Genomic DNA, 115,343 nt, shown 5'->3' on the forward strand with positions numbered 1-115,343 from the left:
GCCCTGCGCCGGATCGAGCGCGGCCGACGCGTCGGCCAGGAAGCGCCGCGCGTCCTCCGCGCGCTTCTGCTCGCTGACGTCCGCGACGAGCGCGAAGAAGCCGCGCACATCGCCGCTCGCGCCGAGGTGGGGGATGTACTGGATGCGCACGTGGCGCCGGCGGCCCTTCGGGTAGGTGAGCCGCGACTCGAAGTCCTGCGGCCGTCCGGCGAGCACCGCGGTGATGTGCGGCTTCACGGCGGCGTAGGCGGCGTCGCCGATCACCTCGCGCACCTGCCGGCCGACGATCGAGCCGCTGTCCTCGCCGAACCAGCGCTCGTAGGCCCGGTTGGCGACGCCGTAGCGCTCGTCGCTGTCGATATACGAGACGAGCGCCGGCAGGGCGTCCAGCAAGCGCTGGAGCTGCTCGGCTTCCATCGTCATGCTCGGCTCGCCTGCGCTCATGAGGCCGCTCTCGTGCGCCGTGGCGGGGGCTTCCGGCCTACGCATCTCGGCGTAGGCATATCCGCAATCCTCGCGGGTCGCCACTCGTCGGTTCCCTGCGGTCCGGCTCGAGCGTGCTATGGTCGCCGCCGATGCGGATCCTCGTTGTCGGCGCGGGCGCGGTGGGCGGCTATTTCGGGGCGCGGCTCACGCTCGCCGGGGAAGACGTCACCTTCGTCGCGCGCGGCGCGCACGCCGAGGTGATGCGGTCCCGCGGGCTCATCGTCCGCACGCCGTCCGGCGAGCTGCGCACTCCCCCGCTCCGTGTCGCCCCGCTCGACGGGGCGCGCGGGCCGTTCGATCTCGCGCTCATCGCCGTGAAATCGCCGTCGCTCGCCGCGGTGAGCGCGAAGCTCGCCGGGCTGCTCGCCGCGGACGGCCTCGCCGCGCCCCTCCTGAACGGGCTCGACTCCGAGGACGTTGTTGCGCGCGACGTCGGCGCGCCGCGCGTGATCGCCGCGATCGCGTACATGTCCTCGGGCGTCGCCGGGCCTGGCGAGATCGAGACGCTCGCGCCGACGCGCGCCGGGCTCGCGCCCTACCGGCCCGGGCAGGAGGCGCGGGTCGAGGCGACCGCCGCGCTGCTCGAGCGCGCGGGCATCCCGGTCCGCTGCGGGGCGGACCACCGCGCCATGCTCTGGGAGAAGATGGTCTGGAACGCCCCCTTCAATGCGATCTGCGCGCTGACCGGCCAGCGCGCCGGCGTGGTCGCGGAGCGGATGGAGGACCTCACCCGGGCGGCGATGCTCGAGGTGATCGCGGTCGCGCGGGCGGAAGGGGCGGAGATCTCCGAGGCGACCGCGGACGCGATGCTCGCCCTCACGCGCTCCGAGTTCCCGCTCACCGAGCCCTCGATGCTGCAGGACGTGCGGGCCGGCCGCGCGACGGAGGTCGACATCCTCCAGGGCGCGGTGGTCGAGCGCGCGCGCCGGGCCGGGGTCGACACCCCGGTGCTGCGCACGCTCGCGACCCTCGTCCGCGGCCTGTCGCCGCGGGCGAACGCGCCGTCCGCGGGCCGATAGACAGGCCTCGCGCTCGCGACGGAACCGGTGATGGCGACGGCGGCGCGCGCCGCTTCCTGGGCGCGTGGGAGCCCTGGGAAACGCGTCGTCGCGACCGCCACCGCGCTGTCTCGGGTGCTTCGAGGAAGGGCTGTGGAACGCGAGGCGCTCATCTCACCTCCTGGAGTCGAGAGGAGATGAGATGAGTGCCTGTCTTGAGACTCAGCGATCAGGCGCCGCCGCTGCCGCCCGCGCCGCCGCTGCCGCCGCTGCCGCCCGCGCCGCCGCTGCCGCCCGCGCCGCCGCTGCCGCCCGCGCCGCTGGTGCTGGCCGCGCTGCTGGTGCTGGCCGCGCTGCTGGTGCTGGCCGCGCTGCTGGTGCTGCCCGCGCCGCCGCTGCCGCCCGCGCCGTCGCTGCCGCCCGCGCCGCCGCTGCCGCCCGCGCCGCCGCTGCCGCCGGCGCCACCCGCGCCGCCGGCGCCGCCGGCGCCGCCCGTGCCCTCGTTGCTCAGCGGGTACAGCGGGTCGAGGCAGAAGAAGCCATCAGGCGTCTCGGCGCACTCGTCCGGTGCCTTGCAATCGCTGTCGTCCTCGCACGGCACCTTGTCGAAGATGCAGATGCCGTTGTCCGGGAGGCGGAAGTCCTCGCAGCGGGCGTTCGGCAACAGGCAATCGTCGTGCGCCTTGCACGCCCTGGTGCAGGCGCCGAAGTCGCCGGCGCCGACGACCTCCGCGAACTGGTAGAGGCAGAGACCGTTCTCGAACCCGCCGCAGTCGGACTCGAACACATCGCCGCCGAAGCCGCAGAACTCGGTGCAGGCTCCGACGTCGCCGGGGAAGCCCACGCAGTGTCCGGCGCACGGATCCTCGTCGGCTTCGGGGTCGCACGCGGCCCCCATCGGCAGACCCTCGTGGGGCGTGTCGACGCACGCGTTCTGCCTGGGATCGCAGCTGCGGCCGGAGTCGGAGCACTGGGAGTCGGATCCGCAGTTCGGCATGCAGACCGACACGCCGTCATCCACCTCCTCACAGCGCAGCTCGTCGCGGCCGTGGCACTTGAGCGGGTCGAGCTCCTCGTCGAGGGCCGTGATCTCCGGCTCTCCGAGGACGCAGCCCAGGTAACAGATGTTATTGAGGCAGGCGCTGCCCTCTCCTTCGCAGTCGCCGTCGTCGGCGCACTCCATCGTGCAGTACCCGCCCGCAGGACCGGCCTCCCCGTCCGACTCCAGGGCGCACACGCCGTCCGGCCCGCAGTCGGCGTCGGCCGTGCAGCGGGCGCCGAGGAACTCGGCCCTGCTCCCGCCCGCGCTGGTGCTCACGGCGCCTCCCGATGACGAGCTCGTGGTCGAAGAGGAAGAGCCGCCGCCTGCGCCCCCGCCCGAATCGTCGTCGCCGCAACCGATGAAGCCTGCAGAGAAGGCGACCGAGGTGAGCAGGATCGCCGAAATGCGTTGCACTTTCATTACTGTCTCCCGAGCCAGGAGGCCCTGCCCACATCGGGCGCGCCTTCATGTGATCTCGGGACGGTAACGGAATCGGTTCGGCTCCGCCATACCGGACGGGCGGGGGGCGCTCGATGTCGCGCTCCGCGGAAAGCCCCCGTGGGAGCGGATGGCGCTCCAGGTGGGCCGGGATCAGGACGTCAGTGCGACGACTGATGGTCTATTTTTCAGGTGATACCCGACTGGACCGCTACGCGGACTTCGTGATTTTTGACACGTACCGTACGGCCCTCGGGCCGGCGCCGGTGAGCGGCCAGCGATACCGGAGGTCGATCGCGGGCTCCCGTGCCAATCGCCGTCCGCAGGAATGCGACGCGCTTCTGCAGCGGCTCGACGGGGGGCACATCCAGGTCCGGCGGCCACCTGGCCGGCCGGGATCACCGCGCGCGGCGTGGGCGCACAGGCTCGCGCGACGCGGGCGCGGGCTCCGCGCCGGCGCCGCCGAGCGGCAGCGCGCGCTGCGCGCCGACGTCGTAGATGAGGTGGCCGGCGCCGTCGGGCCGGGCGGCGGGGTTCAGCGCGTGCGGGGCCTGCGCGCCGGGGCCGAGCAGGTGGACGACCGCGAGCCCGCGCGCGACGAGGGCGTCGGCGATGAGGCGGCGGTGACACCGCCACCAGAGCGTCTCGGCGCACAGGAGGGCCATTCGCCGTCCAGCGCGCGCTTCCGCCTCGAGCTCGGAGAGCGCGCGCTGGAACGCGGCGGTCTCCATGTGATCGGCGTAGGCCCGGAAGCTCGGGTTCTCCCAGGCGACGTGCGGCGAGTCCGCCTGCCCGATCCGCCGTCCGCCGAGGGCGTCGCCGCGGAAGACGTAGGTCACCCCGAGCCGGGGCAGCGCCTCGGCGAGTGCAGCGCGGCCGAGGTGAGGGGAGCGGCTCGATCCCGGGAACCTCCGGACGTCGATCAGCGTGTCGGCCGGCCCCTCGCCGAGCAGCTCGACGAGCTCCTCCACGCTGCGGGTGCCGTGGCCGACGGTGAAGACGGTGTCCACGGGGAAGAGCTTTGCGCCCCGGCGGCGCGCGGGCAACGCCGGGAGCGGGGCGCCCGCGCGCGCTACCCGATCGAGCGCAGCAGATGATCGAGCGCCCGGCGCTCCTCCGCGTCGGTGACCGACTGGAGCGCCCGGTTCACCTCGCCGACGGCGGCCGCCGCCAGCAGCGCGACGGCCGCCGGGTCGGGCGCCCCGCGCGCGCGCAGCCACGCGAGCGCTTCGTGCTCGGTGTTGACGACGATGTGGCTCCGGCTCGCGTCGTAACGGATCGGCCGCCCTGAGCGGCCCTCGACGACGGCGCGCACCGGGGATCCCTCGAGGTTCATCCGGACGATGGCCTCGTGGAGCGCGGCCGCGAGCGGGCTCCCGGCCGCCGCCTCCTCCCCCTCGGGCGTGGCGCCGGGCACCGGCGCCGCCTCGCCGCCGAGCAGGCCGAGCACGCTGCGCCACAGCGCGATCGCCCAGGCCCGCGCGCCGCTCGAGTCGGGCGGCGCCTCCGCCGCGGGCGCCTCCGCGCCGCGGGCGCCCGCGGCGGGAGGGCCCGCGCTCGCGGCGGGAAAACCCGTCCCGGAGGCGGGCTCGATCTCCGCCGCGAGCTCCACGGCCGGGGCGGGCGTCGCCGCGAGGGCGCCGAGCTCGCGCAGCGCGCCGGGGGCGGCGCGGTGGCGCAGCACCTCGACAAGCGGCGAGCCGTCGTCGAGCAGCACGAACGGCGGCGAGCCGTCCGGGAAATCGCCGTCCGCGCTCCCCCGGCGATCGGAGATCCACAGGCAGCCGCTCGCCGCGAGCTCGGCGCGGACCGCCGCCGGGCCGACGCTCTCCCCGGAGGCGGTCCGCGCCGCGAGCTTGCCGCCGGAGAGGCGGCCGAGCAGGTGCAAGTTCCACAGGTACGGCGCTGCGGCCGCCTGATCCGAGAGCTCGGCCGCCATCGACGCCGCGGCCTCCATGGCGAGCTCCGCGATGGCGTCCCAGCGCGCCTCGCGCAGCGGCCACACGAGGAGCCTCCCCTCGACCGGCGCGAGCGGGGCCACGCCGGTCGTCCCGGAGCCCACGCCCGTCCCGCAGCGCAGCGCGAGCGGGGTGAAGCCGCCGCCGTCGCTGCCCCCGCGGCCCTCGCCGAGGATCGCCGCGGAGGGCGCGGCGACGAGCACCTCGGGCGCGCGCGGCCACCGCGCGGGCAGCCACAGCGCGCCGGTCACGAACAGCGGCCGGGGCCAGGTGATGGCGACGTCGATCCACCGCGTCGCGAGCGCGTCGCTGGGCGGCGCGAGCCGGGCGCGCATCCACCGCGCGGCGGCGTCGCGCACCGCCTGCCGGAGCCTCGACGCGTCCCCGCGGGCCTTGAGCCCGTCGAAGGCGCGGTTCGGCTCGAGCGCGTCGTCGTTGACGGCCGCGCACAGGGGCCACCCGTCGCCGGCGTCGAGCGCGCAGAGCGGGCGGCGCCCCACGTGCACCGCGATGCCCGCCGCCCCGGCGTGCTCCGGGGCGAGCAGGCCGATCTCGCCGTGCGCGGGCGGCGCGCCCTCCTGCGCGCCGGCCGGCCGCTCGAAGGGCAGGATCGCGAAGCACGCCGCGCGCGCGGCCGCGTCGAGGCCGACGGCGGCGAGCGGCGGCGCCGTGAGGCGCTCCTCGGCCGCGCGATCGCGCGCGACCGCGTCGGTGATATCGTTGACGATCACGGCGGTCGCGAGCTGCAGCCGCTCGGGCCTGCTCAGCGCGAGGACCGGCCGCTCGTAGCGCTGCTTCGGGTAGGGTGGCGGCGTCGAGGTGCACAGCCACTCGGCGCGCGGCTCGCGCCGGAGGTCGTCGAGCGAGAAGAGGTTCCCCTCGATGTCGTGGAAGAGCTGCGCGCGCGCCGCCTCCGCGACGACGCGCTTGCCCTGGGCCAGCGTCTTCAGGACGGCGCGGCGCGCGTGACCCCGCGCGAACGGCGGCAGCTCGTCGAAGCGCGGCGCCAGCGCGATCAGGTGGCGGCCAGCGGCCTTCGCGAGGCGCGTCAGGATCGCGCGCGAGGCGTCCCTCGACGGGTCCGCCGCGCCGGCGCGCACGAGCAGGCGGAGCGGGATCGGCAGCTCCACCTCCACGCGCCGCTCCGCGCCGTCGGGGCCGACGAAGCGGGCGTCCGACACCGGCCCCTCGACGATCTCGATCTCGCCCTCGAGCCCCGGCACGCCGAGCGCGGCGGCGCTCACCCGCAGCAGCGGGTGCGAGGGCGCGCCTGGCAGCGCGAGCGGCGCGCGCGGCGGGCCAGCGGCCCCGCGCGGGCCATGCTCCTGCAGCGCCTTGCCGGCGGACGCGCGGCGCTCCTGCTCGGCGGCGGCGCGCTGCCGCCGCGCCGGCACGCCGCTCTGCGCCAGGAGGGCGCGCCCGCCGGCCCACCGCATCAGGGCCGCGCGCTCTCGCGGGTTGCGGACGACGAGCGGGTGCCAGGAGAGCGTCTCGAAGCCGGGCGCCGCGTCGAGCACCGGGATCGGCGCGGGCGCCGGGTGCGTCGCGTCGAGGGTCTCGAGCGAGCACGCGACCTCCTGGCCGCGCGCGTCGAGCATCCCGAGCAGCGGCAGGCGCCGGATGCGGGCGGCGAGCTCGCTCGGGGCCGCCTCGAGGGGCGCGCTTCTGAGCGCCCGCGCGCGCGCCTGGAGCGCCTGCACGCTGTCGAGGAGGTAGGCGCTCACGCGGGCGTCGGGCCTGCCGCGCGGATCGCCCCGCAGACCGAGCCGCGCGCGCGCCGCGGCGTCGCCCTCCAGCGCGGCCACGAGCGCCTCGCAGAGCGCGCACTCGACCGCGTGGACGGCGGCGTTGTTGCGCGGCGACAGGAGGCCGTCCCAGGCGCTGTTCGGCGCCGCCGCGTCGTCGTCGATCGCGATGGCGGCGGGGCTGAACAGCGGCGCGGCCTCCAGGGTGGCGAGGGGCCGCGACGCGTGGTGCCACACCTCCACCATCGCGTCGCTCGGCGTGGCGAGCGCGAGGAAGCCGGGGCCGCTGACCTCGAGGACCGGCGCGCCGGCGGGGATCGCCCCGAGCCTCTCCAGGGACGCCGCGAGCGCGCGCCGCCGCGCCGGCCCTCGCGCCGCGAGCTCGTCCTCGGTGAAGAGCCCCGGGCCGTAGGGGACGAGCTCGCGCTCCGGGAGCGCGGCGGCGAGCCAGTCGAGCTCGCGCTGCGAGACGGCGAGCACCGGCCTCCGGTCGGCCGCGCGCCCCCGCGCCTCGGGCGGCGCCGCGCAGAGGCCGCGCGTCGTCCGGGAGAGCGCGGAGAGGCCGTTCAGGCTGACGAACCACCCCGCCGTGAGCGTGGGCCAGATCCGCGCGTCCAGGAGGCCTTCGAAGCGCGAGAGCGCGAGGCCGTCGTCCGGGGCCGGCGCCGCGCCGCCTCCGCGCCCGGAGCCGCCGTCCCCGGCGCCGAGGCGCCGAGGCGCGCAGAACACCGCCCCGATCGCGGCGCGCAGCGCGGGCCTCACGCGCGCGAGCTCGCTCTCGGGCGCAGGCGCGGGCGTCGTCGAGCGCGCGCCTCGCTGAGCGTCCCCCAGGCTGAAGAGCCGCTTCGCCTCGCGGTCGGCCGCGGCGAGCGCGAGCTTCAGCGCATGGCGGACGGCGCGCCAGAAGCGCGCGTCGCGCTCGACCCCGTCGTACGCGAACCGCGGCAGCACGCGCCCCTTCCACGCGAGCGCGATCTCGACGGGCAAGGGGACGGCGGCGGGATCGAGCTCCACGGTCTCGAGGTGCCGCCCCTCCACGAACACCCGGACCTCCGCGCCGCGCGGGGGCTCGCGGGCGTCGGCGAAGACCGCGAGCTCGCCGCGGAGGCCGGCGAGCGGCCCTTCGTCCACCTGGAAGGCGTCGCGGAACGCGTGATCCGGGGAGGGCGGCACGACGGGATCGCCGGTCGCGTGCAGGAGGAACGCCCTGCGGCGCTCGGCGCCGAGCTTCGCTTGCTCGATCATGGCCTCGGCGTCGGCGAGCGGGAGCCCGGCGAGCGCGCGCTCGACGAGACCCCCCGGGCTCCAGACCACGTCGCCGGCCCAGGGGGCGAGCGCCTTCGGGAGCCTCGCGTCGCCGCGGAAGAGGAAGAGCCGCGGCGCATCGTGCGCGTCGAGCGCCGCGAGCGACGTCGGCCGCCCGCGCCCGTCGCGGAGCAGCGGGAGCTCGCGCACGGCCTGCGCCTCGGCGGGCAGCTCGGCGCCCGTCCGCGCCGCCCCGGTCGCGACGCAGGCGAAGGCCGCGAGCGCGTCCGCGAGCCGGCCGCGGTCCTCGTCGACGACGATCGCGCCGTCGGGGACCGCGCCCTCGCCGCAGACGAGCGCGGCGAGGGCCTTGATGGCGTCGAGCAGCGCGCCGGCCGCCGCCTCGCCGAGCCGCGCGCGGAGGGGCGCGTCCTCGCGCACCGCCGAGCGCGACGCGTTGGTGGGCAGCGCGTCCGCGTCGATGACGACGCGGACCGGGAGCTCGACGCCCTGGTAGGGCGCCGACGGGAACCGCGGGGCGAAGCTCCAGCGCTCGCGGACGAGCCGCACGCCGTGCTCGAGGTAGTCGACGGCGGGGAGGCCGGAGGGGACGGGCGTCGAGATGGGCGCGGCGAGGGGGCGCGAGCGGGGCGACGAGCTGGCCGGACCTCCTGCGGGCTCGGGAGGCGCGACGATCTCCAGCGCCGCTCGGCGCGCGCCGCGCACGTGGAACGGCACGCGCACGAGCACCGCGAGGTCGCTGCTCGGGAGAGCGCGGCGCAGCGGCTCGCCGGCGAGCGCGATCGGGATCGGGAAATCGCCGGTGGCCGCGGCGAGGTGCGCGAGCTCGGGCGGGCTATCGCCCGTGATCGCCCGGCGGAGCACCGACCAGCCGAGCCTCCGCCGCACCTCGATGCGCAGGCCGGCCGCGGGCATTCCGGGCGGCCTCGGGACCTCGTCGCAGGCGGGGCCGGCGGCCGGCGCGGGGGCCTCGGCGGGCGCCTCGATCAGGGCGGGCGTGAAGCGCACGCGCGTGCAGCTCGCGCCGCTGGCCTCGCTGGACGGCCCCGTCGTGAGCAGGTCGACGCGCGCCGGGCGCAGCCCGAGCGCCGCGTTCACGCCGAGCGCGAGCAGGCGGAGCCTCCGGGACGCGGCGTCGGGCGCGGCGTTGAGCACGTGGTCGAGGAGGCGCGCCAGGGCGGGCCCGTCGGGCGGCTCTCCGTCGAAGGTCACGACGACGTCGTCGGCGTCGTAGCGGAGATCGATCTGCGTCGCGCCCCCGGCCGCGGCGGCGCGGACGAGCTCGAGCAGGTAGAGGTCCAGGTCGACGAGCAGGTGCTCCCTGAGCTTCTGGACGGCGCGGCGGGCATCGACGCGGATCGCGCCGCGGGCGACGACCCGGCTCACCGCGGCGACCCCCTCGGCGCGGGGCGCGCGCCGCCTGCGGGCGCCCTCTCGCCGCGCGCCGCCCCCGCGCGCGGCGGCGGGCTCGCCGAGAGGTCGAGGAGCCGGTCGCTGTCCTCGGGATCGAGCGGCCCCTTGGCCTCGACGAGCAGCGCGCGGGCGAGCAGGTTGCCGGCGGTCACCGCGTCGACGGCGGCGCGCCTGCGCGCGAGGGCCACGGAGTCGCTCTCGATGTTGAGGTAGAGGGCGTGTCCGGGCGGGAAGCGCGCCGCGCGGCGCACGACCTCGCGCGCCGCGTGGCAGCTCTGCTCGGGCCCGGCGCGCTCCCCGCTCCCGGGCAGGAGGAACCCGCTGCGCTGGCGGAGGGCGCCCTCGACCTGGCAGAGGCTCACCCGGGCGACCCCGTGCCGGGCGCGCGCGAGCGCGTCGGCGATCACCTGGAGGAGCACCGCGTCGGCCGCGCGGGCGCGTTTCGGCTCCTCGCGCTCCTCGCGCACGAGCAGGTAGGCGGCGTGCGCCTTCTCGACGCGCGCCGCCGGGAAGCACCGCTTCAGCAGCGCCCTGGTCGCGGGGTGGTTGCACAGCACGACGGGCAGCCCGTTGCGGGCCATGGCCGCGGTCAGCGCGTCGGATCGCCTGGCCACGAGCAGCGGCTCGCGCCCCGGCGTGAGCGCCCGGAGCCCCGCGCGGCTCCGGTCGCCTGCGACGGGGCTCGCGAGCGGGAACGGGATCTGGTCCGGATCGAGCGCTGTCGGCGGCGACAGCGCCGCCTCCAGCATCGCCGCGTAGGCGGCGGCGCCCTCGGCCTCGCCGGCGGCTGCCGCGGCCGCGGCCTGCGGGAGGCGGGCGGCGAGCTCGCGCCGGAGCGGACCCTTGACGAGCTCGCGCACGCGCGCGATCGCCTCCCAGAAGGCGTCGTCGCGGCGCACGTTATCGCGGCTCAGGGTGTGCTGGAGGTGGGGGCTCATCACCTTGAACCGCACGCCCGAGAGCCCGCCGAAGAGCTCGTCCGCGGTCTCGAACAGGGTGAGCCCGCGGTTGTAGAAGCCGGCGAAGCTCTGGCCGTGCTCGACGGCGGGGTCCCCGCTCGTGGGCTGTGCGAGGTGCTGAGCGCCGGCGGAGGGGCCGACCACGACGGTGGTCTCTTCCTCGACGGAGGTCACGGAGACGGGCGCTGCGATGGCGAGCGGCGCGTCGATGCGCAGGGCGCCCGTCCGGGAGCCCCCCTCGTGGTCTGCGATGCTCAGGGTGATCTCGCGGTCGGCGTGGCGGCACCAGCGGCGGAGCGCGGCGTGCGCGCGGCGTGCGTGCTCCACGAACGCCTCCCGGTCGAGCCGCTGGATCAGGGTCACGCGCGTGCCGCTGCCCTGGCGCGGGCCGGCGTCCTCGAGCTCGTAGCTCGTGTCGCTGTGCAGCCGGAGGAGCCATGCGTTTCCGTCGCGCCACGTCTCGACGTCGACCTGCTCTGGCTGGAGGGCGAACACGGAGACGAAGCCGACGCCGTATTTCCCGATCTTCGTCGCGTCGCCTTCCTTCGACGAGCTGAAGAGGGTGAGCAGCGGGCCCTCGATGTCCTCGCGGCTCATGCCGCACCCGTCGTCGGTGACCGAGGTGGCGCACGCGCCGGGCAGCGTCTCGACGCGCACGGCGATCTTCCGCGCGCCGGCGTCCATGCCGTTCTGCACGAGCTCCCGCAGGAAGGCGTAGGGATCGGCGAACTGCTGCACCATGTCGGCGACCGGCCCTGGGGGCGGCGGCGGGGGCGCGGCGCGGTCCTCGCGAGAGGAGCGGTAGGGTGCCATGCGTCCTGCGAGGCTATCACACGGCGGGGAGCCGCGGTTGGAAGGGTGCCTGCGGGGGACGGAGAGGTGGAGTCGCTGCGAGAGATCCGGAGTCCTGGGCGGGAGGGCGGGGAGGCTGTTGGGGGGCCTTCGCCGCGTGGCGCTCGGGTCGAGTCCTCTCTTGGTCTAGCGTGAAGCCTTGTGAGCGGATGCCCACCCCCGGCCCGTGCTCGGCGCTCCGCGCCTGCGCGCGGTCCGCCCCTCCCCAATCGCGCGCTCCGCGCGCTCAGGGAGGGGACGGCGCGCAGAGGTGGAGCAGCATGTCCTCGAGGTCGTCCAGGACCAGGTGCCACGCGACCTCGGCTCGGCCTCCACGGAGCGCGGACCGCTGCCCAGGGTGAGGTCCAGTTCCAGCGGGACAATGTCCGCCACCGCTGCGGGGACCACGTGGATAGGGCCCATCGGCTTGAGACGTTCGCTCTTGTCGGTGAAACAGCGGTAGTGGCCATAGAACGCGTCCCCTGAGTCCTGGTGACACGCCGGTCCCTCGTCCAGACCGGCCCAATCCATGGCCTCGTGGTCACGAATCTGTCGTGACGCGCTCCCCGAATCCCCTGCACCGCACCTCTCACCACGTCTCCCGCTCCGGTCCACGCCGGCGGCGCCTCCCCGTCCTCGGCCCACCTCGCCGTAGCTGATTCAGCCGCGAGCCGGCTCACCGTCTTGCCGCGCAGCGCCCGCCACGCTAGCGCTAGCGCCCCCACGTCGTGGCGCGTTTCTCCCGGCTCAATCGCATGAAGGCCGCCAGGGAGCTCTTCCGCAGCCTGCTCCGTTCACGATACACTTATCCTTCTCTGCTCTCTGAGGAGTCGTGAGACTGATGGAATCTGCCCCCAGCGTGTTGCTCGGCGAGCTCTTCGCCCGCTCTGCCGATCTGCTCTTCATCGCCTCGGCCGACGGAGCGCTGCTCCATGGGAGCGGCGGTCTACGCGACGCGCTGGGCCCCGGGGTCGAGGGGGGCGCGCTCCTCGCGGATCTCGCGCACCCGGACGATCGCGCCGCGCTCTCGGCGGCCTGGTCGTCGCTCCTTCAGAGGGACGAGCCCGTCTCGTTCAGCGTGCGCCTGCGCGACGGCGGCGGCGCCTACCGGCCGCTGTCGTGCAGCGCCAGCCGCTCGTCCGACCGGAGCGCCGTCCTCGGCTCGCTCCGCCCCGCGCCCGCGATCGCGCCGTTGGCCGCCGCGAGCCCGATGACCGGGGACGAGCTGAGCACGCTCCGGCTCAAGGCACGCATCCTCGACGGCCTCGTCGAGCACGTGGATCCCATGACGATATGGGCGCTCGACCGCGACGGGATCTACGTCTATCACGACGGCAAGTCGACCGCGAAGGCCGGGTTGACACGGGGGCAGCACGTCGGGCACAGCGTGTACGACCTCTATGCGGCCACCCCGGAGGCCGCCGCCGACATGCGGCAATGGTACGACGGCCAGGTACGCCGCGGTCGCGGCGAGGCGCACGGCGCCGACTGGGACACCTGGCTCATCCCGCTCCGCAGCGAGCCCGGCGGCCGCGTCGACGGCGTGCTCGGGGTGTCGCTCGACGTGTCGGACTCCCGGCTCGTCGAGAAGGAGCTGCGCATCCAGCTCGACCAGATCGCCGCGCAGCAGAAGGTGATCCGCGATCTCTCGACGCCGATCATCGAGGTCTGGGACGGCGTGCTCACGCTCCCCATGGTCGGCACGGTCGACAGCGTCCGCACGGCCGAGGTCATGGACAGCCTGCTCGCGCAGATCGTCGAGAAGCGGGCGCGCTTCGCCATCCTCGACCTCACCGGCGTCGAGGTCGTCGACACCAGGGTCGCGAGCCACCTCATCCAGCTCATCACCGCCATCCGCCTCCTCGGCGCGGACGGCATCGTCGCCGGCATCAAGCCGACGGTCGCCCAGACCATGGTCGCGCTCGGCCTCGACCTCACCCAGCTCAACACGCAACGCAACCTGCGCGCCGCGCTCAACTACGCCATCCGGGCCATGACAGGCGCCCAGGGCGCCTCCTCCGCCGCGAGCCCCGCGCCCGGCAAGAAGCCAGCTCCCTGAGCGGCGTCATCGAGGCGGCTCACTCGTCCACGAGATCGAAGACGATGCCTCCCTGCGTCTTGATCCGGTGAGTCGACCGGTTCGCGCTGTTGACCGGAGAGGGCGTCAGCGGGTTGGGCGCGGCGCCCACGATGACCGGCCGATCCGGGTCGCCGTTCACGAAGGCGATGAGCACCTCGGTCCCCGGCTTGAGCGGGAAATGCGTGCCGTAGTTCGCTCCAGCGTGGTTCTGGAGCATGCGCACCGGCCTGGACGACACGCCGCCGGCAGCCCCCGTATCGAACAGGAACCGGACCATGTACCTGCCCTGATCGTCGATCTGCGCGTCGTTGCCCCCGCCCCCCGGCCCGGCGTCGACGATCCCCGTGACGACGCCGCCGATCCGGGGCGTCGGCGTGACGCGCGGCGGCCGGTACGTGTTCTTGCCCGGGATCGCGCGGAAGGTGTTCACGTAGCGCCGCGGCTCGTCGCCGCCGCCCTGGCCGCCGGCCGCCTGCGACGCGCGGTGCTCCACCTCGACGAAGAGCAGCTCGAGCGACTCCAGGCTCGGGTGCCCTTCCAGCACCGATCGCCCGCCCGCGCCGATCGCGCACACCGAGCTCCTGCCCGCATACACGAGCTGCGTCGCCTGCCGCTCCTCGGCCCGGACCTGCGCCAGCGCCTTCCCCTCCGCCGGCGTCTTGTAATGGCCGCCGTACTCGACGATGCCGCCCGCATATCCGGTCGAGAGGACGTGCTCCGACGTCAGATCGAGCATCGGTTGCCGGTAGTTGTAGTCGCGGGCCACATACACGCTCGGCACGAGCCGCGATCTCGCCTCGAGCTCGAAGACGTCCCGCGTCTCGCCGCGCTCGCGGAAATGGACGGACTCGGCGCCGGCCGCGGGGTTGAACCCACCGCCGTCGGTGAAGACCATCGTGTCCTGCCCGTCCTGGTGCTCGAAGAAGAAGCTGATCCCGGCGTGCTCGGCCAGGCGGCTGATGAAGGCGAGATCGGTCTCCTGGTACTGCACCGTGAACTCCCGCGGCGGGTAGGTGCCCGAAAGCCTGAGCTCCACGTCGCTCCCGCTCAGGCCCACGAGCTCGAGCTTCTGCTGGATGAGGTCCGGCACCGCCTTGTTCATCGAGATCTCGGTGGTCTCGACCAGCGTCAGCCGGAAGGCGCGCGGGACGATGTGCAGCCGGTACGCGCGGTAATCGCGCAGGTTCCCGAGGAGGTCGTGGACCTCCGCGATCATCCCGTGGACGCGCCGCAGCTCGACCCCGTCCTGCTCGAAGACGATCGCGACGCTCTCGCCCGTGAAGGTCTGTCCGTCGACCCCGGCGTCGCTCGGACAGGCCACCTCGACCTCGAACGTGAAGAGCTGAGAGATGGCCTCGCGCCCGGACAGCCTGTTCACCTGGAGGAGGTCGGACGAGAAGCCGGAGAGCTCGAGTCGAATGTCTAGTGAATCGGATCGGGTGGTCATCGTCGCAGCTCCATCCTTCGTGCCGTGGGAGAAGATCTCCTGCCTCGGGGCGCGTCGCGCGCGGGCGCCCCTCGCGCTCGTCGAGGTGCGCTCGGCGAGCTACCGTTTGCGCGAGCTACCGTTTGCGATCGAAGCGTTCGTAAAGGCTCCTCCTCAACGAAGGGGAAGGGGTCGGCAGCGCCGGGCGCTCCGGCGGTGGAGGCGGCGGCCGTCGGAGCGGCGGGGCCGGCGGCGGCTCGTCCGGCTCGGGGGAGCGCGCCGGCGAGGCGCTGAGCACCGGCCTTGGCGGCGGCTCCAGCAGCGCGGGCTCCGGCTCCGGCGGCGGCGCGGCCGGCTCCAGCTCGGGGAGCGGCGCGGCCGCGGTCTCCGCCGCTTCCACGCGAGCCGGCGGGGCCGCGAGCGCGCCCTCCTCGGAGGCGGCGGAGGGGCCGGGCGCGCCGGCGGCCGGCGTCCAGTCGTCGTCCAGCGAGAGGGCGAGCGTGCCTGAGCCCGCGCGCTGCTCCGCCGCGGCCGGCTCCCGGGCGATCATCGAGGCAGGCAGCGCCGCGCCCGGGGGCGCCGGCTGGAACGGGAGCGCCGGCTGGTCCGTCGCCTCGGCGTCCTGCTCGGGCAGCAGGGCCAGCGTCGTGGCGGGAGACCCCTCCGGGCCTTCTTCCACCGAGGAGATCGAGAGGGTCCCGGTGTCGATCCGCGGCCCGGGCGCGCCCGCGGCCGGCCCGGCGACGTCGCCGGGAGCCGACCCGGGGCGGAACGGCGTCGCCGCCGCCGAGGCCAGGGCAGCCGCCGCCACGCCGACGTCCGCGAGGCTCAGCGTGCGCGCCCCGGCGCCCGGATCAGCCTGGGTCTCCCCCAGGCCGCCGTCGTGGTCGTGGTCGACGCCGCGCGCGCGGCCTCGCGCGAGTCCGCCCGCGGCGCCCTGCTCCGCCGGTAGCTCGGGCCACTCGAGCGGCTCGCCGGGGAGCTCGACCCCCGCCACGAGGGTGGCCGCCGCGAGGGCGGCCTCGTCGGGGACGACCAGGTTGCCCCGGAAGACGAGAGTGCAGCGCTGCTCGTCGCCGTCGATGCGCAGAATGTCCGCGTTCAGCTCGAGCAGGTGGCCCTCGCCCACGCCGAAGGCCGAGAGGCCGTGGACGCGCGCTCGGCCGCGCGCCTCGGGCAGCCGCGTCCGGAGGCGCGGCAGCGTGGGGTGGAGCCCGTGGAGCTCGATCCACTCGCCGCCGCGCAGGTAACGCGTCCGCTGATCGGGGGGCGCCGCCTGGTAATAGGCCCACTCGAAGGGATCGGGGATCTCGGCGATGGCGGCGTCGAGCGCCTTGCGGGGCGTGGCCCCGAGCAGCCGCCTGCGCGCGGGCCAGGCGCGCGCGATGGGCCCGAAGCCGGCCGCGCGCGCCGGCTGGAGGGGATCGACGATGTTCGCCTCGGGCTCGGACGCGTCGCCCGTCCCCTGCACGCCGAGGAAGTTCTCCTGGTCGTTCTCGCCGCGGAGCGCCCGCTCGTACACGAGCGGCATCCGCTGGAACCCGGCCCTGTCCTTGACCAGGAGCTCCTTGTCGAGGAGAAGCCCGTCCTCATCGGAGATCGCGAGTCGCACGGGCAAGTCGTGCACGGGCGCGCCGGGCGGCGGCGCGTGGGCGTGGCCGGTAAAGAGCACGTCGGCGCGCTCCAGGTGCGGCGCCAGATCGCTCGTGAGCCGGACGCTCCGCCCAGGGTTGTTGCCGTGATGGACCTCCCCGTGGACGACCTGCTGCGGCTCGACCCTGGGCATCTCCGCGTCCGCCGCGAAGGCGAAGGTGGCCTTGACGATGACGGTGATGTGGAGCTCGCCCCGGCTGCGCCATGCGACGGCGGCGGCGGCTGCGCCGTTCAGCGGCGTGACCTTCACGGGCCCGGTCGCGCCGTTCGTCCCACGGTTCATCGCGCTCTTCGCCGCGCCCTTCTCCGCACCGTTCGCCATTCCGCGGCGTTATAGCACGGCTCTCGTCACGAACTTGCCGCCGCACTGCGCCCATGCCACCCACGGCGATCATGAAGCCGGCTGGAAACGCTCGTGCGCTGGGATCGGCGCTCGCCCTCCTCGTCATGATTGCCTCGTTCGGCTGCGACACGGTGGCGACGCTCGTCGCGCCCGCGGTGCCGGTGGTCATCGAGAAGGCGACCGCGCCCGGGGAGCCCGCCGCGCCCGAGGATCCCGCCGCCGCGCCCGAGACGCCCGAGAGCCGGAAGTGCTGCTTCCGGAGCGGCGAGGGCGCCGCGAAGGTGTGCGAGAGCCAGGAGCGCTGCTGCTCTGGCAGGTACGACCGCAGCGCGTGCGAGGACTCGGGCGGTCTCTGGTTCAACAGCGCCGACGGCTGCGCCGGCGCCTGCTGAGCGTCTGGCTCGTTCCGCCGCCGGGACAGGCGTCGAGGTGTCGAGGGGACAGGCGCCGAGGCGCTGACGGGGACAGGCGCCGAGGCGTGACGGCCGCAGCGCGGCGTGGGGCGATGTCGTGACAACCCTGGCGTAACCCTGGCGTTCGCGCCGTCCGCCGGCGTAGGAAAGGGGGTGCGCGAGCTCGATACCGACGCCCTGCTCCGGCTCGTCCAGCGGGCGACGGGCCATGTCCCGTCGTCGATGGTCCCGCTGCGCGGGGGCGTGTCGTGCCGGCGCTATCTGCGCGTCGTGACGCCGGCCGGGACGGCGGTCGCGATGTTCGCGCCGAGCGCGGGGGCCGACGGCGTCGCGGTCGGCGCCGCTCCCCCGCGGTGGCCGTTCCTGGAGGTGCAGGCGCTCCTCCGGGAGCGCGGCGTCCGGGTGCCAGCGCTGCTCGCCGAGGATTGCGAGCACGGCCTGCTCCTCCTGGAGGATCTCGGGGACGCGACGCTCTCGGCCTTCGTCGAGCGCGCGCCCGCCCGCCGCGCCGAGGTCTACGCGCTGGCCGCGCGCGATCTCGCCCGGGCGCAGCGGGCGCTCGCGGCGCTCCCGAGCGGCTCGATCGTCGACTCGTGCGCGCTCGACGAGACGCTCCTGCGCTGGGAGCTCGACCATTTCCGCGCGTGGGCGCTCGACGCGCGCGGGCTCCGGCTGGGCGACGCCGCGCGGGCCGAGCTCGACGCCGTCTCGGAGCGCCTCGCCCGGCGCATCGCCGCGTGGCCGCGGGGCTTCGTTCACCGCGATTACCAGAGCCAGAACCTCATGGTCGTGGACGCGGCGGGCGGGGGCCTCGAGATCGCCTGGCTCGACTTCCAGGACGCCCTCCTCGGCCCGCGCGCCTACGATCTCGCGGCGCTCCTCAACGACAGCGCCCAGGATCTGGATCGCTCCTTCGTCGAGGCCCGGCTGGACGACTATGCGGCCGCCGCCTCGCTCGATCGGCCGGCGCGCGACGCGCTCGGCCGGGAGTTCGATGTGCTCACGGTCCAGCGCAAGCTGAAGGACGCCGGCCGCTTCGTCTTTCTCGACCGCATCGGCGTGGATCCGACGTACCTGCGCTACGTCGAGCCCGCGCTCGCGAGGGCGCGCGCCGCGCTCGCGAGGATCGGCGATGACGAGGACATGCGGGTGCTGGCGCGGCTCATCGCTCAGGCGTGAGAGAATTGAACGCAAAGGCGCCAGGACGCAAAGACCCAAAAAGACGAGAGAAATGGGGAGTGTGGCCATCGAATGCCATGTCGATGACCCTGGCTATCTCGTTGCGCTCAATCCCGTCTCTTTTTTGCGCCTTTGCGCCTTTGCGCCTTGTATGTTCCGCGAGCGTTCTGGATCCACGTCGTCGTCGTACCGAGGGGGGGCCGGGGGGGAGACCGGCAACCTGTGGATTTGTGGACAATTTCGCGGCGAGCCGCCACAAAGCTACGCGTGGCAGACCGTTCGCGCCTTGGTCTTGAGGCCGTCGCAAAGCATGGGTCGCCACGCCGTAGGTCCTGGATAAGCCCGCACGGCTGCCTGAGGCATAGCTCGCATCGTTCGCAAGGATGGGCTTCTGGGGCTGATGTTTCCGCGTTTCAGTGAGGGAAAGGTCGACGTGTCCACGTTCGTAGGGATCGATGTCTCGAAGGAGCACCTGGACTGGGCCGTTCATGGCTCCAGCGCAGGGGGGCGGCTGGCGCATGACGAAGAGGGCCTGCAGGCGCTGGTGGACCAGCTACGCGAGCTGTCGCCGACGCTCGTCGTGCTGGAAGCTACCGGTGGGCTGGAGATGCCGGTGTTGGCGGTGCTGAGCGTCGCGGCCGTGCCCGTGGCGGTGGTCAACCCGCTCCAGATCCGCAACTTTGCGCGCGCCACCGGCCGGCAGGCGAAGACCGATCGGCTCGATGCCAAGTGCATCGCGCACTTTGCCGCCGCCGTGCAGCCGCCGCTGACGCCGATGCCCGAGGCCACGACGCTGGAGCTGGAGCTGCTGCTGGCGCGCCGGCGCCAGTTGATCACCATGCTGGTGGCCGAGAAGAATCGGCTCTCGGGCTTGGTTGGGCCCCGCCGCGTCGCGCGCGTCGTCAGCAGCATCAACCGCATCATCGAGACGCTCGAAAAAGAGCTGAAAAAGCTCGACGACGAGCTCAAGGACAAGATCGAAAAGAGCCCGCTCTGGCGCGCCAAGGACGAGCTGCTGCGCTCGGTCCCCGGCGTCGGGCCCGGCACCTCGCGCACGCTGCTGTTCGACCTGCCCGAGCTGGGCACGCTCAACCGCAAGCAGATCGCCGCGCTCGTGGGCTTGGCTCCGTTCAACCACGACAGCGGCAAGATCAAGGGGCGCCGAGCTATCTGGGGTGGACGAGCCTCGGTGCGATCGATGCTCTACATGGCGAGCGTCGCCTGCATGCGCTTCAACCCCGTGATCCGCGCCTTCTACGACCGGCTGAAGACCGCCGGCAAGCCTACGAAGGTCGCCCTCACGGCGTGCATGCACAAGCTGCTCACCATCCTCAACGCGATGGTGAAGGCGAACCGACCCTGGCAGGTCGCCGCCGCTTGACAAAGAACACGGCTGCTTTGCGTTTGAATCTGACATGCCCGGTCGTCGGCCGACCGGATCTAGGCCTCGGGCGCGGTGCGGCTCAGAGCTCCGACTCCCCCAGAAAGCGCTGGAGGAACGTGACGGCGGTCTGCTCTCCAGCCTCCGGGAAGCCACCGAACATCGCGAACTGGTGCCATACCCAGCCGGCGTTCAGATAGGTATCCTTTTCGCTCGCCTCGAGCGAGGAGCACACGTGATCCCAGCGCGGGTTCGCCCCGGGGAGATAGCCGCTCTTGTCGGGCGGCAGGCTGGTCAGGCGCGCTTCCTTGGAGGGGCCAGGGAGCTTCTGCTGGAGCGCCGCGTTCGCGTCGAGCTGGTGGCCGCCGGTCATCCGCAGGCGGCGCGAGGCGTCGCCGCCGAGCCAGCGCACGAGCAAGGCCTCGTTCTTGGCGATGCCGCGGGCGTCGAACGCGAACACCTCGCTCACGCGGTCCTTGTTGGCCGCGAGCGCCTGCCACAGGGCCAGCCCGCCGGCGCTGAAGCCCGCGAGCCCGAGCTTGCCGAGCCGCGGCCCGCCCTGTCCCGTACCGATCTTCTGCGCGCCGCAGAGGAAGCGGAGCGCTGCCTCGGCGAGGCCGGGCAGGCTCGCGGTCGTGGCGGCGCCGAAGCTCGCCCCGCTCGGCCACGGGTGCAGCATGACCACCGCCCTGCCGCTCGCGGCGAGCGCCTCCTCGAAGCCGCAGCGGACATAGACCCAGCGGGACTGGTCGCGCGGATCGCGCTCGAACACGTCGCGCGCCCAGAACGACGCGCCGGGAGACGGGTCGGGCGTGAGCAGGTATCGATTCAGCCCGAACATCTCGTGGCGCTGGTCGACCCGGGTATAGGCGTACCCTTCCGGCCGGTAGAACACGAGGGCCGAGATCCCGCCGTCCGGCGGCGCCTTGCAGGCCTCCGGGATGCTCGCGAACCAGATCTTCGGATCTCCCGCGGTGGCGCCGAGGGCCACGAGCTCGGTCCCGGGCCGGTGCTCGCGCCGGTACTCGTCCGCATACCCGGCGTAGGCCATCCAGAACGGGGTGATATCGACGAAATCCGTCCTGATCTGGGCGAGCGCGAGGCCGGGCGCCGATTGCACGTCGACGAGCGGGTGAGCCTGCCCGAACGCCGGGTCAGGGGCGGGGCTGAGCGCCGTCCCGCCGCTCGCCACGTCGAACGCCTGCTCGACCGACAGGACCTCTTCCTCCAGGGCGGGGACGTCCTCGAAGGCGTCGAACGCCGCCGAGAAGCGCGCGCTGAGCGCGACGCGCGACGCCCCGGCGGGGATCACGAACTCGCGCCGCCCCGGGTCCGAGCCGGCGAGCGGCAGCGGCGCGTCGTCGGCCGTCGCCTGCACGTCGGCGAGCGCGTCGGGCAGAAGCGGGCAGCCCGCATTGCGCCAGGTGACCCGGAGCCTCAGCGCCATGCGGCGCCCCGGACCGGACGGCGCGCCCGGCGAGGAGCGAGCGCGGCGGCGTGGAGGGGGTCGACCGGACCATTGCCGGCGAAGGGGGAGCGCTGCGGGGCCGAGGGCACGGGGCGCCCACGGTACCAGAGGGCGCGGGCCGCGGGCGAGCGCGACCGGGCGCGGAGGCCGCGCGGGGAGCCCCGAGATGGGCTCTTCCCGTGTCGTTCGGCCGATCCTGCGGGCCGGCGCGCCGCGCCGCCGGGGGCTGTCCGGCCTCCTCGGCTGGCGCGGCGCCAGTCGACTGGTGCTCAGCGCGTGCCGTTCGCGCAGTACCCGAACTCGACGCTCGTTCCAGGCCTGATCTTCGCGTTCCAGCTCACGCCGGTGAACACGAAGTCGGTGCCTTGCTTGACGGCGCTGGTGTTCCAGAAGTCACGGAGCGTCGCGCCGTTCGAGGGCACGTAGAGCTTCCACGTGGTCTCGCCGCTGTCGGCCTTCGTCAGCTTGACGTTGTTGCAGTAGCCGCCCGTCCACGTCGAGTTGGGGGTGATGCTGACGGTGATGTTGCCGCCCTCCACGCGCACGCCGGTCCCGGGGTTGCTCCCGCCGCTGCCGCCGCTGCCGGTGCTGCTGCTGCTGCTGCTCGACGAGGACGTGGTGGTGCCGCCGCCGCCGCCACCGCTGCCGGAGGTGCTGGAGCTGCTGGAGCTGGAGCTGCTGGATGTGGTGCTGCTGGAGCTCGAGCTGCTGCTGCCCTTCACCCGGGCGATGAAGCTGTCATAGCCGGCGACGTCGCCCGTCTGAGAGAGCATGACGATCGCGACGCCCATGTCGACGGCCTTGGCGACGTTGCTCTCGTTGAGCCAGGTGGAGTCGACGTTGATCGGGCCGCCGCCGAACGTGTACGCGTCCACGATGACGAGCGGCAGGCTGAGCGCAGTGGTGATCTCCTTGTAGGTGAAGTTGTCGATCTTGCCCGTGGTGAACGGGAATTGCTTGCCCGTGAGGCCGACGTACTTGACCACGCTGCGATCCCAGCCGTCGTAGAAGTCGCCGACCGACGACGCCCACTTGGTTGCCGACGGGCTGAACCACGGGCTGAAGTCGATGACCACCTTGCATGAGGGGCAGCCCGACTTGATGGCGCCGAGGATCTGGTTGATGTAGCTGTCGGACTCGTTCTCCGTGAGCGCGTTCTGCTGCGCCGTCTGCGAGAACTGGTACCAGTCCGGCTCGATGTGGATCAGCGCCTCGCGCCCTCCGAGGGCCCCGTTGATCCCTGCCGCCGCCTTCTGGTAGGCGCTCGCCATCGAGGCGATGTTGGCGCGCACGTACGCCGCGCCCCTCTGGCACAGCGGTGCGCCGCTGTTGCCGTCGCAGTCGTTCTCGGACCCGAGCCCCTTCTTCGTCATGTCCGTGGCGATGTAGCCGAAGAAGTAGGGGGTCTTCCCCGCGTTGACGATCTGCGTAAGCTTGGTCTTATGTGTGCTGGTGAAGCCGCCAGATTGCAACCAGTCCCCGACGGCGACCACATCGACGTTGGCGGGTCCGGACTGGGGCGGCGACCAGGTCTGGCTCCACTGCGGAGCGACGCCGAAGCGCATCTGCGATGCCGCCGCGGCCGCCGCCGCCTCATCGGCGAAAATCTCGTCCTCTTCGGAGCTGGAACCATCGTCCGCGGCAACGATGCACCCGCCGAGAGCGGCGAGCAGGCACGCAGCTGCCCCAGCACCGAAAAGCGAACCCTTGATCTTCGTCATTGTCAATCTCCAAGTGACCGAGCGGCTCCGCGCCGCATCGGATTTTTCCACTCCCGAGTGCCAGCATCGGCTTGGCACGGGGCGCTTGTTGAAAGGAAGGTTCGGAGAGCGTTGCAACGGCCGGGCCATCGCCTCTCCAGAGCGGAGAACGCCGGTTCACGGGCACATTCCAACGGTGCCTGTCCGCGAGAGATGGAGAGTGGGCCGATGGAGTGGATCACCGAACCGGGGCACGGACGATCCACCGCGAACGCCCTGATTTCTCGGTGCGGGACCCTGACAAGCGGGTAATCTGCGCCCGATGAGCCAGGAATGTGGAGTGAAGCGATGAGCGCGCCCGCGCTCATCGAGATCGAGGACGCCGAGGTCTTCCGCGGCGACACGCGCGTCTTCGAGGGGCTGTCGCTGCGCATCGAGCAGGGCGCGAACACCGCGATCCTCGGGCCCAACGGCGCCGGGAAGTCGACCCTGCTGAGGCTGCTCTCACGGGAAATCTATCCGGTCCACCGCGAAGGCTCGCATGTGCGGATACTCGGTCGCGAAAGGTGGGAGGTGTCCGCACTCCGGCGCAGGCTTGGGCTCGTGTCGTACGAGCTGCAGATGGCCTATCCCCGGGGTGTGCGGGGCTCCGACGTGGTGCTCTCCGGCTTCTTCGCGAGCGCCGGGCTGCACGAGCACGAGCCGCCGACGGCCGCGCAGCGCCGGCGCGCCGAGGAGGTGCTCCGCGACCTCGGCGTCGCGCACCTCGGCGACAAGCCCATCGCGGAGATGTCCGCCGGCGAGCAGCGGCGCTGTCTGCTCGGGCGCGCCCTCGTGCACGACCCGGAGGCGCTTGTGTTCGACGAGCCGACGACGAGCCTCGATCTGAAGGCCGCGTTCGAGCTCATCGATCTGCTCAGGCGCCTCGTGCGGCAGGGCAAGACGCTGATCCTGGTGACGCACCATGTGCAGGAGATCCCGCCGGAGATCGGGCGGGTCGTCCTGCTGCGGAGTGGCCGCGTCTTCGCCGATGGCCCGAAGCGCGCGGTGCTGACCGACGACAACCTGTCGCGCCTGTTCGACGTGCCGCTCACCGTGGTCGAGCGCGACGGGTTCTTCCAGGTCTTTCCCCGATCCTTCTGAGGGGCGTCTATCGCTGGAACCCGCGGCGCGAGCGGGGTAGCCGCTCGTCGCGCGTCAGCAGAATGGCTCACCCTGAATCGCGAGGACAGGTCATGACCATGGTGGCATGGTACGGCACGCTCCGATCGGGCGGCTCCGGCAGCAGGATCTCCCGACTACAGTTGACTTCGTAGTTGTGCTCCACGGCGGTCGACCAGCTGCTGACCGCTTCGTCGTAATTTTTCCACTCCAAGACGGCGGCGCAAGTGTTGGTCCGACAATCAACGTCGCGCACGTCGAAGCTCTTCGATCCGACGGTGCGTATCTCCTTCAACAGGGAAGCCCGTGCTCGGGGAGCCCAGGTGGGATCCTCGACCGCACGCTCGTGCGTCGCGATGATCTCGCGATGGTGGCTTTCTTTCTGGGCTTTCCACTCCACGGGGTCGGGCATCTCGGTACGCTCGTGAGATCCCTTCTGATCCGAGTCTTGCTGCTCGCCTCGCTCTTCCAGCGCCGATAGACGCTGCTTCAGCTCCTTCAGGTCAGTCGCGCCGATCCCCGGGTTTGCGGTGCCGACAGATCGAGGAATATACTTTCTGGATTCGCTGGCGACGGCCGCGCCCTTTTGCGACTTTTCATCCGCGGCTTCACGGGAGACAATCACTGTCGCTATCGCTCCGGCGAGAGCGCCCGCCAAAATGGGCGTCACGGCCGAGATGACGCTACGAAGAGAGATCACGGACATCTCCTGTCATGTAGTTCAGTTTCAGGCGATGCGGTCGGCGAGGTCGAGCACGCCCGCTTCAGTAGATGACGTGCCTGCTCGAACGGCGCCCAGCGCGGGGTTTCGAAATTTACGTATACGTATGATGAGTAGAAGGGGGGCAACTCGGCGTTTCCTCTTGCGATACGCAGCTTGTCGCCCCCCTTCTCGTGTTATCGCAGATCTTGTCTGCTAGTCCGCGGTGTAGTAGCCCCGGATGGAGGAATAGGAGCCGGACCCGCTCGGCGGCAGTCCGATATGAATGTATCCGAAGTCCGCGTAGTTGGTGCTCGTCCAGTACGTCGTCGGCGGGCTGAGCGTGTAGTTTCCAATCGACGTCGTCTTCACCGGCGTGGTGCAGGCTCCACCCGTGCCTCCGAAGTACGCCACGCAGGTGCTCGCTTCGACCTGGTGCGTGACGCCCGAGATGGTAAGGCCGTTGTTGTAGCCGTGAATGTTCACTGTCGCGATGTCGTGCTTCCGGAAGCGATCATCGTCGGTGACCGGGCAAGAGAGGACTTCTCCTTCGGTCGCTGACGTGTTGAAGATGCCGTGTCCGACAGTGATCAAATTGCCGTTCGTGCTTCCACTTCCGTAGACGCAGTTGGCTCCCGATACGCGCTCGTGCAGCGCCGCCGCGTCGGAGGAATTGGCCAAAGCTGCGCTTACGACAGCGCCGACGATGAAGAGGGGAATCGACTTGTGCATTTCGTGTTCCTTCGATGTTGTAAAGTTAGATGCGATGTGAAGTGATGCTGATTAGAGCGCAGGCAGAAGAGTCCTGGCGGGTTCATGGCAGAACTCCTCAAAGTCAGCATGGCTTCCGAGCTCGGCCCGCAGCGCGACGATTTTCGGTGTTTGCCTGTGTGAGCGGCCGCCATGCTTTCATGAGCGGATCCCTCCCCATGTCACGCTGAGTACCGGCACAGCGCCAAGTGACACGCTATGTTATTGCAATCGATGTGCCAGGTAGGTGGTGCGCCCCACCTCGGCCATGAGGGTGGCCATCAGCCTCTCCAGAGCCTGCAAATGGCGCAGCAGGAAGCCCTCGAGGTGCCGGTGCGGATGGTTGAGGGGCGGGGCCGCCACCGTTACATGTCACGGCGATGGCGTGATATGTCACGTGACATGTCACGGTGGCGGCGTGACATGTCGGCACGAGCGGAGCCCCGCCAGCACGTGAGCCGGCGAGGGCGCGCGCAGGTCACCGCGTCTTCGAGAGATGCAGCTGCGCAGCTCGCCGAGGGGGCGGCTTCAACGTCGTTATCCGATCTCCACCTTGCTCCACATGTCGCGCCGCATCCGCTCCTTGCGCCGGTCGGTCCGGGTCACGAGCCGGGCGGCGCCCCAGGCGGCGAGCAGCTGGCCCTCCTGGCCGAGGCCGGGCAGCACGCTCCGGCCGACGAGCAGCGTGCGCTCGATCGGCCCGCGGATCGGCTCGCCCGCGAGCCCGAGGTAGCCGGGCGGGTCGACCTCGAGCTGCCGCACCATCGGCTCGGCGCCCGGGGCGGCGCCCTTCAGCGCGGCGCGCTCGATGAGGCGGCGGCGCTGGCCGTCGTAGAGCCACACGGGCAGCCCGTCGTGCACCGAGTCGACGAGCACGAGGTGGCGCTCGAGGAAGGGGAGCTCGGCCGTGAGCGCGTCGAGCACCGCCTGGCGCGCCTCGAGCAGCGACAGCGGGCCCCGGTCGGGCAGCAGGATCTCCGCCACGAGCAGCGTGTCGGTCGAGGGAGCCGGCAGATCGCAGCGCTGGAGGTGGACCACGGGGCGCCCGGGGCCGGTCGGCCGCGTCTGCCGCGGCGAGCTCGGTCGGCCCCCGGAGGCGCCGTCGCTCGACACGCGCGGCGGCGCGGGCGAGCGGCCCGCCGACGCGGACGGGAAAGGGAACAGCAGGGCCTCGGGGCCGAGCGGCTCGGGCAAGCCCTCGCGGCGCACGACGAGCGACACGACGAAGCGGCCGACCGAGGAGGTGATCCGCGGCCACTCGCGCAGCGCGCGCTTGTGGATGCCCTCGCCGCCCGAGAGGCTCGCGAGCGTCTCGCCGTCCATGTCGGTGATGACGAAGCTGCTGCCGTTCGGGTGATCGTCGCCGTCGAGCACGACCCCCGCGGCGGTGCCCCTGCGGACGTGGACCGACGCGGCGCGCTCGTCGAGCAGGCAGCGGCCGCCGTGGGCGAGGATGCGCTCGACGAGGAACTCCTCGAGCTCCTCCTCGCCGCGCGGCAGCATCATCAGCCCGCGCGTCCACGCCCCGTGCAGGCGCGCGACCGCGAAGGGAGGCGGGAGCGCCGAGAGGTCCGTGGCGAAGAGGACGGACTGCGTGACGATCGAGCGGAACAGGTGGCCGCGCGGGAACTCGACGAGCAGGTCGGCGTCAGGCTCGGCGCGCGCGTACGGGAGCATGCCGGCGTAGCGCGCGGTCTCGCGCCGCTCCCAGAAGGTGCCCGGCGGCCAGAGCGCGTCGTGCGAGAAGGCGTCGTCCGCGGCGCCGTTGACGTGGGCGAGCTCGGCGTAGAGCTCGTCGACGACCCGCCGGAGCTCGGGGAACTCGCGGTCGATCTCGCGGCCGAAGAGGACCATGTCGGGCGGCACGTCGAGGCGCCGGCGCGGCGCGACGGCCTGCAGCATGGGCATGGCCGGGACGATGCGGCGCTTCCAGGTCTGCGACTGGGCGAGCTCGACGAGGAAGCGACGCCACGCGGGCGAGGGCTCGGCGAGCATCGTGAAGGCGCGCCGGCGGAGGACGTGCTGGTCGAGGCGGTAGGTGGGCGGGCGCTCGCCGTGCCCGACGACCATCACGGTGAAGTCGCGGCGCGCGAGGAGCGCCGCGGCCGTGAGCGCGCCGATGGACCGGCCGAGGACGATGACGTCGTAGTGCTTGTGGATCACGCCCCTTCCCCGACTTCTCCGACTTCCCCGACGTTGTCCCGCGCAGGGCCGCCCTGGGCGAGCCCGAGCGCGGTCGCGACGCCGGCGAGCGTCGCGCGCGCTCGCCCGCCCGGCACATCAGGCGGCGCGATCTCGAGGCGCCCCTCGGCGATCCACGAGAGCGCGCGGACGAGCAGGGCGTGCTCCTGGACGAGGATGCGCGCGGCGAGCGCGTCGCGGTCGTCCCCGTCGAGCACGGGGACGGCGGCCTGCGCGAGGATGGGCCCGGTGTCGGTGCCGGCGTCCACGAGGTGGACGGTGCAGCCGGTGACGCGCACGCCGTGATCGAGCGCCTGCTGCTGGGCGTCGACGCCGGGGAAGGAGGGCAGGAGCGACGGGTGGATGTTCACGACCCGGTGCGGGAAGGCGTCGAGGAAGGTCGTCGTGAGCAGGCGCATGAAGCCCGCGAGGACGACCCAGGTCGCGCCCGCCTCGCGGAGGGCGTCGACGACGGCGGCGTCGAAGCTGTCGCGATCGGCGAAGTCCCGGTGCGCGACGACGCGCGTGGGGACCCCGGCGCGCTCGGCGCGCGCGAGGCCCTCCACGTCGGGCCGGTTGGACAGGACGAGCCGCACGCGGGCGTCGAGGTGGCCGGCGGCGATCGCGTCGAGGATCGCCTGGAGGTTCGAGCCGCGGCCAGAGACGAGGACGCCGAGATCGAGGGGGGGCATGGGGGGCAGATACTACGGCGGAGGCGGGCGCGGGAGAGATCCGGGGCGGAAGCGGCCGCCCGGGTCCGGCGATCGCGCCGCACGGCCCGTTTCCATGTCCGCCGAGCGCGCGCCGCGTGACGCGCCGGGCCATCGCGCGAGCAGGCAGGGCGCGAGGGCTCGGGCGGGACGGCGGGCGCGGATCCGCCGCGTCGCCTCGGCCGCCCGAGCTCGGCCTCGCGACCTGCGCCCCTCGACACGCCGTTGTTCGCGAAGACGTCGGCGTTGTCTGGAGAGCGATGCTTCCGGGGGCGCGCCCTGGTCATTCGATCGCGACGATCGCTCTCGAGCGGTCTTCGCGTGACATGTCACGGTGAAAGCGCGACAGCGACCGTGACATGTCACGCCCTCGATCGTGACATGTCACGGTCACGCGTCTGGCGGTACCGTCGCGCTCTTCGGCCCGGCGCGCGCCATGAGCCGCCTATTTCGGCCTGAATCTGCCGTGCCGGCGCGCCGTCCGACCGCCCCCGTCGTGTGCCGACCCTCCGCTTCGGTAGCTATCCAACGCATGTCCCCCCATGGCCGTCACGGAAGCGAACGCTCACAAGGCGGCATGCGCCTTGCTCGACCGAGCTGGCTCGCCCCACACACGAGCTTCTCATTGCTTGGAGGGTAGACAGATGGTCAAAAAACTCTTGATGAACGGGCTCTTGGCCCTCGTTGCGATCGGCGCCAGCGGCTGTGTCGCGGGGGTCGGCGACGAAGAAGATGACAGCGAGGAGACCAGCATCGCCGAGCAGCCCCTGGGTTGGGTGAACGGGGGCAGCTGGACGGCTGGCAGCGGGCCGGTGGACATGGGCGACGCCTCGGACAGGACCTGTTTTCTGACAGGGATCATGGGGGATTTCGAGTCAGGCAACGAGTGGGTGCACGTTTACATCTCGGGTGGGCGATGGTACCTCCACGGCAACAATACGCACGGAAGCGCTCGCGCCACGGCCACTTGCGTCTCTTCTACCCTCGGCAGAACGGCCGAATTTTCGTGGTCACAAGGCGAGTACGGCGTCGATCTCGGGTCGGATACGACGTCTTCCGGCCTTCCGCGGGCGTGCTTCCTCACACGGGTGGGCGGAGATTTCAACGGCATGAGCGAGAGCGTGTTGGTGGTTTGGTTTTTCGGCCGCTATTTGCTGACCGGCCTCTCGAGCAGCACAGGGGTACACGCCAGGGCGCGATGCATCACTGTCGCAGAGTTGGCCAATGAAGCGGCGGTCGCGGACGAGTTCGGTGTCCCTTCGGAAGACGGACCGAGCTTCGAAGCGCTGACGCCAGCGGGCACCTTCGACACGCAATGCATGCTGACGCGCGTCGCGGGCGAGTTCAGCAGCGACAACCAGAATGACCACAGCATCGCCATCTGGCGGAACCATGAGCTACAAACCCAATATCTCAACGTATGGACGACGAGGAGCCGGATCCAGGGCAACGCGCTCTGCGTCAAGTAGGTTGATCGAGCCCTCTTGCGGCTTCTGCACGCGATGCGTGTACGTCCGCTCACGGACGGTATCGTTGAAGTGATGCATGCCGCGGCGCAGGCCACCCGGCGTCTCGTGGCGCGTCGTCGCCCCGTGAGGCGCCCCGAGCGGTCCGGCGACCTACCATCTTCGCGCCGCTCGGGGTAGGGTGGCGGCGCCACGATGTCGGAACGCCCGCCTGAGCCGACCCTTACCGCCGACGAGGCCGCGAAGCACCGGGCGAGGTCCTACCTCGGGCGGGTGATCTCGAAGCGCTACCGCATCGACGAGGTCATCGCGATGGGCGGCATGGGCGCGGTCTACCGCGGCGAGCACGTGCACATGCACAAGCGCGTCGCGATCAAGATCCTGCACCCCGACACCGAGCGGCTCCCCGAGCTCGTGCAGCGCTTCGAGCGCGAGGCCATCGCCGGCGCCCACATCCAGCACCGGAACGTCGCGACCGCGACCGATTTCGGCGAGGCGGAGGACGGCTCGTTCTTCCTGGTCCTCGAGTACGTGCGCGGCACGACGCTCCACGAGATCATCCGGCGGGGGCCGGTGCCCGCCGCGCGCGCCGCCCTGATCGTAAGGCAGCTCGCGGCCGCGCTCGCGGCGACCCACGCGATGGGCGTCGTCCACCGCGACGTGAAGCCGCGCAACGTGATGGTCGTCGAGCCGCAGGGCGACCTCGTGAAGCTCATCGACTTCGGCCTCGCGAAGGTGAGCGTCGATCAGCTGCGCCGCTCCGTCGCGTCGCCGGAGTCCGCGCGTGCGGGGGCCGACTCGCTCCCGGTCCGGCTCACCACGGCCGGCGTGATCTTCGGGACCATCGCCTACCTCGCCCCGGAGTCGGCGCTCGGGATGGATTTCGTCGACGAGCGCGCGGATCTCTACGCCCTGGGCCTGATCTTCTACGAGATGCTGGCCGGCAAGCACCCGTTCCTCGCCAAGGATCCGGTCGAGCTCTTCAACCAGCAGCGGAGCGCGCCCGTGCCGGCGATCGCCGCGCACTCGCCCGGCGTCGAGGTCCCGCCTGCCCTCGAGGCGGTCGTGCGGCTCCTCCTGGAGAAGAATCCGCGCGCCCGCTTCGAGACCGCGGCGGAGCTGATCGCGGCGCTCGACGACGCGTGCTCCGTGTCCGGGATCGTGACGCACGAGCCGAGGGCGGAGATGTCGTCGAGGGGGGAGATGTCATCGAGGGCGGAGATGACGTCGGTGCCCGCGATCGCGGACGCGGCGCGCGTGCCGAGCAACCGGCCGCCCGTGCCCAGCGCGCCGTCGGGCGCGCCCGACGCGAGCGCCGGCGGCTCCTCGGCGATTGTCCTTGGCGATTCGTGCCTCGTCTCGTTCAACGATGTCGCGGACGCGCTGGCGCCTGCCGCGGACCGGGCGGCAGGTGAGCCGGCCGGGAGCGGCGCGAGCGCGAAGGAGGCGGAGAGCGCGCGCGCGTCGGGCGAGCTTTCGGAGGGTCGAACGGGCGGCGCCGAGCCGGCAGAGGCGGTGGCGTCGGCGGTGGACGGCGACGAGGACGAGGAAGACGCCCTCAGCCACTCGCGCCCGACGCCGGTGCGCAACACGCCGACCCTCGTCGCCGAGATGACGCGGGACTCGCGGCCGACCGCGGTGGGCGGCGCGGCGTTCATGGCGCAGGTCGCCTTCGCGCAGGAGGTCGCCAGGGCCGACGCTGCCTCCGCGGCCGACGACTCGAGCGTACCGGACGACGCGCGCCCGACGACGGTGGGCGGCGCGGCGCTCATCGCGCAGGCCGCTTTCGCGCGCGAGGCCGCCGGCGGTGGCGCTCCTGCCGAGGTCGATGACCAGCGTCCTCCGCACGCGTCGTCACCGCTGTCCGAGGCGCCGGCGCGGTCGCAGGAGTCGCCGGAGCTGAAGGAGTGGGCGTCGCTGATGTCGATGCCGCCGTCGCCGGAGGTGCTGCCTCCGTCGCCGAGCGAGGCGGAGCGGTCCGTCGAAGCGCCTGGGGCGACGGAGGCAGCGGGGCTGGGCTCCCTGCGGCTGTCGCTGGACGACCTATTGCTGTCGTCGGGCAAGGCGGAGCGCCGTGCGGCCGAGCCCTCATCGAACAAGCCGTCGCCGTCGGGGGTGGAGGAGCCATCGCCGTCGGCTGCGGAGCCGGCGTCATCGAAGCCGCCGTCGTCGCCCGCAGCGGAGCGTGAGTCGTCGCAGCCGCCGTCGGCGGAGCGTGAGACATCGAAGCCGCCGTCGTCGCCAACGGCGGAGCGTGAGACATCGAAGCCGCCGTCGTCGCCAACGGCGGAGCGTGAGACATCCAAGCCGCCGTCGTCGCCCACAGCGGAGCGTGAGTCGTCGCAGCCGCCGTCGGCGGAGCGTGAGACATCGAAGCCGCCGTCAGCGGAGCGTGCATCGTCGAAGCCGCCGACGTCTGTAGCGGAGCGTGAGACATCGAAGCCGCCGTCAGCGGAGCGTGCATCGTCGAAGCCGCCGTCAGCGGAGCGTGCGTCATCGAAGCCGCCGTCGTCGCCAGCGGCGGAGCGTGCGTCATCGGAGCCGCTGTCCGCATCCGCTGTGGAGCCGGCATCCGTCGCGAGGCCGGCGTCATCGAAGCCGCCGTCCGGGGCCGGCGTGGAGCCGTCGCCGTCGCCGTCGCCGTCGCCCACGCCGTCCGTGAAGGCGCAGCCGCCGCAGAACGAGCCGGCTCCCGTGGCGTCCGCGCCCCCGCCGCCGGGCGAGCCGCCCGCAGAGGATGCGGCGCCCGTCTCGGAGCCGACGTCCGAGCGGATGAGCGGCTCGCGGCCAGCCTTCGCCCCGACGCTGCTGCGCGAGCTGGAGGCCGCCGAGGCAGAGCGCGTCGCCCGCGAGCGCGAGGAAGAGGCCAAGCGGAAGCTCGCCGAGGAGGCAGAGCGCGCCGCGCGCGAGCGCGAGGAGAAGGCCAGGCGAAAGCGCGAAGCCCGGGAAGCTCGCGCGTCGCGGCTGGGCAACGAAGGCCTCGGCGGTCGCGTGGGCCGGCTGGCCCCGTACCTGGGCGGCGGCATCCTCGCGGCGGCCGTCATCGCGGCGCTCGCCGGCGGTGGGCGCGCCCCGCCCGAGCCGGAGCCCCAGCTCGGCCCCGCGAGGCCTCCCGCGAGCGCGCTCGCCACGAGCGAGCCGACCCCGGCCGACGCCGCCGCCGTCCCCGAGACGCCCGCGCCCACGGCGCAGGCGCCCGAGGCCGCTGTGCCGGCGGCGCCCGACGCGCCGGCCGAACCCCCGCCCGATGAAGCGGCCCGGAAGGCGCTCACCGACGCTGTCAGGGCGCGCCGGTGGGTGAAGGCCTCCGACGCGATCCAACAGCTCGCGGAGCGCGATCCGACGGCGCTCCGCGAGCGCGCGCTCGCGATCGCGGCGCGCAACGTCGCCATCGCCATCGCGAAGACGGGCGAGCAGCACGCCGACAAGGTCTTCGAGGCGCTCTCGAGCCGCTTCGGGACGGCGGGCATCGACGTGCTCTACGAGATCGTCGAGACCCGCGGCCGGTCCACGCCGGCCACCCGGGCCGCGAAGCTGCTCCGCGATCCGGAGATCGCGGCCCGCGGGACCCCCGCGGTCCGGATCTCCTTCGAGCTGCGCGACGCCACGTGCGGCGAGAAGCTCCCGTTCCTCGAGCGCGCCGTCTCCGAGGGCGACGAGCGCACCCTCGTCGTGCTCGAGACGACGGTGAGGCCCTGTTACAAGAAGAGCCGGGCGATCGACGAGGCGATCAAGAACCTGCGATCGCGGCTCGAAGGCGGCTGAGCTCGCGCCGCGCGGTCGCTCGGCGCACCCCGGCCCGCGCGCCGCGCATCGCCCTCGCCGGCCCGCTCATCCGAACAGCACGCGCTCCTCGAACGGCACGTCGCCGACCGACACGACCTCGCCGAGCACCCAGGCCTGCTCGCCGCTCTTGGCGAACGCCTCGATGGCCCGGTCCGCGGCGCCCTTCTCCACGACCGCGACCAGGCCGACGCCGAGGTTGAACGTGCGCCGCATCTCGGCCTCCTCCACGGGGCCGCCGCGCTGGAGCACCTGGAACACCGCCGGCCGCTGGTAGGAGCGGAGGTCGAGCCGCGCGCCCAGCCCGTCCGGCAGCACGCGCGGCAGGTTCCCCGGCAGGCCGCCGCCCGTGATGTGCGACAGCCCCCGGACCGCATCGCCGCAGGCCGCGAGGAGCGCCGTGATCGCGCGGGCGTAGATCCGGGTCGGCGTCAGCAGCGCCTCGCCCACGGTGCCGCCGAGGTCGGCCACGCGGTCGCTCATCGTGAGCCCCATCTCCTTCTCGAGCACGCGCCGCGCGAGCGAGAAGCCGTTCGAGTGCAGCCCGCTCGACGCCACGCCGATGACCGCATCGCCGGCCGCGATCCGCTTGCCGTCGAGGATGCGCGACCGCTCGACGACGCCGACGGCGAACCCGGCGAGGTCGTACTCGCCGTCCGCGTACATGCCCGGCAGCTCGGCCGTCTCGCCGCCGATCAGCGCGCAGCCGGCCTGCTTGCAGCCCTCGGCGATGCCGCGGACCACGGCCTCGCCCACGTCGACGTCGAGCTTGCCCGTCGCGAAGTAGTCGAGGAAGAACAGCGGCCGCGCGCCCACGGTCAGCACGTCGTTCACGCACATCGCGACGAGATCGATGCCGACGGTGTCGTGGACGCCCGTCGCGAACGCCACCTTCAGCTTGGTGCCGACCCCGTCCGTGCCGCTGACCAGCACCGGCTCGGACAGCCCGCCCGGCAGCGCGCACAGCCCGGCGAAGCCGCCCACGTCGGCGAGCACCTCGGGGATGCGCGTCGGCTTCGCGAGCCGCTTGATGCGCTCGACGAGCGCGTCCCCTGCATCGATATCGACCCCGGCTTCCCGGTACGTGACGCTCATGGCAGGCGCATCCCACACCTCGGCGGCAAAGGGAAGCGGGCTCGCTCTCCGGCTCCGGCCTCCGGGCGGCGCCGGGGTCGGCGGGCGGCCGGGCTCCCCGTGCCGCGGGGGCCGCCGCCGGCAGACGCGCGACCGCATGGCCGGGCGAGCGCTCGTGCTTTCCCCCAACGTACAGCGCCGGCCCGCTCTACCAGCGCACGACGAGCGGCACTCCCGCAGGGAACTGGTGCGATCGCCCTTCGTGACCGTGATCCCACTCCAGCTCAAGCGAGTAGGTCGCCCCACGATCGATCGAGAGCATGTCCTGGTCCACGAACCAACGCACGCCCGACGAGAGTGGCGGATTCTCCGCTGGCAGTCGCAGACGTACACGCGTCAGCGTCCGGCGCGCGCCACGATGCGATCGCGACTCGATCGGGGTGGTCCGCCTGATTGTCTGGGGCGCCACGAATACCATGGGCTCCGCCAAGGACCCTCGCGGCGTCACGATGGGCATGCCCGTGCCCGTCGGCAAGTATCTCGGCTTGTAGTCCCAGGTCTCGAAGGGCCAGTCCCCGGCGCCTCCGGCATCGATGGTCCTGAAACAGATGCCAAACGGGCATGCGCCGGTCTCGCCCCAATGAATGCGTTCGTGTAGCCCCAGCGGCCGAACGATCTCGGTCTGCAGCTCCTCCAGATCATGGACGCCGAGGACCTCGAAGAACGCGTTCTCGAAGGCCGCGCACGCATTCGCGGTCCCCTGACCCTCATGCACCGCGTGGCGGCTGAAGTTCAGGCCGAACTCGGCGAGCATCCGCTCGACGATGCCCACGTCGGGCGTCGCAAGGAACACATGATCGATTTCCCAGCCCATCGGCCGCCTCCGGCGAGTGGAGCCGGCGTCCCTGGCTCGCACGAGACTGTAGCGTGAAAAGCGACGCCATATCAACAGCACCACACGTCATCAGGCGGTGTCGCGACCGCGACAGCCGGCGGGTTTGCAAACCGTCGCGTACGCCTGACGTTGCTTCGGGGTATGCTGCCGCGGCCACGCATCGTGGCTCGCGCGAAGGAAACCCCATGCGAGTCGGCGTCTCTGTCACCCTCCTTGTCTCCTCTTCCTTCCTCTCCGCCTGCTCCGGCGGCGGCTCCACGGCCGGAGACGGCGGGACCGGGGGAACGGCCGGATCCGGCGGCGCCGCGGGGACGGGCGCCGCCGGCGCGACGGGGACGGCTGGCTCGGCGGGCGTGGGCGGCGCGGGCGGCGCGGGCCCGGGCGAGCCGATCGATCTCTGCGCGGGCCTCGTGCAGGACAAGGAAGCGCGCCCGATGACCGAGCTCGCCAGGCCGGCGCTCGGCGAGGCCGTCACCGACGCCGAGTTCGGCACCACGATCCGCCGGATCACGGCGGTCGCGCCGGGCGGCAGGAACGACCCGGTCATCAAGCCGATGTACTCGACCATCTCGGCGTGGAACGCGGACGAGTCGAGGCTCATCCTCTTCTCGGTCGCGGCCGGCGAGCACCAGCTCTACGACGGCAAGACATACCAGTTCATCGAGGCGCTCGACATCTCGCCGGCGGACATCGAGCAGGTGTACTGGCACACCTCCGATCCCGACGTCCTGTTCTTCGTCGACGGCAAGGACTTCATCCGTTACCACGTCGGCGCCGGGACGAAGGAGGTCGTGACGACGTTCGACTTCTGCTCGGGCGGCGCGAGCGCGGGCGGAGACCCGCTGTTCATGTCGTGGGATTCGAACCGCATCGGCCTCACGTGCGACGATCAGGTGTTCATCTATGATGTCGGCCAGAATACGGTGCTCGCCAGGAAGGCGCTCGACGAGAACCCGGCCCAGGTCGCGCCGAGCGGCACGCTCGCGTTCCTGAGCGACAGCGGCGGCGTGACCGATCCGCGGCTGAACGTGGTGCTTACGCTGGACCTGCTGGAGCCGTACGGCCACGCGTCGCTGAGCATGGTGAACGGTCACGACACCTGGAACGGGGCTGTCTACGATCCCGGTCCCGGCGGCAATGACGACATCGGGCTCCTCGTCACATGGGATCTCGCCGAAGGCACATCGAAGGTGGTCATCGGCCCGGAGACCGGGTGGCCCTACCCCCCGACAGGGCACATCTCGGGGATGGCATACAAGCAGCCGGGGTGGATCTTCGTGTCGTCGATCGGCGATGCGTCGGGCGGAGGGGTGCTCGACATGGAAAACCTGATCGCCGACACGAGCACGGGCAAGGTCTGCCGGATTGGCCGTCACCGGAGCTGGGGCAAGGAGAACACCCACCTCGCCGAGCCGTACTGGGCCGAGCCGCACACCGTGCCCAGCCCCGGCGGCACGCGCGCCGTGTTCGGGAGCGACTGGGGCAACGGGGATACCGTCGACGCCTACGTGATCGAGCTGCCCAGCTACACGCCGTGATGACGGGGACGCGACGGGTCGCGCTGGCCTGCCGGAGGTGCTCCCGGTCCTGCCGCCGCTGCCGATCGCGCCCCCGCTCGCGCCCCCGCCGGCGCCCGAGTCCGAGGGTGAGAAATCCCAGCCGCGCAAGGCAATGAAGACGCCGGAGGGATGTGCAGCGTCGAGCCGGCCGTTCGCCCTTGTCTTGCGCGTCGCGACCGACATTCTACGCGCCCATGTCCGCCCCGCCCGAGCCCGCTCCGCCCCTGGTCCTCGTCGCCGCCGCCGTCATCATCGAGCGCGGCCGCGTCCTGCTCACGCAGCGCAAGGCGGGCGCGCACCTCGAGGGCGCGTGGGAGTTCCCCGGCGGCAAGGTCGAGGCCGACGAGGATCCGCGGGACGCCCTGATCCGCGAGCTGCGCGAGGAGATCGGCGTCGAGGCCCGGGTCGGCGACATCGTCGAGGTGACCTACCACCGCTATCCGAAGAAGCCGGTGCTCCTTCTCTTCTACGCCGCGGCCCTCGCCGAGGGCTCGCCCGCGCCCGCCGCGCTCGACGTCGCCGCCGTGCGCTGGGCCGAGGCGGCCGATCTCCGGGACGAGCTCTTCCCGCCCGCCGACGTCGCGGTGCTCGCCAAGGTGCGCGCGCGGCTCGCGGCGACGTAGCCCATCGTGGAACGATGTCTCCCGCCTGAGAGCTTGTACACGGCGCTCCGCGAGGCTCGGGTAGCCTCCGGGATGAGGGGGCAGCGAGCCCCGCCGTGGGGGGCTCACAAGGCGGGGGAGCACGCCTCGCCGCGGACGTCGCCGATGAGGCTCGCGAGCCGCTGGGCGGGCAGCTCGCCGACGGCGCGCTCCACCTCCTGCCCGGCGGCGTCGACGCTGAGGAACGTCGGCACGAAGCGCACGCCGTAGCGGGCGGCGAGGGCCCGCCCGCGCGGATCGTCGACCTGGATGCGCAGGACGGTGCCGGCCTCCTTGGCGCAGCGCGCCTCGAGCTCGGTCACGAGCGGCGCCATGCGCTCGCACACCGCGCAGTGCGCGCTCTCGAACTCGAGCAGCCGAGGCATCCCCTCGGGCAGCGCGACGTCGCCCTGCGCCACGGCGCCCTCCGGGGCCGCGCACGCGCCGGCGGGGCCGCTCTCGCAGGGCGCGCCCGCGTCCACGGCCGCCGCGGGCGCCGGCGAGAGGGCGTCCAGACGGCCGTCAGCGACGGCGATCCCGGCGGCCACGAGCAGCGCCCCCGTCAGGCGCTGGAGGGCCGGCGTGGCCGGCATCAGGCGGCGCGCGAGCGCGACGGCCGCCGGCCCGACGAAGGCCGCGGCGACGAGCGGCGCGGCGAGGCCCGCGGCGTAGGCGCCGAGCTGGATCGCGCCGGTGAGCGGGCTCGCGCCCGCGCTGGCCGCGTAGGTCAACGCGGCGCCGAGCACCGGGCCGACGCACGGCGTCCACCCCGCCGCGAAGGCGATCCCGAAGAGCATGCCCCCCCAGAAGCCGCCCGCGCCCGGGAGGCGGGAGAGGAGCGGGCGCGCCTCGCGCTCGAGCCACGGGAGGCGCAGCACGCCCAGGAGCTTCGCGCCGAAGAGCGCCAGGAGCACGCCGGACGCGACGGTGAACGCGCGCCGGTGGGGCGCGAGGACCGCGGCGATCGCCGACGCGCCGGCGCCGAGCGCGACGAGCACGATCGCGAGGCCGATCGCGAAGCCGACACCGGCGAGGCGCACGCCGCGCTTCGCCGCCGCCGGGTCCGGACCGCCGAGCGCCCCGGCGCCGCCGAGGGCCGACAGGTAGACGGGGAGCATGGGGAGCACGCAGGGCGACGCGAACGTCAGGAGCCCCGCGCCGAAGAGCGCCAGCAATGAACCGATCGTCATGGGTCCTCGCGATCGACGGGATCAGCGCCCGAAGAGCGCCGGCGCGAGCGCCGATGTGTCCACTTCAGCCACCGCGAGCACCGGCTGCTCCACGCTCCTCGCGCAGATCGCGTTGCCGAGCGGCCCCCGGGTGCACCCCACGCCGCGCCCCGCGAGCGCGCGCGCCGCCGTCGCGGCGCCGGACCCGGGCGGCGGCACGAACACCGTGAGCGGCTTGTCCCCGCTCGCGTACATGAGCGCTGCCGTGCGCGTGCCGCCGATCTGGCAGAGGCGCGCCCCGAGCAGCCGGGCGCCGGACACCGCCGGGACGGTCACCGCGTAGCCGAGCTTCCCCTCGAGCCACCCGGCGACGGCGCCCGGATCGGACGACTCGAAGTCGCACGGGCGCTCGCGCGCGAAGCCGCGCACGTGGTGGCTCACGAGCTCGTCGGCCATCGCCGCGCTCACGCCCCGGCTCGGGCTGCCGACGAGCAGCGCGGCGGCCGCCGCGGCCGCGGCGAGGGCGGCCGTGATCGCCCAGGGGCCGCGGCGCCGCGACCGCGCGTTCCGCGCCGCGGCCTCCGCCCGATCGCGCAGGCGCTCCGGGACCTCCCCGTCCGCCTTCGCGACGAGCGCGCGCCGCACGCCGCCGAGGACCTCCGCTGCGCGCCGGCAGGGCGCGCAGCCGGCGACGTGCGCCTCGATCCGCGCCGCGTCTTCGGGCGTCACCTCGCCGTCGTGCCACGCCGAAATGTTCTCGAACCACTCGCGGTTGCACCCTGCCATGACGTCTCCTCGCATCGTTCGGAGAGGCCCTCGACGAGCGCGAGCCGCGCCCTCGAGAGCCGTGATCGCACCGTGCCCACCGGGCACGCCTGGAGATCGGCGATCTCCTCGTAGGAGAGCTCCTCGACCTCCCGCAGGAGCAGCGCCTCGCGCCACTCCGGGGGCAGGCGCGCGAGCGCGCGCTCGACCTCGTCGGCGAAGCCGCGCTCGACGAGCTCCGCCTCCAGATTGCCCTGCGGCTCCGGCACCGACTCGGCGCCGCGGCCGCCCTCGATCACCTCGAGGCGCTGCCGCGCGCCGCGCGTCGTGTTGAGCAGCACCGACCGCTCGATGCGGAGCAGCCACGCGCGCATGCGCCCCTCGTCGCGCAGGTCGGCGTGCCGCTCGATCGCGCGCACGATCGTCGCCTGCGCCAGATCCTCGGCGTCCTGCTCCGAGCGCGTCAGGCGGCGCGCCGCCCGCAGGAGGCACGGGAGCTCGGCGAGGAGCCGATCGACGAACGAGGCGTGGGGAGACGTGCGCATGGGCCGGGCCGGGAGGAGGAAGGCTGACGCCGCCTCGTTTCCCGGACACTTCCAGGACACGGCGAGCCCATCGAAAAGTTCCTGACCGGCGGGTTCTCGGCGAGGACGTAGCCCGGCTTACATCGTCGGCGGTGGGAGACGGCGCAGGGGACGGGGCTCCCGCGGCGCGCGGGAGCCTGTGCTCAGGAGGACCGGGGCTGCCGGGCGGCTAGGGCGCGCCCGCGTGCGTCAGCGCCTCCCAGCCGATGTGGTTGCCGACCCGGGTGGAAGCGCTGCTCATCGCCCTGACACGCGTGATGAGCTCCTCGGTCTTCGGCATGCTGATCCCGCGGCGGTTGCGGAGCTCGTTGTACCCGATCTCCCAGCCCATGACCGCCGAGCCGCCGCCGGCGGACTCGGAAAAGCTGCTGCACGGCCAGTTTCGCGCCGGCATCCAGCCCGCGGGCGTCACCTTCACGCCGACCCGATTGCCCGTGTTGTCGAGGTATTGCAGCACGTAATCGGCGTTCAGCTCGAGCGCCTGCCGCAGGCGGTTCTCGCGATGAACCGGGTCGTCGCCGTAGGCGCTGCGAGCGTCGCCCTGGATGCGGAGGGTCTCTGCCATGTTCGCCAGCGAGCTCGTGCCCATCTGCATGTGCCCGAGGTCGCGGCAGGTCTCCTGCTCCAGGCCGGCGATGTAGCGCGTCGGCTTGCTCCAGATCCCCGCGAGATCGCCCTTCGCGTCGTTGGTGTAGCGCGGCCGGCCCTGATACATGGGATAGAGCGGCTGGCCGCCGTCGCTCGGCATGTAGATCATGGCCTTGCTGGAGTGCTCTACCTGGCTCACGACGTACTCGTACTTCTCGTGATCGTTCGTGAAGATCGCGATGCCCAGCGCCGTCTCGTTCATCACGGAGGTCCGGTTCCCGCCGCCCGTCCAGCCGTCTTTCACCAGGTCCCAGTAGACGGTCTTGAAGTGGTTCTCTTGCAGTGCCGTGTCTTCGGCCGTCCAGCCGCTGTACGTGTAACGCAAGATCTCCGCAGCCCGCAGGAAATTGGTGCCTCCCCAGCCAGCGACGAAATGGCCGTTGGCGTAAACCTGACCGTTGTTGTCCGGGAAGCGGGGCTGATCGAACAGGATGGCGGTCATCGTGCGCGCCCAGGCGTTGAGGATGCGCCGCGCGTTCTCGGCATACTGTGCGTCGCCGCTGTAGTACCAGAGCAGCGCCTGCGTATAGGCGGCGTTCCCGTCGTCGACGATCTCGCTGCACCCCGCTTGCTCGTAGCCCATATCGATGGCTCTCTGCTTCGAGCCAGGCGTGGAGCACTTGACGACCGGCACCGGGCTGGCGACGTAGTCCCGCTTCGCGTGCCTCGAGCCCCTGGCGAGCTGGTACTCCTTGGTCCAGGGCTGCTGACCGCCGCCGATCTTCGTCTTGACGAAATCCAGCTGCTCCTTGCTGACCAGGATGCCCGGGTGCACGAAGGCGCCGGCGGGGGCCGCGCTGGCGGAGATCTGGAGCTCCGTCACGCTGGCGTAGTCGTTCACGGTGTTCCCGTTGACCGTGAGGCGGACGTACCGCGCGTCGACGGCCTGGAGCTCGACAGGCTGGAGCGAGGTGTTGGGCAGGCTCTTCCCCGCGAAGAGCGGCGAGAAATTTTGGCCGTCCGTGGACGTCGAGAGCGCGTAGTCGTAGATGCGCCCATCGACCCCGCCGCTGTACCAGCCGAGAGAGATGCCGCAGATGCGCTGCTTCGCGCCCAGGTCCGCCGTCACGTAGGCGCCCTTGCCGCGGCCCGACCAGCGGGTGGCCAGATCGCCGTCGGCGGCGTTCGCTGCCGGATTCTCGGCCTGCGCGACGCTGGCGACGAGGCTCGCCGGCGTGAGGCGAACCGTGCAACCCGGTGCCGCGAGCGACGATGACCGCTGGTCGCCGACTTCATCGCTGCCTGTCACAGGGCCCTCGTCGACGCCTACGACGCAGCCCGCGAGAACAGCCGCCAGGGCGACACACATTGTGGGAATGGCAGTGCGTAAGCTCAAGGTGTTCTCCTTTCAGTGGATCACTTCACCGACCTCAAGGCAGTGTGCGTGATGATGCCACCAAGCAAGATCAAAGCTGTGAAGGAGATGAGATACGATGTTTCCCGGCGGTGTCAAGCCCGTGCTGGGGAGCCTGCTCCTGGTTGATAGCTCATTGCCTTGCTTGTCTGGCCTCCCTCCTGGAAAAAGGATGTATGTCAGCGTCTTGTCCGCTGACCGAATGGGCCGTGGTCAATTCACGACTTGCGATCGAGGCTCCCCGAACAGCGGTTGCCTCGCGAGGGAGCTCAGCGGGTTATCACCCTCACGCTGGCGTCGTTCCCATCGGGCAGAGTGTCCAGCGGGCTCGGGCGCTGTCGCGCCGAACAATCGCGAGGGTCTCCGCGCATCGATGCTTGAGCGGACGACTGTCAGCTCGCCGCGCCAGGTGCGCACACGTTGCCGCCGCGCTCAGCCGGTGATGCCAGGCCGCCTGGCGGAGAAGGGCGACAGATCCACCGGCGGCTCCTCTCCGGCGATCAGCGCCGCCACGATCTTCGCGGTCACCGGGGCGAGCAGGACGCCGTTGCGGAAGTGCCCTGTCGCGAAGATCAGATTCGCGATCTCCCCCTCGCCGAGGATCGGCAGCGCGTCCTTCGGGTGGGGCCGGAGGCCGGCCCACGTCCTGCCGATCGGCGCGTCGCCGAGCGCGGGCACGAGCCGGAGCGCCGCGGTCAGGAGGTCGCGCACGGCGCGCGAGGTCACCGCGGTGACGTAGCCGGCGAACTCCGTGGTCGCGCCGACGAGCACGCGCCCGTCGTCGCGCGGCGACAGGTAGCAGCCGGGGCCGTAGACGACCTGCGAGAGCACCGGCGTCGCCGGCGTGAGCTCGACGATCTGCCCGCGCGCCGGGCGCACCGCCGAGGGCGCGAGGCCCGACGCCTCGAGCAGGGACGACCAGCTCCCGGCGGCGAGCACCGTCCAGCCCGCCTCGACCTTCGTGCCGTCCTCGAGCTGCGCGCCGCGCGCGTGCTCCCGCTCGACCACGATGCGCCGGACGGTCGCCCCGGTGCTGAACCGCACGCCCGCGCGCTCCGCCGCGATGCGCAGCGCGCGCATGAGCGACGGCGGATCGATGCGCGCCTCGTCGGCGAGCCACGCGCCGCCGGCGACCTCGTCGCAGAGCGCCGGCGCGTGCGCGCGGGCCCCGTCGCCGTCGCAGATCTCCACGGCGAGGCCGGCCTCTCGCTGCCACCCGAGCTCGCGCGCGATCTCTTCGCGTCCTTCCGCGGTGAACGCCACGCGGAGGGCGCCGCTCTGCCGGTACCCGACGTCGATCCCCGTCGCGTCGACGAGCGACCCGGCGAGCTCCGCGTACAGGGCGCGGCTCGCGAGGCAGAGCCGCGCGAGGGGGCCGTCGCCCGCGGCCTCGAGCTGGGGGCCGATGATCCCCGCCGCCGCCCACGAAGCGCCCTCGCCCTGGTTGCGCTCGAGGACGCGGACGGACAGCCCGCGCCGCGCCAGGGCCAGCGCCGAGGCGCACCCGGCCACGCCGCCGCCGATCACCACCACGTCGCTCATCGGCGCGTGCATAGCACGCCGGGCGCCGAGGGGGGCTGTGCGCGGGAGCGCTGCGGGGGCTGGCGCGCGCCGGGAGGAGCGACGCGGCGCATTGCCCGTTCACCTCGTCCGCGGCTTCCGTGAGGGGAGGCCGGCCCCGGCCAGCGGCCGCTGTTGCCGCGCGTGGAAGAGGCGCAGCAGCCAGAGGTCACCGTCGGGGCCGGAGGCGTCCACGAGATACCAGATGACGTAGGGGAGCTTGCGCAGGAGGAGCCTGCGGACGACGGCGCGGTCCTCGTCGTCCTTTGCCTCGGCGGGACCGATCCCGGGGAAGCGGGCGAGGAGCTCGATGGCCTCGTCGAGGCCGGTCCGCAGGCGCTCGACCTGCTCGATCCCGCGGTTCTCGTCGAGCCAGCGCACCTGATCGCGGAGGTCGCGGGCGAACTCCCGGCGGAAGCGGACGCGGCGGCCCACGCGGCGCCCTGGCCTAGCGGGCGCCGCGACGAGGGGCGTCACGGAGCGCCTCGTCGAAGATGGAGTCGATCTCCTGGCGCGCGGCCTCGTCGTGGTCTCCCGCTTTCATCCGCTCCCAGACCGCCCAGACCTGGGCTCGCTGCCACTCCTCGGCCCGGCTGAGCTGCTCCGCGTCGTCGATCTCCTGGACGCGCTCGCTGAGGAGCGCGCGGATCGCGGGCGAGAGCTTGAGGCCGCGCTTCTTCGCCTCGGCCTGGACCCGCTCCCGGAGCTCGGCCGGGAGCACCACGCTGACGGGTCCGCTGTCCTCGTCCGGGCCTCGTCCCGCCGGACCGCGTTCCTCATCCCGGCCACGCTTCGCCGTTCCCGTCCCTCTCATCGGTGCTCCTCGCGGAGACAGGATAGTGAAATCCACTATAGCGTGCAACCGGGCGGTCCGGCCGCTGCTGGGGAGGACTACGGGAAGTCGGGCCGGAGAGCGAACCTCCATGACGCCAAGTGCGTCAAGAGACGAAAGACATGGAAGGGACGATGCGGGGACAGCCCTTCTCCTCTCCTCTTGGCGGCATTGGCGCCATGGCGGTTATTCTGCCGACCCAGGGCGACTTCCCGCAGCAGTGCCAGCTTGTCTCGCCCTCGTTGGAGGGCACGTTGGATGGATCGCGCTCGGGCTGCCCAGCCGCGTGGCTACGCCCGAGCCGCCGGCTTTACCGTGTACGAGCACCTCGAGCGAGCGCGCTTGTCGGCTGGTAGCAAGTCGCCCCGTCTACGCGAGGACGTTCCAGAAATTAGGACCTCGACGCGCCCATGCTCGCCCGTGCTCTGGAGCGGTACAAGCGCGCGGGGCCTGCTACGGCGATTCCCCTCCACCGGTTTTCTCGGCTGTCGCAGCAGCCCTGGTCGCTGTGGTCTCCTCGGGTGCTTCCTCGGGTGCTGTCGCTGCCTCGGTCGCAGCGCTCTTCGAAGCTTCCGTCTCCGTCGCCTTCGGTGCGGCCTCAGACGCCTTCGCCTTCGGCGCCTTGGCTGCCCCGGGCGCCTTGGCCGCCTCCGCCGGCTCCGTCGCCGCGCCCTCCGCCGCCTTCGCCGGGGCCTCCGTCGCCGCGCCCTCCGCCGCCTTCGCCGGGGCCGCCTTCGCCTTCTTCTCCTTCGCGGCCTTCGCCTCGAGCGCGCCCGCCGCGATCGGCTCGCGCTTTCCGTGGCCGACCGCGCGCGGATCGCCGTACGGGAACGCCGCGCTGCCGCTCGCGTCGATCGGCTTGCGCGGGGCCTCCGGATCCGTCGCCGGGCTCGGCGGCGGCGCGATCGGCCGCGGCGCGCGCAGCCGGTCGCCAGGGCCGGCCTGGGTCCACACCTGCACGTCGCCGAGCACGCGCGTCCTGTTCGCCATCCGCCGCTGGCCGCGCGCGCCGAGCAGCTTCTCCAGGAACGTCGGGGGCGACGTCGCGCCAGGCTCCCCCTTCACCCAGCACGTGTAGTCGCCGATGCCGGTGCCCCGGAACGCCTCGCGGCAGACCGCTATCCCGAGCTCGGCCGCGATCTCGCTGAGGAGACGACCCGGCGCGGCCTCGACCGTCCTGTGCTCGTTGACGAAGGTGACCTTGGGCATCGGTGGGCAGGCAGCGTCCTGCTCCCCTGCCGCGAGCGCGTCAAGAAGCGCGGCGCGCGTCCCTCGCGTCCCGCACGCGGTGGAGCACCCGCGCGATGCCGAACAGGTTCCAGCCCGCGAAGCCCACGAACAGCGCCACGAGCGCGACCGCCCAGCGCGACGCGCGCGGCGAGCTGCCGTCGATGAGCAGCCAGGCGTCGTCCGTCACGGCCATCCCCGCCTGCTCCTCCACCTCGGCGGCCAGCCGCGCGTGCCGGATGCCCGCGCTCTTGAACGGCACGAGCCGCCCCGCGAACGTGCTCGGCGGGACGAAGCGCGGGCCCTCGAAGCCCTCCGGCACCCGGATCTCCACCCACAGCCCCGGGTTGCCCGCCACCGGCGCCAGCCGGAACGAGTCGCCCTCCGCGGCGCGCCCGTACCGGATCGCGCCGCGCGTCCCGAGCAGGCCGGCGGCCCGCACGTAACGGTTCGCGAGGTCCGCCTGCGGCCGCAGCGACGCGAGCTCTCCCACGTCCGCCGGCTGGCCCGCCGACAGCGCGTAACGCGCCTCCCCGAGCAGCGCGACGGCCATCCACAGCGCGGCGATCGCGGTCGCCGCCATCAGCGCCACCGTGACCGTGCGCTCCTGCTTCGGCGGCGACGGCAGCGCGAGCAGCTCCGGATCGGGCCCCGCCAGGTCGAGGCCATCGCCGCCCGGGCCGCGCGGGCCGGACGTCATGGATTCCAGGGTCGAGGTCGGGTCGGTGGGCACGCTTCGTCGAGTATATAGCCCGAGCGCCGGCCGCGGTGCACCGCCGTCTCGCCGGTCCTCGGACGAGGGGAGGAGCGGGCTCGGGCGTGGCCGACCTGGGCCCGCAGGACACGGGCGAACGACACGCTCCCTTCGTGCGTACGCGGGCTCAGCACCAGCACACCGGGTTGCCCGTGGCCACCGAGGCCTCGAAGACCCGGCGCAGAGCGCCGAGGATCTGCTCGAAATCGGCGATGCCCAGCGCGCGCTGCACCACGTGGGAAGATGCCTTCGTACTGCGGAATGAAGTCATAGAGCTTATGGCCGGTCTCGGAGTCGACAAGGAAGGCCGAGCGGACGGAGGCGACGAGCTCGGCGAACCGCGCGAGCTCTCCCAGCGCGCGCGCGCTGGCTCCGGCCGGCATCATGCCGCCGTTCGCCGCCGGCAGCTCGGCGTGAAGCGTCGGGAAGTGCTGCCAGCCGATCCGATCGAGCGCCGCCTGGAACGCCCTGAGACCTGCCCAGTTCGAGATCCACTCGGAGGCGAGCCACATGCGTGGGTGCGGGCAGCAGTCCTCCATCCATGCATAGAACGCGTCGTGCGCGTCCTGACGCTCCTCGGGGAGCGTCAGGCAGAGCTGCCCCTCTTCATCGAACGCCACGTGCTCCGCGTGCGGGGGCGGCGTCCGCGTCGTCCCGTCGAGCCAACATCTGCACATCACGGTCGCGTCCAGGCCCATTCGTGCGCCTCTTGCGTAACTCGCAGCAGCCGGCGGGATCCCCGCCGCGCGAGCGTCCATCGGCGGGGCGCCGAGTCTAGCCCGTGCCTTCGCCCATCAGGAACCGCGCGACGCGATCGCCGAGCCGGCGCCCGGATGCGCGCCGGGGGGTGGCGCGTGGCGGCACCCCCCACGCGCCCGTGTTCCTGCCGCCGGCCCGCGAGCCTCGTAACCGCCCGCCTCCGGGCGACCGGTCGCGGCCTCGCCCACCGTCCTCTCGGGCCGCCCCTGAGCTCGCCGCGCGCTCGCCCGGCCGCGGTGCAGGGGGCCGCGTCACGCGCTTGCCCGCACGCGGCGCCTTGCCTAGCCTAGCCGCGATGCCCTCGAAGAACGACAGCTCCATCGTGTGCCCGTCGTGCGGCGCGAACAACGCCTCCGTGACGGCGAGCGGGCGCTGCATCGCGTGCGGCGCCAGGATGGGCTCGCTCGCGCCTTTCCGCGACTCCGAGCTCGACCGCCACCGCCGCTACCAGCAGGAGGGCTTCTCGATCCTCTGGTGCCTCATCGCCCTCGTCCTGCAGAGCGTGCTCACCGCGGCCCTCGTCGGCGGCCTCCCCATGATCGTGCAGCAGCTCGACTTCGAGGGGTCGAACGGGATGATCGTCGCCATCCCCGTCTGGTTCATCGGCGGCGTCCTCCTCGGCATGATCTCGCCCGGAAAGACGTTCCTCGAGCCGGTCGTCGCGTCGTTCCTCGTCGCGATCCCGACCGTCTTCTACCTCCTGCACAGCCAGACCGTCCGGACGATGCCGCTGTTCATGTACGTGATCATGGCGCTCATCGGCGTGCTCTTCACGCTGATCGGCTCCTACCTCGGCGAGCGCATCCAGATGGGCCCGCCCGCGAAGCCGGCCGACTGAGGGCGCCCAGCGTGACGACGAGGCCCGGCGCGACGGGCAGCGCAGGGGCGGCCGGCGCAGCAGGGGCGGCGAAGGCGGCAGCGGCGGCGGGCGCAGCAGGGACGGCCGTCCGGCGGATCGCTGCAGTGAAGCGGATCGCCGCGGCGCTCGCCGCCGTCGCCATGGTCCAGCTGGCGCCCGGGTGCGGCCGATCGGCCGAGCAGCAGGAGGCGGACGCGCTCCTGCATGCGATCGACGTCCTCCGCGACGCCCCGAGCGAGCCGCGCGAAGCGCGCGAGGCGCTGCTCGCGGAGCTCGAGCGCCAGCCCGCATCGACGCCGCCCGCCGCGAGCGCCAAGGACACGTGCGCGCGGGCCTACCGCCTCCTGCTCGACGCGACGGCCGCGGAGGCGCGCGTCCGCGCCCTGCTCGAGGCGCCCGACGGGGACGCCGGGCCCGGCGCGCTGGCGGATCTCGTCGCCGCGGACGCCAAGGTCAAGGAGAGCGCCGAGGTCATGCCGAGGTGCGCCGAGGCGCTCGCGATCCTCCGCCGCTCGGGCCGGCGCGGGATGTGACGGCCCGCGTCGTCCGCGCCCGCATCGTCCGCGCCCGCGCCGGCGGCGTCCGCGCCGGCCGTGGCGCCCGCGCCGCGCGCCCCCGGGGAGGGGCGCCGGCCGCGCCCGCGTCGCGCGGCGTGCGGCGTTGAAGAGGGCAAGGGGATCCGCGCTCGCGGTCCCCTGTGCTAAGACCCGCCCTGCCATGTTCGACACGCTGACACGGGGCTTTCGTCAGGCCAGAAACCGCCTCGCCGGGCTCACGGAGCTCACCGCGGGCAACGTCGACGCCGCGCTCCGCGAGGTAAGGCTCAGCCTGCTCGAGGCCGACGTCGAGATCGGGGTGGTCAAGGCGTTCCTTGCCCGGGTCAAGGAGGCCGCGGTCGGCCGCACCCTGGAGACGCGCGTGAAGCACGCCGGCGAGGTCCACCAGGTCTCGGCGAGCGACCACTTCATCAAGATCTGCCACGACGAGCTCGAGGCGATGATGACCCACGAGGGCGACGAGATCGCCTGGGCCGACGGCGGGCCCACGGGCATCATGATGGTCGGCCTCCAGGGCTCCGGGAAGACGACGAGCTGCGCGAAGCTCTCGCGCTACCTCGAGAAGCAGGGGAAGAAGCCGCTGCTCGTCGCGGCCGACATGCAGCGCCCCGCGGCCGTCGAGCAGCTCAAGGTCCTCGGCGAGTCGCTCAAGATCCCCGTGTTCAACGTGCCGGGCGAGTCGCCGGTCGCCATCTGCGCCGCGGCCCGCGGCGAGGCGAAGCGGCTCGGCCGCGACGTCATCATCTACGACACCGCCGGCCGCCTCGCGATCGACGAGCCGCTCATGCAGGAGCTCGCGCAGATCAAGGACGCGACCAAGCCGGAGAACATCTTCCTCGTGGTCGACGCGATGATCGGCCAGGACGCCGTGAAGACGGCGCGCGGCTTCAACGAGCGGCTGTCGATCGGCGGCGTCGTGCTGACGAAGCTCGACGGCGACGCCCGCGGCGGCGCGGCGCTCAGCATCAAGGAGGTGACGGGCGCGCCGGTGCTCTTCACCGGCATCGGCGAGACGACGGACAAGTTCGAGCCGTTCCGCGCCGACGGCATGGCGAGCCGCATCCTCGGCATGGGCGACGTCGTCGGCCTCATGCAGGACTTCGAGGAGGTCGTCGACCAGAAGAAGGCCGAGAAGGACGCCGCGCGGATGCTCCAGGGCGACTTCACGCTCGAGGACTTCCTCGATCAGGTGCGGATGATCCAGAAGATGGGATCGCTGAAGGATCTCGTCGACAAGCTGCCCCTCGGCGGCATGTTCCCGGGCGGCCTGCCCCAGGACGTGAACCTCGACGACCGGGAGCTCGTCCGCATCGAGGCGATCATCCAGTCGATGACCCGCCTCGAGAAGAGCGACCCGTACGCGCTGGTCCGCGAGCCGAAGCGGGTGGAGCGCATCGCGAAGGGCTCGGGCTCGAAGCCCGAGGCGGTGAGCGAGCTCGTCCAGAAGTTCCTGTTCATGCGCCAGATGATGAGCGGCCTCGGCCAGAACATGGGCCTCATGGGCAAGATCCCCGGCATGAAGCAGATGGCCATGGCCAAGAACATGCGGGAGATGCAGAAGCAGATGATGGCCGGCGGCGGCATGCCCGGGATGGGGATGCCGGGGATGGGCTTCCCGGGGATGGGCTTCCCGGGGATGGGGATGCCCGGGATGGGGATGCCGGGCATGGGTGGCTTCCCGGGCGCCGGCGCCGGGGGCCCGAACATGACGAAGATGAAGACGCTCAGCGCCTCCGAGCGCAACGCGAAGAAGGCGCAGCGCAAGCGCGAGCGCGACGCCCGCAAGAAGGGGCGCAAGTAGCGGCGGCCGCGTGCGGGGGCCCTGCTGCCGGCGGCGCTCGTTCGACGATGCGCACGATGCGCACGACGCGCGCGCGGTCGCGCGGGCCCTGGTGATGGTCGGCGCGGTCGCTGCAGCGGCGTCGTGCTCCAGGGGTGGCGGGGGTGAGCAGGGGGCCGCGCCTGCCGGGTCGGCCGGCCGGGCGCCGGCGGCGTCCGCGGGCGTGGGCGCTGGCCGTGGCGCGGATGCGGAGGCGCGGAGGCAGCTCGCCTCCGTGAAAGAGCTCGCGGTGCGCAAGCTCGCGCCTGGCGCGGCGATCGCGATCGACGGCCGGCTCGACGAGCCGGCGTGGCATGCGGCGGCGACGACAGGCCCGTTCGTCAACGTGGGCACGGGCCGCGAGGATCGGTCGCTGCCGACGCAGGGCGAGGCGCGGCTGCTCTGGGACGACGGGTTCCTCTACGTCGGATTCGACGTCAGCGACAGGACGATCACCGGCGGGTTCCCCGAGGGCGCGCGGGATCCGCACCTCTGGGAGCGGGATACCGTCGAGGTGATGATCGATCCGGACGGCGACGGGGACAACAAGGACTACTACGAGATCCAGATCAACCCTCAGAACCTCGTCTTCGACTCGCAGTTCGACGACTACAACGCTCCACGGGGCGGCCCGAGCGGGCCTTTCGGCCATGAGGAGTGGAGCGCGGGGCTCGCGAGCGCGGTCGCGCTGAGAGGGACGCTCGACGACGGCTCGGACGAGGACCGGGGGTATGTGGTCGAGGCGAAGATCCCGTGGAGCTCGTTCACGAAGGCGAAGGCCGCGCCGCCGGCGCCGGGGGACGCGTGGCGGATGAACTTCTACGCCATGCAGAACAACGGCGGGGCGGCGTGGTCGCCCATCCTGGGGGAGGGGAACTTCCACAGGGCGCGGCGCTTCGGGCGGGTCCGGTTCGTCGCGATCGCAGTCGACTGACGTCGCGACGTCGAGCGAGCCCTCAGCGCACGGGCGGGTTACCGGAGTCGCGGAGGCTCTCGGCACCTCGCGCGATCGGCGCCGGCGCGCGAGCTCAGATCCGGGCCGTGTGGCTCGCCGTCGGGCGTGACGCGCCCTGCTGCGTGCCCGCCAGGGCGGCATCACCCATCGTGCCCGCCGTGGCGGTCGAGCGGGTCGCCGGCTCGATCGCTCGCTGGACCCGGATCCTGTTGTGCACGTCCTCGACGCCCCGCACGCCCTCGGCGGCGAGCTCGATGATGCGCTTGTGGTAGCGCTCGGGCACTGTGCCCTCGAGGAGGACCTCGTTGTTCTCCACCTGGACCGTGACGTCGCTCACGTCGATGTCGTTGCGCTCCGCGAGCATCTCGCAGATGTCCTCCTGGATGCGCGCGTCGGAGCGCTTGTAGCCCTTCGGTCCGCGGCCGAACGCTCTGCGCACGCGGTCTCCGATCTCGCCGAGCGCGTGGCCGACGCCCTCGAGCGCCGAGCGGCCGGATTGGCGGAGATCGTGGTTCTCACCGCGGTACGCGCCGTCGTGCCAGGCCGCATCGGGACCGTAATCGGGGCTCACGACGCGGGTCATGCCGAGGTAATAGGCGCCGCCGAGATTGAAGTTGTATGCGCTGCCCACGGCGGGAAGGGGATTGCCGCCGAAGCCGCGGCTGTGCTCGCGGCCGCCGACGTAATCGCCGCCGCGGTCGCCGTGGGGCCAGCCGCGCTCCTGGTCACCGGGGCGACTGTCGCTGTTGGCGAAGCGACCGTCGCCGAGAGCGCGGCCCATGGGGTCGCGGTGCGTCGTGGGCCCAACCGTGCGAGCGTGCTCGCGGCCCCGATCGCGGTCGTCGCGCAGAGCGGCCCCGTGATCGTAGATCGGGCCCGCGCTGCGGCGCTCGTCGCGAGGATAGCCGCGCTCGGTGAAATGGCCCCGGTCGTCCCTGTAGCGCCGATCCCAGCCGTGCTCATTTCGTCCGTAGCCTGTGTCCCTGTCGAATCGATCTCGCATCCTGCGCCTCCTTTCTTCCTTGCGAGCACTGCGCCTTCAACACGCCTCCGCCGCGCGACAGCGCTGCGCGACAGATCGCGCCAGCCTGGTCGCATGGATCGCGAAGATGGGTCGCGTGGGCGCCCTCTGCCACCGGGGAGAACCCTTCGTCTCGCGCCCGGGCGATCCCGAAAATGACGATTCATCGGATCAGCACAGAAGAGCTTGCCTTGAGCGCCTTTCCGCCTCTCGTCGCAGAACACGGCACACCCGCCCTCCCCATCGGGGCTGGGGCGGCGCCGCGCCCCCTGGGGGCCCGGACCATCCGTCACGGGCCCAGCAAAGCCGGCCCATGCCCCGTCGGCTGCGCTAAGCTCCGCGCCCTGTGCCCGTCCTCACCGCTCACGATCTCCACAAATCCTTCGGTCCCCAGACGATCCTCGACGGCGTCTCGGTCAACATCCGCACCGGCGAGCGCGTGGGCCTGGTCGGCGTCAACGGCTCCGGCAAGAGCACGCTCGCCCGCATCCTCGCCGGGGTCGAGCAGGCCGACAGCGGCACCATCGCGCGCCGCCGCGGCGCCGAGATCGGCGTCCTCTCGCAGGATCCTGTCTTCGAGCCGACCGACACCGCGCGCGACGTGGTGCTCGCCGGGCTCTCCGCGTGGCACGCCGCCAAGGCCCGCCACGACGAGGTGAGCCGGGCGCTCGCGGCCGGCTCGGGGGACGCCGAGGCGCTCCTCGCCGAGCAGGCCGAGGCCGGGGCCGACGTCGAGCGGCTCGGCGGGTGGGACATGATGCACCAGGTCGACGCCATCATCGGCCACGTCGGCGTCACCCGGCCCGACGCGCCCATGAGCGTGCTCAGCGGCGGCGATCGCAGGCGCGTCGCGCTCGCCCGCCTCCTCGTGTCGCGGCCCGCCCTCGCCGTGCTCGACGAGCCCAGCAACCACCTCGACGTCGAGACCGTCGAGTGGCTCGAGCGCTACCTCGTCGAGGAGCACCCCGGCGCGCTCCTCCTCATCACCCACGACCGCTACCTGCTCGACCGCGTCGCGGAGCGCACGCTCGAGATCGACAAGGGCAAGGTCTACAGCTACGACGGCGGCTACGAGGAGTACCTCGAGCAGAAGGCCGAGCGCCTCGCGCTCGAGGCGCGCACCGAGTCGAACCGGCAGAACTTCCTGCGCACCGAGCTCGAGTGGCTCCGGCGGCAGCCGAAGGCGCGCACCGGAAAGCAGAAGGCCCGCATCCAGCGCGCCGAGACGACCAAGAGCGCGCCGCCGCCCAAGGCGGAGCGGACCGCGCAGCTCTCGGTGGAGTCGGTGCGCACCGGCAAGACCATCCTCGAGCTGAAGAAGCTCGGCCTCTCGCTCGACGGCAAATGGCTCGTGCGCGGCCTCGACTTCACCCTGACCAAGGGCGAGCGCGTCGGCGTCGTCGGCCGCAACGGCACGGGCAAGACCACGATGCTCCGCGCGATCCTCGGCCAGCTCGGCGCCGAAGGCGACGGCGCGGCCGCCGAGGGGCCCCGCATGGAAGGCGAGGTCGTGCTCGGAAAGAACTCGAGCGTCGCCTACTTCGACCAGCACAGGAGCGGGCTCGACCTCGACAAATCGATCTTCGAGAACATCGCGGGCTCGCACACGCGCGTCGAGGTGGGCGGCCGATCCATGGACGTGCGCAGCTACCTGGAGCGGTTCCTGTTCGATCCGAACAAGGCGCGGCAGCCGGTGGGCTCGCTCTCCGGCGGCGAGCGGGCGCGGGTCGCCCTGGCGAAGATGCTCACCCAGAGCGTCAACGTGATCATCCTCGACGAGCCCACGAACGATCTCGACGTGATGACCCTCGCCGCGCTCGAGGAGATGCTCATCGAGCTCGACGGCTCGGCGCTCGTCGTGACCCACGACCGCTGGTTCCTGAACCGGGTGGCGACCTCGATCCTCGCGTTCGAGGGCGACGGCCGGGTCGTGCGGTACGCGGGCAACTACGACGCCTACCGCGAGCAGCGCGCGAACGCCGCGCTCGAGACGGAGGCCGAGGCGCGGGCCGCGAAGGCCCAGGCGGCGGAGGCCCGGCCGGCGGCGGCGCCGGCGAAGGCCGCCGCGCGGGCCGGCGACAAGCCGAAGCTCACGTTCGCGGAGCGGACGGAGCTCGACGGCATCGTGGGGCGGATCGACGCGGCCGAGCAGAAGGTCGCCGAGCTCGAGGTGAAGCTCGCCGACCCGGCGCTCTACGCGAGCCGCGGCGCGGACGTGGCGGGGCTGCTCTCGGAGCTCGAGCGCGCCAAGCAGGAGGCGGCGCGCCTGGTCAGCCGCTGGGAGGAGCTCGAGACGAAGCGCGAGGCCGCCGGCAAGGCCTGACCGGGCGCGACGGAGCGCGAGGCCAGCGGCAATCGGTGCAAGGGGCGCAGGGGCGCAGGGGGCGACCTGTCTCGCACGACGACCTTGTCGGCGCGGCGCCGCCCGGCGACCATGGCCTCATGATGACCGTGTTCGAGGTGCACCTCGCCGAGGGATCCGACGGCGCCGGCCTGCTCAGCGACGAGGTCCTGAGCGAGACAGGCGCGCAGGTGATGACGCTCCAGGAAGCCGCGCTGGTCGGCTTCCAGGGCCTCCAGGCGCTCGACGGCTCCGGCAACGTCCGGCTCATCGCCGTGCGCGCGCGCGACGCCGCCTGGATCCACCGCTGCCTGGAGACCCACGGGGCCGTCGCCGGGTTCCGGGCTCACCAGGTCGACTGAGCCACATCACCCCCGCTGCTCGACCGACCCTCCGCGCCACCCTGGCGCGGCGTCCCCCCGCGCGCGCCTTGTCCGGAATGCCGTGGATGCCAGTCCGGCCGCCAGGCGCAGAGAACCATGAAGGCCCGACAAGCCCGCTGAAGCAGGCGAAGCTCGCCTCCACGAACATTGATGAGATCCGGTGTCCCTGACAACTCCCCTCAGTTGTTGGCATCTTTCGTGGGAATTGAACGGGGAGACGGGGAGACGGGGAGATTCGTGGGATTTCACTCCTCGTCTCCACGCCTCCCTGTGAATTTTTCCGAATAATTCGAGGGGATGCTTCAGGTGTCCATCACCACGCACGGAGCGCCTCGCGCGCCATCTTCGCGCGTCCCCGGCTCGCATGAGGCTCGTTCTACTGTGTCTCGTATCACTAGAAAGTTGGTGTGTGGTTGCACTGTCTACCGACGATGGTAACAACACCGCATGTCTCACTCCTCTCTACGTAGTCATACGCTCCTGGCGTTGTTCGCGGTCTCCGCGTTCGCGCCGGGTTGCGGCTCGGAGCGGCCGCAAGCGGGCGATACCAGGCCGCCGGGCTCCGAGCCCGGTCAGGGGGCGCCCTTCGAGAACCCCGGCGGGATGTGGATGCCGGAGCAGATGCGGCAGCACAAGGACCAGCTCAAGGCGCTCGGGCTCGAGATCGATCCCGAGTCGCTCGCCGATCCCACGGCGTCCCCGCTCGGCGCGGTGGTGAGCCTGGGCGGCTGCTCGGCCTCGTTCGTCTCGCCCGATGGGCTCATCGCCACGAACCATCACTGTTCGACCAGGGCGCTCCAGTACAACTCCACCCCGGAGCAGGACCTCCTGACGAACGGCTACCTGGCGAAATCCCGCGCCGAGGAGCGATGGGCCGGCCCCACCGCGCGCGTGCTCGTGACCCGCGCCTTCCGCGACGTCACCGGCGAGGTGCGGCGCGGCATCGAGGCGATCCAGGGCGATCTCGAGCGCTACGAGGAGATCGAGAAGCGCAAGAAGCAGCTCGTGACCGCGTGCGAGGAGGGGCGCCCCGAGATCCGCTGCTCCATCGCCGAGTATTTCGGCGGTGGCCAGGTCTCGTTGATCGAGCAGCTGGAGATCAAGGACGTTCGCATCGTCTATGTCCCGCAGGAGGCGATCGGCAACTTCGGCGGGGACATCGACAACTGGCGCTGGCCGCGCCACACCGGCGATTTCGCCTTCTTCAGGGCCTATGTCGGCAAGGACAACCGGCCGGCCGCCCACGCCGAGGACAACGTGCCTTACCGGCCGGCGCACCACCTGAAGCTCGCGTCGTCGCCGCTTCGCCAGGGCGACCTGGTGATGGTCGCCGGCTACCCCGGCACGACGAACCGGCTCCGGACCGCGGCAGAGGTCGAGTCCGCGGTCTCATGGCTGTACCCGAAGCGGGTGTCGTTCTACGAGGAGTCGATCGCCCTCCTGGAGGAGCTCGGCAAGAACGACCCGGCCCTGCGGATCAAGGCGGAGCCGACCATCCAGGGCTACGCCAACTACCTGCTCAAGACGCGCGGCCTGCTCGACGGGCTGGTCCAGGGCGGCCTGGCCAAGGAGAAGGCCAAGCAGGAGGGCGACCTCAAGGCCTGGATCGACGCCGACCCGGAGCGCAAGGCGGCCTACGGCGGCGCGATCGAGCAGATCGCCGCGCTGCACGCCGGGCAGCGGGCGACGCGCGACCATGACGCGGCCGTGTCGGAGATCGTCTCGTCGGCGAGGCTCCTCGACGCCGCGGTCACCATCGTGCGCATGGCGGAGGAGCGGCCGAAGGCCGACGCCGAGCGCGAGGCCGAGTACCAGCAGCGCAACTGGGAGCGCCTCGAGCAGGCGCAGGCGTCGCTGCAGAAGTCGTACGACCGCGCGATCGATCGGAGCACCTTCAAGCTGGCCGCGCGGCGCGCGCTGCAGCTCGATCCGAAGGACAGGCCCGCGCTGCTCGGGGCCCTCGCGGGCGGGCAGGCACAGACGGAGGCCGGCATCGCCGCGGCGATCGACGCGATCTACGAGAAGACGGCGCTCGAGGACGCGGCGACCCGGATCCAGCTGCTCAAGACGGCGACGCTCGAGGAGCTCCAGGCGAGCCGGGATCCGATGATCCGCCTGGCGCTCGAGCTCGCGCCGGTCGACAAGGCCATCGAGGCGCGGGACAAGGCCTACGCCGGGGCGATGGCCCTCGTGAAGCCGCGCTTCGTCGAGGCGCTCCGCGCGCACCGGGGCGGCCTCCTGGCGCCCGACGCGAACGGCACGCTCCGCGTCACGTACGGCACCGTGCGGGGGTACCGCCCGGAGGCCGACAAGGCGGTGGTTCGCCCGTTCACCACGCTCAGCGAGGTCGTGAAGAAGAGCACCGGCGAGGCGCCCTTCAACACCCCGGCGACCCTGCTCGAGGCCGCGCGCGAGGAGCGGTTCGGCCCGTACGTGGACAAGGACCTCGGCGAGGTGCCGGTCTGCTTCCTGAGCGATCTCGACATCACGAACGGCAACTCCGGCTCTGCCACGCTGAACGCGCGCGGCGAGCTCGTGGGCCTCGCCTTCGACGGCAACTACGAGGCGATGGCGTCCGACTGGCTGTTCATGCCGTCGATCACCCGGACCATCCACGTCGATCACCGCTACATGGAGTGGGTGATGGACGCGGTGTCGGGCGCGGACGCCGTGCTGAAGGAGATGGGCGGCAAGCCGGCCATCGACTGAGCGCGGCGCAGCCTCAAAAGCACGATCGCGAGGACGCCGGCGCGGGTCACGCGCCGGCGTCGTCGGACGACACCCGCACCTCTCCCTCGGCCACCGTCCAGAGGATCGACGTGCAGCTCCGCCCGAACGCCCTGTCGTGCGTGACGAGGAGAAGCGCGCCCGGGTAGTCGGCGAGGGCGCGCTCCAGCCGCTCGATCGAGGGCAGGTCGAGGTGGTTGGTCGGCTCGTCCAGCACGAGCGCCCACGCGTGTTGCCCGAGGCCCAGCGCGATCATCAGCTTGCGCGCCTCGCCGGGCGACGGCCGCGCCGACCCGAGCAGCGGCCCCGGCTCCACCCCGAGCGCGGCCACCAGCGACATCACCCGCCCGCGCTCCTCCGGAGGGAGGCGCCGCGCCCTCGCGATGAGGGCCTGCTGTTCTGCCTCGCCGAGCTCCTGCGGCACATGGAGCACCTTGTCCGCCGGCACGCGCGCGCCGGCGAGCAGCGCGTTCACCAGCGTGGTCTTGCCAGCGCCGTTCGGGCCCGCGATCCGGATGCGGTCCTCGCGGCCGACCGCGAGCCGCACGTCCCGCAGCAGCATCCGCCCCTCGCTCTCGCCGCCGGCGTGGAGCCGGGGCGCGTCGAGCACGAAGAGCCACGGCGCGGGAGATCGCTCGTAATCGACGAACACGCTGCGGCCCACCGCCTTCTCGAGCTCGAGCTCTCCCGCCTCGGCCGACACCTTCTCGAGCTTGCGCCGGGTCACGCCGACGTTGCGCGACAGCCGCGCTTCGGCCGAGGACACGCGGAAGTCCGCGAGCAGGCCCCGGGCGTCGCTGTCGCGCGGGCCCTTCATCCGCCGCTTCGTGCTCCGGTCCGCGTCGGCCGAGGCCTGCGCCCGCCGCTCGTCGCCGAGGCGGCGCCGGAGCTGCCGTTCCTCGGCGCGCAGCCGCTGGTGCGCCTCCTCGCGCCCGCGCGCCTCGGCCTCCCAGAGCGCTTTTGCCGCGCTGTACCCGCCGGGATAGAGCCTCGCCGCGGCCCGCTCGACCCGGATCGTGCCGGTGGTCAGCGCGTCGAGGAGCTCGCGATCGTGCGAGACGCACGCCCCGATCCCCTGGAACCCCGCGAGCGCGCCGGCGAGCAGCGCCCGCGCGTCCGCGTCGATGTGGTTCGTCGGCTCGTCGAGCAGGAGCAGGTCCGGCGCCGCGGCGAGCGCCGCGCCGATCTGCCACCGCTTGCGCTCGCCGGGCGACAGCGTGGCCCAGCGCCCGAGCTCCGCCGGATCCAGCAAGAGCTCGCCGCGCAACCTGCGCGCGGCGCCGTCCTCGGCGTCGGCCAGCGCGTGGATGGCCGCGTCGGCGTGCTCCACGGCCTGCGGGCAAACCGCGACGGTCGCGCCCCGCGGCTCGAGCCGCAAGCTCCCCGCCTCGGGCGCGAGCTCGCCGGCGAAGAGCCGGAGGAGCGTCGTCTTGCCGGCACCGTTCGGCCCGACGATCCCGTACCACCCCGGGGTCAGGCACAGATCGACGTCCGCGAGGATCGTGGACGCGTCGGAATAAGAGAAGGAGAGGCGCTGCGCGCGCAACAACGACATAGGAGCTCCTGAATCCTGAGGGCCACATGGCCCGGTCACGGGACGGGCAGGCTGCCTCGCGCGGCCAGGGAGCAGGGATGCCACCTGTCGCGCTCGCGACCTGCGACGGAGACCGATTCAGGAGCTGATCTTCACCGGAGCACTCTCCTCTTGCGTCAGCCGTGCTCTCTAACAGACGGTCGAGGTCCACGCAACCGCCGCTCCGCGGTCGCGGTCGCCCCTTCCGCTCTCCTTCTTCTTCTTCCAGCGGCCTCTCGGCTCGGCGCGCTCACGCGGCCAGGAAGCCGCCGTCGACCGGGATCGCGCCGCCGGTCACGTAGCCCGCGCCCTCGGAGCACAGCCACAGCGCGGCGCCGGCGATCTCGTCCTCGGTGGCCATCCGCGCCATCGGATGCTGCGCCACAAGCGCCTGCACCAGCTCGGGCGCGAACGCCTCGGCCTGTTGCATGGCGGGCGTGCGGGTGACGCCGGCGCAGAGGGCGTTCACGCGGATCCCGAGCGGCGCCACCTCGAGCGCCACCGAGCGCGTCATCCCGAGGACCGCGTGCTTGGACGCGACGTAAGCGTGGTGCGCCGGCTTCCCGGCGACGCCGTAGATGGAGCTCATGTTGACGATGGCGCCCCCGCCCGACGCCAGCATGGCCGGGATCTCGTGCCGCATGGCCAGCCAGACCCCGCGGGCGTTGGTCGCCATGACGTCGTCCCACACCGCCTGATCGGCGCGATCGAGGCGGGCCATGTCGCCGCCGATGCCCGCGCAGTTCGCCGCGAAATCGAGCCGGTCGAAGCGCCTCATCGTCTCTTCCACGGCGCGCTTCATCGAGGCGTCGTCCCGCACGTCGGTCTGGACGAACAGCGCCGGCGCGCCCTCTCGCTCGAGCGCGGCGCAGGCCCGCTGTCCGGCGTCGCCGTCGCGCGCGGCGATGGCGACGCGCGCCCCTCCTCGCGCGAACGCGCGCGCGGTCGCGAGGCCGATGCCCGAGGTGCCCCCGGTGACGAGGGCGACCCGTCCGGCGAAGTCGTAGGTGATCATGAAGCTCCCTTTCCTGGTGGAATCACGCAGTGCTCGCGCCAAGGCCGCGCTGGATGAACTGGACCGCCTGCTGGGCGAGGCGGCGGCGGCGCTTCGGGCCGAGCTGCTTTCGCAGCGCGTCGGAGGCCAGCACGTCGTGGAGCTCGGCCCCGAGCTCCTGGAGCACCGCCTCGGTGAGCCCGGGGCCGATGACGGCGGCGACCAGCCGGGTCGCCACCTCGAGGCTCGTGTCGGTGGAACGGACGGCGCCGCTCGCGATGCCCTCCGCGAGCAGGGCCCGGAGCTCCGCGGCGCCGGCCTCGCAGATGGCCTTGTGGAGGCCGCGGACCTCGACCGTGGCGGTCGGGTCGGCGGCCGCGGCCGACAGGCGGGCGAGGCGCGGGTGCTCCACGAGGAACGCCATGCCGCGCTCGATGTGGACCTCCAGGCGAGCCCAGAAGTCGCCCTCCAGGCACGCGGCGCCGAGGAACGCGCGCTTCTGCCGCGGCACCTCCTCGGTCAGGAGCCACCGGTAGAGATCGAGCTTGTCCTCGAAGTACTGGTAGAAGCTCCCCTTGGGGATGCGGGCGCGGCGCGCGATCTGCGAGAGCGAGGCCTCGGCGTAGGGGCGATCCGCGAACTCGGCGATCGCCTCGCGCACGAGGCGGTCCCGCCGCTCCTCGGGCAACCCAAAGAACGTGCTCTTCGGCATGCGACCGGTCAGTCATATGACCGATCGGTCGCATCGTCAAGGCGGGGCCGGGCGCGCCCCTGGCTGCTGTTCAGTGGTTCAGCACTGGGCATGCCCAGAGCACGACTAAGGAAATCCCTGAGCGCAACCGGGGAGTGCCCAGAGCGTGACCCCGATCCCAAACGGGCCTCGTCCCAAACGCGCCTCCGGCGTGGGGCGGCGCGCCTCCGGAGGAGGTGTGGTTCCAGGCAGAGGCCCCCTCTTTCGAGGTCACGAGATCGAGCCGAGCGTGACATCGAGCGACCCGCATCATGGCCGATGACGCTGGGGAGCGTGACCGCGCTCCGCTCGAGCGAGGCGTTCATTTTGCATAGCGGGCCGGCGCACTCTCGTGCGGCCGTGCATTCCTGCAATGCACGTCACATTGATGGCGAAAACCTTCGCCGTCAGCATCCCAGGCAGACGCCGCGGGCGTTCGCGCCGACGCGCGCCTGCAGCGTTCTCGTCTCCACGGCTCGCTCCATCCGGAGCGCAGCGGGGGCGGCTCCGGGTCACCCGCTATGCCTTCACGGATGAAACCCGAGTCGACTGCATCTTGCATTGCTGCACAGTCGCTCGCGATAGACGACGTCGATCATCCAGAGATCATTGCGCTCATTGATCGCAACGCATCATCTATCGGATGGCCATCGAGGTGTCGCTCGGGGGCAGGTGATGTTCTCGGCGCCTGCTGGAGCGGCGCGGGTCGCAGACGCTCAAATGTATTTTTATTCACGCGGCATGTTGTGGCGGCTCGGCCATCGGATTGAAGTGTTGGAAGATTCGTTGTCCGGGTGCCTCGAGCACGGCGAGGTCGTCGTGTGAAGTCCGCAAATAAGAATACAGTTGCGCATTCGTCCGTATGGTATAGGATGCTGTCATCAGATGGAGGAGCACCCACGAACCATCGGGCCCCTGCAGCCATGAAGAGAGCCTAGCGGCTCTCTCGCTTGCTCTGGTCTCATGATGCACCGGGAGATGCCCTGGAAGCAGTTCAGGCGCTCGTGAGTCGCATGCTCGCATCCTGGCGGGCGTAGCGACGACCGAGGAGTGCAGCCGTGTCCTGCGGACGCCGAGCGTTGGCTCGGGCCGCGTGGCGGCTGTTCAGCGCCCTGCTCGCGGGAGATGCGCCCAGGTGACCACGCGCTGGAGCATCGCGGAAACGCGGCTTGCGGGTTCCGTCTCGTGCTCCTTTCAGCGCTAGGGGCCAGCTGCCTCAGGGCAGCACCGAATCGACGCCATCGCGTCGCCCAGCGCGCCATCCGACGCAGCACCCCACTCCAGGCTTATCGACGTGTGCCGCCATGGCGTTGCGGCTGCGTCCTGCCTTCGCCACAGGAAGAGCGCAATGACTCGACTTAATTTGTTCGCCCCCGAGGTCCGAGAGAACCCGTACCCCTTCTACGCGGCGCTGCGCCGCGAGTCGCCCGTGTGTCAGGTGGACCCCAACGGGATGTGGGTGGTCACCCGGTATGATGACATCGTGGCGGCGTTCAAGAACACGCAGGTGTTCTCGTCCGCGGGGCTGCGCGTCGCGTCGGAGCCGCCCTACCTGCGGCGAGATAATCCGCTGTCCAGATCGTTGCTACTCGCGGACCCGCCGCGGCACGGCCAGCTGCGCAGCCTCATCAACCGCGCATTCACCGCCGCGACGGTGGCCTCGCTGGAGCCGCAGATGCGCTCCACGGCCGCGCAGCTCGTCGACGACCTGGTGAAGCGCCGCGCGGCCGACTTTCTCTCCGATCTGGCGCTTCGCGCGCAGGTCAGCGTCCTCGCCAGGCTGATCGGCTTTGACTCAGCGCTGGAGCGGCACTTCAAGCGATGGACGACTGACCTCATCAGCGTCGGCGCCGTATCTCCAGAAGATCATGCGCGGCTCGACGAGGTGCGTAGGACCATCGACGAGATGGAGCAGTACATGCTGGGCCTGCTGGCGAGCCGCCGGCGGAAGATGGAGAACGACCTGGTCAGCGAGCTGCTCCGGTCTCGGACCGACGGCGATGGGACCACGGACCAGGACCTCGTAGCCCTCCTCTTCCTGCTCCTCGTGGCAGGGCTCGAAACGGCGATGGCGCTGATGACCCAGATGGTGTTGATCCTCGCCCAGCGTCCGACGTGGATGGATCGCCTGCGCGCGGAGCCGGCGCTCATCCCGCGCTTCATCGACGAAGTCCTGCGCTTCGAGCCGCCGGTGCACGCCACGATGCGCCTGACCCTCTCCGAGACGGAGCTCGGCGGTACGCGTCTGCCCGCCCACGCCGTCGTTGCGCTGCTCATCGGCTCCGGTCTGCGTGATGAGACGAAGTTCCAGGAGGCGGACCGCTTCAACCCAGAGCGACGCGACCAGGCCAACCTGGCGTTCGGACATGGTGCCCACTTCTGTCTCGGGGTCTTCCTGGCCAAGACGCAGGCCCGCGTGATGCTCGAGGAGCTGCTTCGCCGATGCCACCGAGTCGCGCTTGCTGCTGACCGTCTTGAATGGAATGTGTTCCTCAACACCCGCTGCCCGATGGCGCTACCCATCGAGGTGGTTCCAGCGTCATCTCCTGCCACACGCGAGTCACCAGTCGTTCAGGGGATCTGGTAGGGCATGTGCCGTTGCGAATAGGCCTCTACTCCATGGAATCGTCTTGTGGTGGAGTTCGTCATGTCATCCGATCGAACTAGCGTCGTCGTCAGCAAGCGCGATGCTGGTGCATTCGAATATCCGTTCTCTGCGTCGTGTCACCCCGGGAGAGAGATCGCTGAGCAAAGGACCCTGGCGTGGGTTCGTCGATTGCGGCTGGTGCCAGACGGTCGGTCGCTCTCGCGTCTCAAGGCGACGAACTTCTCCCACCTGGCGGCATGGCTCTTGCCGTCCGCGAGCACGCAGACGCTCCAGCTGGCATCGGACTTCACGGCCGCGCTGTTCCTCCTGGATGATGCGTACGACGAGGGGCAGCTCAGCACGGACCCGGAATCCGTCGAGTGGCTCAATGAGAAGTACCTGGGTGAGCTCTTCGGGTACACCGAGGCGGACATGAGCGATCCCCTGACGCGCGGGATGCTCGATGTACGTGAGCGCATCCGACGCAGTCATCCGCACTTCTTCCTGAATCGCTGGCTCTCGCACTTTCAGTACTACTACGAGGCCAACCTGTGGGAGGCGAATAACCGGAAGCAGATGAGGGTGCCGCATCTTGAAGAATATTTGATGATGCGGCGCTACAGCGGAGCTGTCTATACCTACTGCGACCTGCTCGAGCTGCTGCTCGAACGGCCGCTGCCGCTCGAGGTCGTCCAGCACCCGTTGATTCAGACGGTTCGAGACATCTGTAATGACATTCTCTGCTGGACGAACGACTACTTCTCGCTCGGGAAGGAGCTGACCAACGGCGAGACGCACAACCTGATCGTCGTCCTCCGGAACGAATGCGTGAGCACGCTGGAAGAGGCGATCGACCGGCTCAAGGACATGCACGAGCGCCGGGTCGCGGAGTACCAAGGCGTGAAGGAGAAGGTGCTCGCGCTCTGGGCGGACGACGAGATCCGCCTCTACCTGGACGCGGTCGAGGCCATGATCGCCGGAAATCAGCGCTGGGCGCTCGAGGCCGGTCGCTATTCTGGACTAGAGAGTTTGATCGTGCGCGCTGGATGAAGGCGAAGGAGCCTACCGGGCGCGTGCTTGCATGGCGCCTCGCCCGGCGCCGTGAGAGAGGGTGCTGTTCAGGCGTGCAATCTCGTCGAGGTCCGCCGCATCGCGTAGGCGATACCCGCCTTGAGATTGGAGCGGGTCTCTATCGAGCCGAGGTCCACGCCGAGCGCGACCAAGCTCTGCGCCACCGCAGGGCGGAGCCCCGTCAAGATAGCCTTGCTTCCGAGCAGCCCCACCGCCTGGGCCAAGCTCATCAGCCGGCTCGCGACGCTCGTGTCCACGCTCTTGACCCCCGTGACGTCGACGATCACGACCTTCGCGGAGCTGGACGCGACCCCTTGCATCGCGGTTTCAATCATCTGCGCCGCCCGTCTTTCATCGATCGTCCCGATGATCGGCATCACCATGACCTGATCGGTGATCGGTATGCAGGGTGTTGATAGCTCGAAGAGCCGATCCCGCTGCGTCTGAATGATGGCTTCCTGCATCTGGACGCGCTCTTCCTGCAGCCGGACCCGCTCCCCCAGCTCCACCTGCAGCTGGTCGTTGACGTCGCGGAGCTGCTCGTAGGACAGCCGGAGCTCCTCCGTGCGCGCGGCGACCTCCTGCTCGAGCCTCTCATAGAGCTTTGCGTTCTCGATGGAGATCGCGATCTGCGTCGAGAGGAGCTTCAGGAGATCGAGGCGATTCTGCGTGAACACGCCGGTGGACAGGTTGTTCTCGAGATAGAGCACGCCGACGAGCCGATTCTGACGGATGATCGGGGTGCAGATGACCGACTTCGGGCGCCTCTCCCGGATGTAAGGGTCGGCGGAGAACTTGGCCTCCTCCGTCGCATTGTCCAGCAGGACGCCCTTCTGGGTGCGCTGCACGTAGCTCACGATCGAGAGAGGCGCTCTGCTGAACGACACGACGGGCGCGGACTTGAGCACGTGAACTTGCTTTGGCTGAAAGGTCCCTTCCACCTCGACGAAGAGGGCATCGCCACGCGCCAGGGCCAGCATGCCGGACTGTGCGCCGAGGTTCTCGAGCACGATCGTCATGAGGTTTTCCAGGAGCCTCTCCAGGACGATCTCGCTCGCCACGGCCTGTGACGCCTTCACCACGCTGAGCAGGTCCAGGACCGCGTCATCGTGGGTGGACGTCTCCGTCACCGACGTCGATTGGTCTGGCCTCCCCTCGAGCCTCAGATGGGGGAACGCGGCGACGAGGCTCTGGCACTTCGCATCAGCGCCCCACAGCGCATAGCCCCGGTAGGCCATCGTCATGTAGTGCTGAGCGATCTCGCTCCGGCCCATTCCCCGGTAGAACGACGACGCAAGCTCACACCCGAGCGCCTCTTCCTGGATGTATCCGTGCTGTCGGGCTCCCTCGATCGCGCGATCGTAGAGGGCCATCGCCTCGATCATCGAGCGCCCCACGCGAGCCAGCTCCGCGCTCACCAGGTCGTGCTTGTGCTGGTTGTTCTCCGGCGCGTGGCGCGCCCACATCCCGAGCTTCTGCTGGTTCGCGTCGACCTTGGAGAGCGCCGCGTCCTGCTCCTCCTTCGAGAGTCGATCGAAGGCCGCGAGGATGGCGAGCGAGCAGTAGAAGTTCTGCTGCACGACGGTGGCGAACCCCGCCACGTCCTGGTACTCCTCACGGGCGCGAAGGCACTCATAGGCGAGCTTCGGCTCGCCAAAGAGGTAGAGCAGCATGCCCTTCGCGAGGTGCAGTGAAAACAACGATATACTGTTGTGCTCGAGACAGGGGATCATCGTCGTTTCGTCGAAGCTGTCGCCGACCAGGCGCAGCTTCTCCGCGGACGGATCTCGAAGGCTGCGCACGAGCTGCTTCCAGATCTTCACGTAATACAGCGGGTATTGCTGGTTGAGCTTCAGCGCGAGCTCGATGGAATGTGTCATTCGTTGCTCGGTCGTCCCCAGCTCTTCCCCGGTAAAGAAGGAGTATGTGGGGTGCTGACAGGCGCTGTACCCGACGTACTCGATGTCTCCTGTCTCCAGTCCTACCTGAACCGCATGACGCGCCGGTTGGGTCGTCTCTTTCAGGTGACGCTTCCAGTGGTGAATGGCGATGTAATTGAGCGTATAGATCTTGGATTCGAGCTCGATCGCACCGAAGCGCTGGATGAGATCGATCGCCAGCTGTCCCAGCGCGAACCCCTGGTCTATATTGTTCATGAAACTGCACTGGATGTGGCCGTAGATCGCACAGGCGTATGCCGCGGAAGGTGAGATTCCGTGCTGTACGCAGATGTTCATCAGGGTGAACGCGATCAGCGGAACGAACTGGGGCCTCGCCATGAGGGCGGCCGGCAAGGAAGAGACGAGGATCCGGTTCGCCGCGAGCATTCGCCGATCGACGAGCACCGGCAGGTCCGCCAGGCGAGGTATGTCGATGTCAGCGGGCGGCGCCTCGCAGAGCGGTACCTCGAGCATGGCGAGCACGGCCAGGGCAATGTCGAGAGCCTCCGCCAGTCGATGCTGCGACATGTAAAATTGAATACGCGTCTCGTAGACCCGGATCGTCTCCAGTACGTCCCTTGCATGGTCCACGACGATCTTCGCGCAGGCCTCTGCTCGGTCGAAGTTGATCGTCAGGTACTCCAGCTCGACGAGATCCGTGTAGATGGCGAGCGACAGCTCGTGGTTCGTCTCCCACGAGTCCTCGGGCAAGAACGCCGCGGCCGCGCGGAGGCACTGCACCCCGGGGCCGTACGCCGTGGAGCGCCTCGCCTTCTGCCCGGCCCTCAGGTTGAGCGTCGCGGCCTCCTCGCGCTCCTGCCTGTCCACGATCATCTTTGCCCCCATGTTGAGGTGCATCACGATGTCGTAGATCCGGTCCTCGACGGACCCGGGAGGGCTCTCTCCCAGCATGAGCCGCCCCAGCTCCAGGTGGATCCGCTCCTGCTCGCCCTCCGTGAGCAGCTTGTAGGCCGCCTGCTGCACGCGGTCGTGGAGGAACTTGAACGTGACCGCGCCCTCGTCCGCGTCGTCGAGGAAGCGCGCGATGCCGTACTCACCGTCGACGGGCACGACGAGCCCTGCGTCCAGCGCGCCCCAGAGGTCCTCGTCGGTCGCGCGCCGGTTCTTCTGGTGGATGAGGGCGAGGATCCTCAGATCGAACTGGTTGCCGATGCACGCGGCGAGCTTCAAGACCCGCTGCGTCGCCTCGCCCAGGCCCTGTATCCGGCGGACCATCAGGTCGACGACGTTGTCCGCGACCTTCATCCGCTGGATGTCGGCGATGTTCCATTTCCAGGCGCCCGTCTCCGAGCTGAAGCGCAGGTGGCCTTCGCGGCAGACGCTCTCGAGGTACTGGATCGTGAAGAACGGGTTCCCGTGCGTCTTGGCGAAGATGACACCCGAGAGCTCGCGACACTCCTCCCGAGGCGCGTCGAGCGTGTCCGACACGAGCTGGTTGACGTGATCGGGCCCGAGCGGCGTCAGCGTGATCGTGCGCACGCGGGCCTCGCTCTTCCGGAGCGCGCCCAGCATCATCGTCAGCGGGTGCGCGTCGTCGACCTCGTTGTCGCGGTACGACCCGATCAGCAAGAGGTGGCGGATGTCCGGGTCCTCCAGGAGCACGCTGAGGAGGTTCAAGGACCCCGTGTCGGCCCACTGGAGATCGTCGAGGAACAGCACGAGCGCCCGCGTCTTCAGCGCGATCGCGCCGATGAAGTTCCGGAACGTCAGGTTGAAGCGGTTCCGCGTCTCCATCGAGCCCAGCGCCGGGACGGGCGGCTGCTCGCCGATGATGAGCTCGATCTCCGGGATCACCTCGGCGATGACCCGCCCGTTCGGAGAGACGGCCGCGAGGATCCTCGCCCTCCAGTCGGCGAGCTCATTCCTGCTCTCGGTGAGGATCTGCCGGACGATCTCCCGCAGCGCCGCGAGCACGGCCGCGTACGGGACGTTGCGCGTGAACTGGTCGAACTTGCCAGCGGCGAAGTAGCCCGCCTCCTTCGCGATCGGCTTGTGGATCTCGTTGACGACCGCCGACTTGCCCACACCGGAGTAGCCGGCCACGAGGACGAGCTCCGAGCGGCCACCCTCCGCCGCCTCCGGACCAGACCCGCTGATGTCCCTGAAGGCCGCCATCAACGCGCCGACCTCGCCCTGCCGGCCATACAGCTTCTGCGAGATCTGGAGCCGCGTGGGCTTGTCCCGCCTCCCCGGCACGAAGTCCTCCGCCGGCGCTCCTTGCTCCAGCATGTCGAGGCAGGCCTTCAGATCGGCCTTCAGGCCGAAGGTGCTCTGATACCGCTCCTCCGCCGTCTTCGAGAGCAGCTTCATGATCACCCGGGAGAGCGCCTCCGGGATCGCCGGCCGGATCAGGTGCGGCGCGACAGGCGTCTTCGCGATGTGATGGTGCACGAGCTCCAGCGGATCCGTCGTCTCGAACGGGAGGCGCCTCGTCGTGAGCTCGTAGAGCGTGACCCCGAGGGAGTAATAATCCGAGCGGAAGTCGATCGACCGGTTCATCCGGCCCGTCTGCTCGGGCGAGATGTACTGCAGCGTGCCCTCGCCGACCGACCAGGGGTCGACCACCGCGGCGCGCTCCCCAGGCAGGAGCGAGGCGATGGAGAAGTCCGTGAGCTTCGACGTGCGCACGTCGCTGTCGACGATGATGTTGCTCGGCTTGATGTCCTTGTGGACGATGTTCCGCTCATGGATCGCCCCGAGCGTGTCCGCGAGCTGGAGCGCTATCCTCACCGCCTGCGCGAGCCCGACGCCCTGCCCATTGCCGTCGATGATCGCCCGCAGCGAACGACCGGCGAAGTACTCCATGACGAGCGCGGCGTAATCGAGCCGGACCTCGAGCTCGTGGACCCGCACGACCCCATCGAGGTCGAGGTGCTTCGTGATCTCGTACTGGCGCTTCAGGATCGCCACGTTGCGGGTGCCATTGACGCCCTTCCGCGCGACCTTGATGACGCACATCTTGCCCGTGCTCTTCTTCCGGCCGAGATAGACGCTGCTGCGAGCACCATCGTGCAGCGTCTCGAGCAACTCGTGATTCAACAGCTCCACCATGACGGCGACCCCCCCTGGAGTGACAGGGCTATTTACCCAGCGCGGCGTTCAGTCGGTATCTCGGTCCGTGTCAAGCTGCAGTCCCCCGCTTCACGGCAGCTCCTCGGGGCGCTGAACTCAAGGACGGCGACAGGCGGTGGCGCGATCCGCCGAGGGAGCGAACGTGCTCGGCGGGGCGCATCGCCCTACGCAATCGAAACGGACGGGTTGTGTCAAGGTCGAACCGCCGCGGCGCCGCACGCGGATCGAGCGCTCCCGGCGGGCTCCGCCGCCGAGACGCCGCGCGTCAGGCGAGCGGCGCACGACTCGATCCGACGCTCGGGAGCGAATGTGACAACAGCGTCGCCTCGCCGCTCGGACGCACGGCGCTCCGTGGCGCAGAGGGCCGTCGGACGTGCATCACGCGATGACGCCTTCACGAGGCGAGGAACCACGGTGCACGGGGCACACGCCCGTGCCGGGAACGGCCAAGGTGCGCCAGATGGAGAGGGATCTCCTTAGGGAAGTGCCTGAGACGCGCGGCGCCTTCCCTCATCGATAAGCCATTGAAATGCGCAACGATCGGCCCCCGACAGAGGAGTAAGGAGACGCCTGAACGATTGACCGTTGCCATCTCGTCCCGACAACATGCGTCGCCCGGCGGGCGGCAACGTGGGTCGGGTGGGTCGGTCGACGCGGGCGTGGCTCGCTGTCGGGGCCGCCAGCCGGCGGCGCTCCCGAGCGCGCCGTGGCGTCGGTCTGCCCGGTCCGGAGCAGGCCATGGAGCCCGCCCGTTGTGGGATGGGCGGGCGTCGCGTGAGCCGATGTGGGGAGCGCGGCGCCCCGCCGGCGCTACTTCCCGGCGGCCGCCTCGGAGCCGGGTCGCCGCGGCTCCCGCGCGCCGGCGAACGCGGCGCCCTCGCGGCCGATCGACGGCGCGTCGGCGATGTGCCCGCGGTCGTCGAGGGTGTGGCCCATTGCGCCGAGCGCGCTCCTCAGCTCGTCGGGGAAGCCGCCCTGCTCGACGAACAGCTTGTCGGGGTAGTCCTGGTGGTGGAAGCGCGGCGCGTTGACCCCCGTGGTCACGTCGAAGCCGAAGTCGACAACGTTCGAGAGGATCTGGAACACCGCAGTGAGGATCGTCGGGCCGCCCGCGGCGCCGAGCACGAGCTCCACGCGGCCGTCCTTCCCGGTCACGATCGTCGGCGACATCGACGAGAGCATGCGCTTGCCGGGCGCGATGGAGTTGGCCTCCCCCTGCACAAGACCGAACTGGTTCGGGGTGCCGGGCACGGCGGCGAAGTCATCCATCTCGTTGTTCAGCACGAATCCGGCGCCGGTCACCGTCACCCCCGAGCCGTACCAGCCGTTCAGCGTCGTGGTCAGCGCGACGGCGTTGCCCTGCGCGTCGACCACCGAGAAATGCGTCGTGTGCGGGCCGCGCCCGCCCGAGTCCTTGACCGCCGCGCCGCGGGCGAGCTCGTCGGTCGGCGTCGCGCGGTCCGCCGCGATCGTGGCGCGCTGCTTCTCGGCCCACGCGACCGAGAGCAGCTCGTCCACCGGGTTCTTCACGAAATCGGGATCCCCGAGGACCTCGTTGCGCGCGAGGAACACCCGCCGCATCGCCTCGGCGACCACGTGCACGTGCGACGGCGAGTGCCAGCCGAGCTTGGCGACGTCGAGCCCCTCCAGCTGGTGCGCGATCATCGCGAGGGCGAGGCCGCCCGACGACGGGAGCGGCATGGAGGCGACGCGGCGCCCGCGGTACTCGAAGACGACGGGCTCGCGCCACTTCGCCTTGTAGCCCTTGAGGTCCGCGGCCGTGATGATGCCCTTGCCCCGCCGCATCTCGGCCACGAAGAGCTCGGCGGTCTTGCCCTCGTAGAAGCCCGCGGGCCCCTTCTCCGCGATGCGCTCGAGCGTCGCCGCGAGCTCGGGCGATTTCCACGTCGCGCCGATCTCGATGGGCGCGCCGCCCGGCAGGAACAGCGCGACCGACGCCGGGAAGCGCTTGAGCTTGCCCGACGCGGCCTTGACCGTCGTCGCGAAGTTCTCGTCGACCGAGAAGCCCTCCTTCGCGAGCCGGATCGCGGGCGCGACGAGCTCGGCCCAGGTCTTCTTCTTGGAGCCGAGCTTGTCGTACGCTTCCCAGAGCCCCGCCACGCTGCCGGGCACGCCGACCGCGAGGTGGCCGACGCGCGCGCTCTCCGTGGCCTTGCCGTCCTTGCCCCGGTACATGTCGTGGGTCGCCTTGCCCGGCGCGGTCTCGCGGAAGTCGAGCGCGTGCTCCTTGTCGCCGACGCGCGCGACCATGAACCCGCCGCCGCCGAGGTTGCCGGCCGTCGGGTGCACCACGGCCAGCGCGAACGCCGTCGCGACCGCCGCGTCGACGGCGTTGCCGCCCGAGGCGAGGACCTCCGCGCCCACCTTCGTGGCGAGGGCGGCGTCGCTCGTGACCATCGAGGGGCCCCGCACCGGCGGCGCGCCCTCGGGGTAAGGCCACCCGGCGGGGAACCGCGACGCCGGCGTGGCCGGCGCGGCCGGCGCGGGCGCAGGCGCCGAGGCGGGGGCGGCGTTCGGCGACGGGGGCGGGGGCGGCGCGGGCGGAGGGGGCGGGACGGCGGCCTCGCAGCCCGCGAGGAGCACGACGGCGAGCAATCGATGCCAGGCACGGAGCTTCATCGCGGCGGCTTATAGCCCAGGCCCCGCGCCGCTCGAAGGCCAGAGGCGCGGCCGCGCGAGCGCGGCCGGAGGGTTCTCCACGGTGATCCGTCACAGCTGTTCGGGCATCTGCTGATCAGCTGTACCGCTCTCTGGCGAACGGGAGAGCGACGCGCCGTACAGGGCGCGTGGAGCATGGGCTCGTACCGAGGCGCCCGGAGGCGCCTCCCGGCGCCGCGAAGTGATCGGTCTTGGTCGTTGGCTTGGGGGCTTCGCCCCGCTTGGGTATGATCGGCCCCGGATGTTTCCGACGGAGCCCGCTCCCGAGACGATTGGGGCCTACAAGATTCTCCGGCGCCTGTCCGGTTCTGGGCCTACCAGCGTCTATCTCGGGCGACTGGATGGGCCGCTCGGGTTTCGCCGCGTCTGCGTGCTGAAGCTCGTCCCGAATACCGCCGAGGGTGATCCGCGCTTCGCCGACGAGCTCGCCCGCGAGGCGTCGATCTGCGCGACGATGAACCACCCGGCGATCGTGCGGATGTTCGACTTCTTCGAGCACGCCGGCCGGCTCGTGCTCGTGCTCGAGCACGTCGAGGGCGTGAACCTCAATCGGCTGCACCAGCACATCGCGGCGCGGCAGCAGAAGCTCGCCGACGCGGCGGTCTACTACCTGGTCCACTGCATCGCCGGGGCGCTCGCGCACGCGCACGGGTCCGTCGATGAGCACGGCAGCCCCACGCCGATCATCCATCGCAACCTCCACCCGGAGAACATCGTGATCGGGTGGGACGGGCAGGTGCGGCTGACGGGGTTCGGCATCGGCAAGATCCTCGGGCGCACGCCGGATACGATCGCGGGCGTGGTCAAGGGCGCGCCGGGCTACATGGCGCCCGAGCAGGCGCGCGCCGAGCGCGTCACGGTGAAGGCCGATATCTATGGCGTGGGGCTCTTGCTCTGGTCGTTGCTCACGGGGCGGCGGCCGCCCGCGGACGGCACGCGACCGCAGGCGATCGCCACGATCCGGCCGGAGATCCCGCGCCCGATCGTGGCGCTGCTCGACACGGCCCTCGCGCCGGCGCCGGACGATCGGAAGATCACCGTTCACGAGATCGAGCAGGCGCTCGCGAAGGTCGCTCGCCCGGAGAAGGGGAAGGCCGAGCTCGTGACGCGCGTGCAATCGGCGCACGCGACGATCGAGATCGAGGACGCGGATCACGAGGAGGACCGGCGGCCGACGATCCCGGTCAAGGGCAAGGGAGGTCAGACCGCGAGGCCCGCGGCGGACGTGGCGAAGCGGCTCGCGAAGGATCTCTTTGCCAGGGATCAGGCGGCCAGGGACGGCGGCGCCGCGAGGCTGCGGACTCCCGGCGCGCAGGCGAAGACCGCGCCTCCCTCGGCGGGGGCGTCCGAGGCGCTGATCGGGTCGGCTCGGCAGGACGGCAAGGCGTCGATCGGCGCGCCCGAGCCGATCACGATCCCGGTGCCGGCGGCGTCCGAGGTGAGGGGCGACGGCGCGAAGGGCGTCGAGGGACGAAGGCCCGCGCTGCCGGATCGCGAGACGTTCGGCCGCCTGTTCGAGGCGTCGAAGCGCGCGGCGGAGCGCGACGCGGCGGCGGCCGAGGAGGGGCCGCCGGAGGGCGGGCCGCCGACGTTGACCGAGGTCGATCCGATATTCGAGGAGGACGGCACGACGATGCCTGGCACGGGCGCGGAGGCGGCCCGCTTCGTGCCGACCACGTCGGTGATCCCGGAGGCGATCCGCTTCGGTCCGCCGCCGGCCCTCCCGGCGGATCTCGCGCCCGCGTTCCTGGGTGCGCCGCCCAAGCCGCCTTCCGGCTCGCCGGTGACCCCCTCTGGCGTGACCGTGCCGATGGGCGCGTCGGGCCTGACGCCGCCCGGGGTGACGGTGCCGGTGGATGGCTCATCGGGCCTGACGCCGCCCGGGGGCGTGCCGTACCCGAGGCCGAGCGCGGAGGGCCGCGGCGGCTCTCCCGGGGAGTCGTCGCCCCCGGCGGGCGCGTCGTCGCGGCGCCCGCGGCTGCCCGGGCTGCCATGGCAAGCGCCGCGTTCGCTGTCGCCTGTCGGGACGATCGCGGTGTCGGCGATCACGGCGACGGTGGTGGCGGGGCTCTGGATCTACGTGGCGCGGCGCGATCGGCCCGAGCCGGCTGTCGCGGTGGAGCTGGCGCCCGCGATCGTCGAGCCCGTCGCCGCGGCGGCGTCCGCGGCGAGCGAGTCGCCCCCCACGAAGAAGGCTCCAGCAGGGAAGGCGCAGGCGGCGAAGACGCTTTCAGCAAAGGAGGCCGCGGCGGCGAAGGAGGCCGCCGCGAAGGAGGCCGCGGCGGCGAAGGAGGCCGCGGCGAAGGAGGCCGCGGCGGCGAGGGAGGCTGCCGCGAAGGAGGCCGCGGCGGCGAAGGAGGCCGCGGCGAAGGAGGCCGCGGCGGCGAAGGAGGCCGCGAGCCAGGCGCGGCAGGGGGGCAATCCTGCGTCGCTGCCCAAGGATCAGGGCCTGCTCACGGTGGGATTTCCGCAGCCGGGGGGCGTCTACATGACCGGCAAGTACGCGGGGGATGTGAACCAGGCGCTGGCCGTGCGCTGCGGCCGCTTCTTCGTGCGCGTCGGCCGGGCCGGCAAGACGAAGTTCCCCGAGTGGCTCAGCGCGGGTGTGACAGCGCAGGTGCCGTGCCAGGGGGCCACGAGCATCGATATCAAGCCGAGCGCACCGCCGAAGGCGAAGAAGAAGCGGTAGCCCGGGGCTCGGCGCCCAGGCCGCCTCGGCGCGGCGGCCGGAGCCCTCTGCGGCGATGGCGCAACGGCCGCGCGCTGCGCCCCTATTTCATACAGACCGCCTCCAGGTTGTTGCCGTCGGGGTCGTGCAGGAAAGCGGCATAATACGTCGGGCCGTAATCCGCGCGCACGCCGGGCTTGCCGTTGTCGCGGCCGCCGGCCGAAAGCCCCTCCCGGTAGAACCGATCGACCGCGGCATGATCCGCGGCGCGCAGGGCGATGTGCGCGCCGGGGCCCCGGGGGCCGTGGTCCACCTGCAGATAAAGGGCCGGAGCCCCCTCGGGACCGAAGCTCGCATAAGCCTCATCGCGGCCGCACAGCACGTGGCCGAGCGGCCCGAGCGCAGCGGCGTAGAAGCGAACGCTCGCCTCGATGTCCTTCACCTTGACTCCGATGTGATCGTACATGTTGCCTCCTCACGAGGAGGACCCACGAGAGGGCGCCTCCACGCCGGAGACGCTAGTGGGGGGGTGCCCTGGCGCTCTTGGAGAATCTTGCGGTCGGTGCGCGACGCGCCTCCACGACGCTCGGGGCGGCGCGCGCCGCTCAGGCGGAGTCGATCGTCCTCAGCAGGGCGTCGAGCTCGAACGGCTTGCTGAGCACCTCGCGCGCGTGCGCCGGCATCGGCTGCTTGATGTTCGACGCCGCGGTCATGATGACGACGGGGATCTCCTCCAGCGCGGGGACCGCGCAGAGCTCGTCGCACACCTTCCAGCCGTTCATCTTCGGCATCATCAGGTCGAGCAGGATCACTCCGGGCCGCTCGCCGTCGAGGAGCCGCTCGAGCGCCTCTCGCCCGCTGAAGAAAGGCGTCGCCTCATAACCGAGATCGCGCAGCGTCTCGGCCAGGGTCGTCGCCAGATCCACGTCGTCATCGATGATCAGGACAGACTTGCTCATGTAGGAAGAGGACGTTCGCTGGTGAATGTGGGCCGACGTCGAGGCCGCTCGGCGCGGAGATGCTGCCTCGCTGCCACATCATTGCATGGGCTCCATTGCATTTGCTAGTCGGACGCCGCGCGGCCGCAAGGAGAAACGCGGCAGAGCCAGGCACATGTGCTCGTCTTGCGCGCTTGCCCGGTCGCTTCAGCGGGGAGCACGTCGCGCGCGTGCGTCGACCCGCGGCCTTGCTCTATGCTGTGGCGCCATGCTTGACACGCGGGAGTTGCCGCTCCTCCGGGCCCTCGCGGGCCGGTACCCGACGACCGAGGCCGCGCTCTCGGAGATCGGCCACCTGCGGGCGATCCTGTCGCTCCCGAAGGGGACGGTGCACGTGGTCAGCGACGTCCACGGCGAGCACAGGAAGCTGAAGCACATCATCAACAACGCTTCGGGGAGCCTGCGGCCGCTGGTCGAGCGGGTCTTCGGCGACCGGCTCACGGCGGCCGAGAAGCGCGCGCTGCTCTCGGTCGTCTACTACCCTCGCGAGAGGTATGCCCGCGTCGCGTCCCGCAGCGAGGCGGAGCGGCGGGCCTTCCTGCTCTGGACGCTCGCGCGCGAGGTCGAGGTCATCCGCGAGCTGTCGCTGCGCTACACGCTCCGCCAGGTCGAGGCGGCGTTCCCGGAGGACATGCGGGGCCTGCTCCGCGAGCTCGTCTCGGCGCGCGCCGCCCTCGGCGAGGGCGGCTACCTCGACGCGCTCATCGAGCCGTTCGTGCAGCACGGCCGCGAGATCGAGATCTTGCGCGCCACGGCGCGCGCCATCCGGAACCTGACGGTCTTCGAGCTCGTGGTGGCCGGCGATCTCGGCGATCGCGGTCCCCGGCTCGACAAGGTGATCGAGTACCTGATGCGCCAGCCGCGCGTGCGGGTCGCGTGGGGCAACCACGACGTGAGCTGGATGGGCGCGAGCCTCGGCCAGGAGGCGCTCATCGCCACGGTCGTCCGGCTCTCGCTGCGGTACGGGCGCCTGTCGCAGCTGGAAGAGGGCTTTGGCATCTCCGTGGCGCCGCTCGATCGGCTCGCGCGCACGGCCTACGCCGACGATCCGGCGGAGCGCTTCGCGGTCCGGGGCGAGGGGCTGCGCGACGCCCTCCTGATGGCGCGGATGCAGAAGGCCGCGGCCGTCCTCCAGTTCAAGCTGGAGGGGCAGCTCTGCCGGCGCCGCCCGGAGTACGCGCTCGAGCACCGCTGCCTGCTCCATCGCATCGACGCGCGCGCGGGCACGGTCGCGATCGACGGCGAGGTGTTCCCGCTGCTCGACGCGCGCTTCCCGACGCTCGACCCCGGCGATCCGTACGCGCTGACGCCGGACGAGGCGGCGTGCGTCGCCCTTCTGAAGGAGTCTTTCCTGAGGAGCCCGGCGCTGTCCCGCCAGATGCGCTGGATGGTGCAGCAGGGGACGACATGGCTCAGGCGCGACCGGGCGCTCATCTTCCACGGCTGTGTCCCGGTGGACGGCGAGGGCGAGCTCCTTCCTTTCGTGGTGGACGGCGAGGTTCGCCGCGGCAGGGCCCTGTTCGACGCGCTGGAGCGAACGGTGCGCCGGGCCTTCCGGGCGGGCGCGCAGGAGGACGTCGACATGCTCTGGTATCTCTGGACCGGGCCGCTCTCGCCCATGTTCGGCAAGGACCGGATGACGACGTTCGAGTCGTATTTCGTCGCCGACGAGAGGACGCACAGGGAGACGAAGAACCCTTATTTCCACCTGATCCACGACGCCGCGTTCTGCGGCCGGGTGTGCCGCGAGTTCGGTGTGGACGAGGAGCGCGGGCTCATCGTGAACGGGCACGTGCCGGTCCGGGTCGAGCGGGGGGAGTCGCCGATCAAGGCGTCGCGCCGCGCGGTGACGATCGACGGGGCGTTCTCGGAGGCGTACGGCGACAAGGGGTACACGCTCGTGCTCGAGGCGAGCGGGGCGCGGCTCGCGCAGCACCACCATTTCACGTCGGTCGAGCAGGCTGTCGAGGCGGGGGAGGACATCATCCCCGTGATCTCGGACGTGGAGGTCTACGAGGCCGAGCGCCGGGTGGGAGACACCGAGAAGGGGGAGGAGCTCGAGCGGGAGATCGAGATCCTGGAGCGGCTCATCGAGGCGTATCGAGACGGAGCGCTCCTGGAGCAGCCGAGGTGACGTGAGGCGCGGAGGGGGCCGCCGCGTCTCGCCGGCTCACGGGAGCTGGCCGTCTGTGATCCAGCGCTCGATCAGGAGCTCCTCGTCCTCGGTGATGCACTGGGGGTTGCCGTCGTCCTCCGCGGTGCCGGTGCAGCCGCGGCCAGGCGGCATGTGTCCCGCCTTGATGCGCACGAGGATGCACTCGCCCTTCGTGAGCCCTGCGCAGACGGCGTTGGTCGCGCCCAGCTGCGTGGTCTCGTAGTCGGTCATCCTGAGCCCGCCGCGTGGAGGCTCCCGGGTGGTGTGGCAGGACGCGCAGCGCTGCTCGAGGAGCGACTGCACGTCCTCGGCCCAGGAAAGGAGCTCGGCGGGGCCTCCCCCCGCGCCACCCGCGCCACCCGCGCCGGTGTCGTCGCCACCCGCGCCGCCGGCGCCGACTGCGACAGCGGAGGACTCGCCGCCAGCACCACCAGCGCCAACCGCGGCCGTGGAGGACTCGCCGCCCGCGCCGCCGGAGCCGACTGCGACGGTGGAGGACTCGCCGCCCGAGCCGCCGGAGCCGACTGCGACGGTGGAGGACTCGCCGCCCGAGCCGCCGGAGCCGACTGCGACGGAGGTGGTGGCGGCCGTGGAGGACTCGCCGCCCGAGCCGCCGGAGCCAGCAGCGACGGAGGTGGTGGCGGCCGTGGAGGACTCGCCGCCCGAGCCGCCGGAGCCAGCAGCGACGGAGGTGGTGGCGGCCGTGGAGGACTCGCCGCCCGAGCTGCTGGAGCTCGCCGCGACGCTGGTGGTGGCGGCGGTGGAGGGCTCGCCGCCCGCGCCGCCCGCGCCACCCGTGCCAGGAGCGCCGCCGGTGCCGCCCTCGCCGCCGGTGCCAGGAGCGCCGCCGGTGCCGCCCTCGCCGCCGGTGCCGGGAGCGCCGCCGGTGCCGCCCTCGCCGCCGGTGCCGGGAGCGCCGCCGGTGCCGCCCTCGCCGCCCGTGCCGCTGGTGCTGCCGCCGCCAGTTCCTGCGCGGCTGCTGGTGCTGCCGCCGCCGGCCTCACCGCCTGCGCCGCCTGAGCCAAAGCCGACCTCGTCGTCACCGCACGCGGCGAGCGCGAGGAGCAGCGTACCGGTGGTCATGAAAAGACGAATGGAAGTACGCGGGATAGAGACCATGCGCGGAGAATAGGCGCGTACAGTATCGCGGGTAAATGCTGCCGCACAGACGACACGATTCTATCATTGCTCCCTTGACGGAATATGCTTCCGCTGAATCGCGACGGTGGACGCTCCGGCTCGCCCGCCGGCCCGCGCTGCAGTGAGGCCACGGCTCTGCCCGCTGGCCCCGTCGGCCGCGTCGATCGTGACGCGCCGGCTGGAGTCCTCATTGCCGGTGTACGACCGCGCGAGGGGGGCTCGACGATCTGGAGCTCGCGCGCGGCGTGGTGTCGCGGCTGCATCGTAATCCCCGAGGTGCCACGGCTCATGATAGCTGTTCATCGTCCTTTTCATGATGAAGCGTTGAGCGCCAGCTCCCTCGACACCGACGGAATGCAGGTAATGTCAACTGCTCTGAGCGTCTCTCGTCATCGCGCGGATGCCAGCGCTCCTCCTTGTCTTCCTCGCGCGGTCTCTCGATCCTCGGATCGGAGATGACGTGCTCGACCCCGGTGAGCCCGCATCCATCGATGAGCCCGTCGCGTGCTCGCTCGTGCACGGGTTGTCGCGTTATGCCACGGGTGGATTACCGCGCCGCGCCATCGGGTTTGTATATTGCGGCCCGACTCGGACTATGGTTAACCGGTGGCGTCCCAGGACGCACCGTGTCATCCGGCGCGCCACGAGGCACGCGGGAGGCCAGGCTCGGGCTCATGGCGACGGCGCGGCGGTGACGCTCGCGCGATCACGCGCTCGCGCGGGCGAACCCTCGGTCGCGGCGTGAGGGGGGCTTGCGTGCGGGGGGAGTCATGGATTAGAACGTTCCCTCTCTGTCTTATATTTCTTACACGTCCCGATCGACGCTTTGCTCGACTGTCACGGTTCACCTTAAAGCCCATCCTTCATCTCATCGACAAGAGAGGGGAGCACTCATGCGCCTCACACGGTATGCAACATGGATCATGGCGGCGGCTGTCGTTCTCGCGCCGGCCGCCTGCGGTGACGACACGTCCGACAACGCGACCGGCTCCGGGGCCAGCTCCGGCGCTGGTGCTGGCTCCGGAAGCGGCTCCGGCGCTGGCGCCGGCTCCGGCGCTGGCGCTGGCTCCGGAAGCGGCTCTGGCGCTGGCGCTGGCTCCTCCGGCAGCGGCTCCGGGACCGGAGGCGGCGGCACCGGCGGCAGCGACAGCACCGGCGGCGGCGGCAGCGGCGCCGGGGACAGCGTCGGCCTCTTGCCGTGCGACAATGGCTGGCCCGAGGTGCGGAGCGCGATCGCGCAGGATCCGGCGATCGAGGCGGCCATCACCGAGCTGCTCGGCAAGATGAAGGTGGAGGAGAAGGTCGGCCAGATGGTGCAGGCCGAGATCCAGAAGATCACGCCGGCCGAGGTGAAGCAGTACAACATCGGCTCCGTGCTGAACGGCGGCGGCTCCTGGCCGGGGAAGAACAAGAACGCGACGGCGGCGGACTGGGTGAAGCTCGCCGACGACTTCTACAACGCCTCGGTGGACACCAGCGGTGGCCGCGTGGCCATCCCGATCATCTGGGGCATCGACGCGGTGCACGGGAACAACAACGTCCGCGGCGCCACGCTCTTCCCGCACAACATCGGCCTCGGCGCGGCCCACGACCCCGAGCTGCTCGAGCGCATCGGCGCCGCGACGGCCAAGGAGGTCCTCGCGACCGGGCTCGACTGGACCTTCGCGCCGACGCTCGCGACCGTGCGCGACGACCGCTGGGGCCGCACGTACGAGGGCTACTCCGAGGATCCCGAGATCGTGAACGCCTATGCGGGCCGGGTCGTGCAAGGCATCCAGGGCGCCGCGAACAGCCCTGATCTCCTCGGCGCGACGCGCGTCATCGCGACGGCCAAACACTTCATCGGTGACGGCGGCACGGACAAGGGCGATGACCAGGGGAACAACCTCGCCTCCGACACCGAGCTGTGCACGATCCACGCGCAGGGCTACCTGTCTGCCATCCCGGCGGGCGCGCAGACGGTCATGGCGTCGTACAACAGCATCCGCGGCCAGAAGATGCACGGGAAGGGCGATCTGCTCACCGGGGTGCTGAAGGACAAGCTCCACTTCGACGGGTTCGTCATCGGCGACTGGAACGGTCATGGGCAGGTGTCGGGCTGCACCAACTCCTCGTGCGCCGCCTCGATCAACGCCGGTGTGGACATGATCATGGTCCCGGACGACTGGAAGGCGTTCTACGAGAACACCCTCAGCCAGGTGAAGGGGGGCCAGATCTCGATGGCGCGGGTCGACGACGCCGTGACGCGGATCTTGCGGGTCAAGATGCGGGCGGGGCTCCTCGGCCCGAAGAAGACCAAGCAGGCGCCGTCGAAGCGGATGTTCGCGGGCGATCAATCGGTGCTCGGGCAAGCGGAGCACCGGGCCCTCGCGCGCGAGGCGGTCCGGAAATCTCTTGTCCTCCTCAAGAACGCCGGCGGGGTCCTGCCCCTCGCCGCGTCGGCGAAGGTGCTCGTCGCGGGCAAGTCCGCGGACAGCATCCCGAACCAGGCTGGCGGCTGGTCGCGGACGTGGCAGGGCACCGACGTGACGAACGCCGATTTCCCCGGCGCGACGTCGATCCTCAAGGGGATCCAGGACCTGGTGTCGGCCGGCGGCGGCCAGGCGACGCTGAGCGCCAACGGCTCCGCCGCCAGTTCGGGGAGCTTCGACGCGGCGATCGTGGTGATCGGCGAGACGCCTTATGCCGAGATGTACGGGGACATCCAGCTCGCGACGGACGACACCCCGCACGCGAAGACGCTGGAGCACGCGGTCTTCCACCCCGAGGATCTGCAGGTCCTCCAGGCGATCCGCACGGCCAAGCCGGATCTGCCGATCGTGACGGTCTTTCTGTCGGGCCGTCCGCTCTATGTCAACAAGGAGCTGAACCGCTCGGACGCCTTCGTGGCCGCGTGGCTCCCGGGCTCCGAGGGCGGCGGCGTGGCCGACGTGCTGTTCGGCAAGCAGCAGTTCCAGGGCAAGCTCTCGTTCTCCTGGCCTGCGACCGATTGCCAGCGCGTCAACCGCGGTGAAGACGGCGCGCTGTTCCCGTACGGCTTCGGCCTGACGACGGACAACAAGGATACGCCTGCGGCGCTCCCGGAGGCGTCCACCGCCAGCGGCTGCAACTGAATCCATCCTCCGCGCCGCTGCCGCTCTCGTGAGCGGCGGCGGCATTCGTGAGATTGGCCGAGGACCCAGCCCGCCGCGCAGCGGGCCGGGTCTCCCGCGTCAGCGCGTCAGCGCGCCGCCGCCTCGCGCGGTCGTGAGCACCACCTTGCCCGTGGTCGCGCGGGGCGCGACCGCCTTCATGGCCGCCTTCGCCTCCGCCATCGGCGGCGCAGCGGAGACGAGCGGCTTGATCGCGCCCTGGCCGTAAAGCGCGTAGAGCTCGTCTTGCGCCCTGGTGGCGCGAGATCGCGTCGAAGACCTCGACGCGCTCGATGACGTAGACCACGAACGGCAACCTCGTCACCCACGGGCGGCCAGCTGCCCGGTCGGCCAGGTAGAACTTCGTCGACGGCGCATACGTCGCCGTCGTTGTCCTTCCGAGGTTGGTCGAGATTGAGGTCAAGAGGTGCGGCTTCTTGCTCCCGAGCAGATCGATGTAGCGCACCGCGGGGCGCGCCCCGGGGAGCGAGGAGGCCCACACGAGGCACCCGGTCCCGGAGCCGAGCAGATCGATCACATCGACCAACGCCAGATCGCTCACGTCCGGCAGCTGCGGCAAGATCACCGGCGCAGCCAGCGTGTTGGCGGCGTTGTTCGCATAGAAGCGCACGCCGTCCGGGTGCACGTAGACGATATCGGTCGCCCCCGAGCCGTCCACGTCGGCGAGCCGGATGCGCTTCGGGTTGAAGCGGCCCTCGTGATCGAAGCGCATGCTGCCGCTCATCTGCACCTTGGCGCCGAAGCGGCAATGGCCGAGGTTGGGCCAGTAACACACGTTGCCGTTCCGGATCCGCACGAGGTCCACCAGCCCGTCGCCGCTCATGTCGGCCAGGAAGATGCTCTGCGCCGCTTCGGCGAAGACGAGCGACGGCCCGCGCTCCTCGCCGCTGCACTCTTAGCGACGGCCACCTCGCCGCGTAGGCGCGCCCCTCTGCTACACGCTCGTGACTACACCACATTTATCTCCTCTTCAGCAGGCGTCGCCCCTCATGACGAAGCTTCTGCGTGGGACCAGAATCGGCGAGCGCTGCAAGCGCTCGTGCTACCTTCGGCGAGCGATCGATGAGTTTAGCCCAATCCAGCGCAAGAGAGGCCCAGCGCAGGGACTCGCTCGCAAGACCCGTAGCGACCACATCTTCGAACGGAAATAATTCTATGAACTCCTCCGGTATTCCTTTCGTTCGCAGCCCTTCCAGAAGACGTTGACGCGCCTCCACCGGCGTAACCTCCAGGATTGGTAACAGAAATACGCATTCATGCCCCAGCGGGAACTCGCTCGCGGATCTCTCCCCTATTATGACCCACCAGCCATCCGAAGAGATGCCCAAATCGAGTCGTGCGGTCTCGAGCGATGCGACGGGAGTCAACCGTATCACGGGTCCATTGTTCGGCCCATGCAGAACTCTCCAAGGGATCGACAACTCGGCCAGACTTGCCACGAGCTGACGGTGCCGTTCCGTATCCATCAATTCTCCTACGGTGTGCGTGTGGCTTTCCACGGTGTGTGTGACTTGAGCCCCATGCTTGCTCATGAAGTCGACGAACTGTTGCCGAATCTCGGGGTTCTGGCGCCACCCCTCCCCGTAATGTCCGCTCCACTCATCTGTGACCTTCCGAGCTACCCGGCTCTGCCCGGCTCCCGGAGCGAGTGCTCGCGCCTGCGCCGAACATGGTCGAGTCCCCGCGACTCGAACCGCTCGGCTGCCACCTCAGCGATCCCTCTATAGCCTCAGCAAAATGGCTATCGCTTGACAATCCCGACCCAACTGACGTTGGTGTCTTCGCCTGCTTCATGGACATGGTACAGACGCTTTACTCGACGTCGGCCATCGGTCCGCGGCGTCGAGTTAAGCGGCCGCTGGCGTGGGCTCCCGCAACATCCGGTGCCTCGGGACAGGCAGTCGGTGAGACAATCACATGGACTCAGCCCTTGTGGGCGTCGATGCCGATTTTCACCGCTGTCACTGGCTGCAATCCGCGCCAGCTCCTGGATCGAACGTGGCGACTATTCTCTGCAGATTCACAACAACCTGAGTCCTGGAATGAAGACGTTCACACAACCTCTCCGCAACGAACACAACAACACTCTCATACATCCGATCGTAACTGGAGAGGCGCATCCCAGAGTCGAACGCCACCAATTTCAATTGGTACATATACTCAGAAAACTTAATTCCACAATCATCGTCCAGGCCGTGATCTCCAAACAACACAACCTCAGTATCAAGGAGCCTGCCACGGTAGAGAACCCCAACATCGATCTCTTCTTTCACGAGAGAGCAGCCGAGAATCTCGGTGAGAGCGCTGAGGAGCACCCCTTCATCGCCGCAAAAATCAACGAACACACTCATCGGCCTGGGCATGGTCACCTCGGAGTCCATCTGAAGAAATACCCATCACCAATCATCGTGAGACCGTCAAGCCTGCCCCGTGAGATACCCAGGGCTTTCGCTGCGCCCTTCTCTGCCGCTTCCTTGGTGAGTCCGGTACCACGTGCATCTATGATAATCTCACGTGCCTGACCCCCGCCGCGAATGGAGTCATTCACGACGTTCTTCACAGTACCCGGGACTGCCCCTGGGTCCAGCGTCTTGAACTCGTGCATGAGGCCATCAACGTACGCGTCACCCTGCCGTCCTGCGCCGGGAACACCCTCCTGCGGGTTCTTGCGTACTTTTCTGCCGAAGGCCTCGAGATACTCCGCAATAGCTCTTTCCCCATCATCGGTGAAGCTGGCCGCTCCTCCTTTCGCGGTCGCGGTACCTCCCGTGCTTTGGAGCATCGAGCTGCTCGCCACATCGTCCAGAGAGGCTCCGACTGGCGCCAGCTTTGGTCCGAGCGCTGAAACAGCGCTTGTTACCTCTGTTCGAATCGCCTGACCAAGCTCCGACCCCACCCTGCTCGCGGGCCCTGAGGTCGCGGTGGACAGGAGACCGCCGACCACCTCACCAGCGGCCTGATAGTCTTTTGCAGTCCCGGCGCCATGTACTAGCCGATCGACGCTCGCCGTGATCTCATCCCAGTGAGAGATGACACCATGAATGGCAAACGGCAAGAGAACAACGCCAACGGTGGCCGCCGCGACGCCCACGCTCACGCCCGCGAGGCCTGCGCCTACGCCGATCGCTGCATTCACGAGAATGCCGGATGCCAAGCCCTCTGCAGCACCCTTTGCAAAGGCCCCAACTGCCTCGGCCGTGGTTGCGGCTGGAGCCGTGGTTGCGACGGGAGAAGACGTGCTGGTCAGCGGAGGCGGATTGGCCTTGCGAGGAGGCTTGCGGGACGCCACCGGTACGGGTGCAGGCTCGGGTTTCACTGGCTCAGCAGCTCCCGGCTCCTCGAACCTGATGGGCGCGTCGGAAACCAGAACGGTCTGTCCGCCCGCAGATGGATGCTTGAACTGAACGACACCGCTAGGTGCGTCACTTCGCAACGGATCCTCTGCGTTCGTTCCCCGAGGATCGACTAGCCGAACCGGATCCCCCCGCACATAGGCGTACAAACTCGGCCCATCCGCGAACCCCGCCGGATCCGCGCTCGTCCACCTCCCCAGCCACGGCGCGTAGTACCGCGCCCCTTGATAGTACAGCCCCGTCTCCTCGTCCTTCTCCTTCCCCGTGTACCGGTACCGCTTCCGGCTCACCTCCGCGGCGCTACTAGCCGACCAGTACGCCGTCGTCCCGTAGGGGTGGTACTCCTCGTATCCGATCACGAGCCCTGCCCCGTCGACCTCCAGCGAGGCCGACCCGAGGTGGTTGTCGAGCTGGTAGCGGACCCGCGGCGTCACCGTGAACGGCCCCGAGGTGTCCACCGTCTTCGTCTCCACCATCGCCACCCGCCGCGCGCCATCCATCACGTGCAGTGTCTGCCGCTCCAGCACCAGCCCCGAGCTGTTGCGCCTCCGGTACACCTCGTAGCCGCCGAGGTAGATGCGCTCCTCCACCAGCCCGCTGTGCTCCCACACCTTGCGCACGCGCTGCCCCGTCGCGCTGTAGGTGTAGTAAACCACCCCGCCGCCGTCGAGGTCCGTGCTCCGCACCTGGTCGTTCTCGTCCCAGGTCAGCGCCGTGATGTGCGGCATCGACGTCATGTTGCCGTGCGCGTCATGCGCATAGGTGCGGAACGGCCCGTTCTCCGGGTCCCCGGTCGTGCTCGTCAGCCGGTTGTTCGCTGTCTCCTCGTACGCATACCACCGCGTCCAGCTTCCCGTGCCCGCCTGGTGCACCATCCTCCGCAAGTTGCCCACCGCATCGTAGACATACTGCTCCGTATAGTTCCTCAGCGCCTGCGCGTCGTTCGCGTGCGGCAGCGACTGGATCGGCAGGTCGTTCTGGTCACGCGGCGCATCCGACAGCCCGCCCGCATGCTCCCGACCCGTCGCCTCGATCAGCCGGTAGACCGCGTCGTACACGTACTGCGCGCTCGGTGATACCACCGCGTTGTTGAAGAACACCGTCTGCTGCGCGCTGTCCCCGATCTCCACGATGTTCCCGACCGGGTCGTACACATACGTGAGGTTCTGCAGCACCGCGCTGTCCGAGCTCCGCGTCGTCTTCAGGCGCGCAAGCCGAAACGTCAGCGGGTCATACGTGTACGCCGTGAATGTGCCGTTGCCGTACTCGATCCGCTCGCGCTGCCCCTTCGCGTCGTAATCGATGTTGTCGACGAACGTCGTCCACACACCTCGAACCCGCGCCTCGACCCGCTCTAGCAGCCCCGCCTCGTTGTACGTCGGCTTGACCTCGCTCGCGTCCGGCGCCGTCACGCTCGTCGGCCGGTTCAGCGCGTCGTACACCGTCTGCGTCCCGAAGCTCTCGGTCTCCAGCAGCGGGTCAGCCGCCGTCGCGATGGCAGCCACATCCGTCAGCGCCGACAGCACCGACCAATCGTCCTCCGCGTGCACGTCGCCACGCAGCCGGCGCGACGCCTGCAGCATGTTCCCCTTGAAGTCGTACGCCTGGCTCGTCACCACGCCCGCGCCATCATACACCTGGTACAGCCTGCCGCGCAGGTTCAGCGCCGTCGCCTGCGGATGCGCTTCGCCGTAGACGTAACGGCGCGCCAGCCGCTCGCTGCCCGAGCCCAGCTGCACCTGCTCGTGCGTCGGCCGGCGCAGCCCATCGTACGACGAGCGGTAGACGAACCCTCGCCCGTTCCAGGCCCGCAGCCGCTGTCCGGTCGCGCCCGCCAGCATCCACCGCTCGCCGCTGTCGTTGCTCTTCTGATAGAGCAGCTGCCCACGTAGCCCGAAGCGATGCTGCATCGCCAGGTTGTCGCGCGCGTCGGTGATCGAGAGCGGCTGCCCCTCGATATCGAGCGTGGTCTGCGTGACATACGGCCCCTCAGCACCGTTGTCCGCCACGGCGCGGAACACCCGCCCCAGCGCGTCCAGGTGGCTCACCGCCGGGGTACCGGCGTGCGCGGCCGCCAGGTTGGCCGCGCGGCGCTCCGGGTCGCCCGCCGGCAAGGCCTGGCGCCCCGTGTACCACGCGCTCTCCAGCACCGTGTCATTCGGATCGTGCGACGTCTGCTTCCAGGCGTCGAACACCACCCGGGAGAACGTGCCGTTCGGCAGGTCGGTCCGGATGAGCCGGCCGAGCGGATCGTACCGCAGGATCGGCGTGACCCCCGACTCCACGAGCTCCGTTTCGTCCTCGTATTCGTTCGTCGCGCTGAAGAACGGCTCGTACTGCTTGACCGGATTGCCCTTGTTGTCCAGCACCGTGCGCCCGGTGCCGACCCAGCGCGACGTCGTGTGCGAAAAGACCAGGTCGCCCTGCGCGTCATGCACCAGCACGCCGTTCGCGTCGCGCTCGGGCGCGAGCCCCGGCTCCGCCTTCACCTTGCGCAGCACCTCGTTGCCCGAGCCGTCGGAGTAGCTGTACGTGACCAGCCAGCGCGTGTTGCTCGCGCCGTGCTGCTCGCGGGCGCGGGCGCGCACCACGCTCGGCTTGCCGGTGAGCCGGAATCGCTCCAGATCGTACGCGAACGTCGCCGTCGGGTCGGCGGGCGTGTCGCCCTCGCCGGCCCCCGGCTTGCCCATCACCGCCAGCAGCGTGACCCTCCCCAGCGCGTCGAAGCGCACCTCGCTCACATTGCCGTTCGCGTCCGTCAGCTTCAATGGGGCGAGCACACGGTAGTCGGGGACGGCTTCCACGACATTGCTCAGCGGATCCGTCACCGCCGTCACGAGCAGGCAATACGGGTCGTAGGCGACCTGCGACGCATTGCCGAACGGATCGACGAACGTCGTCGGCAAGTAGAAGTGGGCCGCCGAAGGCACCGCCCGCCCCGAGGACACCCAGTAGTCCGGATCGTCCGGGAGCTGGACATAACCCCCCTCCGCGAGCATGCCGCTCGTGACGCGGGTCCCGAACACGGACGTGATCAGCGAAGGCGTGAGGACCTTGGCGAAGCTCTCGTAAACGAGCGCCCTGCCCCCGACCTCGCCGAACGGCAGCGGCCCCGTGAGATCGTCGCTCCAGTACGTCATGCGCATGTGCTGCAACAGGCGCTTCTGGAAGCCCCCGCTCGGCGTCCCGTCGTACGCGAGCGTCGGCACGTCCTCCGCCGCGGCCGCCGCGTCGAAGACTGCCTGGAACCCGAGCACCCCCTCCGAGCCGAGCGGCAGGCCGTGCAGCTCGTAGGTTCGCGTCTCGGTCGGGACCCCGATCCGATAAGCACCCTCCTCGTCCGGGACCAGGTGTTTCACCGTGTTCTCCGTCAGCGTCGCCTTCCCCTGCTCCTGCTCGGGGAACTCCGCCCACGCCGCCCGCCGGCGATACCCGATCTGCGCCGCCTGCATGACCACGCCGTAATCGTCGACCTTCAGCGTGAGCGCGTGCGTCACCCGCGGATCGCTCTCGCTGCGCTCGTAATGGTACTCGATCGCCTCGCGCGGATGAGCCAAGAACACCGCGTGCGCATTGCCCACCGCGGGCTGGAGGCGCCGCATCGCGTAGCTGTGCTCCTTGACGACGTACGGACGCGGCTCCTCCGCCGACCCGTCGAGCGCATAGATCTCCTGGCGGAGGGGCCGCCCCTTGAGCGCCCGGCACGCCTCGCGCATCTCGACGGCGCCGAGATCCTCGCGAAGCAGCGTGTCCGCCAGGCGGACCGCCGCCGCGTCACCGGCGTAATATTCGCTCTCGTACTGCGCCGAGATCTTCGCCCCCTCGATCCAGGCGCCGGTATGGAACCACGTCTTCGTGAGCACCGGCGGCAGGTGCAGCTCGGGATCGGCGTTGGCCGCGGGCGGCGCGAAGCCAGCCCCGCTGAACGCCGAGAACGACTCGGTGTCCCGCTGCTCCACCATGCCGAAGCCGCGCATCTCCCGCTCTACCCCGTCGTAGTCGCCGTGGTGGTATGCATACGTGGTGACGAAGCGGTGGCGCGAGATCGCGTCGAAGACCTCGACGCGCTCGATGACATGGACCACGAACGGCAACCTCGTCACCCACGGGCGGCTGGCCGCCCGGTCGGCCAGGTAGAACTTCGTCGACGGAGCGTAGGTCACCGTCGTGGTCCTTCCGAGGTTGTTCTTCACCGAGGTCAAGAGATACGGCTTCTTGCTGCCGAGCAGATCAATGTACCGCAGCGGCGCCCTCGCGGAGCCTGGCAGCAGGCTCCACCCCACGACGCACCCCGTCCCGGTACCGAGCAGATCGAGCGCGACGACCGATGAGGCCTCGTCAGCATCCACGAGCGCCGGGACCTGAGCCGGGGCCGCCAGGGCATTGCCCGCCTCGTTCCCGTAGATGCGCACCCCTTCGCGGTGCAGGTACAGGATATCGACTGTCCCCGACCCGTCGACGTCCGCGAGCCGGATCCGGCGCGGGTCGAACTGGTCGGGATGGTCGAACCAGGGCGCCCTCGCCATCTCCACCTTCGCCCCGAACCGGCCATACCCGAGGTTCGGCCAGTAGCAGACGCTGCCGTTGCGGACGCGGACGAGATCGGTGAGCCCATCGCCGCTCATATCGGCGAGGAACATCGTCTGCCTGCGGTCGGCGAAGACCAGCGCCGGTCCCTTCTCCCCGTCGCGCGGGGCCTGCAGCGTGATGGGCTTGTCGAAACCACCCTTCGCCAGCGATGGGTACCAGACCAGCACCTCGCCGCGCGCGAGGAGGATATCCTCGTGCCCGTCGCCGTTCAGGTCGATGAGCTGCAGATCGGGATCTGCCCAGTCGAGCACCGGCTGCGCGGCGAACGGCCGGAACGGGGCCCATGTGCCCCCCTCGGTGCGGTCGAAATAGCCCGCCACCGGCCGCTCGAAGAAGACCATCTCCTTCTGGCCGTCGCCGTCGAGGTCCATCACTTGCAGACCGCCGCGGCTCAGCGATGGCCGGGTCGGCAAGGGAAGCGCTGGTCCGAGCGAACCGCCGCCCAGGTTGCGCTTGTAGAGCAGCGCCTCGTCCCGGCGCACGAGCAGCCCGGGAAGCGCCTCGCCGTCGAGGTCGACCCACTGGTGCGCGCCCTCCAGCGCACCGGCGATGTCCGCCGCGCTGCCCCTGTCCAGCTCCTTGATCTCGGTATGGAGCTCCGGCAGCGAGTAACCGAGATCGAGCGGCGGATACGACGACCTCGTGTACGTGAGCGTCTCTGCGTTGCGGAGGTACCCCGCGTGCGTCACCGACGCGAGGCGGGTGAGCACCGGGCTGTCCTCGTACGCGAAATCCGTCGATCTCACCAGGCAAGGCGCGGGCCCGAGCTCGGCCATGTCGTGGAACATCAGCACGCGCCGGCACAGCCGGTAGGTGCGAATCTCGAAGCCGGCGCAGTAGGTTGAGAACGCGTCCTGCCTGCAAGGCCAGGCGTTCACCTCCTCGACGGCCGGCGCCGCCGTGTCGTGCTCGCCGTAGTCGAAGACCACCTCGAAGAGCATCGACGAAGCGTCTCCCGGGGCCACGTTTCCGTAGCGGATCCGTTTGAGGTAGCGGTTCACGATCGCCGACAGCCCCGCGTGCCGGTGCGCCTCGTGCGGCTCGGCGCGCGTCACGCCTGCGAGATCCTCGGCCTTGTACTCGTACGCGATCACGTTGCCCCGGTCGTCGCGCGTCTCCTCCAGGAGCCACGAGAAGACGCGCTGCGGCGCGTTCGGATCGGCGATCCGCGCGCCCTCCGAGCGCCCGAAGATGCTCGTGAGGTTGTCGCGGGTCGTCACCCTCCAGTACATCGCGCCGGTGGTCCGGTGGCGGCGCCGCTCGATGCGCGCGAACTCCCCTTCGATGCGCGGCCGGTAACGTTCCACGACCTCGTCACCGTCGTCAGAACGTTGGAGCGAGCCGTCCTCGCGCAGCGCCGGCACCAGGTCCTCGGCACCGGAGAGCACGAACACGTCCGACTCGTACGCATCCTCGTAGCGCGGCAGCCCTTTCTCGGTCTTGCGGGTGATCTGCGGCACGGACAGCCGCCACCCGACGCCGAAGGGGCCGTTACCAGCGCTCGAGTCGTACTCGAGCGACAGCTCCGGATGGAACCCGGCGCGGCCAGGGCTCGTGGCGATCGGCACCTGGACCGTGCCGGTGCCCGTCGCGGCACTGACCGAGAATTTCTCGCCGATGCCCCGGATCGCGCCGCCGCCCTTCGGGAGTGTTGACGCTCAGGCTGGCTGATGGTCCGCCGAGCAAGCTGCTTGATGGCCATCGCGGGCGTGCACGGTTGCGGTCAAGGAGAGCGATGGCCATCGCTCGGACGCGCGCCGCAGGGCAGCTCGCAATGGCCATCATGGTTGGTGGCCGTCGGCGCCGGCGAGGTGTCCCTTTACCAGCGCCGAGGTGGCGCCCGTCGTGTGGGTCAGCGTCAGCTGCCGTCCGTCCCCAGGTCGCCGACGATGCGCGCCATCACGTCACGCTCGACGAGTTTCTTCTTCCGTCGCGCCGCCTCGCGCAGCGCGGCGGTGGCCATGCGGTCGATCTCGCGCAGGCTCGAGCCAGCCGCCTCGTGGAGCAGCGTCAGAGCGTCCGCGGTGAAGACGTCGCGATCGGCGCCGGCACGGCTCATCCGGAGCCGCACGTACTCTCCGGTATCGTCGGGGACCATCGCACCAATGGACAGACGCCGCTCGATGCGGGAATATAGCGAGCGGTTTTTGCGCAGCTCAAGCCGGTCTTGGAGGTCAGAGAGCCCTACCAGGATCAGCGACAACAGGGCGCGGCTGTCCCATTCGTAGTTGAGCAAGATGTGGAGATGATCGAGCGTGTCTTGGTGGAGCAGGTGCGCTTCGTCCAGCAGGAAAACCGGGTGGATGCGCTCGCGGCCGAGGGTCTCGATATGCGCGCTGACAGCGTAGAATACGGCCGCCGCGGTCGCAGCGGGGTTGAGGCCGAGGGCATGGCAGAGCTGGCGATAGAAGTCGCGGCGGCCCAGCGTGGCGTTGTGGCAGTAGGTCAGCCGGAAGCCGGCCTGCGGCAATCGATGACGCACGGCCCGTAGCACACACGTCTTGCCGGCACCGGGCTCGCCGACCAGCAGCACTTGGGCGTGCTCGTGCACGGCCTCGCACACCTCCTCGACGAGCTGCTCCTTCGAGGGCGGCAGCCACAGCTCGCCGTCCTGGATCTCCTTGGAGAAGGGTGCGGCGGAGAGGGTGAAGAAGCGGACGTAGGACTCGCTCACGTCTCTCCTCCGCGCTCGCTCGTGTCAGCGCCAGTGCCTATCGAGCGGCCGAGCGTCCGCGCGGGGTTGAAGTCCACGGGGCGAGTCGGCTTGTTCACCGCAGGCCCGCCGCACGGCAGCCGCTTTCGGCGCGCGTTGCGCTGCGGGTCGACCGGATGCAGCACCAAGCGCTTGCCCTCGTGCTCGACCCACGGCGGCTCGTCGGGCGCGACGAAGCATCGGGCGACGGAGACGATCTGGCCGGCGAGGTAGCCTTGATCGAGCTGCCAGGCGACGCCGTCGACAGAGACGATGTTGTCGCCCGAGACGCGGCGCCGGGTGCGCTCGGTGAGCGCGACGCGCAGCGCCCTTTCGTCGACGCCGCCCTCGGCGGCGGGGCGGGCCGCGTAGACCTTCGCCGGGGTCTGGCCGAGCAGGCCCCCGTGCGGCGCCGGGTGGTAACGCCTGTCGAGGAAGGCGCGGAGCGTCGTGTTGATGTCCACGAGCGACGCCAAGGCGCCGAGATAGGTAAGGCACCCTTCGCGCAGCGTGCGCCAGAAACGCTCCATCTTGCCACGCGCCTCTGGGTCGTACGGCTTTGCGTGCAGGAGCGTGATGCCGAGCCGCGCGCACGCGGTTTTGAGGATGTCGCCGCGGTAGGTGGAGCCGTTGTCGAGATAGAGCGCGTCGGGCTTGCCGTGGCGGCGCAGGGCGTCGACGGTCATGGCGAGCATGTCGACCTCCTTCTCGGTCGTGTGCGCCTCGAGGGCCACGACGTAACGAGAGGCGTCGTCGAGCAGCCCGTGGATGCGGAGCGGCATGGCTTTGCCGCCGACGGTGCAGCCGGTCACGTGGCAGACATCGCCGTGCCAGAGCGCGCCGGGGCGCTCGGCTTGCCAGCGCAGCCGCGTCTTCGGCTCTCCCTCGGCGCGCGCGGCGCGGCGGCGAAGGCCGTGCGCCGCGTACAGTCGCCGTACGGTGGGCTCGGAGATCTGGGTGGCTTCGAGTCGCCCCTCGTCCACAAGCGTCTTGAGGATGAGCGGCACCGAGGCGTCGGGATGCTCGCGCCGAATGTCGAGCAGCAGCGTACGCAGCTCCTCCGACAGGTCCTGCGCGAAGCCGCGATCGCTGCGTGGCTGTGGGCGCAGGCCGTCGAGGCCAGCGGAGCGATACGCGTACAGCCAGCGCTCGAGCGTGGGCACCGAGTAGGTGCGGGTGCTGTGCGCGCCCGGCGGTCGAAACCGCTGCTCGCTCAGCGCACGCAGCGCTGCGGCGAGCTGGCCGTGAGTGAGTACGCGGTGCATGAGAGGGCCGATGACCGTGGCGCGATAGATCGCGACGGTCTCGGCGTGGTCGGCGGGGCCGAGGGCCATTCGGACAGGTCCTTTCTGCGCCTTGCTGGCGCGCGGTCCTTGTCCGGGATCGGCGGCGTTTTTGGCAGGGATCCTCTCAGGTGGGCTGTACGATCGGGGCTCCTCGGGGGCAAAGGCCCTCACGCCGCATGCGCGGCGCCGAAGAAGGCGCGCTGCTCGATCGGCAGCGCCCGGGTCGTCGGGTCCGCGGTTGCCGCGAGCGATGTCGCGACGGCGGCTGCCCTCTTTCGGAGCGAGGCGGACGGGCCTGGGTCGGGGGCGTCCGAAAACAGACGTCGCTGCGCGACGTCGCGCGCCCACCGACGCAGCGTGGCCCAGCCGGCGACGGCGCTGTCGCCGAGGATCTTCGCTGGGCCCACGCGCCGACGGACCTCGGCCGCCGTCGCGAGCGCCAGGCCCCAGAGCGCGAGGGCGAAGCCGATCGCGGCGGCGCTGTATACGCGAAGGCCGAGCACTCCGCGAGGAACGACGAGCAGCACAGCGCGGCAACTGAGGCAGCGGTAGCGGCGAGCTGTCACCGAGAGCACCTCGGGGCGTTGGTCCGGGCTGGTGGGGCCCCAGACCTGCCGCTCGCGCCTGCCGTGGCCTTGGAGCCGGATGGCGCCGCCCAGCGGACAGCTCGCAGCGCCGCAGACGGGGCAACGCGCAGGCCGCGCTTCGACGACCGTGGGCGGCTGCTGCTGCCAGCGCTTGATGTCGATGGCGCTCTGGATAACACTGCGACCGCTTCGATTCCTGGGCACAAGAACCGGAGCACGACGAGGAGGCTGTCCGCCAAGATCAGGTCTCCTCGTCGCCTATTTTGTGGCCGGCACCGCGCCGCTGCTCCGCTCCTGCGGTCGGCCTAACCCGTCGTGAGGCGGGCGTGGGAGCGACGAGGGGTGGTAATTTTTGACCGATGGACGGAAGTCGGGCGCCCGCGAGGGAAGGGCTTGTTTGAACCGACGCAACCGTGCTCAGAGGGAACGGAGATGAGAATCTTGAGAGGCCGGAGGTAATGCGTCGTGTGTCGCGGCGCTCCGGAGTCGTCGTCCCGGGCTGCGTACGCGGAGCGAGCATCCTCCTTGATGGCCAGCCTCGTTGGGCAGAACCCCTCACCATCAAGCAGCACGCTCGATGCGGTGCGCTGCCGCATCGATGAGAGGGCGCGGTAATAGGGAGGGACGGGGCGGGCGGGGCCACGGGCTTCAGAGCGCGCGCACTGGCCTCCTGCGCGCCTGAGCTTTTGGGCGCAGCGGCTGCGCCGGGCTTTGTCTGCGGATCGCGCTCGGGATCTCGAGGGCTCATGGTCACACGCTCCCCGGAGCTACCGTGTAGTGGACGATCAGCGCGATGTCGTCGATCTTGGCGGCAGGCGCCGCCGGAGCGGCGCCCGGCGCCGACAGCACCCAGGTCCCTGTCCTCGCGCCAGAACAAGGCTTCTCGCTACGGACCAGACCCGTGCTGCCGAGCGGAAGCTCGAGGTCGATGGCCGCGAGGTTCCCGGGGGACGGCATCAGCTGCATGTCGAACGAGAGCGTTTTACCGGGCTTGAGCTTGACGTAGACCTCTACCCGCGCGATCTCGATCTCCCTGTTCCGGAGCTGGAACGGAAACCGCTCGGGCCCCAGGGCGAGCTCGAGGGAGTGATCCCCGGCCTCGTCCAGGAAGCCCTGCCAGCCGGCGGAGAACTCCTGGCGCAGGCTGAACATCCGCGCGAGCGGCGTGTCCTCTGCGCCCTCGAGCCATTCGTCGCGCGCGGCGCGCGCCGCGTTGCGCAGCGGGACGCCCCCGTCGCGCGCCGTGTAGCGCAGGTGAATGACCACGTCGGAGAGGGTGTCCATGTCGAACGCCTGATCGTCGTGCGGTATCTCCAGGCGCCACGTGGACTCGGCGCCGGCGCCCTCGAAGGGCAGGTAGCGCTCGTCGCGGAAGTTGAGCTCGAACATCCCGCTGTCGTTGTCCGCGTGGCTGGTCGCGATCGACTGGACCGGCGTGAACCCTTGCGCGACGTGGGTCTCCGGCTGCGCCGCGTAGTCGCCCGCCGCGTCCGGGTTGAAGCGCACCTTGCTCGACTCGAGCCTGAGCGTGCAATTGACTGCCGTGTACGGCCCGGTGACGCACGGCAAGCTCAGGCTGACGCTCTTGAGGCGACGCATGTAGTGGCCCGGATAATCCATGTCGAACAGCGCCTCCGGGAGCGTGATGACGCACGAGCCGGTCGACTTCAGGGTCATGAGCGCGACCGGATCGTGCAGGAGCAGCGACACGTGCTTCGTGATCTCGAGCTCGCGACGATCGTGCTCCAGGTACGCGAGCTCCAGGCGCTTGAGGTCGAGGCTCAGGCGGTCGCCGGCCAGCAAGCCCTGGCGCAGGTTGTCCCAGTGGCCGAGCTGGATGTACGACGACGAGCTCACGCCGCGCTCGAAGCGGAACGCCTTCTCCGCGCGCTTGGCCGTGTCGTAGGCCAGCTGGAACGCCTGGCTGTACACCGCGGCGACCTGCCCGGCCATCCAGTCGTAGAGCTCGTCGCGCGTGAACTTGTCGCGCAGGTAGGCGTGCGCCTCGCGGGCGTGCTCGATCTGGAGGTCGTGCGCCGCGAGCTCCTTCTCGCTGATCGCCACGCGCAGCTCGGCGGCGGCGATCTGCCGGTCGATCTGCGCGAGCTCGCGGGCCGCGAGCTCCTCCTGCAGCTTCCACTCGTCCCAGCGCCGCTGGTAACCGCCCATCGTGGCGCTGGCCATGGCCGCCTCGCGCAGGAGCGTGACGGCGATGGACGCCGCCTTGGCGCCAGCCTCCGATGACGCGCCCAGCTTGCTGCCGTCCAGCGTCGTGGTGAGGGTGACGGGGCTGGAGATGCCGGCCGCGCCCGCCGTCACGGTGGGCAGCACGTGCGCGGCGGCCGCGCCGGCCATCATCACCTCGGTGATCGCCTGCGTCACCGCGGCCGCCCCGCTCAAGGTCAGATGACCGCTCTCCCACAGGTTCATGTACTCCACGTCGCGGTAGAACGCGTGGCGCTGGCTGACCACCTCGCGCGCCGCGCGCGACGCCGCGAGCCCCTCGCGCGCCTCGGTCACCTGTTGCTCCTTCACCTGCCGCAGGGTGTCGAGCAGCTGGACCTCGTGCCCGGCGCGGAGCGCCGCGAGCGCCTCCGCGTCGCGCTTCTCGCGCGCGGCGAGCAGCGACGCTCCGAGGGACTTGACCTCTGCGCACAGCTCGCTCGCCCGCCGCAGCAGCACCTCGAAGCGGTGGTGCGGCGCCGGGGTGCTGACGTCGTTGATCACGGTCGTGATGTCCACCCCAGCCGCCGCCGCCTGCACGAGCAGCGCCGGATCGATGGGCGGCTCGAAGAGCGGCAGCTGCCGCTCGATCCCGTCGATGTTCATGCAGTGGCGGATCTTGAACAGGCGATCCGCGACCGTGTCCCAGTAGCCGAGGAGCTTGTCGTTCGGCGGCACGCAGAAGTAGAGCATGGTCGGCAGGATCATCGCCTCGACCTCCTCGCCCCCGGCGCCGGCGAGCGGCTTGACGAACGACTCGATCTCGACGGCCGCGTTCGAGAACGCGTCGAGCAGCGGCTCGATCTCGCGGTAGGTCTTGGGAGCGGCGCTCGCCCGCGGCGGGATCATCCGCGGGCGCGGACCGAGCATGTCGGCCGCGAGCACGTAGAGCTGCGTCGCCTCGTTGATCGACTCGATGGTGTCACGGCGGAAGAGGTGGTCGGCCCACCGTATCAGGTTGTTGATGTACTTCATCATGACCGTCTTCTGGTACGCGACGAGCCGCATCCGGGCGATCAGGTGCGGGTTGAAGGGGTCGCGCTGCCACGCATCGATCTGCCGCGCGAGCTCCTCGGAATGCTCGTTGTCCCCCTCGATCTCCTGGACCAGCGTCTCGATGGAGTTCGCCTGCATGCTCTCGTAGAACGGGCGGAGCTTCCAGAACCGCGCCGGCGCCGGATCCTTCGAGCCGGTGGTCGGATCGAAGATGGTGTGGAACCAGCGCTGCGCCTCCTCGAAGCGCTGATTCTCGCTCAGGCGATCGGCGATGAGCAGCGGCGCGTGGAAGAAGAGCTCCCAGTTGTAGGCGGAGTAAGCGCCGTCCGAGCGGAAGTCGATCTCGTCGATGGGCTGGCCAACCACCGCCTTGGTCGGGCTGTACGTGCCGCTGAAGAAGGAGCGGCTCGTGAGCTGCAGCGGCGGCGAGCTCAGCGACCAGTTGAGCAGACCGTCCAGGACCCCGTGGCGGCGCAGCCGGCGGATCATCTCGCAGACGTAAGGATGCTGGGACGTCTCGAAGCGCAGGTGGTGGCGCGGCAAGATCTGGGGGTTCGGTATGGCCTGTTCGGGGCGATTCGCCCAGCCCTCCACCTCGAGGCGCCCGGTCGAGGTGAGGTTCGAGCCGTCGGTCCATACCGTCGCGTACATGCCGGGGTGGGCCAGCTGGGGCTGGTGCAATGGCGGCGCGCTCTCGGGCAGGGGCGTGACGAGGAAGCTGCGGGTGCCGTCCTCGTAGAAGAAAGGGGCGTCTGCGAGGAAGTCCTCGTTGGTGGGCGGTACGACGAGCCGGAAGGCGCCCGGTGTCTTCCCGAGCGTGACGAGCACCTCGCCGCCCGTGCCGAGCTCCTTGGTCTTCCCCGGCTTGAGCGCCCCGGCGGGCACATACAGTCGGCCGTTGTTCTCGATCGAGGTCGACTCGACGAGAGCCATGCGGTCCTGCGTCGCCCGGCCAGGATGCCGCCGGACGAACGTGCGGGACTGAGAGGTGTAGTCGTTCAGCCGCCAGCTCCCGTTGCAGCCGGAGCTCAAGAACTCGCCGCGCAGGTAGCTCACGGTCAAGGTGGGCTCGATGGCGTAGTGCCCGCTCAGCGACTCCAGGCATTCCACCACGAGTTCGGTGGACTTCTGGAGCGGGGCTTGCCGCGAGGCGGCCCGGAAATAGAGCGATGCGCCGAGGGGCTGCGACGGATTCCAATTGATTACGCGGAGCGGCGGCGCGTCCACGACGCGCCGCGCTGTCCACTTCCCATCGTCGTACTCGCTGTACGCGAGCTTGACCTGGACATCGGTGCTGGGCGGCGTGCCGTTCTGGTTGGTGCCCTGATTGTCCCTCGGGACCTCCTCGAGCATGGCCCAGAAGAGCAGCAGTCGGTCCTCGTGGATGACCGGGAACAGGTGCTCGCTCTGGATGTCGAGCTCGATCTTCTCCCACGGCGTCCAGCCCGCGCCGCGGACGCGGCGTCGATAGAAATGGCTGTGCGGCGTGCCGCGGGTGCGGGCGAAGACGTGCAGCACGTCGGCGGCGGAGGAGGCCCCCAGGACGTTCCTGTGCTTCTGCTCGGGCAGGACCGCCATCACCTGGAGCCGCGCGACCTGATCGAGCTTCTCCAGGTAGCCCCGGAACGCGCGCTCGACGCTGCGCTCGTCGAGGTCGCTCTGCAAGAGCTCGTTCTCGAGCGCCTTGAAGAATGGCGTCTTGTCGTCGCGCAGCTCGGGCTCGATCCAGTTCTCTGGATACAGGAAGACCTTCCGGTTGGCCTCCCACACCCGGTAGCTCTTGAGCCACTTCCACTCGCGGGCCGCCTCGTCGTCGAGGACGACGTCGGGCTCCAGCTTTAGGAAGGCGCGCTGGACGAAGAGCTGGACCGAGCCGATCGCCTGCTTGATGCGCGAGGTGAGCTGGCACGGGCCCATCTCGACGTCGACGAGGAGCTCGGCGAAGAGCTGGTTCGAGCTCGCATAGCCCTGCTTCCAGATCAGGAACTCGACGAGCGCCCCGCGCTGGCGCTCGCGCAGCGCGTCCCGCAGCGGCCGCGCTACGGCGGACCACGCCTCCTCGCTGTACTTGGCCTTGACCGCATTGCGGATGCCAGCGGCCGTCGCACGCGCGCCGGCGGCCGTGTCGTCGGCCACGGCCCAGGGCTGCACCTGCGCGGCGGACATGCCGAGGCGCTTGAGGAGGGCGCTCGCGTCGGCGAGCCGCACCAGCTGCTGATCGAGGCCGAGCCCCGCGAACGCTGCCGTGAACCACCCGCCAGTCCCCGCGAGCGACGAGAGGTCCTCCTGCGGCCAGCCTGTCCGCCCGGCGATCTCGGCGAGCAGATCGAGCGGCTGTCCCTCTGCGTTCACGCCCGCCGCGCGCATGCGGAAGAGGTCGGCCAGGGCGGCTTTGCCGGCGGGCAGCGCGTCGCGCACGCGCAGGAGGGCGGCGAGCCGCATCCAGCCGTCCCGCAGCGAGGGCGGCGCCGGAGCGGGCTCGACAGGCACGTCGTTCAGATCGAGCCACGACGGGTCGAGCACCCACTGGATCTCGTCCGCGGTGAGCTTCAGCCGATGGATGGCGTCGGCGATCTTCGCGAGGCGCACGAAGGCGCGGCGCCGCTGCGCGTCGGACGGTGTGGGGCCGCCGTCCAGCCCGCCGAGGAAGTCGGCGATCGCCTTGCGGTTCTGATCGACCTCGGCGCGGAGCGTCTCGGTGACGAGCTGCGCGATCATCGGCGCGTCCAGGTCGAGCTCCGCTGCGAGCCGCTGGCGTACGAAGAGCTCCACCGAGAGCGGCTCGCCGGTGCCCTCGGGCGGCTCCGCCCCGCTCGCGATACGGGCGAGGCCGGCGGTGATGTCCGCGAGCGCGGCGTCGACGCGGGCCGGCTCGGGGGCCAGACCGCTCGCGGGCTGCGCCGCGTGGCGCAGGAGGTAATCGAGCCGGGCCACGCCGAAGCGCGTCGCGACCACCGCGAGCGCCATCTCGACGAACCGCCGGGTCACTGCCGGATCGGCCGTATTGAACACGTCGATCCCCGACAGCGCGTGCAGGGCGAGGAGGTCCCGCAGCGGCAGCTTGAGCGCGCGGGCGAGCGAGGCGGCGCGGAAGAGCTTCGACAGGTTGGCGAGGTTCAGCGCGCCGCCGCTCACGAGCGGCGGAGCGCCGAGCGCGGCCTGGCTCGCGCCATCGTCGGTGAGCAGCGCGAGCTCGGGCGCGCTCAGCCGGAGGGCGGCAAGGACGGCGGGCGCGTGGGCAGCGATCGACGGGCTCGTGTCCGCGAGCTCCGAGCCGCCGCTGTTCAGCTGGAACGCTGGATCGATCGGGTTGACAACTGCCTTGTTCAGGAAGAGCCGCTCGTAGAGCGAGCGATCCTTCGGTGTGGGCCCCGCGTGCGTCTGGATCGGCCCCCACCAGGCGAGCGCCTCGATGACGGGCAATCGCAGCTCGGCGTGCAGCCAGGCGACGCCCGAGAGCCTGACCAGCAGCTCGTCGGACGTGCCGCCGCCCAGCACCGAGAGCGCTTGATCCACCTCGGGCGCGGACCAGCCGAGCGCGCGGCGCAGCCGGGTGAAGCGGTTCATCCGGTGCAGCGCCTGCTGTTCCAGGGCCGGAATGCGCAGCTCCGATATCTTGCTGGTCAGCGGGTCGGCCCCCGCCTCCGCGCTGATCTGGAGCAGCGCCCCCGGGTTGACGAAGCGCGTATGGAGCATCTCCGTGAGCTCGTCGTAGGTGATTCCGAGGCGTTGCATCAGCACCGCGACGTGCCGCAGCACCGCCTCCCAGCCGCCCTGGATCGGGCTCTGCGATGCGCCGGTGGGATCGGGGATGGAGTTGCCGTTCTGCGAGAGCCCCCAGTGCGTCCATGGGCTGAAGGGGTCTGGGGAGCCCGCGGGCGGCTCGCCGGCGAGGAGCCTTCGATCCTCACCGGAGAGGCGGATCCGCTCGAGCGCGAGCTGGACGCGGTAATCGGCGGGCTCGAAGCCGTCGCCCCGGCGGAGCACCTCCATGAGGTGGACGCGGGGCACGCCCAGATGCTCGAAGTAGATGCGCGCCTCCTCCTGCCCCAGGTTGAAGGGGAGCCGCCACGGGTAGCGCTGCGTGGCGAGCGTCTCGTAGGCCGTCTCGTGGACGATCTGCTTCGACGGCGGGAGCGGCTGGGGGTGGGCGGCGAGCTCGGACGCCGCGCCGGTGGTCGCGATGTGATCGGGGAAGGTGACGCCGGGCGAGAGCGAGGTGTTCGCGACGGCATACTCCAGGATCTCGTTCACGAGGTCCACGTACGGGACGGTCGTGTCCGCGTTCTCGCAGGAGAGCTCCAGGCGGGCGATGTCCGGCCGCCGATCGAACAGCACGTCGCGGGCCGACTTGTGAGCGCCCGGGAGCGTGGTCTCCTGCCGTGTGAAGAGGTTGTACCTCGTCTTCGGCGCGGTGGACTCCACCGTGGAGAGCTGGCGCTCGAGGAACTGCAGAAGATCGACGAGGTACGCGGCAGGGCCGTAGACCGAGCGACAGTGGTCGCAGGCAGAGAAATCCAGCGAACCGAAGAGGGTTGGCCAGTCCGGGATGAGCGCGGCGTCGGCCGGTGCGGGCGGTTGATGGTTCGGCAGCACGTAGGTCGTCAACGCGTTGAACGAGGCGTGGTGACGCGCGAGGAGAGCGTTGGACGCCGCGGTGATCTTGCGCGCGCTCGCGTAGACGGCGCTCGCGCGCGCCGGCCCGAGCGCAGGACCGGCGAGCTCGGTGAAGCGGGCGCGCCCCATGCGGAAGATGCTCTGTGAGGAGTCGAGCCCGTAGCTCATCAGGGTCTTGATCTCGGAGGCAGAGGGGGTGATTCTGTGCAGCCTCTCCATGCCGGCAAGCTGGGCGACCACGCTGGCGCGTTGCGGGCCAGAGGCGATGGCGGTCGGATTGCGGCTGAGATAAGCGCGAAGCCGGGTCCTCCCGAGTTCGAAGAGATTCTGCTCAGTGAGAAAGCTCGCGGCAGGGGCGAGCACGAGAGGCACTGGAATGAGGCGACCCACGAGGGCGGCGCCGGGGAAGGCCTTCTCGAGGGTCCAGGTCAGCACCGAGGCATAGTTCTGTCGCTGCTCCTGCGCCGTGGCGCCGGGCACGGTGGGTGGAACGCCGATGGGCGCGCCGTCGACCGTCTGGTCGAGCACGGCGAGCCAATCGCTCTCGTCGCGCCGCGCGAGGTCGCGCAGCGATTGCACCGCGCCGGACGCAAACTGCTCGTTCAGCTTCTTGACCAGCGGCAGGTGGCCGCGGGTGACCGCCGCGAGCTGAAGAGTTCGTTGCGTGGCGCTGATGGCGCTCTGCGTGAAGAACGGCACCGAAGAGCGGAGCTCGCTCCAGAAGCTCGCGATGCTGGTCCCCTGGAACCCCACGTAGCTCTCGAGCAGCAGCTGCCGGTTGCTCGACGCGGGTACCACGGTCGCGATCAGCTGATCGAGCGATCCCGCGCCGGGCGTCCGCTCCTCGGACGCGCTCGCCACCACGAGGGGCTTGAGCTTCGCCATCGCGGCGTCGATCTCGGCCGCGGACATCCTGGGAATGACGCGCTCATCGACCGCCCAGGTGATGGCTTCACGCAGCGCCGAGAGGCCGCGCGAGAGCAGCTCCGATCGAGCGCTGGGGAGGCCCCACCGGCGCAGGCCATAGAAGACCTCGGGTGCGATGGTGGTCTCGCCGGCCATCCTGGACGCCTCAGCGAGCATGGCGAGCTCCTCGCGATCCACGCCGGAGCTGCAGGCCAAAAGGGCGAGGCTGTCCTCGTCGAGGTCCGCGAGGTCGAGCATGTCGTGGGCGGGAGCGACAGCGGCCGTGACGCGCTCGTGCTCGGACGGCGCGAAGGAATAGTTGCCCTCGGTCACCACCACGTCGATGACGGCGGTCGCCGGCGCGCGGCAGAGATGGCCGATGGCCATCTGCACCTCGCTGTCATAGACGTGCACCTCGAGGTCCGCGAGCTGCTTCCCGGGGCGTCCGAGCTCGCTCCGCGTGTAGCCGACCTGGTAGCACCCGGTGGGGTCCGTGTGGCCCTCCGCGAGGGCTGTCCTCGTTATTCCCGAGGCGGTGACGTTCCGATCGAATACATAGATGATCTTGTCCTGGAGCGGCGCGCCGTTCCGGTCGGTGACCCGCCCGCGCACGATCCAGTGCGCCGGAGACGCGGTGCCCGCGGGCGCCGCCGGGTTGACGGCGATGCGGAGCGCCGCGTCGGTCGAGCGCTCGCGCCACAGCAGGGAGTCCCTCGTATCGACGAGCAGCTGGTTGCCTTGATAGACACGGAAGAACCCCGACGCAGGGCTGGAGCCGAGGAGCGGGCGGAGCGACGCCATGTCGAGCTCGAAGGCGAACGAACCCAAGGAATCGGTCGTGGCAGCGGCGATGATCTGAGCTGGCGTGGTGCTCACCCATGCCTCGATTGTCGCGTTGTTCACGCCGGCCATCGAGTCGTTCCCGGCGAGATTGTTGATGTCGACGACGCGACCGATGAGGGTGAGCTTCTGTTCGTTCTGTTTCGTTGCCATGCGAGCATCTCCGCAGAGGAATTGTTGGATTGGTCCGACGTGCTCGCCGTCCGCTCGCGCGGGTATTGAGCAATCCAAGCAGCGTATACGGTCGATGGTCGTTTGCCATGTTGAAAAGCTGCCCGTGTCGACGGGGCGAAGGCATCTTCGTCACGTCTATCCTCTTGCGATCTGAACGCGGCATCTGGACTCCTGGAACCGGTCGTGCCCGCCACGTATCGGTATGAGGTCGGAACGCCGGAATAGGGACGCCCGTCGCTGTCGTTGGCTGTCGCGAGGAGCAGTCCTGCCTGCTCGCGTCGGCGGCCGGTGGCGGCAAGACCCACTGTGTCAGAGACGCGCAGGGCAAGGTCTCGTTCTCCTGGCCCGGGAGCGAGTGCCAGCGCGTCAACCGCAACGACGGCCAGGAGGCGCTGTTCCCCTACGGCTTCGCCCTGATCACGGCGGATCAGGACACGATCGGCGAGCTGTCCGAGGCGTCCATCGACGCCGACCGCAACTGAGCCCTTGCTCTGCGCCGCTGCCGATCTCCCGGGCGGCGGCCGCCCTCATCGCCGGTTCGTGAGCACGACCTTGCCGGTGGTCGCGCGGGACGCGACCGCCGTCATGGCCGCCTTCGCCTCCGCCATCGGCGGCGCAGCCGAGACGAGCGGCTTGATCGCGCCCTGGCCGTAGAGCGCGTAGAGCTCGTCTTGCGCCCTCCGCGTGAGATCGGGCCGGGCGCGGCTGTAGGTGCCCCAGTAGAGGCCGACGACCGAATAGTTCTTCACGAGCAGGTGGTTCGCGCGCGCCGCGGGGATGCGGCCGGAGGCGAAGCCGATCACCACGATGCGTCCCTCGAAGGCGACGCATTTCGTCGACTGATCGAAGACGTCGCCGCCGACGGGGTCGAAGACGATATCGGCGCCCCGGCCCGAGGTCCGCTCCTTCACGATGGCGACGAAGTCCTCGCGCCGGTAGTCGATCGCGACGTCCGCCCCGAGGGCGCGGCAGACCGCCGTCTTCTCCTCGCCGCCGGCGGTCGCGATGACGGTCGCGCCGGCCGCCTTGGCGAGCTGGATCGCCGCGCTGCCGACGCCGCCCGCGCCGGCGTGCACGAGGACCGTGTCGCCCGGCTGGACGCCGGCGCGCCGGTGGAGCGCGAAATAGCCTGTCTGGTAGGTGATGGTCATCGCCGCGGCGTCCTCGAACGGCATCGCGTCCGGGAGCGCATAGGTGGTGCGCGGCCCCGCGATCGCGCGCGTCGCGTACCCGCCCGAGCCGGGGAGCGTCGCGGCCACGCGGGCGCCCGGCGGGAGCGACGGCTCGCGGCTCTCGACGACGACGCCGGCGACCTCGAAGCCGGGGATGAACGGCGGAGTCGGCTTGACCTGATGGGCGCCCGCCGTGAAGAGCACGTCGGGGAAATTGATCGCGGCGGCGGCCACCTCGATCCGGACCTCCCCCTCGGCGAGCGGGGGGTCGTCGACCTCTTCCCAGACGAGGATCTCGGGGGGACCGAAGGCGTGTCCGCGCCAGGCGTGCATGCGCGCGGACCTTAGCAGAAAGCCCAGGCGACCCGGCGGAAGCCGCCGCGGCGCCGCCTCGCGCGCCGGGGATCCCCTGCGGGGTCGCCGGCGCGCGAGATCAGCGGACGATCTCGATCGGCAGCTTCGCCGTCACGGAGCCCTGCTCCTGCCCGTCGAACGTCACCTCGACATCGTAGGTCCCCGGCGCGAAGAACTCGTCTTCCGGGTTGTCCGTGTCCGATGGCCCGCTCCACTGCCGCCCCGACCAGGAGATCGTGTGCGTCGCCGCCGTCGCGTCGACCTGCACGGTCGCCGCGTCGTCGGGAGCGCAACACCCGGTGTCACAGAGGCAGTACTGCTGTGGATCTCCCGCCGTCGACAGCCCTGTGATCTGGTACGTGACGAACGAGCGCGGATCCGCGCTCGGCACGACGCAGTGCCCGCACCCGTCGGAGGCCGCGATCTCGATCGGAGGGACGCTCGCGTCTGTCGTGACCGTGTAAACGAACTCCGCTGGCTCGCCCCTCCAGTAGACGCAGCGGCTGGACTCGATCGATATCGTCACGCCCGGGATCGTGCCCTGGACGTCGCGCACCGCGCACGGCTCGGCCCCCGGCGGCAGCCCGCGGTCGCCGCCGCTGCTGCTGCTCTCGCCGTCGCCGCCGCTCCCGGCGCCCTCCTTGCTGCCGCCGCATCCGGTCGCGCACGCGGCCGACAGCAAGGCTATCGCCAGAGCTCGAAGCATGTCGTTCGCCATTCCCTCACCTCTCCCTCCTTCGCGCCACGCCGCCTGTCTGCGGCGGCGCGCGATCGGCAGCAAGGGAGATGCTCCGCGAAGCGCGCGCGGGCTCCGGAGGGACAGGCCGTGGCTCGCACCACCGCGGGCCGTCGACTGTGCCACCCTGGGCCGCGGCCTGCTTGCGGGCGTCGCGTCAGCCGTGCTTCAGGGGTAGATCTCGATCGGCAGCTTCGCCGTCACGGAGCCCTGCTCCTGCCCGTCGAACGTCACCTCGACATCGTAGCTCCCCGCCCGGAAGAAGGCGCCCTCCGGGTTGCTCGTGTCGGACGGCCCGGTCCACTGCCGCCCGGACCAGCGGATCGTCTGCGTCACCGTCGTCGCGTCGACCTGCACGGTCACCGCCTCGTCGGGAGCGCAGCAGCCCACGTCGCACAGGCAGTAGAGCTGCGGTTGCGGATCGGCGCCCCACGAGAGGCCGCTGATCTTGTAGGAGACGAACGAGAGCGGATCGCTCGTCGGTTCGACGCAGCGCCCGCAGCCGGTGGAGGCCGCTATGTCGATCGGGGGGACGCTCGAGTCGGTCGTGACCGTCAAGATGAACTCCGCCGGCTGTCGTTCGTGGTAGGAGCACCGGCTCGACTCGATCGATATCTTCACGCCGGGGATCGTGCCCTCGACGTCGCGCACCGCGCACGGCCAGTCCGACAGGCCGCAGCCGCCGCCGCTGCCCTCGCCGCAGCCGCCGGTGCCGTCCTCGCCGCTGTCGTCGTTGCCCCCGCCGCCGCTGTCATCGCCGCCGCTGCCGCCGTTGTGGCCGCCGCTTCCGCCGGTGCCGCCCTCGCTGCCGCTGCTGCTGCTGGCGCCGCTGCCGCCGTTGCCGCCGCTGGCATCAACGCCGTCATTCACGCTGTTCTTGCATCCCATCAGGCACGCACTGGACAGCAGGGCTGCCGCCAGCACGCGAAGCACGTCGCTCGTCATCGCATCACCTCGTGGCTCCGCCACCGAACCTCGCGCGCGGCGGCGCGGGGCGTGCAGCAAGAGGGATGCCTCGCGCGACAAACGCAGATCCCGCAGGAGCGCCTCTGGCGCGTGACACACCGGATCTTCGATTGTGCCAATTTGAGCCGTGGCGGACAGGTGAGCTGGTGCGCTCCCCAGGGCGCCATTCCCGGCGGGCCAGCTGTTCCGGGCCATCTCGATCTCAACGCACGAACCAGCGGCCGGCCCGGCTCATCCTGCGGCGCGCCGGCGCGCCGCCGTCACTCGATCTCGGGGTACCAGCACGCCACGCGGTGGCCGCTGCCGGGGACGAGCTCCTCGAGCGGCGGGATCTCGACGTCGCATTTGCCCTCTTCGGCCTTCCGGCAGCGAGGGTGGAACACGCAGCCGTCGGGCGGGTTGATCGCGCTCCCTGGCGCGCCCGGCAGCAGGCGGCGCGCCTTGCTCCCCCGCTCGATCGACGGCGTCGCCTCGAAGAGCGCGCGCGTGTACGGGTGGTGCCGCCGCCCGGCCACGCCCTGCGTGGGGCCGATCTCCACGATGCGGCCGAGGTACATCACCGCGACGCGGTGGCTCACGTGCTCGACGACCCGGAGGTCGTGCGAGATGAACAGCAGGCCGAGCGACAGCTCGTCCTGGAGCTCCTCCAGCAGGTTGACGATCTGGGCCTGCACCGAGAGGTCGAGCGCGCTCACGGGCTCGTCGCAGACGATGAAGTCCGGGCGCACGGCGAGGGCGCGGGCGATCGCGACCCGCTGCCGCTGGCCGCCGGAGAGCTCGTGGGGGAAGCGCTCCATCATGTCCGGCCGCAGGCCGACCTTCTGGAGCGCGCCCTCGACCATCGCGGTCTCCTCGTCGCGGCTCCTCGCGAGGCGGTGGATGACGATGCCCTCGCCGACGATCTCGCGCAGCGTCATGCGCGGGTTGAGCGAGCCGTAGGGGTCCTGGAAGACGATCTGCATCCGCCGGCGCATGGCCCTCAGCGCGCGGCTCGACAGGGCGCTCAGGTCGTGGCCGTCGAAGAGGACCCGGCCGACCGTGGGCTCGATGAGCCGGAGCACGAGGCGCCCGAGGGTGCTCTTGCCGGAGCCCGACTCGCCGACCAGGCCGAGCGTCTCGCCCCGGTGGACGTGGAAGGTCGCCTCGACGACGGCCTGCACGAACGACGGCTTCGCGAAGGCGCCGCGCTGCACCGGGTAGAACTTCGAGAGCCCCTCCGCCTGGACGAGCGGCCGCTCGCCCGGCGCGCTCTCCGCGCCCTCCGGGTGCGCCGCGGCTGCAGGGTGCACGTGCGGCGCGGCGGGCTCGTCGCGCTGCGTGGGCGGCGGGGATCCGCTGTCGCGCGTCACGAGGCGCCCTCGTTCCCCGCGCGCCCCGGGCCCGTGAGGAGGAAGCAGCGCGCCGCGTGGTGCCCCGCGCCGGGCGGGACGGCGTACAGGTCCGGCGCCTCGGCGCGGCAGCGGTCGAACACGGCGTCGCAGCGGTCCTGGAAGCGGCAGCCGCGCGGCGGATCGCGCAGATCGGGCAGCGCGCCCGGGATGGTCGGCAGGCGGAGCGAGCGCTCGCCGCGCACGCGGTGCGGGCGGATCCCGCGCGCCGGGATGCTCCTGAGGAGCGCGCGCGTGTACGGGTGCGACGGCGCCGCGAGCACGTCGCGCGCCGGCCCTTGCTCGACGACGACGCCGGCGTAGAGGACGACGATCTCGTCCGCGAGCTCGCCGACGACGGCGAGGTCGTGCGCGATGAGCAGGAGGCTCATCGACGTCTCTGCCTTGAGCCGCTCGAGGAGATCGAGGATCTGCGCCTGCGTCGTCGTGTCGAGCGCGGTGGTGGGCTCGTCGGCGATGAGCAGCGAGGGCTCCGGCGCGAGGGCCATGGCGATCATGACGCGCTGGCGCATCCCGCCGGACAGCTCGTGCGGGTAGCTGTTCGCGCGGACCTCGGGCTCGGGGAAGCCGACCTTGCGCAGGAGGTTCACGGCGTAGAGCCGGGCGTCGCCGCGGGACATGGGCCGGTGCAGCCGGATGGCCTCGGCGATCTGGGCGCTGACCGTGTACACGGGGTTCAGCGAGGTCATCGGCTCCTGGAAGATCATGCCGATCTTCCCGCCGCGCACGGCGCGCATCTCGCGCTCGCTCAGCGCGAGGAGGTCCTGGCCGTCGAGCTCGATCGAGCCGCCGTCGATGGACGCGTAGGGCGCGGGCAGCAGCCGCAGGATGCTCAGCGCGGTCACCGTCTTCCCGCAGCCCGACTCGCCGACGAGCGCCACGGTGCGCCCGCGCGGCACCGTGAACGAGACGCGGTCGAGGGCGCGCGTGACGCGGCCGTCGGCGGCGAACGAGACGCGGAGGTCGCTCACCCGGAGCAGCGTGGGCGGCGGGGCCTCCTCGGGCGAGACGGGCGGCGCGGTGCGGGGCAGCGGGAGGGGGCGCCCGCTCGCCGTCGAGCGCTGGGTGACGGCGGGCTCGTCGTCGTCGAGCAGGCCGCGCGCGAGGGCGCCGTGGGGGACGGCGGAGGCGCTGGGCGCGGGAAGAGCGCCTGCGGTCGGCGCGGCGGGCGCGGGAAGAGCGCCAGCGCTCGAGGGGTCGGGTGTGGCCGGGGCGCTGGGCAGGGAAGGCGCGCTGGGTACGGGCGGCCTTCTCTCGCCGAGGTCGTGGCGGATCAGGGGAAGCGGGAGCGAGTTCCGCGCGCCGAGGTCGTCGTCCTCGTCGTCCTGGCCGTTGCTCACCGTACGTACACCTCGAGGCGGGGGCCGACGCCCTGGGAGATGCCCATCGAGTAGGCGGCCCCGACGGCGTCGCTCCCCGCCGCGAGGATGGCGATGCCGTGGTCGTCCTTGCGCCGCCTGGCCCAGTCGCGCACGAGCGAGGTGACGTCGATCCGCAGCGGCGTCGCCGGTCGGGGCCGCGCGATGGCGGCGGCCTCCGGGATCGACAGCCGCGGCTGCCGCCCCCACGTCGCCGTCTCGGAGCGCCACGGCTCGAGGATGCGCGCGACCTCCAGGGTGAGCGCGCGCTCGGCGGGAGGCGCCATCGGGGCCGGCTCCAGCACGACGAAGGCGCTCGCGATGTCGGCGCCGACGCCGAAGGTCGGCGAGAACCGGAGCAGCAGGACGACTTCACCGGCGCCGGCGCGCCCGAGCGCGACGGCGTCGGGGATGCCTGGCGCTGCCGCGGCGTCGTCCTCGACGAGGACGGCGAGGTCCTCGGGCGGAAGCAGCACGCGGCGCGCGTCGAGGGGCGCGGGGAGGGCGCTCGCGGGCCGGCAGCGCCCGGCGACGCAGTAGCCGGCGCCGCAGACGCCCGCGCCTGCGCACACGCCCGCGTCCTTCGCGGGGCCGCCGCCGCAGCCCAGGAGCGGCGGCGCCGCGACGAGCAGGGCCACGGGCGCGAGGGCGGCGAGCAGACGCACAGCGGGGGCGACCATAGCAGAGGGCGGCCCGGGTAGGGCGCCCCGGTGGCGGGGGCGGGGCGCGGCGGGGGTGGTGGCGGGCGCGGCGCATCCGAAGCGGGGGCGCGCGCTCGGGCGTGGAGGGCGGCGGCGCGCCCGGGAGGGGCCGTGGCGGGCGCGCGCGGGCCGCTGCCCGAACGGCGTGGTCGGCGTGGACGCGGGGAACGCGGGCGTCTCGAGAGGCGTTGCCGGTCAAGAGCGTCGCGATCCCTGTTGTCGGGCCGCGGCCGCTCTGCTGGGATGCCGTGTCGTGCGCGTTCGAGCCATTACCTTCCTGAGAGCGCTGTTGATCGTGGCCGCCGTGCCTGGGGCGCTCGCCGCCTGCGGAAAGAAGGCGCCGCTCGGGTCTCCGTGCCGCGCGGACGACGACTGCGCTTCAGGCCTCGCCTGCCACCGCGAGCAATGCCTGCACGAGGGGAGCGCCCGGCGCCTGCGCGACGAGGAGCAGCGCGCCTCGGGCGAGGGAGGCGCGCGGAAGGTCGGCGACCGCGTCGAGGTCGAGTGGAAGGGCTCGTACAAGCCCGCGATCATCACCGGCGTCGTCGCCCCCGGCTCCTACCGGGTCCACTTCGATGGGTACGACGCGCAGTGGGACGAGGTCGTGACGGAGGCGCGCATCAAGGGCGGCGCGCGCTCGGGCTCGGGGCAGCGCACGGCGGTGCCGGCGGCGAGCAGCACGCCGCGCTGAGCGGCGGAAGGCGGCGCCCGGAGCACGCGGAGCTCGGCCGCGAGGGTCGGGAGCGGTGCCGCGAGGCAGCTCCGCAGCGCATCGCCTGCCCGATAGCCGGTGAATCGATCTCCCATGCTCCCACCATGACTATTTGCCGTCCGCGCGGATGAAGTCGACGAACGCGCGAAGCGCGGCGGGCATGTGGCGGCGGCTCGGATAATAAAGAAAGGGGCCGGAGAGACGCGACCACCAGCGCTCCAGGACCGGCTTCAAGGCGCCGCTCTCGAGGTGCGGGCGCAGCCAGTCCTCGAACCAGTAGATGAGACCGGTGCCCGCGATCGCGGCGTCCACGAGGAGGTCCGTCGCGCTCCCGAGGCTGCCGACGAGCGGGCCGGTCGGGTCGACCTTCACGACCTCGCCGTCGCGCTCGAATTCCCACGGGCACAGCGCGCCGTTCGGGAAGCGGCCGCGCAGACACGCGTGATCGAGGAGCTTGCGCGGATGGGTCGGGCGCCCGTGCCGCTCGAGGTAGGCGCCCGACGCCGCGAGCGCCAGGCGCTGCTCGCGCTGGCCGATCGGGACCGCGATCATGTCTTTCTCGAGCGTCTCTTCGTAACGAATGCCTGCGTCGCAGCCCGCGGCGAGGATGTCGACGAGCGTGTCGTCCGCCGTCACCTCGACGCGGATATCGGGATATGCGGCGAGGAACGGCGGCAAGATCCGTGGGAGCACGAGCCGCGCGGCGACGACGGGGACGTTCAACCGGAGCGTGCCGGCTGGCTTTTCGCTCGAGCTCTTCACGACGTCGAGCGCCGCTGCGATCTCGGCGAGCGCAGGACCGAGCCGCTCGAGGAGACGCGCGCCGGCCTCGGTCGGCGCGACGCTGCGGGTCGTCCGATGAAGAAGCCGAACGCCGAGCTCGCCCTCCAGCCGGCGCACCGCCTCGCTCGCGCTCGACGCGCTCGTGCCGCTCGTGCGGCTCGCCTCGCGGAAGCCGCCGGCGCGCGCCACCGCGGCGAAGACCCGGACGTCGTCGAGATCCACTGCCATTGTTCGCCTTTCCGCACGGGCCGTGCTGATTCGAGGCTCTTATCATACACCCCGTCGTCGCCTACCGTCGACAGCCATGACGGATCTAGCCAAGGTCGGGACGTTCAAGATGGGCAGTCGCACGGTGAAGCGCTTCGGGTACGGAGCCATGCAGCTCGCCGGGCCGGGCGTGTTCGGACCGCCGAGAGACCGCGGTGCCGCGCTCGCCGTGCTGCGCGAGGCGGTGAAGCGCGGCGTCGATCACCTCGACACGAGCGACGTGTACGGGCCGCACGTCACGAATCAGATCATCCGCGAGGCGCTGCACCCGTATCCGAGGGATCTGGTGATCGCCACGAAGGTCGGCGCAAGACGCGGCCCACAGGGATCCTGGGAGCCGGCGTTCGCCGCCGAGGACATCGCGAGCGCGGTCCACGACAACCTCCGGAACCTCGGCGTCGACGCGCTCGACGTCGTGAACCTGCGCATCCTGTTCGACGCGCAGGGACCCGCGGAAGGCTCGATCGAGGCGCCGCTCTCCGCGCTCATGAAGCTGCAGCGCGAGGGCAAGGTCCGCCACATCGGTCTCAGCAACGTGACCGCGAAGCAGGTGGAAGAGGGGCGCGCGATGACCGAGATCGTGTGCGTGCAGAACCTGTACAACCTCGCGCACCGGCAGGACGACGCGCTGATCGACAGCCTCGCCGCGGCGGGCATCGCGTACGTGCCGTTCTTCCCGCTCGGCGGCTTCTCGCCGCTCCAGTCCTCGACGCTGTCCGACGTCGCGCGTCGGCTCGGCGCGACGCCGATGCAGGTCGCGCTCGCGTGGCTGCTGCGGCGCTCGCCCAATATCCTCCTCATTCCCGGGACGTCGAGCGTCGAGCACCTGCGCGAGAACCTCGCGGCGGCAGATCTCGAGCTGTCCGACGACGCGATGAAGGCGCTCGACCGTATCTAGATCACTCTCAAGGTCGCATTGTCCCGCTCACTCGGGTGGTAGAAGGGGAGGGGACGCGCAACAACGTCGATTGTGCAGACTCGATCCCTGCGACGCCCCCTGGAGCCGCCTTGGCAATGAATGGCCAGTGGATCGGCGGCATCGAAGGCGCCATGCACACGAGATCCACCCAGATTGTCGCGGTGTCGTTCATCGCTCTCCTCGGTTGCTCCGACGCAGGGGGCGGAAACCTCGGCGGAGGCGGAGCTGCTCCTGGAACGACGACCGGCACGGAGGGCGGCTCCGGGGGCGGAGACGGAGGAGGCGGAGGCTCCGGCGGCGAGAATCCCACCCCCGGCTCCGGAGGCCACGGCGGCGCCGGGGGCTCGGGCGGTGAGAGCTCCACGTCGGGCTCGGGCGGCGCCGGGGGCTCGGGCGGCGAGAGCTCCACGTCGGGCTCGGGCGGCGCCGGGGGCTCGGGCGGTGAGAGCTCCACGTCGGGCTCGGGCGGCGCCGGGGGCTCGGGCGGTGAGAGCTCCACGTCAGGCACCGGCGGCGCCGGCGGCGAAGGAGCCGGCGGCGCCGGCGGCGGCGAAGGGGGCAGCGCCGCCTTCGGGCCGTGCGGCACTGCAGGCACCTCGTTCGGCCCTCCGGAGGCCTTTCTCGATCTCGGTCACCAGAAAGGCCTCAGCCGGCTCTTCGTCTCCGGAAGCCGCGTGCTGAGCTGGGACTACGATCGCTGGATGCTCTGGGATACCGACTCCAGCGCTGCGATCGCCGACGGACACGCGCCGGGCGGCTTCGACCCCGGCAGCCCGACGCTCGGGACCCTGCCGTTCGAGCTGCCGGGCGGCGTGGTCCTCCGCGGCAACATCGTGCTGATCCAGACGGACCCCGAGCACGCCTTCGAGCTGCGCAGCGCCATCGACGGCTCCGTCCTGGCCTCCGTGACCACCGAGTACGACCAGGCGG

At 71.0% G+C, this 115,343-nt stretch carries 73 protein-coding genes and 1 pseudogene (2 of these 74 only partly in view); 25 read left to right on the forward strand and 49 right to left on the reverse strand.

From position 1 onward, the window contains the following. Positions 1–444, reverse strand: partial view of an ATP-binding protein gene (locus WME82_RS46140; RefSeq protein WP_438040530.1) — the 5' portion only. The gene continues 2,259 nt to the left of window position 1, outside the view; 444 of the gene's 2,703 nt are visible here — the first part of the coding sequence; its start codon is at positions 442–444; its stop codon lies off the left edge, out of view. 131 nt (positions 445–575) lie between these two features. Here WME82_RS46140 and WME82_RS46145 point away from each other — a divergent pair, with 131 nt between their 5' ends. Next, positions 576–1,505, forward strand: a complete 930-nt coding sequence (locus WME82_RS46145) for a ketopantoate reductase family protein (protein WP_438040531.1) — start codon at positions 576–578, stop codon at positions 1,503–1,505. 208 nt (positions 1,506–1,713) lie between these two features. Here the strand turns inward: WME82_RS46145 and WME82_RS46150 are convergent, their stop codons facing one another. From WME82_RS46150 to WME82_RS46165, 4 genes are all read right to left on the reverse strand, one after another. Continuing rightward, positions 1,714–2,946, reverse strand: coding sequence for a hypothetical protein (locus WME82_RS46150; protein ID WP_438040532.1), 1,233 nt, complete (start codon positions 2,944–2,946; stop codon positions 1,714–1,716). Positions 2,947–3,362: 416 nt separating this feature from the next. Next, positions 3,363–3,974, reverse strand: a complete 612-nt coding sequence (locus tag WME82_RS46155; protein WP_438040533.1) for a DUF488 domain-containing protein — start codon at positions 3,972–3,974, stop codon at positions 3,363–3,365. Between the two features lie 62 nt (positions 3,975–4,036). Continuing rightward, entirely contained in the window at positions 4,037–9,319 is a 5,283-nt protein-coding gene (locus WME82_RS46160; protein ID WP_438040534.1) for a hypothetical protein, read from the reverse strand. Next, complete coding sequence (locus tag WME82_RS46165) at positions 9,316–11,118, reverse strand: ATP-binding protein (protein WP_438040535.1); 1,803 nt, start codon at positions 11,116–11,118, stop codon at positions 9,316–9,318. Before WME82_RS46165 ends, WME82_RS46160 begins: the two co-directional genes overlap by 4 nt. An 859-nt stretch (positions 11,119–11,977) precedes the next feature. Between WME82_RS46165 and WME82_RS46170 the strand changes: the two genes are divergently transcribed. Beyond that, positions 11,978–13,195 carry an STAS domain-containing protein gene (locus tag WME82_RS46170; RefSeq protein ID WP_438040536.1) on the forward strand — a complete coding sequence of 406 codons (1,218 nt, stop codon included), beginning with the start codon at positions 11,978–11,980 and terminating at the stop codon, positions 13,193–13,195. A gap of 19 nt (positions 13,196–13,214) precedes the next feature. On the opposite strand, the gene WME82_RS46175 is transcribed toward WME82_RS46170, so the two are convergent. Together WME82_RS46175 and WME82_RS46180 are read right to left on the reverse strand one after the other, a co-directional pair. Beyond that, a complete protein-coding gene (locus WME82_RS46175) occupies positions 13,215–14,663 on the reverse strand; it encodes a type VI secretion system Vgr family protein (RefSeq protein WP_438040537.1) in 1,449 nt (482 codons plus the stop codon). Between the two features lie 115 nt (positions 14,664–14,778). Beyond that, positions 14,779–16,617: a DUF2169 family type VI secretion system accessory protein gene (locus tag WME82_RS46180; protein WP_438040538.1), complete on the reverse strand. Its 1,839-nt coding sequence runs from the start codon at positions 16,615–16,617 to the stop codon at positions 14,779–14,781. 71 nt (positions 16,618–16,688) lie between these two features. On the opposite strand from WME82_RS46180, the gene WME82_RS46185 reads away from it, so the two are divergent. The 3 genes from WME82_RS46185 to WME82_RS46195 all read left to right on the forward strand — a co-directional run bounded on the left by WME82_RS46185 (position 16,689) and on the right by WME82_RS46195 (position 19,611). Beyond that, the gene (locus tag WME82_RS46185; protein WP_437742805.1) at positions 16,689–17,030 is read left to right on the forward strand and encodes a hypothetical protein; all 342 of its coding nucleotides are present in this window, start codon (positions 16,689–16,691) and stop codon (positions 17,028–17,030) included. Between the two features lie 174 nt (positions 17,031–17,204). Continuing rightward, positions 17,205–18,230 (forward strand): aminoglycoside phosphotransferase family protein, encoded by a 1,026-nt coding sequence (locus WME82_RS46190; RefSeq protein WP_437854766.1) that lies wholly within the window; start codon positions 17,205–17,207, stop codon positions 18,228–18,230. 400 nt (positions 18,231–18,630) lie between these two features. Then, entirely contained in the window at positions 18,631–19,611 is a 981-nt protein-coding gene (locus WME82_RS46195; protein ID WP_438039300.1) for an IS110 family transposase, read from the forward strand. 82 nt (positions 19,612–19,693) lie between these two features. Here the strand turns inward: WME82_RS46195 and WME82_RS46200 are convergent, their stop codons facing one another. Next, entirely contained in the window at positions 19,694–21,058 is a 1,365-nt protein-coding gene (locus tag WME82_RS46200; protein ID WP_438040539.1) for a hypothetical protein, read from the reverse strand. Positions 21,059–21,348: 290 nt separating this feature from the next. Further along, on the reverse strand, positions 21,349–22,800 hold the full coding sequence (locus tag WME82_RS46205) for a cellulose binding domain-containing protein (RefSeq protein ID WP_438040540.1): 1,452 nt from the start codon (positions 22,798–22,800) through the stop codon (positions 21,349–21,351). A 327-nt stretch (positions 22,801–23,127) separates the two neighbouring features. Here WME82_RS46205 and WME82_RS46210 point away from each other — a divergent pair, with 327 nt between their 5' ends. Further along, the gene (locus tag WME82_RS46210) at positions 23,128–23,922 is read left to right on the forward strand and encodes an ABC transporter ATP-binding protein (RefSeq protein ID WP_438040541.1); all 795 of its coding nucleotides are present in this window, start codon (positions 23,128–23,130) and stop codon (positions 23,920–23,922) included. 67 nt (positions 23,923–23,989) lie between these two features. Here WME82_RS46210 and WME82_RS46215 read toward each other — a convergent pair whose 3' ends face one another. From WME82_RS46215 to purN, 4 genes are all read right to left on the reverse strand, one after another. Then, on the reverse strand, positions 23,990–24,640 hold the full coding sequence (locus WME82_RS46215) for a hypothetical protein (RefSeq protein ID WP_438040542.1): 651 nt from the start codon (positions 24,638–24,640) through the stop codon (positions 23,990–23,992). Between the two features lie 216 nt (positions 24,641–24,856). Next, positions 24,857–25,321: a hypothetical protein gene (locus WME82_RS46220; protein WP_438040543.1), complete on the reverse strand. Its 465-nt coding sequence runs from the start codon at positions 25,319–25,321 to the stop codon at positions 24,857–24,859. A 606-nt stretch (positions 25,322–25,927) separates the two neighbouring features. Then, positions 25,928–27,553, reverse strand: coding sequence for an NAD(P)-binding protein (locus WME82_RS46225; RefSeq protein WP_438040544.1), 1,626 nt, complete (start codon positions 27,551–27,553; stop codon positions 25,928–25,930). After that, complete coding sequence (gene purN, locus WME82_RS46230) at positions 27,550–28,263, reverse strand: phosphoribosylglycinamide formyltransferase (RefSeq protein ID WP_438040545.1); 714 nt, start codon at positions 28,261–28,263, stop codon at positions 27,550–27,552. Before purN ends, WME82_RS46225 begins: the two co-directional genes overlap by 4 nt. 662 nt (positions 28,264–28,925) lie before the next feature. On the opposite strand from purN, the gene WME82_RS46235 reads away from it, so the two are divergent. Then, the gene (locus WME82_RS46235) at positions 28,926–29,750 is read left to right on the forward strand and encodes a hypothetical protein (protein ID WP_438040546.1); all 825 of its coding nucleotides are present in this window, start codon (positions 28,926–28,928) and stop codon (positions 29,748–29,750) included. A gap of 192 nt (positions 29,751–29,942) precedes the next feature. Beyond that, positions 29,943–33,512, forward strand: a complete 3,570-nt coding sequence (locus WME82_RS46240; RefSeq protein WP_438040547.1) for a protein kinase domain-containing protein — start codon at positions 29,943–29,945, stop codon at positions 33,510–33,512. 66 nt (positions 33,513–33,578) lie between these two features. On the opposite strand, the gene purM is transcribed toward WME82_RS46240, so the two are convergent. Together purM and WME82_RS46250 are read right to left on the reverse strand one after the other, a co-directional pair. Then, positions 33,579–34,625, reverse strand: coding sequence for a phosphoribosylformylglycinamidine cyclo-ligase (purM, locus tag WME82_RS46245; RefSeq protein WP_437547396.1), 1,047 nt, complete (start codon positions 34,623–34,625; stop codon positions 33,579–33,581). Positions 34,626–34,812: 187 nt separating this feature from the next. Next, positions 34,813–35,478 (reverse strand): VOC family protein, encoded by a 666-nt coding sequence (locus WME82_RS46250; RefSeq protein WP_438040548.1) that lies wholly within the window; start codon positions 35,476–35,478, stop codon positions 34,813–34,815. Positions 35,479–35,684: 206 nt separating this feature from the next. Between WME82_RS46250 and WME82_RS46255 the strand changes: the two genes are divergently transcribed. Both WME82_RS46255 and WME82_RS46260 read left to right on the forward strand, forming a co-directional pair. Beyond that, positions 35,685–37,037 (forward strand): hypothetical protein, encoded by a 1,353-nt coding sequence (locus WME82_RS46255; protein ID WP_438040549.1) that lies wholly within the window; start codon positions 35,685–35,687, stop codon positions 37,035–37,037. Between the two features lie 215 nt (positions 37,038–37,252). After that, the gene (locus WME82_RS46260) at positions 37,253–37,681 is read left to right on the forward strand and encodes a (deoxy)nucleoside triphosphate pyrophosphohydrolase (protein WP_438040550.1); all 429 of its coding nucleotides are present in this window, start codon (positions 37,253–37,255) and stop codon (positions 37,679–37,681) included. A 104-nt stretch (positions 37,682–37,785) separates the two neighbouring features. Here WME82_RS46260 and WME82_RS46265 read toward each other — a convergent pair whose 3' ends face one another. The 10 genes from WME82_RS46265 to WME82_RS46310 all read right to left on the reverse strand — a co-directional run bounded on the left by WME82_RS46265 (position 37,786) and on the right by WME82_RS46310 (position 47,269). Beyond that, positions 37,786–38,889, reverse strand: a complete 1,104-nt coding sequence (locus WME82_RS46265) for a cytochrome c biogenesis protein/redoxin (RefSeq protein ID WP_437854777.1) — start codon at positions 38,887–38,889, stop codon at positions 37,786–37,788. Positions 38,890–38,910: 21 nt separating this feature from the next. After that, positions 38,911–39,654, reverse strand: coding sequence for a zf-HC2 domain-containing protein (locus tag WME82_RS46270; protein WP_438040551.1), 744 nt, complete (start codon positions 39,652–39,654; stop codon positions 38,911–38,913). Further along, positions 39,594–40,178 carry an RNA polymerase sigma factor gene (locus WME82_RS46275; protein ID WP_438040552.1) on the reverse strand — a complete coding sequence of 195 codons (585 nt, stop codon included), beginning with the start codon at positions 40,176–40,178 and terminating at the stop codon, positions 39,594–39,596. The genes WME82_RS46270 and WME82_RS46275 overlap by 61 nt, the downstream gene beginning before the upstream one ends. A gap of 208 nt (positions 40,179–40,386) precedes the next feature. Next, positions 40,387–42,114 (reverse strand): discoidin domain-containing protein, encoded by a 1,728-nt coding sequence (locus tag WME82_RS46280; protein ID WP_438040553.1) that lies wholly within the window; start codon positions 42,112–42,114, stop codon positions 40,387–40,389. Positions 42,115–42,651: 537 nt separating this feature from the next. After that, entirely contained in the window at positions 42,652–43,761 is a 1,110-nt protein-coding gene (gene thiO / locus WME82_RS46285; RefSeq protein WP_438040554.1) for a glycine oxidase ThiO, read from the reverse strand. A gap of 99 nt (positions 43,762–43,860) precedes the next feature. Continuing rightward, the gene (locus tag WME82_RS46290) at positions 43,861–44,256 is read right to left on the reverse strand and encodes a type II toxin-antitoxin system RelE/ParE family toxin (protein WP_438040555.1); all 396 of its coding nucleotides are present in this window, start codon (positions 44,254–44,256) and stop codon (positions 43,861–43,863) included. Then, positions 44,228–44,593 carry a hypothetical protein gene (locus tag WME82_RS46295; RefSeq protein WP_437854781.1) on the reverse strand — a complete coding sequence of 122 codons (366 nt, stop codon included), beginning with the start codon at positions 44,591–44,593 and terminating at the stop codon, positions 44,228–44,230. The genes WME82_RS46290 and WME82_RS46295 overlap by 29 nt, the downstream gene beginning before the upstream one ends. A gap of 471 nt (positions 44,594–45,064) precedes the next feature. Further along, positions 45,065–45,820, reverse strand: a complete 756-nt coding sequence (locus tag WME82_RS46300; RefSeq protein ID WP_438040556.1) for a hypothetical protein — start codon at positions 45,818–45,820, stop codon at positions 45,065–45,067. Positions 45,821–45,860: 40 nt separating this feature from the next. Then, positions 45,861–46,538 carry a hypothetical protein gene (locus WME82_RS46305; RefSeq protein ID WP_438040557.1) on the reverse strand — a complete coding sequence of 226 codons (678 nt, stop codon included), beginning with the start codon at positions 46,536–46,538 and terminating at the stop codon, positions 45,861–45,863. Then, complete coding sequence (locus WME82_RS46310; protein WP_438040558.1) at positions 46,535–47,269, reverse strand: hypothetical protein; 735 nt, start codon at positions 47,267–47,269, stop codon at positions 46,535–46,537. Before WME82_RS46310 ends, WME82_RS46305 begins: the two co-directional genes overlap by 4 nt. 377 nt (positions 47,270–47,646) lie before the next feature. Here WME82_RS46310 and WME82_RS46315 point away from each other — a divergent pair, with 377 nt between their 5' ends. The 4 genes from WME82_RS46315 to WME82_RS46330 all read left to right on the forward strand — a co-directional run bounded on the left by WME82_RS46315 (position 47,647) and on the right by WME82_RS46330 (position 51,520). Continuing rightward, positions 47,647–48,189 carry a hypothetical protein gene (locus WME82_RS46315; RefSeq protein ID WP_044967211.1) on the forward strand — a complete coding sequence of 181 codons (543 nt, stop codon included), beginning with the start codon at positions 47,647–47,649 and terminating at the stop codon, positions 48,187–48,189. An 11-nt stretch (positions 48,190–48,200) separates the two neighbouring features. After that, the gene (locus WME82_RS46320; RefSeq protein ID WP_437913877.1) at positions 48,201–48,743 is read left to right on the forward strand and encodes a hypothetical protein; all 543 of its coding nucleotides are present in this window, start codon (positions 48,201–48,203) and stop codon (positions 48,741–48,743) included. Positions 48,744–48,927: 184 nt separating this feature from the next. Beyond that, a complete protein-coding gene (gene ffh / locus WME82_RS46325) occupies positions 48,928–50,568 on the forward strand; it encodes a signal recognition particle protein (RefSeq protein WP_437742831.1) in 1,641 nt (546 codons plus the stop codon). A gap of 10 nt (positions 50,569–50,578) precedes the next feature. Next, positions 50,579–51,520, forward strand: coding sequence for a carbohydrate-binding family 9-like protein (locus WME82_RS46330; RefSeq protein WP_438040559.1), 942 nt, complete (start codon positions 50,579–50,581; stop codon positions 51,518–51,520). Positions 51,521–51,614: 94 nt separating this feature from the next. Here WME82_RS46330 and WME82_RS46335 read toward each other — a convergent pair whose 3' ends face one another. Then, a complete protein-coding gene (locus tag WME82_RS46335; RefSeq protein ID WP_438040560.1) occupies positions 51,615–52,544 on the reverse strand; it encodes a BON domain-containing protein in 930 nt (309 codons plus the stop codon). Positions 52,545–52,908: 364 nt separating this feature from the next. On the opposite strand from WME82_RS46335, the gene WME82_RS46340 reads away from it, so the two are divergent. The 3 genes from WME82_RS46340 to WME82_RS46350 all read left to right on the forward strand — a co-directional run bounded on the left by WME82_RS46340 (position 52,909) and on the right by WME82_RS46350 (position 57,995). Continuing rightward, positions 52,909–54,885 (forward strand): ABC-F family ATP-binding cassette domain-containing protein, encoded by a 1,977-nt coding sequence (locus WME82_RS46340; RefSeq protein ID WP_437742834.1) that lies wholly within the window; start codon positions 52,909–52,911, stop codon positions 54,883–54,885. Between the two features lie 119 nt (positions 54,886–55,004). Next, a complete protein-coding gene (locus WME82_RS46345; RefSeq protein WP_012241155.1) occupies positions 55,005–55,265 on the forward strand; it encodes a hypothetical protein in 261 nt (86 codons plus the stop codon). Between the two features lie 468 nt (positions 55,266–55,733). After that, entirely contained in the window at positions 55,734–57,995 is a 2,262-nt protein-coding gene (locus tag WME82_RS46350; protein ID WP_438040561.1) for a S46 family peptidase, read from the forward strand. A 46-nt stretch (positions 57,996–58,041) separates the two neighbouring features. Here the strand turns inward: WME82_RS46350 and WME82_RS46355 are convergent, their stop codons facing one another. The 3 genes from WME82_RS46355 to WME82_RS46365 form a co-directional block, all read right to left on the reverse strand. Continuing rightward, positions 58,042–59,568: an ATP-binding cassette domain-containing protein gene (locus WME82_RS46355; protein ID WP_438040562.1), complete on the reverse strand. Its 1,527-nt coding sequence runs from the start codon at positions 59,566–59,568 to the stop codon at positions 58,042–58,044. Between the two features lie 268 nt (positions 59,569–59,836). Continuing rightward, on the reverse strand, positions 59,837–60,601 hold the full coding sequence (locus tag WME82_RS46360; RefSeq protein ID WP_438040563.1) for an SDR family NAD(P)-dependent oxidoreductase: 765 nt from the start codon (positions 60,599–60,601) through the stop codon (positions 59,837–59,839). 22 nt (positions 60,602–60,623) lie between these two features. Continuing rightward, positions 60,624–61,292 (reverse strand): TetR/AcrR family transcriptional regulator, encoded by a 669-nt coding sequence (locus WME82_RS46365; RefSeq protein WP_438040564.1) that lies wholly within the window; start codon positions 61,290–61,292, stop codon positions 60,624–60,626. A 1,366-nt stretch (positions 61,293–62,658) separates the two neighbouring features. Between WME82_RS46365 and WME82_RS46370 the strand changes: the two genes are divergently transcribed. Together WME82_RS46370 and WME82_RS46375 are read left to right on the forward strand one after the other, a co-directional pair. Beyond that, on the forward strand, positions 62,659–63,897 hold the full coding sequence (locus tag WME82_RS46370) for a cytochrome P450 (protein ID WP_438044998.1): 1,239 nt from the start codon (positions 62,659–62,661) through the stop codon (positions 63,895–63,897). 45 nt (positions 63,898–63,942) lie between these two features. Continuing rightward, positions 63,943–64,947 carry a terpene synthase family protein gene (locus WME82_RS46375; protein ID WP_438040565.1) on the forward strand — a complete coding sequence of 335 codons (1,005 nt, stop codon included), beginning with the start codon at positions 63,943–63,945 and terminating at the stop codon, positions 64,945–64,947. 68 nt (positions 64,948–65,015) lie between these two features. Here the strand turns inward: WME82_RS46375 and WME82_RS46380 are convergent, their stop codons facing one another. Further along, complete coding sequence (locus WME82_RS46380) at positions 65,016–69,980, reverse strand: AAA family ATPase (RefSeq protein ID WP_438040566.1); 4,965 nt, start codon at positions 69,978–69,980, stop codon at positions 65,016–65,018. A gap of 831 nt (positions 69,981–70,811) precedes the next feature. Beyond that, the gene (ggt, locus tag WME82_RS46385; protein WP_438040567.1) at positions 70,812–72,641 is read right to left on the reverse strand and encodes a gamma-glutamyltransferase; all 1,830 of its coding nucleotides are present in this window, start codon (positions 72,639–72,641) and stop codon (positions 70,812–70,814) included. Between the two features lie 280 nt (positions 72,642–72,921). On the opposite strand from ggt, the gene WME82_RS46390 reads away from it, so the two are divergent. Further along, complete coding sequence (locus WME82_RS46390) at positions 72,922–75,369, forward strand: protein kinase domain-containing protein (RefSeq protein ID WP_438040568.1); 2,448 nt, start codon at positions 72,922–72,924, stop codon at positions 75,367–75,369. Between the two features lie 82 nt (positions 75,370–75,451). On the opposite strand, the gene WME82_RS46395 is transcribed toward WME82_RS46390, so the two are convergent. Further along, complete coding sequence (locus tag WME82_RS46395) at positions 75,452–75,814, reverse strand: VOC family protein (RefSeq protein WP_438040569.1); 363 nt, start codon at positions 75,812–75,814, stop codon at positions 75,452–75,454. Between the two features lie 139 nt (positions 75,815–75,953). Continuing rightward, the gene (locus WME82_RS46400) at positions 75,954–76,307 is read right to left on the reverse strand and encodes a response regulator (RefSeq protein ID WP_437742845.1); all 354 of its coding nucleotides are present in this window, start codon (positions 76,305–76,307) and stop codon (positions 75,954–75,956) included. Positions 76,308–76,554: 247 nt separating this feature from the next. On the opposite strand from WME82_RS46400, the gene WME82_RS46405 reads away from it, so the two are divergent. Next, a complete protein-coding gene (locus WME82_RS46405; RefSeq protein ID WP_438040570.1) occupies positions 76,555–78,480 on the forward strand; it encodes a fructose-1,6-bisphosphatase in 1,926 nt (641 codons plus the stop codon). Positions 78,481–78,516: 36 nt separating this feature from the next. Here the strand turns inward: WME82_RS46405 and WME82_RS46410 are convergent, their stop codons facing one another. Next, a complete protein-coding gene (locus WME82_RS46410; RefSeq protein WP_438040571.1) occupies positions 78,517–79,584 on the reverse strand; it encodes a hypothetical protein in 1,068 nt (355 codons plus the stop codon). 950 nt (positions 79,585–80,534) lie between these two features. On the opposite strand from WME82_RS46410, the gene WME82_RS46415 reads away from it, so the two are divergent. Then, positions 80,535–82,754, forward strand: a complete 2,220-nt coding sequence (locus tag WME82_RS46415; protein ID WP_438040572.1) for a glycoside hydrolase family 3 protein — start codon at positions 80,535–80,537, stop codon at positions 82,752–82,754. Here WME82_RS46415 and WME82_RS46420 read toward each other — a convergent pair. From WME82_RS46420 to WME82_RS46485, 14 genes and pseudogenes are all read right to left on the reverse strand, one after another. Further along, on the reverse strand, positions 82,642–83,616 hold the full coding sequence (locus WME82_RS46420) for a toxin TcdB middle/N-terminal domain-containing protein (protein ID WP_438040573.1): 975 nt from the start codon (positions 83,614–83,616) through the stop codon (positions 82,642–82,644). The genes WME82_RS46415 and WME82_RS46420 overlap by 113 nt on opposite strands. A gap of 136 nt (positions 83,617–83,752) precedes the next feature. Then, a pseudogene (locus WME82_RS46425) lies at positions 83,753–84,382 on the reverse strand (hypothetical protein); the annotation flags it as partial. Positions 84,383–84,754: 372 nt separating this feature from the next. Then, a complete protein-coding gene (locus WME82_RS46430; protein ID WP_438040574.1) occupies positions 84,755–85,162 on the reverse strand; it encodes a hypothetical protein in 408 nt (135 codons plus the stop codon). Next, a complete protein-coding gene (locus tag WME82_RS46435) occupies positions 85,159–92,364 on the reverse strand; it encodes a SpvB/TcaC N-terminal domain-containing protein (RefSeq protein ID WP_438044999.1) in 7,206 nt (2,401 codons plus the stop codon). Before WME82_RS46435 ends, WME82_RS46430 begins: the two co-directional genes overlap by 4 nt. Positions 92,365–92,594: 230 nt before the next feature. After that, a complete protein-coding gene (locus WME82_RS46440) occupies positions 92,595–93,410 on the reverse strand; it encodes an ExeA family protein (protein ID WP_437740784.1) in 816 nt (271 codons plus the stop codon). After that, a complete protein-coding gene (locus tag WME82_RS46445; RefSeq protein WP_437740783.1) occupies positions 93,407–94,762 on the reverse strand; it encodes a DDE-type integrase/transposase/recombinase in 1,356 nt (451 codons plus the stop codon). Before WME82_RS46445 ends, WME82_RS46440 begins: the two co-directional genes overlap by 4 nt. Before the next feature lie 119 nt (positions 94,763–94,881). Next, the gene (locus WME82_RS46450) at positions 94,882–95,505 is read right to left on the reverse strand and encodes a hypothetical protein (RefSeq protein ID WP_437740782.1); all 624 of its coding nucleotides are present in this window, start codon (positions 95,503–95,505) and stop codon (positions 94,882–94,884) included. A 546-nt stretch (positions 95,506–96,051) separates the two neighbouring features. Next, positions 96,052–105,036 carry a neuraminidase-like domain-containing protein gene (locus WME82_RS46455; protein ID WP_438040575.1) on the reverse strand — a complete coding sequence of 2,995 codons (8,985 nt, stop codon included), beginning with the start codon at positions 105,034–105,036 and terminating at the stop codon, positions 96,052–96,054. A 548-nt stretch (positions 105,037–105,584) separates the two neighbouring features. Continuing rightward, positions 105,585–106,562 (reverse strand): NADPH:quinone oxidoreductase family protein, encoded by a 978-nt coding sequence (locus tag WME82_RS46460; RefSeq protein WP_438040576.1) that lies wholly within the window; start codon positions 106,560–106,562, stop codon positions 105,585–105,587. A 100-nt stretch (positions 106,563–106,662) separates the two neighbouring features. After that, positions 106,663–107,289, reverse strand: a complete 627-nt coding sequence (locus WME82_RS46465; RefSeq protein WP_438040577.1) for a hypothetical protein — start codon at positions 107,287–107,289, stop codon at positions 106,663–106,665. 198 nt (positions 107,290–107,487) lie between these two features. Next, on the reverse strand, positions 107,488–108,264 hold the full coding sequence (locus WME82_RS46470; protein ID WP_438040578.1) for a hypothetical protein: 777 nt from the start codon (positions 108,262–108,264) through the stop codon (positions 107,488–107,490). Positions 108,265–108,545: 281 nt separating this feature from the next. Further along, positions 108,546–109,634 (reverse strand): ABC transporter ATP-binding protein, encoded by a 1,089-nt coding sequence (locus WME82_RS46475; protein WP_438040579.1) that lies wholly within the window; start codon positions 109,632–109,634, stop codon positions 108,546–108,548. Then, positions 109,631–111,013, reverse strand: a complete 1,383-nt coding sequence (locus WME82_RS46480) for an oligopeptide/dipeptide ABC transporter ATP-binding protein (protein WP_438040580.1) — start codon at positions 111,011–111,013, stop codon at positions 109,631–109,633. Before WME82_RS46480 ends, WME82_RS46475 begins: the two co-directional genes overlap by 4 nt. Then, the gene (locus WME82_RS46485; RefSeq protein WP_438040581.1) at positions 111,010–111,711 is read right to left on the reverse strand and encodes a DNRLRE domain-containing protein; all 702 of its coding nucleotides are present in this window, start codon (positions 111,709–111,711) and stop codon (positions 111,010–111,012) included. Before WME82_RS46485 ends, WME82_RS46480 begins: the two co-directional genes overlap by 4 nt. A gap of 274 nt (positions 111,712–111,985) precedes the next feature. Here WME82_RS46485 and WME82_RS46490 point away from each other — a divergent pair, with 274 nt between their 5' ends. Next, positions 111,986–112,423 (forward strand): hypothetical protein, encoded by a 438-nt coding sequence (locus WME82_RS46490; RefSeq protein ID WP_438040582.1) that lies wholly within the window; start codon positions 111,986–111,988, stop codon positions 112,421–112,423. Between the two features lie 129 nt (positions 112,424–112,552). Here WME82_RS46490 and WME82_RS46495 read toward each other — a convergent pair whose 3' ends face one another. Beyond that, positions 112,553–113,455 carry a LysR family transcriptional regulator gene (locus WME82_RS46495; protein WP_438040583.1) on the reverse strand — a complete coding sequence of 301 codons (903 nt, stop codon included), beginning with the start codon at positions 113,453–113,455 and terminating at the stop codon, positions 112,553–112,555. Positions 113,456–113,531: 76 nt separating this feature from the next. On the opposite strand from WME82_RS46495, the gene WME82_RS46500 reads away from it, so the two are divergent. Together WME82_RS46500 and WME82_RS46505 are read left to right on the forward strand one after the other, a co-directional pair. Next, positions 113,532–114,392 carry an aldo/keto reductase family oxidoreductase gene (locus WME82_RS46500; protein ID WP_438040584.1) on the forward strand — a complete coding sequence of 287 codons (861 nt, stop codon included), beginning with the start codon at positions 113,532–113,534 and terminating at the stop codon, positions 114,390–114,392. Positions 114,393–114,544: 152 nt separating this feature from the next. Then, positions 114,545–115,343, forward strand: partial view of a hypothetical protein gene (locus WME82_RS46505; RefSeq protein WP_438040585.1) — the start only. It continues 1,589 nt past the right edge of the window; 799 of the gene's 2,388 nt are visible here — the first part of the coding sequence; its start codon is at positions 114,545–114,547; its stop codon lies off the right edge, out of view.

The organism is Sorangium sp. So ce128 (genome assembly GCF_051525245.1).
Taxonomy (GTDB): domain Bacteria; phylum Myxococcota_A; class Polyangia; order Polyangiales; family Polyangiaceae; genus Sorangium; species Sorangium cellulosum_B.

What these genes read in the sequence shown, in the direction of transcription:
- WME82_RS46145 (WP_438040531.1), top strand. Translation starts at nt 576, where the DNA reads ATGCGGATCCTCGTTGTCGGCGCGGGCGCGGTGGGCGGCTATTTCGGG.
- WME82_RS46150 (WP_438040532.1), bottom strand. Translation starts at nt 2,946, where the DNA reads ATGAAAGTGCAACGCATTTCGGCGATCCTGCTCACCTCGGTCGCCTTC.
- WME82_RS46165 (WP_438040535.1), bottom strand. Translation starts at nt 11,118, where the DNA reads ATGGCACCCTACCGCTCCTCTCGCGAGGACCGCGCCGCGCCCCCGCCG.
- WME82_RS46170 (WP_438040536.1), top strand. Translation starts at nt 11,978, where the DNA reads ATGGAATCTGCCCCCAGCGTGTTGCTCGGCGAGCTCTTCGCCCGCTCT.
- WME82_RS46175 (WP_438040537.1), bottom strand. Translation starts at nt 14,663, where the DNA reads ATGACCACCCGATCCGATTCACTAGACATTCGACTCGAGCTCTCCGGC.
- WME82_RS46180 (WP_438040538.1), bottom strand. Translation starts at nt 16,617, where the DNA reads ATGGCGAACGGTGCGGAGAAGGGCGCGGCGAAGAGCGCGATGAACCGT.
- WME82_RS46185 (WP_437742805.1), top strand. Translation starts at nt 16,689, where the DNA reads ATGAAGCCGGCTGGAAACGCTCGTGCGCTGGGATCGGCGCTCGCCCTC.
- WME82_RS46195 (WP_438039300.1), top strand. Translation starts at nt 18,631, where the DNA reads ATGTTTCCGCGTTTCAGTGAGGGAAAGGTCGACGTGTCCACGTTCGTA.
- WME82_RS46200 (WP_438040539.1), bottom strand. Translation starts at nt 21,058, where the DNA reads ATGGCGCTGAGGCTCCGGGTCACCTGGCGCAATGCGGGCTGCCCGCTT.
- WME82_RS46205 (WP_438040540.1), bottom strand. Translation starts at nt 22,800, where the DNA reads ATGACGAAGATCAAGGGTTCGCTTTTCGGTGCTGGGGCAGCTGCGTGC.
- WME82_RS46210 (WP_438040541.1), top strand. Translation starts at nt 23,128, where the DNA reads ATGAGCGCGCCCGCGCTCATCGAGATCGAGGACGCCGAGGTCTTCCGC.
- purN (WP_438040545.1), bottom strand. Translation starts at nt 28,263, where the DNA reads ATGCCCCCCCTCGATCTCGGCGTCCTCGTCTCTGGCCGCGGCTCGAAC.
- WME82_RS46235 (WP_438040546.1), top strand. Translation starts at nt 28,926, where the DNA reads ATGGTCAAAAAACTCTTGATGAACGGGCTCTTGGCCCTCGTTGCGATC.
- WME82_RS46240 (WP_438040547.1), top strand. Translation starts at nt 29,943, where the DNA reads ATGTCGGAACGCCCGCCTGAGCCGACCCTTACCGCCGACGAGGCCGCG.
- purM (WP_437547396.1), bottom strand. Translation starts at nt 34,625, where the DNA reads ATGAGCGTCACGTACCGGGAAGCCGGGGTCGATATCGATGCAGGGGAC.
- WME82_RS46250 (WP_438040548.1), bottom strand. Translation starts at nt 35,478, where the DNA reads ATGGGCTGGGAAATCGATCATGTGTTCCTTGCGACGCCCGACGTGGGC.
- WME82_RS46255 (WP_438040549.1), top strand. Translation starts at nt 35,685, where the DNA reads ATGCGAGTCGGCGTCTCTGTCACCCTCCTTGTCTCCTCTTCCTTCCTC.
- WME82_RS46260 (WP_438040550.1), top strand. Translation starts at nt 37,253, where the DNA reads ATGTCCGCCCCGCCCGAGCCCGCTCCGCCCCTGGTCCTCGTCGCCGCC.
- WME82_RS46265 (WP_437854777.1), bottom strand. Translation starts at nt 38,889, where the DNA reads ATGACGATCGGTTCATTGCTGGCGCTCTTCGGCGCGGGGCTCCTGACG.
- WME82_RS46270 (WP_438040551.1), bottom strand. Translation starts at nt 39,654, where the DNA reads ATGGCAGGGTGCAACCGCGAGTGGTTCGAGAACATTTCGGCGTGGCAC.
- WME82_RS46275 (WP_438040552.1), bottom strand. Translation starts at nt 40,178, where the DNA reads ATGCGCACGTCTCCCCACGCCTCGTTCGTCGATCGGCTCCTCGCCGAG.
- thiO (WP_438040554.1), bottom strand. Translation starts at nt 43,761, where the DNA reads ATGAGCGACGTGGTGGTGATCGGCGGCGGCGTGGCCGGGTGCGCCTCG.
- WME82_RS46295 (WP_437854781.1), bottom strand. Translation starts at nt 44,593, where the DNA reads ATGAGAGGGACGGGAACGGCGAAGCGTGGCCGGGATGAGGAACGCGGT.
- WME82_RS46300 (WP_438040556.1), bottom strand. Translation starts at nt 45,820, where the DNA reads ATGCCCAAGGTCACCTTCGTCAACGAGCACAGGACGGTCGAGGCCGCG.
- WME82_RS46305 (WP_438040557.1), bottom strand. Translation starts at nt 46,538, where the DNA reads ATGACGTCCGGCCCGCGCGGCCCGGGCGGCGATGGCCTCGACCTGGCG.
- WME82_RS46310 (WP_438040558.1), bottom strand. Translation starts at nt 47,269, where the DNA reads ATGTGCAGATGTTGGCTCGACGGGACGACGCGGACGCCGCCCCCGCAC.
- WME82_RS46315 (WP_044967211.1), top strand. Translation starts at nt 47,647, where the DNA reads ATGCCCTCGAAGAACGACAGCTCCATCGTGTGCCCGTCGTGCGGCGCG.
- ffh (WP_437742831.1), top strand. Translation starts at nt 48,928, where the DNA reads ATGTTCGACACGCTGACACGGGGCTTTCGTCAGGCCAGAAACCGCCTC.
- WME82_RS46335 (WP_438040560.1), bottom strand. Translation starts at nt 52,544, where the DNA reads ATGCGAGATCGATTCGACAGGGACACAGGCTACGGACGAAATGAGCAC.
- WME82_RS46345 (WP_012241155.1), top strand. Translation starts at nt 55,005, where the DNA reads ATGATGACCGTGTTCGAGGTGCACCTCGCCGAGGGATCCGACGGCGCC.
- WME82_RS46350 (WP_438040561.1), top strand. Translation starts at nt 55,734, where the DNA reads ATGTCTCACTCCTCTCTACGTAGTCATACGCTCCTGGCGTTGTTCGCG.
- WME82_RS46355 (WP_438040562.1), bottom strand. Translation starts at nt 59,568, where the DNA reads ATGTCGTTGTTGCGCGCGCAGCGCCTCTCCTTCTCTTATTCCGACGCG.
- WME82_RS46360 (WP_438040563.1), bottom strand. Translation starts at nt 60,601, where the DNA reads ATGATCACCTACGACTTCGCCGGACGGGTCGCCCTCGTCACCGGGGGC.
- WME82_RS46365 (WP_438040564.1), bottom strand. Translation starts at nt 61,292, where the DNA reads ATGCCGAAGAGCACGTTCTTTGGGTTGCCCGAGGAGCGGCGGGACCGC.
- WME82_RS46370 (WP_438044998.1), top strand. Translation starts at nt 62,659, where the DNA reads ATGACTCGACTTAATTTGTTCGCCCCCGAGGTCCGAGAGAACCCGTAC.
- WME82_RS46380 (WP_438040566.1), bottom strand. Translation starts at nt 69,980, where the DNA reads ATGGTGGAGCTGTTGAATCACGAGTTGCTCGAGACGCTGCACGATGGT.
- ggt (WP_438040567.1), bottom strand. Translation starts at nt 72,641, where the DNA reads ATGAAGCTCCGTGCCTGGCATCGATTGCTCGCCGTCGTGCTCCTCGCG.
- WME82_RS46390 (WP_438040568.1), top strand. Translation starts at nt 72,922, where the DNA reads ATGTTTCCGACGGAGCCCGCTCCCGAGACGATTGGGGCCTACAAGATT.
- WME82_RS46395 (WP_438040569.1), bottom strand. Translation starts at nt 75,814, where the DNA reads ATGTACGATCACATCGGAGTCAAGGTGAAGGACATCGAGGCGAGCGTT.
- WME82_RS46400 (WP_437742845.1), bottom strand. Translation starts at nt 76,307, where the DNA reads ATGAGCAAGTCTGTCCTGATCATCGATGACGACGTGGATCTGGCGACG.
- WME82_RS46405 (WP_438040570.1), top strand. Translation starts at nt 76,555, where the DNA reads ATGCTTGACACGCGGGAGTTGCCGCTCCTCCGGGCCCTCGCGGGCCGG.
- WME82_RS46410 (WP_438040571.1), bottom strand. Translation starts at nt 79,584, where the DNA reads ATGACCACCGGTACGCTGCTCCTCGCGCTCGCCGCGTGCGGTGACGAC.
- WME82_RS46415 (WP_438040572.1), top strand. Translation starts at nt 80,535, where the DNA reads ATGCGCCTCACACGGTATGCAACATGGATCATGGCGGCGGCTGTCGTT.
- WME82_RS46420 (WP_438040573.1), bottom strand. Translation starts at nt 83,616, where the DNA reads ATGAGCGGCGACGGGCTGGTGGACCTCGTGCGGATCCGGAACGGCAAC.
- WME82_RS46445 (WP_437740783.1), bottom strand. Translation starts at nt 94,762, where the DNA reads ATGGCCCTCGGCCCCGCCGACCACGCCGAGACCGTCGCGATCTATCGC.
- WME82_RS46455 (WP_438040575.1), bottom strand. Translation starts at nt 105,036, where the DNA reads ATGGCAACGAAACAGAACGAACAGAAGCTCACCCTCATCGGTCGCGTC.
- WME82_RS46460 (WP_438040576.1), bottom strand. Translation starts at nt 106,562, where the DNA reads ATGCACGCCTGGCGCGGACACGCCTTCGGTCCCCCCGAGATCCTCGTC.
- WME82_RS46465 (WP_438040577.1), bottom strand. Translation starts at nt 107,289, where the DNA reads ATGCTTCGAGCTCTGGCGATAGCCTTGCTGTCGGCCGCGTGCGCGACC.
- WME82_RS46470 (WP_438040578.1), bottom strand. Translation starts at nt 108,264, where the DNA reads ATGACGAGCGACGTGCTTCGCGTGCTGGCGGCAGCCCTGCTGTCCAGT.
- WME82_RS46485 (WP_438040581.1), bottom strand. Translation starts at nt 111,711, where the DNA reads ATGGTCGCCCCCGCTGTGCGTCTGCTCGCCGCCCTCGCGCCCGTGGCC.
- WME82_RS46495 (WP_438040583.1), bottom strand. Translation starts at nt 113,455, where the DNA reads ATGGCAGTGGATCTCGACGACGTCCGGGTCTTCGCCGCGGTGGCGCGC.
- WME82_RS46500 (WP_438040584.1), top strand. Translation starts at nt 113,532, where the DNA reads ATGACGGATCTAGCCAAGGTCGGGACGTTCAAGATGGGCAGTCGCACG.